Source organism: Mesorhizobium sp. WSM4822, assembly GCF_055811155.1.
Map to the genome: position 1 here is coordinate 1 of NZ_JBVVQM010000010.1, position 112,985 is coordinate 112,985.

At 63.5% G+C, this 112,985-nt stretch carries 105 protein-coding genes and 1 tRNA gene (1 of these 106 running past the window's edge); 42 read left to right on the forward strand and 64 right to left on the reverse strand.

Going from position 1 to position 112,985, the window contains the following annotated elements; genetic code table 11:
- Positions 1–396: adenosine kinase (locus tag AC0L3E_RS22145; protein WP_473605611.1), on the reverse strand; the 396-nt coding region annotated here is incomplete at its 3' end.
- 221 nt (positions 397–617) lie between these two features.
- Here AC0L3E_RS22145 and AC0L3E_RS22150 point away from each other — a divergent pair.
- Both AC0L3E_RS22150 and AC0L3E_RS22155 read left to right on the forward strand, forming a co-directional pair.
- Positions 618–1,535: a DMT family transporter gene (locus AC0L3E_RS22150; protein WP_128309981.1), complete on the forward strand. Its 918-nt coding sequence runs from the start codon at positions 618–620 to the stop codon at positions 1,533–1,535.
- Between the two features lie 174 nt (positions 1,536–1,709).
- The gene (locus tag AC0L3E_RS22155; RefSeq protein WP_128309982.1) at positions 1,710–2,420 is read left to right on the forward strand and encodes a sulfate transporter family protein; all 711 of its coding nucleotides are present in this window, start codon (positions 1,710–1,712) and stop codon (positions 2,418–2,420) included.
- Between the two features lie 9 nt (positions 2,421–2,429).
- Here the strand turns inward: AC0L3E_RS22155 and AC0L3E_RS22160 are convergent, their stop codons facing one another.
- The 6 genes from AC0L3E_RS22160 to AC0L3E_RS22185 form a co-directional block, all read right to left on the reverse strand.
- The gene (locus AC0L3E_RS22160; protein WP_127321747.1) at positions 2,430–3,428 is read right to left on the reverse strand and encodes a proline racemase family protein; all 999 of its coding nucleotides are present in this window, start codon (positions 3,426–3,428) and stop codon (positions 2,430–2,432) included.
- Between the two features lie 14 nt (positions 3,429–3,442).
- Positions 3,443–4,246 (reverse strand): isocitrate lyase/PEP mutase family protein, encoded by an 804-nt coding sequence (locus AC0L3E_RS22165; RefSeq protein ID WP_127332238.1) that lies wholly within the window; start codon positions 4,244–4,246, stop codon positions 3,443–3,445.
- 80 nt (positions 4,247–4,326) lie between these two features.
- On the reverse strand, positions 4,327–5,181 hold the full coding sequence (locus AC0L3E_RS22170) for a hypothetical protein (RefSeq protein ID WP_127332240.1): 855 nt from the start codon (positions 5,179–5,181) through the stop codon (positions 4,327–4,329).
- 72 nt (positions 5,182–5,253) lie between these two features.
- A complete protein-coding gene (locus AC0L3E_RS22175; protein WP_127266629.1) occupies positions 5,254–5,916 on the reverse strand; it encodes an HAD family hydrolase in 663 nt (220 codons plus the stop codon).
- Positions 5,916–6,401 carry a dUTP diphosphatase gene (gene dut / locus AC0L3E_RS22180; protein ID WP_473605612.1) on the reverse strand — a complete coding sequence of 162 codons (486 nt, stop codon included), beginning with the start codon at positions 6,399–6,401 and terminating at the stop codon, positions 5,916–5,918. Before dut ends, AC0L3E_RS22175 begins: the two co-directional genes overlap by 1 nt.
- 404 nt (positions 6,402–6,805) lie before the next feature.
- Entirely contained in the window at positions 6,806–7,276 is a 471-nt protein-coding gene (locus tag AC0L3E_RS22185) for an Lrp/AsnC family transcriptional regulator (RefSeq protein WP_127332244.1), read from the reverse strand.
- Positions 7,277–7,391: 115 nt separating this feature from the next.
- Here AC0L3E_RS22185 and AC0L3E_RS22190 point away from each other — a divergent pair, with 115 nt between their 5' ends.
- From AC0L3E_RS22190 to AC0L3E_RS22200, 3 genes are all read left to right on the forward strand, one after another.
- A complete protein-coding gene (locus AC0L3E_RS22190) occupies positions 7,392–7,640 on the forward strand; it encodes a DUF6356 family protein (RefSeq protein ID WP_127323170.1) in 249 nt (82 codons plus the stop codon).
- 15 nt (positions 7,641–7,655) lie between these two features.
- Positions 7,656–8,456 (forward strand): class II glutamine amidotransferase, encoded by an 801-nt coding sequence (locus AC0L3E_RS22195; RefSeq protein WP_127266625.1) that lies wholly within the window; start codon positions 7,656–7,658, stop codon positions 8,454–8,456.
- Between the two features lie 330 nt (positions 8,457–8,786).
- Positions 8,787–10,160: an amidase gene (locus AC0L3E_RS22200; RefSeq protein WP_473605613.1), complete on the forward strand. Its 1,374-nt coding sequence runs from the start codon at positions 8,787–8,789 to the stop codon at positions 10,158–10,160.
- On the opposite strand, the gene AC0L3E_RS22205 is transcribed toward AC0L3E_RS22200, so the two are convergent.
- Positions 10,154–11,227 carry an NAD(P)/FAD-dependent oxidoreductase gene (locus tag AC0L3E_RS22205; protein ID WP_473605614.1) on the reverse strand — a complete coding sequence of 358 codons (1,074 nt, stop codon included), beginning with the start codon at positions 11,225–11,227 and terminating at the stop codon, positions 10,154–10,156. The two genes, AC0L3E_RS22200 and AC0L3E_RS22205, sit on opposite strands and share 7 nt — an antisense overlap.
- Positions 11,228–11,463: 236 nt before the next feature.
- Between AC0L3E_RS22205 and AC0L3E_RS22210 the strand changes: the two genes are divergently transcribed.
- Complete coding sequence (locus AC0L3E_RS22210) at positions 11,464–13,056, forward strand: peptide chain release factor 3 (protein ID WP_473605615.1); 1,593 nt, start codon at positions 11,464–11,466, stop codon at positions 13,054–13,056.
- Between the two features lie 131 nt (positions 13,057–13,187).
- Here the strand turns inward: AC0L3E_RS22210 and AC0L3E_RS22215 are convergent, their stop codons facing one another.
- Entirely contained in the window at positions 13,188–13,658 is a 471-nt protein-coding gene (locus AC0L3E_RS22215; protein WP_127266620.1) for a VOC family protein, read from the reverse strand.
- Positions 13,659–13,906: 248 nt separating this feature from the next.
- Here AC0L3E_RS22215 and ilvD point away from each other — a divergent pair, with 248 nt between their 5' ends.
- The gene (gene ilvD / locus AC0L3E_RS22220) at positions 13,907–15,751 is read left to right on the forward strand and encodes a dihydroxy-acid dehydratase (protein ID WP_473605616.1); all 1,845 of its coding nucleotides are present in this window, start codon (positions 13,907–13,909) and stop codon (positions 15,749–15,751) included.
- Positions 15,752–15,917: 166 nt separating this feature from the next.
- Here the strand turns inward: ilvD and AC0L3E_RS22225 are convergent, their stop codons facing one another.
- On the reverse strand, positions 15,918–17,672 hold the full coding sequence (locus AC0L3E_RS22225) for an ABC transporter ATP-binding protein (protein ID WP_256745867.1): 1,755 nt from the start codon (positions 17,670–17,672) through the stop codon (positions 15,918–15,920).
- Between the two features lie 169 nt (positions 17,673–17,841).
- Here AC0L3E_RS22225 and AC0L3E_RS22230 point away from each other — a divergent pair, with 169 nt between their 5' ends.
- From AC0L3E_RS22230 to AC0L3E_RS22240, 3 genes are all read left to right on the forward strand, one after another.
- Positions 17,842–19,131 carry an amidohydrolase family protein gene (locus AC0L3E_RS22230; RefSeq protein WP_473605617.1) on the forward strand — a complete coding sequence of 430 codons (1,290 nt, stop codon included), beginning with the start codon at positions 17,842–17,844 and terminating at the stop codon, positions 19,129–19,131.
- A gap of 87 nt (positions 19,132–19,218) precedes the next feature.
- Positions 19,219–19,485 (forward strand): hypothetical protein, encoded by a 267-nt coding sequence (locus AC0L3E_RS22235; RefSeq protein ID WP_127267473.1) that lies wholly within the window; start codon positions 19,219–19,221, stop codon positions 19,483–19,485.
- A gap of 115 nt (positions 19,486–19,600) precedes the next feature.
- Positions 19,601–20,524: a DMT family transporter gene (locus tag AC0L3E_RS22240; RefSeq protein ID WP_473605618.1), complete on the forward strand. Its 924-nt coding sequence runs from the start codon at positions 19,601–19,603 to the stop codon at positions 20,522–20,524.
- A 7-nt stretch (positions 20,525–20,531) separates the two neighbouring features.
- Here AC0L3E_RS22240 and AC0L3E_RS22245 read toward each other — a convergent pair whose 3' ends face one another.
- Entirely contained in the window at positions 20,532–21,434 is a 903-nt protein-coding gene (locus AC0L3E_RS22245; protein WP_473605619.1) for a phosphotransferase, read from the reverse strand.
- A 100-nt stretch (positions 21,435–21,534) separates the two neighbouring features.
- Between AC0L3E_RS22245 and AC0L3E_RS22250 the strand changes: the two genes are divergently transcribed.
- Positions 21,535–22,167, forward strand: a complete 633-nt coding sequence (locus AC0L3E_RS22250; protein WP_164898592.1) for a class I SAM-dependent DNA methyltransferase — start codon at positions 21,535–21,537, stop codon at positions 22,165–22,167.
- A 1-nt stretch (position 22,168) separates the two neighbouring features.
- On the opposite strand, the gene AC0L3E_RS22255 is transcribed toward AC0L3E_RS22250, so the two are convergent.
- Together AC0L3E_RS22255 and AC0L3E_RS22260 are read right to left on the reverse strand one after the other, a co-directional pair.
- Positions 22,169–24,622 carry a GcvT family protein gene (locus tag AC0L3E_RS22255; protein WP_473605620.1) on the reverse strand — a complete coding sequence of 818 codons (2,454 nt, stop codon included), beginning with the start codon at positions 24,620–24,622 and terminating at the stop codon, positions 22,169–22,171.
- Positions 24,619–25,506, reverse strand: a complete 888-nt coding sequence (locus AC0L3E_RS22260; RefSeq protein ID WP_473605621.1) for a phosphotransferase — start codon at positions 25,504–25,506, stop codon at positions 24,619–24,621. Before AC0L3E_RS22260 ends, AC0L3E_RS22255 begins: the two co-directional genes overlap by 4 nt.
- A 401-nt stretch (positions 25,507–25,907) precedes the next feature.
- On the opposite strand from AC0L3E_RS22260, the gene AC0L3E_RS22265 reads away from it, so the two are divergent.
- Positions 25,908–26,684 carry a DeoR/GlpR family DNA-binding transcription regulator gene (locus tag AC0L3E_RS22265; protein WP_027039687.1) on the forward strand — a complete coding sequence of 259 codons (777 nt, stop codon included), beginning with the start codon at positions 25,908–25,910 and terminating at the stop codon, positions 26,682–26,684.
- On the opposite strand, the gene AC0L3E_RS22270 is transcribed toward AC0L3E_RS22265, so the two are convergent.
- Together AC0L3E_RS22270 and AC0L3E_RS22275 are read right to left on the reverse strand one after the other, a co-directional pair.
- A complete protein-coding gene (locus AC0L3E_RS22270; protein WP_473605622.1) occupies positions 26,681–27,580 on the reverse strand; it encodes an NAD(P)/FAD-dependent oxidoreductase in 900 nt (299 codons plus the stop codon). The two genes, AC0L3E_RS22265 and AC0L3E_RS22270, sit on opposite strands and share 4 nt — an antisense overlap.
- Positions 27,570–28,019 (reverse strand): RrF2 family transcriptional regulator, encoded by a 450-nt coding sequence (locus AC0L3E_RS22275; RefSeq protein WP_024503367.1) that lies wholly within the window; start codon positions 28,017–28,019, stop codon positions 27,570–27,572. Before AC0L3E_RS22275 ends, AC0L3E_RS22270 begins: the two co-directional genes overlap by 11 nt.
- An 88-nt stretch (positions 28,020–28,107) precedes the next feature.
- Here AC0L3E_RS22275 and AC0L3E_RS22280 point away from each other — a divergent pair, with 88 nt between their 5' ends.
- From AC0L3E_RS22280 to AC0L3E_RS22305, 6 genes are all read left to right on the forward strand, one after another.
- Positions 28,108–29,019, forward strand: a complete 912-nt coding sequence (locus tag AC0L3E_RS22280; RefSeq protein ID WP_013528025.1) for a LysR family transcriptional regulator — start codon at positions 28,108–28,110, stop codon at positions 29,017–29,019.
- Between the two features lie 218 nt (positions 29,020–29,237).
- The gene (locus AC0L3E_RS22285) at positions 29,238–30,392 is read left to right on the forward strand and encodes an ABC transporter substrate-binding protein (protein WP_473605623.1); all 1,155 of its coding nucleotides are present in this window, start codon (positions 29,238–29,240) and stop codon (positions 30,390–30,392) included.
- 218 nt (positions 30,393–30,610) lie between these two features.
- Entirely contained in the window at positions 30,611–31,612 is a 1,002-nt protein-coding gene (locus AC0L3E_RS22290) for an ABC transporter ATP-binding protein (protein ID WP_473605624.1), read from the forward strand.
- 14 nt (positions 31,613–31,626) lie between these two features.
- On the forward strand, positions 31,627–32,577 hold the full coding sequence (locus tag AC0L3E_RS22295; RefSeq protein ID WP_197031622.1) for an ABC transporter permease: 951 nt from the start codon (positions 31,627–31,629) through the stop codon (positions 32,575–32,577).
- Positions 32,567–33,382: an ABC transporter permease gene (locus AC0L3E_RS22300; RefSeq protein WP_127320604.1), complete on the forward strand. Its 816-nt coding sequence runs from the start codon at positions 32,567–32,569 to the stop codon at positions 33,380–33,382. The genes AC0L3E_RS22295 and AC0L3E_RS22300 overlap by 11 nt, the downstream gene beginning before the upstream one ends.
- Positions 33,383–33,486: 104 nt before the next feature.
- Positions 33,487–34,914, forward strand: a complete 1,428-nt coding sequence (locus AC0L3E_RS22305; protein WP_473605625.1) for a gamma-aminobutyraldehyde dehydrogenase — start codon at positions 33,487–33,489, stop codon at positions 34,912–34,914.
- Positions 34,915–35,052: 138 nt separating this feature from the next.
- Here the strand turns inward: AC0L3E_RS22305 and AC0L3E_RS22310 are convergent, their stop codons facing one another.
- From AC0L3E_RS22310 to AC0L3E_RS22355, 10 genes are all read right to left on the reverse strand, one after another.
- The gene (locus tag AC0L3E_RS22310; RefSeq protein ID WP_127267881.1) at positions 35,053–35,367 is read right to left on the reverse strand and encodes a hypothetical protein; all 315 of its coding nucleotides are present in this window, start codon (positions 35,365–35,367) and stop codon (positions 35,053–35,055) included.
- A 55-nt stretch (positions 35,368–35,422) separates the two neighbouring features.
- Complete coding sequence (locus AC0L3E_RS22315) at positions 35,423–35,785, reverse strand: nuclear transport factor 2 family protein (protein ID WP_127267880.1); 363 nt, start codon at positions 35,783–35,785, stop codon at positions 35,423–35,425.
- An 84-nt stretch (positions 35,786–35,869) separates the two neighbouring features.
- The gene (locus AC0L3E_RS22320; protein ID WP_473605626.1) at positions 35,870–36,349 is read right to left on the reverse strand and encodes a carboxymuconolactone decarboxylase family protein; all 480 of its coding nucleotides are present in this window, start codon (positions 36,347–36,349) and stop codon (positions 35,870–35,872) included.
- A gap of 110 nt (positions 36,350–36,459) precedes the next feature.
- A complete protein-coding gene (locus AC0L3E_RS22325) occupies positions 36,460–38,013 on the reverse strand; it encodes an alpha/beta fold hydrolase (RefSeq protein WP_473605627.1) in 1,554 nt (517 codons plus the stop codon).
- A gap of 112 nt (positions 38,014–38,125) precedes the next feature.
- Positions 38,126–38,437: a formate dehydrogenase subunit delta gene (locus tag AC0L3E_RS22330; RefSeq protein WP_023811684.1), complete on the reverse strand. Its 312-nt coding sequence runs from the start codon at positions 38,435–38,437 to the stop codon at positions 38,126–38,128.
- Positions 38,427–39,257: a formate dehydrogenase accessory sulfurtransferase FdhD gene (gene fdhD, locus AC0L3E_RS22335; protein WP_473605628.1), complete on the reverse strand. Its 831-nt coding sequence runs from the start codon at positions 39,255–39,257 to the stop codon at positions 38,427–38,429. Before fdhD ends, AC0L3E_RS22330 begins: the two co-directional genes overlap by 11 nt.
- Before the next feature lie 2 nt (positions 39,258–39,259).
- Positions 39,260–42,172 carry a formate dehydrogenase subunit alpha gene (gene fdhF / locus AC0L3E_RS22340; protein ID WP_127330691.1) on the reverse strand — a complete coding sequence of 971 codons (2,913 nt, stop codon included), beginning with the start codon at positions 42,170–42,172 and terminating at the stop codon, positions 39,260–39,262.
- A 10-nt stretch (positions 42,173–42,182) separates the two neighbouring features.
- Complete coding sequence (locus AC0L3E_RS22345; RefSeq protein WP_473605629.1) at positions 42,183–43,739, reverse strand: formate dehydrogenase beta subunit; 1,557 nt, start codon at positions 43,737–43,739, stop codon at positions 42,183–42,185.
- A complete protein-coding gene (locus AC0L3E_RS22350; RefSeq protein ID WP_127317731.1) occupies positions 43,736–44,215 on the reverse strand; it encodes a formate dehydrogenase subunit gamma in 480 nt (159 codons plus the stop codon). The genes AC0L3E_RS22345 and AC0L3E_RS22350 overlap by 4 nt, the downstream gene beginning before the upstream one ends.
- 176 nt (positions 44,216–44,391) lie before the next feature.
- Positions 44,392–45,306: a LysR family transcriptional regulator gene (locus AC0L3E_RS22355; RefSeq protein WP_127267008.1), complete on the reverse strand. Its 915-nt coding sequence runs from the start codon at positions 45,304–45,306 to the stop codon at positions 44,392–44,394.
- A 151-nt stretch (positions 45,307–45,457) separates the two neighbouring features.
- On the opposite strand from AC0L3E_RS22355, the gene AC0L3E_RS22360 reads away from it, so the two are divergent.
- Together AC0L3E_RS22360 and AC0L3E_RS22365 are read left to right on the forward strand one after the other, a co-directional pair.
- Entirely contained in the window at positions 45,458–46,099 is a 642-nt protein-coding gene (locus tag AC0L3E_RS22360; RefSeq protein WP_127267007.1) for a DUF47 domain-containing protein, read from the forward strand.
- A gap of 3 nt (positions 46,100–46,102) precedes the next feature.
- Complete coding sequence (locus tag AC0L3E_RS22365; RefSeq protein WP_127267014.1) at positions 46,103–47,107, forward strand: inorganic phosphate transporter; 1,005 nt, start codon at positions 46,103–46,105, stop codon at positions 47,105–47,107.
- Between the two features lie 11 nt (positions 47,108–47,118).
- On the opposite strand, the gene AC0L3E_RS22370 is transcribed toward AC0L3E_RS22365, so the two are convergent.
- The gene (locus AC0L3E_RS22370; RefSeq protein ID WP_127317735.1) at positions 47,119–47,496 is read right to left on the reverse strand and encodes a VOC family protein; all 378 of its coding nucleotides are present in this window, start codon (positions 47,494–47,496) and stop codon (positions 47,119–47,121) included.
- Positions 47,497–47,765: 269 nt separating this feature from the next.
- Here AC0L3E_RS22370 and AC0L3E_RS22375 point away from each other — a divergent pair, with 269 nt between their 5' ends.
- A complete protein-coding gene (locus tag AC0L3E_RS22375; protein ID WP_473605630.1) occupies positions 47,766–48,947 on the forward strand; it encodes an Mrp/NBP35 family ATP-binding protein in 1,182 nt (393 codons plus the stop codon).
- A gap of 21 nt (positions 48,948–48,968) precedes the next feature.
- On the opposite strand, the gene AC0L3E_RS22380 is transcribed toward AC0L3E_RS22375, so the two are convergent.
- The gene (locus tag AC0L3E_RS22380) at positions 48,969–49,421 is read right to left on the reverse strand and encodes an SRPBCC family protein (RefSeq protein ID WP_473605631.1); all 453 of its coding nucleotides are present in this window, start codon (positions 49,419–49,421) and stop codon (positions 48,969–48,971) included.
- Between the two features lie 146 nt (positions 49,422–49,567).
- Here AC0L3E_RS22380 and AC0L3E_RS22385 point away from each other — a divergent pair, with 146 nt between their 5' ends.
- The 4 genes from AC0L3E_RS22385 (at position 49,568) to AC0L3E_RS22400 (ending at position 54,256) form a co-directional block, all read left to right on the forward strand.
- Positions 49,568–51,373 carry an IlvD/Edd family dehydratase gene (locus AC0L3E_RS22385; protein ID WP_023811496.1) on the forward strand — a complete coding sequence of 602 codons (1,806 nt, stop codon included), beginning with the start codon at positions 49,568–49,570 and terminating at the stop codon, positions 51,371–51,373.
- 216 nt (positions 51,374–51,589) lie between these two features.
- A complete protein-coding gene (locus AC0L3E_RS22390; protein ID WP_473605716.1) occupies positions 51,590–52,408 on the forward strand; it encodes a chromate resistance protein ChrB domain-containing protein in 819 nt (272 codons plus the stop codon).
- Positions 52,405–53,793 (forward strand): chromate efflux transporter, encoded by a 1,389-nt coding sequence (chrA, locus tag AC0L3E_RS22395; RefSeq protein ID WP_473605633.1) that lies wholly within the window; start codon positions 52,405–52,407, stop codon positions 53,791–53,793. The genes AC0L3E_RS22390 and chrA overlap by 4 nt, the downstream gene beginning before the upstream one ends.
- A 64-nt stretch (positions 53,794–53,857) precedes the next feature.
- Positions 53,858–54,256: a hypothetical protein gene (locus AC0L3E_RS22400; protein WP_473605634.1), complete on the forward strand. Its 399-nt coding sequence runs from the start codon at positions 53,858–53,860 to the stop codon at positions 54,254–54,256.
- A gap of 45 nt (positions 54,257–54,301) precedes the next feature.
- On the opposite strand, the gene AC0L3E_RS22405 is transcribed toward AC0L3E_RS22400, so the two are convergent.
- The 3 genes from AC0L3E_RS22405 to pdxR all read right to left on the reverse strand — a co-directional run bounded on the left by AC0L3E_RS22405 (position 54,302) and on the right by pdxR (position 58,977).
- Positions 54,302–55,531 carry an aromatic ring-hydroxylating oxygenase subunit alpha gene (locus AC0L3E_RS22405; RefSeq protein WP_128308952.1) on the reverse strand — a complete coding sequence of 410 codons (1,230 nt, stop codon included), beginning with the start codon at positions 55,529–55,531 and terminating at the stop codon, positions 54,302–54,304.
- Between the two features lie 173 nt (positions 55,532–55,704).
- Positions 55,705–57,294 carry a trimethylamine methyltransferase family protein gene (locus tag AC0L3E_RS22410; protein WP_292563379.1) on the reverse strand — a complete coding sequence of 530 codons (1,590 nt, stop codon included), beginning with the start codon at positions 57,292–57,294 and terminating at the stop codon, positions 55,705–55,707.
- Positions 57,295–57,483: 189 nt separating this feature from the next.
- A complete protein-coding gene (pdxR, locus tag AC0L3E_RS22415) occupies positions 57,484–58,977 on the reverse strand; it encodes a MocR-like pyridoxine biosynthesis transcription factor PdxR (RefSeq protein ID WP_027039660.1) in 1,494 nt (497 codons plus the stop codon).
- A gap of 350 nt (positions 58,978–59,327) precedes the next feature.
- Here pdxR and pgi point away from each other — a divergent pair, with 350 nt between their 5' ends.
- Both pgi and AC0L3E_RS22425 read left to right on the forward strand, forming a co-directional pair.
- Positions 59,328–60,977 carry a glucose-6-phosphate isomerase gene (gene pgi, locus AC0L3E_RS22420; RefSeq protein WP_473605635.1) on the forward strand — a complete coding sequence of 550 codons (1,650 nt, stop codon included), beginning with the start codon at positions 59,328–59,330 and terminating at the stop codon, positions 60,975–60,977.
- A gap of 5 nt (positions 60,978–60,982) precedes the next feature.
- Entirely contained in the window at positions 60,983–61,705 is a 723-nt protein-coding gene (locus AC0L3E_RS22425; protein WP_127398955.1) for an HAD family hydrolase, read from the forward strand.
- 116 nt (positions 61,706–61,821) lie between these two features.
- On the opposite strand, the gene AC0L3E_RS22430 is transcribed toward AC0L3E_RS22425, so the two are convergent.
- Positions 61,822–62,181, reverse strand: a complete 360-nt coding sequence (locus AC0L3E_RS22430) for a winged helix-turn-helix transcriptional regulator (RefSeq protein ID WP_127267317.1) — start codon at positions 62,179–62,181, stop codon at positions 61,822–61,824.
- A gap of 113 nt (positions 62,182–62,294) precedes the next feature.
- Between AC0L3E_RS22430 and AC0L3E_RS22435 the strand changes: the two genes are divergently transcribed.
- Positions 62,295–63,173, forward strand: a complete 879-nt coding sequence (locus tag AC0L3E_RS22435; RefSeq protein WP_473605636.1) for an NAD(P)H-binding protein — start codon at positions 62,295–62,297, stop codon at positions 63,171–63,173.
- 261 nt (positions 63,174–63,434) lie between these two features.
- On the opposite strand, the gene AC0L3E_RS22440 is transcribed toward AC0L3E_RS22435, so the two are convergent.
- Entirely contained in the window at positions 63,435–64,145 is a 711-nt protein-coding gene (locus tag AC0L3E_RS22440) for a class I SAM-dependent methyltransferase (protein WP_473605637.1), read from the reverse strand.
- A complete protein-coding gene (locus tag AC0L3E_RS22445) occupies positions 64,145–66,139 on the reverse strand; it encodes a long-chain-fatty-acid--CoA ligase (protein WP_473605638.1) in 1,995 nt (664 codons plus the stop codon). The genes AC0L3E_RS22440 and AC0L3E_RS22445 overlap by 1 nt, the downstream gene beginning before the upstream one ends.
- Before the next feature lie 470 nt (positions 66,140–66,609).
- Between AC0L3E_RS22445 and AC0L3E_RS22450 the strand changes: the two genes are divergently transcribed.
- The 5 genes from AC0L3E_RS22450 to AC0L3E_RS22470 all read left to right on the forward strand — a co-directional run bounded on the left by AC0L3E_RS22450 (position 66,610) and on the right by AC0L3E_RS22470 (position 71,872).
- Complete coding sequence (locus AC0L3E_RS22450) at positions 66,610–68,202, forward strand: ABC transporter substrate-binding protein (protein WP_127330705.1); 1,593 nt, start codon at positions 66,610–66,612, stop codon at positions 68,200–68,202.
- Between the two features lie 50 nt (positions 68,203–68,252).
- Positions 68,253–69,260 (forward strand): ABC transporter permease subunit, encoded by a 1,008-nt coding sequence (locus tag AC0L3E_RS22455; RefSeq protein ID WP_128309340.1) that lies wholly within the window; start codon positions 68,253–68,255, stop codon positions 69,258–69,260.
- Positions 69,261–69,330: 70 nt separating this feature from the next.
- A complete protein-coding gene (locus tag AC0L3E_RS22460) occupies positions 69,331–70,185 on the forward strand; it encodes an ABC transporter permease subunit (RefSeq protein ID WP_224618710.1) in 855 nt (284 codons plus the stop codon).
- Between the two features lie 2 nt (positions 70,186–70,187).
- Entirely contained in the window at positions 70,188–71,045 is an 858-nt protein-coding gene (locus tag AC0L3E_RS22465) for an ABC transporter ATP-binding protein (protein ID WP_127267322.1), read from the forward strand.
- Positions 71,042–71,872, forward strand: coding sequence for a dipeptide ABC transporter ATP-binding protein (locus AC0L3E_RS22470; protein WP_473605639.1), 831 nt, complete (start codon positions 71,042–71,044; stop codon positions 71,870–71,872). Before AC0L3E_RS22465 ends, AC0L3E_RS22470 begins: the two co-directional genes overlap by 4 nt.
- Positions 71,873–72,076: 204 nt before the next feature.
- Here AC0L3E_RS22470 and AC0L3E_RS22475 read toward each other — a convergent pair whose 3' ends face one another.
- The 4 genes from AC0L3E_RS22475 to AC0L3E_RS22490 form a co-directional block, all read right to left on the reverse strand.
- Complete coding sequence (locus AC0L3E_RS22475; protein ID WP_292563352.1) at positions 72,077–73,351, reverse strand: cysteine desulfurase-like protein; 1,275 nt, start codon at positions 73,349–73,351, stop codon at positions 72,077–72,079.
- Positions 73,352–73,401: 50 nt separating this feature from the next.
- Complete coding sequence (locus AC0L3E_RS22480) at positions 73,402–74,076, reverse strand: amino acid ABC transporter permease (protein ID WP_013527987.1); 675 nt, start codon at positions 74,074–74,076, stop codon at positions 73,402–73,404.
- Between the two features lie 154 nt (positions 74,077–74,230).
- On the reverse strand, positions 74,231–75,028 hold the full coding sequence (locus tag AC0L3E_RS22485) for an ABC transporter substrate-binding protein (protein WP_473605640.1): 798 nt from the start codon (positions 75,026–75,028) through the stop codon (positions 74,231–74,233).
- Between the two features lie 71 nt (positions 75,029–75,099).
- The gene (locus AC0L3E_RS22490) at positions 75,100–75,228 is read right to left on the reverse strand and encodes a hypothetical protein (protein WP_473605641.1); all 129 of its coding nucleotides are present in this window, start codon (positions 75,226–75,228) and stop codon (positions 75,100–75,102) included.
- Positions 75,229–75,535: 307 nt separating this feature from the next.
- Between AC0L3E_RS22490 and AC0L3E_RS22495 the strand changes: the two genes are divergently transcribed.
- Entirely contained in the window at positions 75,536–76,627 is a 1,092-nt protein-coding gene (locus tag AC0L3E_RS22495) for an LLM class flavin-dependent oxidoreductase (RefSeq protein ID WP_473605642.1), read from the forward strand.
- Positions 76,628–76,940: 313 nt separating this feature from the next.
- Here the strand turns inward: AC0L3E_RS22495 and AC0L3E_RS22500 are convergent, their stop codons facing one another.
- The 13 genes from AC0L3E_RS22500 to AC0L3E_RS22560 form a co-directional block, all read right to left on the reverse strand.
- Positions 76,941–77,336 carry a RidA family protein gene (locus tag AC0L3E_RS22500; protein ID WP_127381544.1) on the reverse strand — a complete coding sequence of 132 codons (396 nt, stop codon included), beginning with the start codon at positions 77,334–77,336 and terminating at the stop codon, positions 76,941–76,943.
- Positions 77,337–77,400: 64 nt separating this feature from the next.
- Positions 77,401–78,549, reverse strand: a complete 1,149-nt coding sequence (locus AC0L3E_RS22505; RefSeq protein ID WP_473605643.1) for an acyl-CoA dehydrogenase family protein — start codon at positions 78,547–78,549, stop codon at positions 77,401–77,403.
- 228 nt (positions 78,550–78,777) lie between these two features.
- Complete coding sequence (locus AC0L3E_RS22510; protein ID WP_256745896.1) at positions 78,778–79,590, reverse strand: enoyl-CoA hydratase family protein; 813 nt, start codon at positions 79,588–79,590, stop codon at positions 78,778–78,780.
- Complete coding sequence (locus AC0L3E_RS22515; protein WP_127271381.1) at positions 79,587–80,057, reverse strand: MarR family winged helix-turn-helix transcriptional regulator; 471 nt, start codon at positions 80,055–80,057, stop codon at positions 79,587–79,589. The genes AC0L3E_RS22510 and AC0L3E_RS22515 overlap by 4 nt, the downstream gene beginning before the upstream one ends.
- Entirely contained in the window at positions 80,051–80,824 is a 774-nt protein-coding gene (locus AC0L3E_RS22520; RefSeq protein WP_473605644.1) for an SDR family NAD(P)-dependent oxidoreductase, read from the reverse strand. The genes AC0L3E_RS22515 and AC0L3E_RS22520 overlap by 7 nt, the downstream gene beginning before the upstream one ends.
- Positions 80,821–83,115, reverse strand: coding sequence for a bifunctional salicylyl-CoA 5-hydroxylase/oxidoreductase (locus AC0L3E_RS22525; protein WP_473605645.1), 2,295 nt, complete (start codon positions 83,113–83,115; stop codon positions 80,821–80,823). The genes AC0L3E_RS22520 and AC0L3E_RS22525 overlap by 4 nt, the downstream gene beginning before the upstream one ends.
- A 141-nt stretch (positions 83,116–83,256) precedes the next feature.
- Entirely contained in the window at positions 83,257–83,856 is a 600-nt protein-coding gene (locus tag AC0L3E_RS22530) for a VOC family protein (RefSeq protein ID WP_473605646.1), read from the reverse strand.
- A 78-nt stretch (positions 83,857–83,934) separates the two neighbouring features.
- Positions 83,935–84,771 (reverse strand): ATP-binding cassette domain-containing protein, encoded by an 837-nt coding sequence (locus AC0L3E_RS22535; RefSeq protein ID WP_473605647.1) that lies wholly within the window; start codon positions 84,769–84,771, stop codon positions 83,935–83,937.
- On the reverse strand, positions 84,764–85,642 hold the full coding sequence (locus AC0L3E_RS22540) for an ABC transporter ATP-binding protein (protein WP_473605648.1): 879 nt from the start codon (positions 85,640–85,642) through the stop codon (positions 84,764–84,766). The genes AC0L3E_RS22535 and AC0L3E_RS22540 overlap by 8 nt, the downstream gene beginning before the upstream one ends.
- Positions 85,639–86,487 (reverse strand): ABC transporter permease, encoded by an 849-nt coding sequence (locus AC0L3E_RS22545; RefSeq protein ID WP_127269247.1) that lies wholly within the window; start codon positions 86,485–86,487, stop codon positions 85,639–85,641. Before AC0L3E_RS22545 ends, AC0L3E_RS22540 begins: the two co-directional genes overlap by 4 nt.
- Positions 86,480–87,487 (reverse strand): ABC transporter permease, encoded by a 1,008-nt coding sequence (locus tag AC0L3E_RS22550; protein WP_128308724.1) that lies wholly within the window; start codon positions 87,485–87,487, stop codon positions 86,480–86,482. Before AC0L3E_RS22550 ends, AC0L3E_RS22545 begins: the two co-directional genes overlap by 8 nt.
- A 90-nt stretch (positions 87,488–87,577) precedes the next feature.
- The gene (locus tag AC0L3E_RS22555; protein ID WP_128308723.1) at positions 87,578–89,107 is read right to left on the reverse strand and encodes an ABC transporter substrate-binding protein; all 1,530 of its coding nucleotides are present in this window, start codon (positions 89,105–89,107) and stop codon (positions 87,578–87,580) included.
- Between the two features lie 111 nt (positions 89,108–89,218).
- On the reverse strand, positions 89,219–90,793 hold the full coding sequence (locus AC0L3E_RS22560) for a phytoene desaturase family protein (protein ID WP_128308722.1): 1,575 nt from the start codon (positions 90,791–90,793) through the stop codon (positions 89,219–89,221).
- Positions 90,794–90,912: 119 nt separating this feature from the next.
- Here AC0L3E_RS22560 and AC0L3E_RS22565 point away from each other — a divergent pair, with 119 nt between their 5' ends.
- The 5 genes from AC0L3E_RS22565 (at position 90,913) to AC0L3E_RS22585 (ending at position 97,848) form a co-directional block, all read left to right on the forward strand.
- The gene (locus AC0L3E_RS22565) at positions 90,913–91,704 is read left to right on the forward strand and encodes a cyclase family protein (RefSeq protein WP_128308721.1); all 792 of its coding nucleotides are present in this window, start codon (positions 90,913–90,915) and stop codon (positions 91,702–91,704) included.
- Between the two features lie 302 nt (positions 91,705–92,006).
- Positions 92,007–93,578: a phytoene desaturase family protein gene (locus AC0L3E_RS22570; protein WP_473605649.1), complete on the forward strand. Its 1,572-nt coding sequence runs from the start codon at positions 92,007–92,009 to the stop codon at positions 93,576–93,578.
- Complete coding sequence (locus AC0L3E_RS22575; protein ID WP_127411456.1) at positions 93,578–94,060, forward strand: MarR family winged helix-turn-helix transcriptional regulator; 483 nt, start codon at positions 93,578–93,580, stop codon at positions 94,058–94,060. The genes AC0L3E_RS22570 and AC0L3E_RS22575 overlap by 1 nt, the downstream gene beginning before the upstream one ends.
- Positions 94,061–94,121: 61 nt before the next feature.
- Complete coding sequence (locus AC0L3E_RS22580) at positions 94,122–96,275, forward strand: thiamine pyrophosphate-dependent enzyme (RefSeq protein WP_473605650.1); 2,154 nt, start codon at positions 94,122–94,124, stop codon at positions 96,273–96,275.
- Positions 96,268–97,848, forward strand: a complete 1,581-nt coding sequence (locus tag AC0L3E_RS22585; RefSeq protein WP_128308180.1) for an indolepyruvate oxidoreductase subunit beta family protein — start codon at positions 96,268–96,270, stop codon at positions 97,846–97,848. Before AC0L3E_RS22580 ends, AC0L3E_RS22585 begins: the two co-directional genes overlap by 8 nt.
- 120 nt (positions 97,849–97,968) lie before the next feature.
- Here the strand turns inward: AC0L3E_RS22585 and AC0L3E_RS22590 are convergent, their stop codons facing one another.
- The 7 genes from AC0L3E_RS22590 to AC0L3E_RS22620 all read right to left on the reverse strand — a co-directional run bounded on the left by AC0L3E_RS22590 (position 97,969) and on the right by AC0L3E_RS22620 (position 100,942).
- Complete coding sequence (locus AC0L3E_RS22590) at positions 97,969–98,256, reverse strand: GCG_CRPN prefix-to-repeats domain-containing protein (protein WP_128308179.1); 288 nt, start codon at positions 98,254–98,256, stop codon at positions 97,969–97,971.
- Positions 98,257–98,368: 112 nt separating this feature from the next.
- Positions 98,369–98,824 carry a periplasmic heavy metal sensor gene (locus AC0L3E_RS22595; protein ID WP_127269063.1) on the reverse strand — a complete coding sequence of 152 codons (456 nt, stop codon included), beginning with the start codon at positions 98,822–98,824 and terminating at the stop codon, positions 98,369–98,371.
- Positions 98,821–99,273 carry a hypothetical protein gene (locus AC0L3E_RS22600; RefSeq protein ID WP_473605651.1) on the reverse strand — a complete coding sequence of 151 codons (453 nt, stop codon included), beginning with the start codon at positions 99,271–99,273 and terminating at the stop codon, positions 98,821–98,823. Before AC0L3E_RS22600 ends, AC0L3E_RS22595 begins: the two co-directional genes overlap by 4 nt.
- A gap of 86 nt (positions 99,274–99,359) precedes the next feature.
- Positions 99,360–99,902: an RNA polymerase sigma factor gene (locus AC0L3E_RS22605; protein WP_292453750.1), complete on the reverse strand. Its 543-nt coding sequence runs from the start codon at positions 99,900–99,902 to the stop codon at positions 99,360–99,362.
- 45 nt (positions 99,903–99,947) lie between these two features.
- Positions 99,948–100,379, reverse strand: coding sequence for an EF-hand domain-containing protein (locus AC0L3E_RS22610; RefSeq protein WP_473605652.1), 432 nt, complete (start codon positions 100,377–100,379; stop codon positions 99,948–99,950).
- A gap of 163 nt (positions 100,380–100,542) precedes the next feature.
- Positions 100,543–100,731: a YodC family protein gene (locus AC0L3E_RS22615; RefSeq protein ID WP_023811455.1), complete on the reverse strand. Its 189-nt coding sequence runs from the start codon at positions 100,729–100,731 to the stop codon at positions 100,543–100,545.
- A 135-nt stretch (positions 100,732–100,866) separates the two neighbouring features.
- Positions 100,867–100,942, reverse strand: a tRNA-Thr gene (locus AC0L3E_RS22620).
- Positions 100,943–101,273: 331 nt separating this feature from the next.
- Here AC0L3E_RS22620 and AC0L3E_RS22625 point away from each other — a divergent pair.
- On the forward strand, positions 101,274–102,413 hold the full coding sequence (locus AC0L3E_RS22625; RefSeq protein ID WP_027039623.1) for a hypothetical protein: 1,140 nt from the start codon (positions 101,274–101,276) through the stop codon (positions 102,411–102,413).
- 14 nt (positions 102,414–102,427) lie between these two features.
- Here AC0L3E_RS22625 and AC0L3E_RS22630 read toward each other — a convergent pair whose 3' ends face one another.
- Both AC0L3E_RS22630 and AC0L3E_RS22635 read right to left on the reverse strand, forming a co-directional pair.
- Positions 102,428–104,029: a cisplatin damage response ATP-dependent DNA ligase gene (locus AC0L3E_RS22630; RefSeq protein ID WP_473605653.1), complete on the reverse strand. Its 1,602-nt coding sequence runs from the start codon at positions 104,027–104,029 to the stop codon at positions 102,428–102,430.
- 4 nt (positions 104,030–104,033) lie between these two features.
- On the reverse strand, positions 104,034–105,044 hold the full coding sequence (locus AC0L3E_RS22635; RefSeq protein WP_473605654.1) for a ligase-associated DNA damage response exonuclease: 1,011 nt from the start codon (positions 105,042–105,044) through the stop codon (positions 104,034–104,036).
- Positions 105,045–105,150: 106 nt separating this feature from the next.
- On the opposite strand from AC0L3E_RS22635, the gene AC0L3E_RS22640 reads away from it, so the two are divergent.
- Positions 105,151–106,080, forward strand: a complete 930-nt coding sequence (locus AC0L3E_RS22640; RefSeq protein WP_473605655.1) for a class I SAM-dependent DNA methyltransferase — start codon at positions 105,151–105,153, stop codon at positions 106,078–106,080.
- 286 nt (positions 106,081–106,366) lie between these two features.
- A complete protein-coding gene (locus AC0L3E_RS22645) occupies positions 106,367–106,729 on the forward strand; it encodes a hypothetical protein (RefSeq protein WP_127271228.1) in 363 nt (120 codons plus the stop codon).
- Here the strand turns inward: AC0L3E_RS22645 and AC0L3E_RS22650 are convergent.
- The 5 genes in view from AC0L3E_RS22650 to AC0L3E_RS22670 are tightly spaced (at most 30 nt apart) and all read right to left on the reverse strand, a layout consistent with a single transcriptional unit that may run on beyond the window.
- Positions 106,726–107,667: a 2-hydroxyacid dehydrogenase gene (locus tag AC0L3E_RS22650; protein WP_127321001.1), complete on the reverse strand. Its 942-nt coding sequence runs from the start codon at positions 107,665–107,667 to the stop codon at positions 106,726–106,728. The genes AC0L3E_RS22645 and AC0L3E_RS22650 overlap by 4 nt on opposite strands.
- A 29-nt stretch (positions 107,668–107,696) precedes the next feature.
- Positions 107,697–109,328, reverse strand: a complete 1,632-nt coding sequence (locus AC0L3E_RS22655; RefSeq protein ID WP_473605656.1) for an ABC transporter ATP-binding protein — start codon at positions 109,326–109,328, stop codon at positions 107,697–107,699.
- Positions 109,325–110,470, reverse strand: coding sequence for an ABC transporter permease (locus AC0L3E_RS22660; protein ID WP_256745910.1), 1,146 nt, complete (start codon positions 110,468–110,470; stop codon positions 109,325–109,327). The genes AC0L3E_RS22655 and AC0L3E_RS22660 overlap by 4 nt, the downstream gene beginning before the upstream one ends.
- Complete coding sequence (locus AC0L3E_RS22665) at positions 110,470–111,567, reverse strand: microcin C ABC transporter permease YejB (protein WP_473605657.1); 1,098 nt, start codon at positions 111,565–111,567, stop codon at positions 110,470–110,472. Before AC0L3E_RS22665 ends, AC0L3E_RS22660 begins: the two co-directional genes overlap by 1 nt.
- Positions 111,568–111,597: 30 nt before the next feature.
- On the reverse strand, positions 111,598–112,985 hold the 3' portion of the coding sequence (locus AC0L3E_RS22670) for an extracellular solute-binding protein (RefSeq protein ID WP_473605658.1). It continues 481 nt past the right edge of the window; only the last 1,388 of its 1,869 coding nucleotides appear in the window; the start codon falls outside the window, past its right edge; it ends in the stop codon at positions 111,598–111,600.

A 112,985-nucleotide genomic window follows, 5' to 3' on the forward strand; every position in this document is an offset into this window, starting at 1 on the left:
GCCGAGATAGGTGTTCATCGAGCGCTCGCCGTCGGGCGTGACGAAGATCATCGAGCGCGCCGTCGGCGGCTCACCCTTGAGCGGTATGGTGTCGAAGGCGACGCCCTGCGCATGGATGTCGTGCGCGTAGATTTCGCCCAGCGCATCGTTGGAGACCTTGCCGAAGAAGGCGGCGCGGCCGCCAAAGCTGGCGACGCCGGCCGCCGTGTTGCCGGCGCTGCCGCCGGAGGCCTCGATCGCCGGGCCCATGCGGCTGTAGAGCAGTTCGGCGCGTTGTGTGTCGATGAGGTTCATCGCGCCCTTGATGATGCCGTTGGTCTCGAGGAATTCCTCGTCGCACTGGGCGATGATGTCGACAATGGCATTGCCGATGCAAAGCACGTCATAATCCGGCATCAAAATCTCCGCCAAAACCCGAGCCGGCTTCTTGCCACGCCGGTCCGGCGCGGGTCTAGCGATTTGAAACCGGTTTGCCTAGGGCGTGACACGCAACTTTGGCGGAACAGGCAAAAGGCGCATCAGCCGCGAGGCGCTATGACAATTCGACCGTGGTCGAAGCATTTCATCGCCGGACCGCCTACAAGCATGGCTCACCCGATCCCGTTTGAAGGCGAGCCATGCCGACAAAGAACGAGCCTGCAAAGAACGACATGACCACCGACCTTGCGCTGCTCGTCGTGCTGGCGGTGCTCTGGGGCGCCTCCTACACCTTCATCAAGATCGGCGTCGAAACCATCCCGCCGGTCACCTTCATCGCCGCCCGCACCCTGATTGCCGGTGGTATCTTGTTTGCCATCCTCCGCTGGCGCGGGCTCAGCCTGCCGGGCGATGCGGCAAGCTGGCGCCGCTTCGCCTTCCAGGCCTGCCTCAACAGCGTCATCCCGTTCACCCTGATCGCCGCGGCCGAACGTTCGGTCGATGCCGGCCTCGCCACCATCCTGAACGCGACCTCGCCGATCTTCACCTTCCTTTTGACCGCGCTCATCACCCGCCATGAGCCGGTCACGCTGCGCAAGCTGATTGGCGTCGGCGCCGGCATTGCCGGCATCTGCCTCATCATAGGCACGCAGGCACTGGGTGGTCTCGGTCACGAGTTGTGGGCGCAGTTGGCCATCGTAGCGGCAACAATCTGCTATGCCGGGGCCGCCATTTTCGGCCGCGGCTTCAAGGGTCTCGATCCGATGCTGCCTGCCGCCGGTTCGATGCTGTGCGGCGCCGTCATCCTCGTGCCCCTCAGTCTGGTGTTCGACCAGCCATGGACGCTGGCGCCTTCGACCGCATCGATTCTGGCCCTGCTCGGCCTGTCGGTGTTTTCCACCGCACTGGCCTTCGTTATCTATTTCCGCCTCATCCACACGTTGGGTTCGGTCGGCACCACCTCGCAGGCCTATCTGCGGGTGCCGATCGGCGTCGGCATCGGCGCCCTTTTCCTCGGCGAAAGCCTAGGCTCGACGGCATGGCTGGGCATGGGTTTTGTCGTGGCTGGGGTCGCCGCCATGACCATTCCGGTTCGAAAGCCAGCATTTGCGCGGTAGAGCAATTCCAGGACAAGTGTGAAGCGGTTTTCCAAGGAAAAGCGCATAGCGCTTTCCCCTTGGGGATTGCGTCAAAGCACAAGAACCGGCCTGCTTGCGCTCATGCCGTGCTCTGCTTATCTCGGAAGCATCCGCCTTTTCGACGGTGTCTGGTGTGACCTGGGGTAAAGCACGGTGATTTTCGACGCTGCCCGCACTGCGGCCCTCGATCTGCTCTCGCCTCCCTTTCGGGCCGTGTTCCTCAAGACATTGGGTCTGACGCTGCTGGCGCTTGTCGCCTTGTGGTTCGGCCTGACCAGCCTCGTCGAGTGGCTCGCCCTGCCGTGGCTGCAGACGCTGTTGCCCGGCATACCGTCCTGGGCCGGCTGGCTGGGTGGCATCATCGCCGCGATAGCGCTTGCCTTCGGCATGGCATTGCTCATCGCGCCGGTGACGGCTGTTGTCGCCGGCCTGTTCCTCGACGATATCGCCGAAGTGGTCGAGCGCACCGACTATCCCGGCGATCCGACCGGTCGCGCCATGCCGGCGCTGCGCTCGCTGGTGCTGTCGGCGCGATTCCTCGGCGTCGTCATTCTCGGCAACATCGTCGCCCTGCTGCTTCTGCTGGTGCCGGGCGTCAACATAGCCGCCTTCTTTATCGTCAACGGCTATCTGCTCGGGCGCGAGTTCTTCGAATTCGCTGCCATGCGCTTTCGCGGGGAAGAAGAGGCCAGGGCCTTGCGCAGGCACTATGCCGGCACGGTGTTTCTCGCCGGGCTGCTCATCGCGGCTTTCCTCGCCGTGCCGTTGCTCAACCTGCTGACGCCGCTCTTCGCCGCCGCCGTGATGGTGCATCTGCACAAGGCGATCTCGGTGCGGGAAGTGGCTCGCTCCTCGCGCCGCTGAGCATTTTCTTCAGCGCAACAGGAATCCGCGTCCGAGCTCGTCGTCCGCTTCGACGATAAACTCCGTCCTGCCACTATAATAGGCGCGGCCGCCGACGCGGGCGATGATCGCCCCGTGCGGGCCAGCCTTCGCCGTCCGCACCACGGCTCCCGAAAACCGCGAGCCGGCAATGCTTTCGAATGTGCGCGTCTGTCCGATCGCGATCTCGCCCTTGGCATGCATGGCCGCCAGCCTTGCGGTGACGCCGGAGCCGGTCGGCGAGCGGTCGACCTCCGCCTCGGCGAAGACGCAGATGTTCTTGGTCACCCCATCGGAAAAAGCATCGCGGCCATCGGTCAGGATGGTGCCGTATAGGAAGGCAAGGTCGCCGTGGTCGGGATGCGACAGCGGAAATTCGGCCTTGAGCCTGTCCGTCAGCGCCGTTGCCGCATCGACGAAATCGCGCACCCGGCTTTTGCCGAATTCGAGCCCGAATTGGTGACAATCGGCCAGCGCGTAGAAAGCCCCGCCATAGGCGACGTCGAAGCCGATCGTGCCGTGGCCCGCCAGCTCTATTGTCTGGCCGCCGGCGAACAGGAACGCTGGCACGCTTTCGAACGCCACCGCACCGGCCTTGCCGTCCCTGACCTCGACGGAGGCGACGACCAGCCCGCACGGCGCCTCGATATTGACTGTCGTGATTGGTTCCTGTTTCGCCACCAATCCTTCATCTACGGCGTAGCGGCCGAGCGCGACGATGGCGTGGCCGCACATCGTCGAATAACCCTCATTGTGCATGAACAGCACGGCGAGGTCGGCGCCGGGCAGGTCGGGTTCGACCAGCAAGGCGCCATACATGTCGTAATGGCCGCGCGGCTCGAACATCAGGATCTTCCTGAGATGATCGAGATGGTCGCGCACATAGGCGCGCTTTTCCAGGATCGTGCCCTTGGGGACACTGGGATAGCCGCCGGTGACGATCCTGAGCGGCTCGCCGCCGGTATGCATATCGACGACGGTGAGCGTCATGCGATGGGCCCCGTTCAAGCTGAAGACTTGCCGAAGAGGGCCTGCAATTTGCCGAATGGCATGGCGGCGCGGGTGAAGCCGAAGGTGCCGTCCTGCTGGATCTCGCGCGCCGCCGTTTCCAGCATGCCATAGGCGAAATTGGTCAGCCACGGCCCGAGCGAGATGCGCTTGACGCCGGCCATGGCGAGGTCGGCGATGGTGAAGCCAGGCTTTGCCATGACATTGACCGGCTTGCTGACCGCCGAGCAGAGCGTGCGGATCATCTCGACGTCGGCGATGCCTGGCGCGTAGAGCACGTCGGCACCGGCCTTCTCGAATGCCTGCAGCCGCTTGATGGTGTCGTCGAGGTCGGACTTGCCCCACAGGAAATTCTCGGCCCGCGCGGTGAAGACGAAATCGCGCTTCAGCGCCCGCGCCGCTTCCACCGCCGCCGCAACGCGCTCGACGGCGTGCGCGAAATCATAGATCGGCTTGTCCGGATCGCCGGTGTGGTCCTCGATCGAGCATCCGGCAAGACCGGCCGCTTCCGCCGCGAAGATGGTTTCAGCGGCCTGCTCGGCGCTGTCGCCCTTGCCTTTCTCGAGGTCGGCGGAGACAGGCAGGCTGGTCGCCGCCGTCACCTCGCGGCAATGGTGGATCATCTGGTCGAAGGTTACGGCGCCATCCGGCAGGCCGCGTGAAAAAGCAAAGCCGGCGCTGGTCGTCGCCAGCGCCGTGAAACCGAACGAGGCCAGCAGCTTCGTCGTGCCAATATCCCAGGGATTGGGCATGACGAAGGTCGAGGCATGCAGGTCGCGAAAGATCTTGCCCTTGTCCATGGTAGTTCCCCCATCATGTGCGGTGTGGCTAAGCGGATTTTATCCTGCCCGATTTGACCGGGCAAACGAATGCGGTTGGTTCAGAAGCGATTGGCGTTCTCTCCTGCCAATTTGTCCAGCGCGTCGGAATCCTTGGTGTAGCGCGATGTCTTCTTGTCCCAGTGATAGGTGACGGAGATCTCGTGGGACTCTGGTCTGGGCGGAGTGTCGTCGCAGCTTTCGCCGTTCAGCACAGTAGAGTCGGTCACGGTCACCTTGATGGCGGCATAAGGCTGACCATCGGCAATGCCCTGAAAAGCTACATCCTGCTTGCGGCTGTAGGCGCACAGGTTTTCATCGAACGTATAGATCATGTCGATCGGTTCGAACTTGTCGTCGCGGATCATGATCAGCGGCGTGATCACATAGTTCTGGCTCGAATTGAAATGCGCGCTCATGGTGATGAGGACGTCATCGTTGGCGCCGACGGAAAGCTTGCCCGGTTCGCGGAAATAGGTGCCGCGGTCGAGCGCGACATTGACGGCGTCGAGCAGCTTTGGCTTGGCCGTGATGTCGTAGAGCGCCAGCACCGCATAGCCTTCGGCGCTGTCGGGAGAATCGCCAAGGTCGAACAGCATGGTCAGCCGATCCTTGCCGCCGGCCTTGATGGCGAGCACCGCGGCATTGGAAAAGCCCGAAGTCTCGGGCGGCGAACCGCCGCTGTCCGGTCCCTCGATATGACGCATCTCGATCGGCAACCCACCCCTGTAGAAGCCGTGATTGTCCGCGGCAAGATCCGGAATGACCATCCTCGCGAGGTCGAGATAGGTGACATCCGTGCGGCCGGGCAGAGCGCTGCCGAGCTCCGGAAAGCTGATGGCTTGCGCGCCGGCCGCGGTCCATAGAAACGGCGCCAGCATCAAGGCGAGGATGAGGCGGAGCAGGCTGGGGTTCATGCGTGGCCTCGAGTTGGCGGCGCCAAGCTAGCACGGACAATCGAGGCGTACAGCTGCAGGCTGAAGATCAGGTCAGTGGATCGGCACCAGCCCGGCCAGCTCGCGCATGTCGTCGAACAGGATGCCGCCGGCCTGGATCAGGCCGGCGCGGTCGGAATAGGGATCGGCATGGTAGGAAAACACCCGCATGCCGGCGGCGATCCCGGCCTGCGTGCCGGCGACGCTGTCCTCGATGACGATGCAGTCGGCAGGCGCGAAGCCCATGGTCTTGGCCGCATGCAGGAACAGGTCCGGGAACGGCTTGCCACGGCTGACCATGGTCGAGGAAAACATCGCGTGTTCGAACAGCGGCAGCAGCCCGGTCTGGCCAAGCGTGATGTGCATCTTCGACACCCGGGCCGAGGTGGCGACGCAATAGGCGATACCGGCTGAACGCACGGCTTCGACGAACTCGCGGACGTAGGGGATCGCTTCGACGCCGTGGGCAAACAGGTCCGGCAGGCCGGCGTTCCAGCGATCGACGAAACCGGCGCCGAGCCTGACGCTGGTCTCTTCTTCGATCTCTTTCTGCACCGACGCCATGCTGCGGCCGGAGAAATTCTTGCGGCAATATTCGAAGCTTGTCGGATAGCCGGCAGCGGTCAGCCATTCGGCGAGACGCCGATTGGCCAAATTCTCTGTATCGACCAGGATCCCGTCGCAGTCGAAGATGACAAGCTTAGGCAGTTCAGACATCAGGCGGTGCCGGTCGATCCGAATCCGCCCGCGCCACGCGCCGTACCACCGGCCAGACTGCGCTCTTCCACGGTCGCCTGGGCCACCGCAGCGAAGATGATCTGGGCGATGCGCATGCCGCGCGTCACGGCAAAGTCCTCGTCGCCGAGATTGATCAGCAGCACCTTCACCTCGCCGCGATAGTCGCTATCGATGGTGCCGGGCGTGTTGAGGACGGTCAGGCCGTGCTTGAAAGCAAGTCCGGAGCGGGGCCGCACCTGGCCCTCCATGCCTTCCGGAATTTCCAGGATCAGCCCGGTCGGCACCAGAGAGCGCTTTCCCGGAAGGATCAGCAGCGGCCGGTCGTCCGGCACAGCGGCGCGCAGATCCATGCCGGCGGCACCAGTGCTTTCATAGGCGGGAAGGGGAAGTCCTTCAGCATGCGGCAACCTGACGAAGCCGACGGTCGGACCGATGACGGAGGAAGTTTGAAGGGCTGCGCGCATAAAATCGATCCTATCGGCGCGAACGGCGATTCGGTCAACTCGACTGTAATTCTATCAACGGCTTTCTTTTGGGCGGCACGATGGCCGGTCCGGTAGTGTGTCGCCTAACTGTTCGAATTTCGATATGTTGGCCGCATGGATAATCAGGCCGATGACCAACCCGACATCTTAGCCCTATTGAGAAGCACTGCAGAGTCTAGCAAGCGTCTCGCTGAGGCCATGTTGAAGGCCTATGCAGCAAACGCTTTGCCAGAACCAGCGACGCCGGACGATATCGCTCATTGGAAACAGGTTTTGGTGGATGCCAAGTCAGAATTGCTAAGGCTACACGAGGCCCACCGGACCTAAAGACCAGAAGCGCCCAGTTCATACCGAGACACTACCCAATCCCACATGCGGTGCCCCTAACGCAGTTCCATCGGAACGACGGTCGTTTCCTTGATTTCCTCCATCACGAACGACGCGGAAACGTCCGACAGCGCCACCTTGGCAATCAGCCGCTGATAGAGCCGGTCATAGGCCTTCACGTCGGCGACGCGGGCGCGCAAGACATAATCGAGGTCGCCGGACATGCGGTAGACGCCGATGATCTCGGGAAAGCCGGTCACCGCCGCCCGGAACTTCTGCAGCCACTCCGGATCGTGGTTGGACGTGCGGATCAGGATGAAGACGGAAAGGCCAAGCCCGAGCTTTTCGGCATCGACCAGCGCCACCCTGCCGGTGATGACACCAGCCTCTTCCAGCCGCCTCACTCGGCGCCAGCAGGCATTGCGCGACAGCGCCACCCGTTCCGACAGCTGGTCGACCGACAGCGTGCCGTCGCGTTGCAGCTCAGTGAGCAATTTCCGGTCGATTTCGTCAATTTCCAGCGTCATGTGGGATGTTTGTCCCAAGGATCACCGAAATACAAGGACATTTTGAGACCGATGAACCGGCGAAGCGTGTCAGGATACTCATATCAGGAACTTGAAGCGCTGAAGGGGAACCAGCATGTCGGTCGCCAAGATTTTCACCTCTCATCCGGCCAAGGTCGGCGAAACCTATTTCAGCCACATGGGCTTTGCCGCCTGGTTTTCGTCGCGCCTGTTGATGGCGGCTTGTGCTGCGCTCGTTCATGCTTTCTTGCCATTTCTGTTTGAAACTACCGCCAGCCGAATCGTTCGCGAGCTTTACGAGCGGACGCACAACAGAGGCACACACGCGATCAAGGAGCCTGCGGCTCTTATGGATCGCGCCTAGAGGACGACAGAAGCGATGTGCCGGTGGGCGGCCTATCTCGGTGAAGCGGTCTTTCTCGAAGACATCCTCACGGCGCCCTGTCACTCGCTGATCGCCCAGAGCCATTGCGCCCAGGAAGCGAAATCGCCGACCAATGGCGACGGCTTCGGCCTTGCCTGGTATGGCGACCGCCCGGAGCCGGGTCTCTATCGCGATATCCTGCCGGCCTGGTCCGATCCCAATCTGAAAAGCCTGTGCCGGCAGATCAAATCCGGCCTGTTCCTCGCCCATGTACGGGCGTCCACCGGCGGCGCCACCAGCCGCATGAATTGCCATCCGTTCATCTCCGGCGCCTGGTCGTTCATGCACAACGGCCAGATCGGCGGCTTCGAGAAGATCCGCCGCGCGCTGGAGAATTCGCTGTCAGACGCCGTCTTCGACCAGCGCGAAGGCACCACCGATTCCGAACTCTTTTTCCTGCTGATGATCGACGAAGGGTTGGCCGGCGATCCGCAAGGCGCGGTGTCCCGCGCCACTAGCCGCGTGCTCGAAGCCTCGCGCCGCGCCGGCCTCGAACCAGCGCTGAAGCTCACCGCCGCCTTCTCGGATGGACAGGCGCTGCATGCGGTGCGCTATGCCACCGACGCCCACGCGCCGACGCTCTACACCTCCGTCTTGCGCAAGGGCGGCGGCCGCTGCATCGTGTCCGAGCCGTTCGACCGCGAGGGCGGCGACTGGCAAGCGATCCCGCCATCGAGTTTTGTCACGATGACGCGGGACGGCATCAGCATTCGCCCGTTTGCTCCAGCGGCGGCAAAGCTGGCGCTGGTCGGGTAAGTTTCTTCGCCGGATCGCAAATGCTGCAAAGTCGCGGGCCAGCGCCCCCCTCTGTCCTGCCGGACATCTCCCCCTCAAGTGGGGAGATTGGCAGCTTCGCCGACCGCGCGTTCTTGCAACGTTGAAGATTGGCGAAAGCCGTGACGCTATCCAATCTCCCCACTTGAGGGGGAGATGGCCGGCAGGCCAGAGGGGGGCGCCGTAGAGTGCCGAGATCGGCAGCACAACTTCGATCAAGCACTAGCGAATACCGAATGCTCAACTCCGCTTGAAATCGCGCCGCTATCCGCCATTTGGTCAGGCACGCGCGGCCAAGCCGGAGCATTCCTCATGGACATCGCCTTCTCCTCAACCGTCGAACTGGCCGCAGCCATCGCAAAGCGCAAAATCTCCGCCGTCGAAGCCCTCGACGCGCATCTGGCGCAAATCGATGCGCACAACCATGCGGTGAATGCCGTCATCTCGCTCGACAGGGAAGGCGCCCGCGAGCGTGCCAAGAAGGCGGACGCTGCCCAGGCGCGCGGCGCCGCACCCGGACCTCTTCATGGCGTGCCGTTCACGCTGAAAGACATGCACGAAACGTCAGGCATAAGGACCACGGTCGGCTTCCCGCCCTTTGCCGACCATGTCGCCAAGCAGGACAGCCCGGTCGTCATCAGACTGAAAGCGGCCGGCGGCGTGCTGATGGCCAAGACCAATGTCGCGGCCATGCTTTCGGACTGGCAATCGAACAACCCGCTGTTCGGCCGCACCAACAATCCATGGAATCTCCAGCGCACGGCGGGAGGCTCCAGCGGAGGCGCGGCAGCGGCAATTTGCTCGGGGATGACGCCGTTCGACGTGGGCACAGACATGCAGGATTCGATCCGGCTGCCGGCCGCCTTTTGCGGTGTTTATGGCTTGAAGCCGACGGAGCATCGTGTCTCGCTGGCCGGTGCCTTCCCCGATCCCGGCGGTGCCGCGCGCAGCGTGCGGCTGATGTCCTGCCTCGGGCCGTTGGCGCGCAGCGTGCAAGATTTGGCGCTGATCTATCAAATCATCGCCGGCCCGGATGGAAGCGACACCGATCTTGCCCCGGTGCCGGTCCAGGATATGCCGAAGCTCGACCCTAGGACATTGCGCATCGCCTTCGCGCCGTCCTTTCCCGGCTTTCCGGTGGCCGGCGACATCAGCGCCGCGGTCGAAAACCTCGCAAGGCAGCTGCAATCGGCCGGTGCCCTCGTTAAGGAGGCAAAACTGCCGAAACTCGATCTGCACCACGATCTGGAGCAGGGCGGCGCGCTGATCGGCATGATGCTGGAGGCCGCCCAGCCGGAGTCGCCGGAGAACCCGACACCGGTCTCGCATTGGTTCGAGGCACTCGCCCGCCGCGACAGGTCCATTCTCGCCTGGGACCGGTTTTTCGATAACCATGACGCGCTGCTCTGCCCGGTGGCCATGACTTCCGCCTTCCCGCATTGCGAGCCGGGCACGCCGATCACGGTCGACGGCAAGGAGCAGAGCTACTGGATGCTGCCGGCCTATGGCGCCGTCTTCAACTACAGCGGCCATCCGGCGCTTTCCATCCCATGCGGACAGGGCAGCGAGGGCTTGCCGATCGGCTTGCAACTGGTCGGCAAACGCTGGTCGGAGTCACAGCTGCTCGGCATCGCCAGGGCAATCGAACCACTGACCGGCGGCTTTCGGCATCCGCCCGCCTATTGAGCGAAACGCGACAATCCATAAGGGGCAAGTAAGGGGTCGCGCTCGCCGTCGAGGATTTCCCGAGCGGCGAACAGGCCGATGGCCGGCGCCAACGTGATGCCGGAATGCATGACGGCGACATAGACACCGTCCAAGCCCTCGGCGCGGCCAATGATCGGAAAGCCGTCGATCGGCGTCGGCCGGTAGCCGACCGTGTGGAAATCGAGTTCCAACCCATCGCTGTCGCGCAGCATGGCCTTCATGGCCGCAAACAGGGCGTGGGCGGTGGCTTCGGCATCCATGCCCGGATCGGCGCCGCCGAAATCCGAGCCGGCGATGATGCGGCCTTCCGCCGTCTGGCGCATGTGCAGCCGCTCGGCCAGCACCAGCCCGTTGAGCAGCTTTTCGTGCGGTCGCGAATGGACGATCAGGCCGGGCGGCGTTTCGATCGGCAGGTTGATCCCGGCGGTCGCGGCGATCTCCGGCGAGCCAACGCCGGCCGCGACCACCACCTCGTCCGATGCAATCAGGCCATGCGATGTGTCGACACCGGTGATCCTGCCGCCGGTCTGGACCAGGGCCGTCACCGTGCTGGAGATGGTCTTCGCGCCATGTCGCTTCGCGTCTGCCAATAGGGCACGGACGGCGGCCACGGGCTCTGCGACACCTTCTTCGGCAACATGCAGGGCAAAATCCGGAAGCCCGGTGAGATTGGGCTCGATGCGCGCTGCACCGGCGCGGTCGACTTGGCTGATGCCATAGCCCCAGGCGGAATGTTCCGTGGCGTAGGTTTCCATGTCGGCCGCCGGTAAGTCCCAGCACAGGCCGCCGCACCAGCTCAGCGGCAGGTCGGGCAGGTCCTGCGCCAGCCGCGACCATTCGGCCATGGCGCGGGTGCGCAGCCGGAAATAGGGCTCCGGATTGCCCCAGCTGGCGTTGATCCAGGCGAACGAATTTGGCGTCGCCACCCCACCGGCAGCACTGTCGGCAATCACCGTCACTTGCGCACCCGCTCTGCTCAGATGCCAGGCGGTGGAGGCACCGATGATGCCGGCGCCGATGACGATTACTTGTTTCGCCGCAGTCATGCTTGCTCCTCTGCCTCGTCATCCGGAGGGATGTTCATCCAGTGCCATCCCGGCAGCCGCTTGCCAACATCGCGCAGCGTAAAATATGCGGCAATGCACTGGCCGGAGCCACAGCACGACTGAGCTGTATGCTCTGACGGTGAGGCGGCGATCAGCAGCGCCCGAGCCGCCGGACCGGTCGACAGGCCGGCACTGCGCTGCTAGAAGCCCGGCCTGTCACACGGAAATCCCAGAGAATGCCCGAAGCAATAGAAGAAGAAGTGGCGCGCCGCCGCACCTTCGCGATCATCGCGCACCCGGACGCCGGCAAGACGACGCTCACCGAAAAGCTGCTGCTGTTCGGCGGCGCCATCCAGCTCGCCGGCGAGGTCAAGGCCAAGAAGGACAAGATCCAGACGCGGTCCGACTGGATGAAGATCGAGCGCGAGCGCGGCATCTCGGTCGTCACCTCGGTGATGACCTTCGAGTATGAGGACAATGTCTTCAACCTGCTCGACACGCCCGGCCACGAGGATTTCGCCGACGACACCTACCGCACGCTGTCGGCGGTCGACTCGGCGGTCATGGTCATCGATGCCGCGAAGGGCATCGAGCCGCGCACGCTGAAGCTTTTCGAAGTCTGCCGCCTGCGCGATATCCCGATCATCACCTTCATCAACAAGATGGACCGCGAAAGCCGCGATCCGTTCGAGATTTTGGACGAGATCGAACAGAAGCTGGCGCTGGATACTGCCCCCGTCACCTGGCCGATCGGCCGCGGCAAGAATTTTTCCGGCACCTATCATCTGGCGCTGAATGCCGTGCGCAGGGGCGACGCGGAGAAAGAACGCACGCCGGTCAACGGTCCCGATTCCAATCGCGTCGCCGGCTTGCTGCCGGAAAACGAGCGCGAAGCCTTCATCGAGGAACTGGAGCTCGCGCGAGAAGCGTGCAGACCCCTTGATATTGAGGCCTTCCGCGAGGGCCATCTGACGCCGGTCTATTTCGGTTCGGCGCTGCGCAATTATGGCGTGCGCGACCTGATCGAGGCACTCGGCGCTTTTGGACCGCCGCCGCGCGCGCAGGAGGCCGACACCCGCAAGGTCGAGGCGACCGAAGAGAGGATGACGTCCTTCGTCTTCAAGATCCAGGCCAACATGGATCCCAATCACCGCGACCGCATTGCCTTCGTCCGTGTCTGTTCGGGTAAACTCGAGCGCGGCATGAAGGCCAAGCTGGTGCGCACGGGAAAACCGATGTCGTTGTCTGCGCCGCAGTTCTTCTTTGCCCGGACCCGCGTTACCGCTGACGAGGCTTTTGCCGGTGATGTCGTCGGCATCCCCAACCATGGCACGCTGCGCATCGGCGACACGCTGACCGAAGGCGAGGAGATACTGTTCCGCGGCGTTCCGAATTTCGCCCCGGAAATCCTGCGTCGTGTGCGCCTCGGCGACGCGATGAAGGCGAAAAAACTCAAGGAAGCGCTGCACCAGATGGCGGAGGAGGGCGTCGTGCAGCTGTTTTCGCCGGAGGATGGCTCGCCGGCCATCGTCGGCGTCGTCGGCGCGCTGCAGCTCGACGTGCTGAAGGAACGGCTGAACTTCGAATACACGCTGCCGGTCGAATTCGAGATGTCGCGGTTTTCAGTCTGCCGCTGGATATCGGCCGACGACAAAGCCGAGACGCTTCGCTTCATCGAGGCGCATCGCGGTGACATCGCCCGCGACCTCGACAATGATCCGGTGTTCCTCGCCCAGCACGCTTTCTCGCTGAACTACGAAGCGGAACGCTGGAAGGCGATCAAGTTTGCCACGATCAAGGACTATCAGGTCCGCGACAAGGCGGCGTAGGCGCCAGTTTTCCCTTCTCCCCGTTCACGGGGAGGTGAGGAGTGGTCCGCGCAGCGGGCGAAAAGCCAATTGCTTGGCTTTTCGAACGAGGAACGCCCGAAGGGCGGATGAGGGGCAGCGCCGACCCTCGACTATCCTCTCGCCGCTTCCTCGATCCTGGCGATGTCGATCTTGCTCATCTGCATCATCGCCGACATCACGCGGCCGGCCTTGGCCCGGTCCGGATCCAGAAGCAGGCGCGGCAGCTGCTCCGGCACGACCTGCCAGGAGACGCCGAATTTATCCTTCAGCCAGCTGCATTGCGACGGTTGGCCGCCACCTTCGATGAGCTTGTCCCAGAAGTAATCCACCTCTTCCTGCGTCTTGCAGTCGATCGACTGCGACATCGCCTCGGTGTGCTTGAACTGCGGTCCGCCGTTGAGCGCCTGGAACTGCACGCCGTCGAGTTCGAACGTGGTCACCAGCACTTTGCCTTCATCGGCGTGGCCCTCGGGCCAGCGCATCACGCTCAGCACCTTCGAATTCTTGAAGATGGAGACGTAGAAATTCATGGCCTCTTCGGCCTGGCCGTCGAACCACAGGCAGGTGGTGATCTTTTGCATGTCGTGCTCCTCGGGTTGTTTGGTTGCGTTACGGCGAAACGGCTGACTCCGAACGCGGTGCCATTTCCATGTCGTCTGCCTAAGGACGGGCATGCAGTGCGCCATCCGACAGTGCCACGCATTTTTTGAGAGAATCTGGCGCATTGCAAAATTGTGGCCAGACCGGGCTTGCGCGTCTATAACGCCTGCGGTCCGAATTCAGCTCCGCCGCGCCATGCCTGGCTGTGGCCAGCCACCAAGGAAAAAACATGCCTGCCTATCGCTCCCGCACCACCACCCATGGCCGCAACATGGCCGGCGCACGCGGCCTCTGGCGCGCCACCGGCATGAAGGACTCGGATTTCGGCAAGCCGATCATCGCGGTGGTCAACTCCTTCACCCAGTTCGTGCCGGGCCATGTCCATCTGAAGGATCTCGGCCAGTTGGTCGCGCGCGAGATCGAGAAGGCCGGCGGCGTCGCCAAGGAATTCAACACCATCGCCGTCGACGACGGCATCGCGATGGGCCATGACGGCATGCTCTATTCGCTGCCGTCGCGCGAGCTGATCGCCGATTCCGTCGAATACATGGTCAATGCTCACTGTGCCGACGCCATGGTCTGCATCTCCAATTGCGACAAGATCACGCCCGGCATGCTGATGGCATCGTTGCGCCTCAACATCCCGACCGTCTTCGTTTCCGGCGGTCCGATGGAAGCCGGCAAGGTGGTGCTCGCCGGCAAGACGCAGGCGCTCGACCTGGTCGATGCCATGGTGGCGGCCGCCGACGACAGGGTCTCCGACGAGGACGTCAAGGTCATCGAGCGCTCGGCCTGCCCGACCTGCGGCTCCTGCTCGGGCATGTTCACTGCCAATTCGATGAACTGCCTGACCGAGGCGCTTGGCCTGTCGCTGCCCGGCAACGGCTCGACATTGGCGACGCATGCCGACCGCAAACGGCTGTTCGTCGAGGCCGGCCACCTGATCGTCGATCTCGCCCAGCGCTATTACGAACAGGATGACGAGACGGCTCTGCCGCGCAACATTGCCTCGAAGGGCGCCTTCGAGAACGCCATGACGCTCGACATCGCCATGGGCGGCTCGACCAACACCGTGCTGCACATCCTGGCTGCCGCGCATGAGGGCGAAATCGATTTCGATCAGGACGACATCGACGCGCTGTCGCGCAAGGTGCCGGTGCTGTGCAAGGTTGCTCCGGCCAAGTCCGACGTGCACATGGAAGACGTGCACCGCGCCGGCGGTATCATGGCCATCCTCGGCCAGCTCGACAATGCCGGCCTGCTCAACCGTGACCTGCCGACGGTGCACACGCGAACGCTGGGCGAAGCGCTCGACCATTGGGATATTTCCCGCACGACCAGCCAGAGTGTGCGCGATTTCTTCCTCGCCGCCCCTGGTGGCGTGCCGACACAGGTCGCTTTCAGCCAGGACCGCCGCTGGGACGAACTCGATCTCGACCGCGAGAAAGGCGTCATCCGCTCGACCGAACATCCCTTTTCCAAAGATGGCGGCCTCGCCGTGCTGAAAGGCAATCTGGCTCTCGACGGCTGCATCGTGAAGACCGCCGGCGTCGATGAATCGATCCTGAAGTTCACCGGCCCGGCCCGCGTCTTCGAAAGCCAGGATTCCAGCGTCAAGGCGATCCTGTCCAACGAGATCAAGGCCGGCGATGTGGTCGTCATCCGCTATGAAGGGCCGCGCGGCGGCCCAGGCATGCAGGAAATGCTCTATCCGACCAGCTATCTGAAGTCGAAAGGCCTCGGCAAGGCCTGCGCTCTGGTCACCGATGGCCGCTTCTCCGGCGGCACTTCGGGCCTGTCGATCGGCCATGCGTCGCCGGAAGCCGCGGAAGGCGGGCTGATCGGGCTGGTGCAGGAGGGCGACACGATCGAGATCGACATCCCGAACCGCAGCATCCGCCTTGCTGTCGATGAGGCGGAACTCGCTGCCCGCCGGGTGGCGATGGAGGCCAGGGGCGCCCTGGCCTGGAAGCCCGAGGAAAAGCGCAAGCGCAAGGTGACGACCGCCTTGCGCGCCTATGCCGCCATGGCGACCAGCGCGGCCAAGGGCGCGGTCAGGTTTGTGCCGGAGTAGCGCAGTTTCTTCCTTCTCCCCTTGTGGGAGAAGGTGTCGCCGAAGGCGACGGATGAGGGGTGTTCCAGGGAACGCTAACGCCTCACTCCGCTGGAACACCCCTCATCCGTCTCGGCGCTATCGCGCCGATCCACCTTCTCCCACGAGGGGAGAAGGGAAGAGAGCACTACGGCATCAACTGATACTCATATAGCTTCTGGTAGAGCCCGCCCTGCTTGAGCAAGGTCTTGTGCGGGCCGCTTTCCACCACTTTGCCGGCTTCGAGCACCACGATCGTGTCTGCCTGGTGCACCGTCGACAGACGGTGCGCGATAACGATCGTCGTGCGGCCTTCCGTCAATTGCTGCAGCGCGTCGCGGAACAGCGCTTCCGATTCGGCATCGAGCGCGCTGGTCGCTTCGTCCAGCAGCAGGATCTCGGCATTGCGTAGCATGGCGCGTGCGATCGAGATCCGTTGGCGCTGGCCGCCCGACAGCAGGCCGCCATTCTCGCCGACATCCGTCTCGTAGCCTTTCGCCTGCGCGCTGATGAAGTCATGGGCGTTGGCCGCCTTGGCGGCGGCGATCACCTCTTCGTCGGTCGCACCCTCGCGCCCAAGCCGGATGTTGTGCATGATGGTGCCGGCAAACAGGAACGTATCCTGGCTGACATAGGCGATCTTTTCCCGCAGCGATGCGAGCGTCGCATGGGAAATATCCTGACCATCGAACAGCACCTTGCCACTCTTCGGGTCGTACATGCGCATGATCAGGTTTAGAATCGTCGACTTGCCGCCGCCGGAAGGCCCGACCAGCGCCGTCATCTTGCCGGGCGCAAGCGTCAGATCGAATCTGTCCAGCACCGGCGGCCCGTTTTGATAAGCGAAGTCGACGGCGTCGAACCGGATCTCGCCCGGTCCGGCCAGAAGCGGCTTCGCGCCGGGCTTCTCCACCAGGGTCAGCGGCTGGTCGGCGAGCTCGAACATCATGCGCACGCCGACAATACCGCTTTCCAGCGATATGCGCACGCGCGCAAGGCGCTTTGCCGGCTCATAGGCAAACAGGAGCGCCCCGATGAAGGCCATGATGTTTCCCGGCATCTGGCCGCCCTGCAAGACCAGGAAGCCGCTGACGAAGATGGCCCCGGCAATTGCCAGCCCGGCCAGCGTCTCCATCACCGGGCTTGTCGCAGCCTCCAGCGTCGCGATGTTATTGGCCCGGTTCTCGACGTCCGACACGGCCTTGTACATGCGGTTGCGCATTGCGCCTTCGAGGTTGAAGGATTTGACGACGCGCACGCCGATTGCCGTTTCCTGCATCACCTGCACGATCTGGCCGACCGAGCGAAACTCCATCGCGGCGAACTTGCGAACACGTTTGAGGATGCGGTTGACCCCGTAGATAGCCAAGGGGCCGACGACGAAGCAGATTATAGACAAGGCTGGCTGCTGCCAGACCATGACTCCTACCAGGACAACCAGCGACAACAGATCGCGCACATAGGACGTGACAACGAGGTCGAGCACGTTGCGCGCCGCCTGCGCATTGTTGGTCATGCGTGTGATCAGGTCGGACGACGAGGTCGAATGGTAGAATTCGATGCCTTGCGCCAGGATTCGGTCGTAGATCTTGCGCTGGCGATCGGCGATGATGGCGTTGCCGACCCGGCTCATGAAATAAGCCTGGATGAAGTTGGCGAGACCCTTGAGAATGAAGATCGTGGCGACCCCCGCCGCAATCAGGTTGACGCGGTCAATCCGCTTGAAGACCACGAATTCGTCGGTGATCTCTTTGAGAATCCAGGCGCTGGCGCCGGTCGTGGCGGCCACCACAAGCATCGACAAGATCGCGGCGCCGTAGCCAAACCTGTGCTGATAAAAGGATTCCCGGATCAACCTCGCAACGAGGCGCTGGTTTTCCGTCGAGCGGAAGAAACGAAACAAACGGCGGATCCTTGAAACCGGGACAACGAAGGCGGCTTATAGAGGGAGTTGCGGCCGGATGGAACCATCCGCGGCCGCCGCGGACAAACCGCTGTTGCAAGCGGCATCGACGGGATGCGATTTTCAGCCTCGGCAGTATCAGATGATTCTTTTGACGGGATGACGACAGATGGCTTTCGACCTTATCGTTCGCGGCGGCACACTGCCTGATGGCAGGGTTGCCGACATCGGCATCAACGGTGAGACGATCACGGCGATCGAGCCCACCCTGCAGGGTCCTGCGCGGACCGAGGTCGACGCCCGCGGCAACCTGGTCTCGCCGCCCTTCGTCGATCCGCATTTCCACATGGACGCGACGCTCTCCTACGGCATTCCGCGCATCAATGCGTCGGGTACACTGCTCGAAGGCATTTCGCTATGGGGCGAGTTGAAGCCGCTTTTGACGCATGAGGCGGTGCGTGATCGCGCATTGGCCTATTGCGACTGGGCGGTGTCGATGGGCCTGCTCGCAATCCGCACCCATGTCGATGTCTGCGATGACAGGCTGCTGGCGGTCGAGGCGCTGCTTGAGGTCAAGAAGACGGTCGCCCCCTATATCGACCTGCAACTGGCCGCCTTCCCGCAGGACGGGTTCTATCGCTCGCCGACGGCTCGGGAGAACACCATTCGCGCGCTCGACATGGGCGTCGACATCGTCGGCGGCATCCCGCACTTCGAGCGCACCATGGCCGACGGCACGCGCTCGGTAACGGAGCTGTGCGAGATCGCGGCCAGGCGCGGCCTGATGGTCGACCTGCATTGCGACGAGACCGATGATCCGCTGTCGCGTCACATCGAACAGCTTGCGTATGAGACGCAGCGCCTTGGTCTGCAGGGCAAGGTCGCCGGTTCGCACCTCACCTCGATGCATTCGATGGACAATTACTATGTCTCGAAGCTGCTGCCGCTGATCGCCGAGGCCGACGTCTCGGTCATTCCCAATCCGCTGATCAACATCATGCTGCAGGGCCGCCACGACACCTTCCCGAAGCGCCGGGGCCTGACTCGGGTCAAGGAAATGCTGGCGCTCGGCATTCGCGTCGGCTGGGGCCAGGATTGCGTGCTCGATCCCTGGTATTCGCTAGGCACCGCCGACATGCTCGATGTCGCCTTCATGGGCCTGCACGTCGCTCAGATGTCGAGCCCGGCCGAGATGGCGCGCTGCTTCGACATGGTCACCAACGTCAATGCCGCGATCATGGGCCTCGATCATCTCGGCCTGGCGGTCGGCAAGCGCGCCAGCCTGGTCGTCCTCGATGCCGGCAATCCGGTGGAGGCCCTGCGCCTGCGCGCCGAACGCCTGTGCGTCATCGCCAGGGGCAAGGTGGTGGCGGAGCGGACGAAGCAGGAAACCAGGCTGTCCATCGACGGAAGGCCGGTACTTGTGAACCGACGGCACCATTCGCATCAGGACCAATAGGAGACCGCATCTGCATCAAAGCTCAAAGCTTCGCCCGTCGTGAAATAAGTCTACATTAAGCCTCCACTTTTATTCGAGGAGGATTCCATGTGGCGCAAGACTGTGATGGCGGTGGCGTTGACGGTGCTTTGCACCGGCTGCACGACGGTGACGGCAGAGGACCGCCGCGCCGCCGACGAAGCGAAATGCCGGTCCTACGGCTTCGTCAAGAAGAATGACGCCTTTGCCGAGTGTCTGCAGCGCATCGATCTGGAGCGGCGTGCGGAGCTCAGACGCACCCCGGCTTTCGACCCCTGGGACAGGCCGGTGATCTATCGGCCCATTATTCTCAGGCCGCAGCCAAAAGGGAACTGAATCGCGCAGACCCAGCCGATTCCCGAGGCTGGCCTTGCCGATTTCCGGTTTTCTCCTCGTCAAAGCCGCCGCTTCCGTCTACGACGCGGCTTACTAGGGAGGAATCGGGATCGGCATGACGCAGCCCGTGGCGCAGAGTTCGACGATCAGGAATGTGCTTCTGGCCGGCATTCTGCTGATGCTGGCCGGCGACTTCCTGTTTGCGCTGAACGACGCCATGGGCAAGTGGCTGGTGGCCAGCTTCTCCGTCGGTCAGGTGGTGCTGATCCGCTCTATCGGCGCCTTCTTCGTGCTCGGCCCGATGATCGCCAATCAGGGCCCGGCCAAGCTGTTTCGCATGGAACGTCTGGAGCTGCAGCTGCTGCGGGTGGTGATGACCACGCTCGACACCGCGCTCTTCTATGCCGCCGTGGTCTATCTGCCGCTTGCCGATGTGATGAGTTTCTACATGGCCGGGCCGATCTACGTTGCGGCACTCTCGCACCTCTTGCTTGGCGAAAAGGTCGGCTGGCGCCGCTGGATGGCGATCCTGCTCGGCTTCTGCGGCGTTTTGATCATGCTGAAACCGTCCTCGGCGGCGTTCTCGCTGTCATCGGGTTTTGCGCTGGTAGGCAGCATCTCCTTCGCCTTCGCCATCATCCTCAACCGCCGCCTGCGTGGCACCAGCGACACCAATCTGGTGACATGGCAAACCGTCGGCACGCTGCTGGTCGGCGGTGTGCTGACCATCGGCGCCTGGCAGACGCCGTCGGCACTCGATCTCGGCGCCATGCTGCTGCTCGGTATCGTCTCCTGCGGCGCCCACCTGATGATCACCAGGGCGCTCAAGCTGGCGCCGGCTTCGACATTGGCGCCGCTGCACTACACACTGCTGCTGTGGGCGGTGGTGTTCGGCCTGGTGTTCTTCGGCGACGTTCCCGGTCCGCGCATCCTGATCGGCTCGGCCATCGTTGTTCTCGCCGGCCTGTTCATCTTCCATCGCCAGAAAGTGGTCGAAACCACTGTGCCGCCCGAAAACGTGCCGAAGGGCGTGAGTTAGTCCAGGCTCAGCCCCGGTGTATTGCTGCCAGATGCCACGAAAACTCCGGCGTCTCCATCAGCGCCTTGCAGCGAGCGAAACGGCCATCGGCATAAGCGCGAAAATCATCGACCGGGTTGTTGTTGGCGAGCTGGATCAGCCCCCACAAGGTCCACAACAGGTCGCACATTGCCTTGTAGATGACGATGCGGCCGCGCTCCGCCGGCCTCGCCTCGCCGCCGAAATAAGCGCGTATCATCTCTTCGTCCTGGGCGGCGTCGAACTTGCCCTCCACGCTGAGGTCGCCAAGGTCCCAGAGCGGATCGTTCATGCCCGAATATTCCCAGTCGACGATCCACATACGCTCGCCAGTATCGAGAAAGTTCTCGCACAGCGGATCGCAGTGGCAGGCGACGATCGGCAGCGGATGGGCGGCCAGCGCCGAGCGGACGCTCTCGGCGTCTCGCACCACGTCATGATAACCGGCGGGCAGGGCGACCTCCTTGGTGGACAGCACCTTGAGGTAATCGTCGATCATCGCGAACAATTCGAAGCGGAAGGGAAACACCGCGCCTGAATCGTGCAGCTTGCGAAAGGCTTCGCCGGCGCGTGCCGGACTGCCCGGACGTGTCCGGAATTTCTCCGGCGACATCGTTTCGGCGCCGGCGATGTAGCGTGTCACCATCACCCCGGTACCGGGGTCGACATGCAGCACCTCGGGACTGACCCCCGCTTTTGCAGCTTCGCGCGCGGCCACCGCTTCGTTGGCCCGGTTGATGTATTCCTCGGTGCCCTTGCCGGGAATGCGCAGGCAGAAGTCGCCGGCCTTGAAGACGAGATTGGTGAGGCCGCCCAGCCGTTCCAGCGGCCCGCTGTAGCCGGCCAGCATGGGAATGGCGTCCAGTGCGGCACGCGCCTCGTCTGTCACCATGCCTGCGCCCCCACGCTGTTATTTGTCGCAGCGACGGTTCCACAATTTTCGCGCTTTGGCTATCATCACTGCGAGATCAAAATTGGCGGACTGGATAAAAGTGGCGGACAGCAAACATCAGGGCGCGCTCGGCGCGGCCTACGCGGCAAAACGGCCCGAAGAGGTGGCTGCACTCTATGACCGCTGGTCGGAAACCTATGACGCCGACATGTCGGCCGCCGGCTATCGCCATCCGACGATCTGCCTTGCGTTGCTGGCCCGCCATCTGCCGCGCGGTTCAGCACCGCTGCTCGATGCCGGGGCCGGCACCGGGCTCATCGGTGAATGGCTTGATATTGCTGGTTATCCCCTGGTCGAGGCACTCGATATTTCACAAGGCATGCTGGATCAGGCGGCCCGCAAGGGCGTCTATTCCGCGCTCCACTGCCTTGCGCTCGGCGGTCATCTGCCCTTTGCCGACGATGCCTATGCCGGGATAATCTCGGCCGGCGTCTTCACCTCGGGCCATGTCGGCATCGAGGGGCTGGACGAGCTAATCCGCATCTGCCGCCCGGGCGGCGTGATCGTGCTGACGGTCAAGAACACGCTGTGGGATGCCGGCTTTGCCACGCGTGTCGGCGAGATCGAGGCGCAAGGCCTCGTCACCCGCGTTGAGGAAACGCGTCCTTACGTCTCCATGCCGGGCGAAGCCGACACCGTGCCAAGCCGCGGCCTCGCTTTGCGCGTTATTTGACCTACGCTTTGACCTTGGCGCCTGCCGGATCATACATCGGCTCGAGGTGGATATTGGCTGGTGTCCTCTCCATCGCAACCACCAGTTCATAGCCGCCGGAGACGAGAAAGTCGTCGCTCACCCCGTCGACGTTGCGCACATAGCCGTAGCCGATGTTCCTGCCCAGCGTGTAGCCGTAACCGCCGCTGCTGAGATAACCGACCGGCTCGCCATTGCGCAGGATGGTTTCGCGGCCGAGCAGCACGATCTCGGGGTCTTCGACCGTGAAGCCGGCAAAGCGTTTCTTCAGTGCCGCGCCGCTGGTCTTTTCCAGCGCGCGCCGTCCAACGAAATCGGTGTTCTTGCGCAGCTTGACCGCCCAACCGAGCCCGGCTTCCTGTGGCGTGTCGTTGGGGGTGATGTCGGATCCCCAGGCGCGATAGCCTTTTTCCAGCCTTAGCGATTCCAGCGCCCGATAGCCGACCGGTCGGATGTCATGCTTCTCGCCTGCCGCCATCAGTGCGTCGAAGACTTCGCCGGTGGCCGCGATCGGCACATGCAGTTCCCAGCCGAGTTCGCCGACATAGGTGACGCGCAGTGCCCGAACCGTGTGGCCGGCGATGGCAATCTCGCGCACATGGCCGAACGGGAAGCCGGCATTCGACACGTCGGCTCCGGTCGCCACCGAGAGCACGTCGCGCGCCCGGGGACCCATCAGCGACAGCGTGCCGAAATCCTCGGTGACGTCGACAAGCATGGTGTCGAGCCCTTCGCCGATATGATCGCTGATCCATGAGAAATCATGCGTGCGGAAACCGGTGCCGGTGACGATATAGAACTTCTCTTCGGCCAGCCGCGCCACCGTCAGATCGGCCTCGATGCCGCCGCGCGTGTTGAGAAGCTGCGTATAGGTCAGCCGGCCGACCGGCTTGCTGACGTCGTTGGCGCAGATCCAGTCCAGCGCCTTCAGCGCATCTGGCCCGGTCAGCTCGTATTTGGCGAAAGACGATTGATCGAAGATGCCGACCTTATCCCGCACATGCCGGTGTTCGTAGCCGACCGCCGCGAACCAGTTCTGCCGGCCCATCGAATAGATGTCCTGCGGCTCGACGCCTTCGGGCGCGAACCAGTTCGGCCGCTCCCAGCCGAGCTTCGAGCCGAACACGGCGCGCTGCTGTTTCAGCCGCTCGTACAGCGGCGAGACGATGCGCGGCCTCCCGCTGGCGTACTCTTCATGCGGAAAGCCGATCGTATAGTGTTTGCCATAGGCCTCCAGCGTGCGGTCGCAGACCCACTGCCGGTCGCGGTGCAGGTTGGAAAAGCGCCTGATGTCGACCACCCACAGGTCGAGCGGTGCTTCGCCATCGACCACCCACTGCGCCAGCACCCAGCCGGCGCCGCCGCCCGAGGCGATGCCGAAGGCGTTGAAGCCGGCGCCGACGAACATGTTGGCGCATTCGGGCGCTGTGCCGAGAATGAAATTGCCGTCCGGCGTAAAACTCTCCGGCCCGTTGATCATCTGCTTGACGCCGACGGTTTCCAGCGCCGGCACACGCGCGATCGCTTGGCTCATGTGCTGCTCGAAATGGTCGTAGTCGTCGTCGAACAGCCTGAATTCCCAATCATTGGGAACGTCGTCGCCGGGGAGACCAGTCGCCCAGGCCTGCGGGTTAGGCTCATAGCCGCCCATCACCAGCCCGCCGACTTCCTCCTTGAAATAGGTGCGTCGGTCAGGGTCGCGGATGGTCGGCGCGTCGGTCGCCAGCCCGTCGATCTTCTCGGTGATGATGTACTGGTGCTTCACCGGCTGAAGCGGCACGTTGATGCCGGCCATGGCCCCCACTTGCCGCGCCCATTGGCCGGCGCAGTTGACCACCTTGTCGCAGGCGATGTCGCCCCTGCTGGTCTTCACCGCCGCGATGCGGCCGTCCTTCATCTCGAAGCCGGTGACGCGAACATCCTCGAACAGTTTGGCGCCATGCATGCGAGCGCCCTTGGCCATCGACTGCGTGATGTCGGAGGGGCTCGCCTGGCCGTCGGTCGGCAGCCAGGAGGCGCCGACGAGATCGCCGGTCTCCAGCAGCGGCCACATTCTTTTCACCTCGTCCGGCGACAGCAATTGCATGTCCATGCCGAAGCTTTTTGCTGTCGTCGCCAGCCTTTTGTACTCGGTCCAGCGGTCGGCATTGGTGGCGAGCCTGAGGCAGCCGGTCATCTTCCAGCCGGTGGCGAGACCGGTCTCGGCCTCCAGTCCCTTGTAGAGGTCGACGGAGTATTTCAGCACGCGGGTGATAGACGCCGACGAGCGCAATTGCCCGACAAGGCCGGCGGCATGCCAGGTCGAACCCGAGGTCAGCTTGCCCTGCTCCAGCAGCACCACGTCAGCCTTGTGGTCGCGCGCCAGATGATAGGCCGTCGAACAGCCGATGATGCCGCCGCCGATGACGACGATGGCGGCCTGGCTCGGCAATGTCATGATTTCTGTATCCCGTATTTTGTCCGGTAGTTTTCCAGTGCCGCGTCGAGCCGGGCGAGGTTTTCCTCGGTGTAGGCGACGTAGTCGATGCCCGGTGCGTCAAGATAGAGCTCGGAGACCATGCTCCACATCGCCTCGCGCAGCAGCGAGGCGCATTGCATGGCCGCGTGCGAACGGCGGATCGCCTCGTCCGGTTCCTTCATGAAGTAGGCGGTCAGGAAGGCAAAGGATTCCTCGTCGCTCATGCCGGCGTTGGAGGCGGCGCCTGCGAGGTCGAACATCGCCGTGTTGAAGCCGGCATATTCGAAGTCGATCAGCCATAGTCTGTTGCCGTCGTCGAGAATATTGGCCGGCAACAGGTCATTGTGGCCAAAGACGATCGGTAGCAGTTTCTGCGCGCGCTCCAGTTCGTCGGCCAGTGTCAAAAGGCGCGGCAAGTCGCTGCGCTTGCGGCTGCCGCCTTCCTCAAGCGTGCGCGCATAGTCGCGGATGACATGGAACACCCAGAACATGAAGCCGGCGCCCGAGACGTGATTGGGCATCTCCCGATGGAAGGTGCGCATCAGAGCAGCGACCCGGCCGAGATTGGCGCGCACGTCTTCCGCCAGATAGGTTTTCGCACCGAGAAATTCCGTCACCAGTATGCCTGGCTCGGCATGGCGGACGGCTGGCGCGAAACCGGCGGCATGCGCCGCCCGCGCGGTCATAACCTCGCGCTCGCGAAAGACATGGTGGAACGGATAGTCCTTGCCGAAGCGCACGACATGTCGTCCGGCCGCGTCCTTGACCACATAATTCGCGTTGCTCAGGCCGCCGGGCAGCGGTGCGATCTCGATGCTACCGGTCCAGCAGGGCAGGGCGCGGATGCGATCTTCGGCGGTCACGGAACATCCCTGGTTTGCTGGGCTTCGACAAGGCGCCGTGAACAGCGCAACGATGGCGGGAGAAACGTAAATGATCTCGTCGGTGCGGGACGCCAGGATCGGTATCCCGCACCGCACCGACGAGCCCCTTGGCCAGGTTTTTGAGCCCGGCATCCGCCCCCGCGGATCTGAAAATTCCTTGAACAGGCACGTTCCAAACGGCCTGATCGCTGAGTTGCGGCTCTGCCCCCAGTCGCAGATCTGAAGCCTATTGATGTCCTCGATTTCACGCCAGGGCTGCCCGCTTGTCAATAAAAAGGTGTGACTTTTTTTGGGTATTTTGCCTGAAAGCATAAGGTAGTTCCTTTAAAAGCACTTGAATTACCTTAAAATCGGTCAGGAGCATCAGTTCGGGAAACCAGATGGCCCAGTCCAAACGACACGGCGAGATCCTGCGGCTCCTGCAGGAAGAGGGCACCGTCACCATCGCCAGTCTGGCCGACCGGCTGGGCGTGTCGCTCGAGACGGTGCGCCGCGACGTCAAGCCACTGACTGGTGACGGCTCTGTCCTCAAGATGCATGGCGCCATCGGCCTGCCGTCGATGATCGGCGAAGCGCCGTTCGAACGGCGCATGCGTGAGAACGCCGACGCCAAGCGCGTCATTGCCCGCATGGTCGCCGCCACCATACGCGACGGCGAATCGATCATGCTCGACACCGGCACGACGACCTCGTTCCTTGCGCGTGAACTGCTCGGCCACCGGCGCCTGACGGTCGTCACCAATTCCTCGGATATTGCCCGCACCCTGGCCACCATCAACGGCAACAAGGTCTATATGGCGGGCGGCGAGCTGCGCAGCGATTCCGGCGCTGCTTTCGGCGCCTCGGCAATCGATTTTGTCAGTCGTTTTTCGGTCAGCCACGCCATCATTTCCACCGGCGGCGTCGACGCGGTGATGGGCGTCATGGATTTTGATCTGGATGAGGCCGAGTTCGCCCGCATGGTGCTGTCGCGCGGCCAGCGGTCCCTCGTCATCACCGATCACTCGAAATTCGGTCGTCTTGGTCTGGTCCAGGTCTGCGGCTTCGACAGCTTTTCCGAACTCGCCACCGACCGCTCGCCGCCGCACGACTTGGCTGCCGCCCTGGCCCAGGCCGGCGCGCGGCTCAGTATCGCCGGCGAGGAAGCCGGGTTCTAGCCGAACACCAGCGACTGGTGGGCGCAGACGCCCGCAAAAGTGCCACCCGATACCGCAAAGGCAATATTGTGCATCGAGCGTGCCGCGTCGCCGGCGGCGTAGACGCCGGGCACGGTCGTCTGCTGCCTGTCATCGACTGATATCACCGGGCCGAGGAGGCCTTCGGAGAAGCCGCAGCCGAGCTGTTCGGCCAGCGGGCTGGCCATGATGTTGCGCGGAGCGGTGAACATCGCCCTGACGCCGGCCTTTCTGCCGTCGTCGAGGTGGACGATCAATCCGCCGGAGCCGTCTTCCCTTAGCTCGGCAACGCTGGTGGGCTCAAACCGCACCTTTCGGCTCTCCAGCGCGCGCATCTGCTCTGTGTCGGGTTCGAACAGGCCATTGCCGAACAGTGTGACATCGCCCCAATCGGCGATCAGCTGTGCCTGATGCAGGGACATCGGGCCGGTTGCGAGCACGCCGAGCGGCCCGCCGGAAACCTCGTAGCCGTGGCAATAGGGGCAGTGCAGCACGCTCCTGCCCCAGAGCTCAGCAAGCCCGGCAACCTCCGGCAGGATATCGCGCACCCCGGTGGCCAGCACCAATCGTGCGGCACCGAATGTCTCGTCGCCATCGGTGGTGATTTCGAAATCGCTGCTGCCGGCGGCAACGGCCTTGTCGGCGCGCCCGTCGACAACCCTGGCTGTCGGGTAGGCCAGCAGCTGCCGCCTTGCGTCAGCCAGGATTGCGCCAGGCGCGCGCCCGTCCTGGCCGAGGAAGCCGTGCGAATGCTCGGCAAAGCGGTTGCGCGGCTGGCCGGCGTCGATCACCAGCACCTTGCGTCCTGCCCGCGCCACCTGGATGGCGGCGGACAGGCCGGCAAAGCTGCCGCCGATGACGGCAAGATCATACTGCATGGCTGGAGACTCCAATGAGATCAAAACGGCGGCGGAAATCGGCGGTCAGGTCGGCCAGCGTGATGCGGCTCAGCTTCTCCGCCAGCAGCCTTTCGGCGGCGATGCGAAAATCGTCGAGGACGGCGATCACCGCCTGCTCGACGAGGCAGCCGGGGCTTTCCGGCTCTGTGCTGAACGGCAGCAGCGTCTCGCCAAGGGCGACGCTGATCTCGGCCAGGGATATTTTCTCGGGCGCCCGCCCGAGCAGCCAGCCGCCACCGTGCCCGCGCGACGAGGTGACGATGCCGGCATCGCGCAAGCCTGCGATGGTGCGGCGGACCACAACCGGATTGGTGTGGATGAAGGTGGCAAGCTGCTCGGAGGTCAACGCCTGTTCGGGCTTCTCGGCCATGTGGACGAGAATGTGCAAGGTCGAGGACAGTCGGCTGTTGCGCTTCATGTAACTTAGTTAGTTACGATTGGCGATGCCGTCAAGTGTTCGCCGGTCGCCACTTCCCAGCATCGCCTCCGCCGTGTTTAGTCCGGCCATGGCTTTCACCATCCGCCAGCTGCAGTTCTTCATCGCCGTCGCCGAGCAAGGCACGGTCTCGGGCGCCGCGCAGAACCTGTCGATCTCACAATCGTCGGTCACCGAAGCGATCAAGGAGCTCGAAAGCGATCTCGGCGTCGAACTGTTCGAGCGCCATCCGCGTGGCCTCAACATCACCCACAAGGGCCACCAGTTCCTGCGCCACGCGACGAAGATCCTCGCGGACGTTTCCGACGCGCGCCGCTCTTTCTCCGGCGAGCAGGCGGTGGCGGCCGGCCGGCTGCAGCTCGGCGTCACCTCGCTGGTTGCTGGTTATGTGCTGTCGGATCTGCTTGCCCGCTACCGCCGCGCCTATCCCGGTGTCGAGGTCTCGGCCATCGAGGACAATGGCGATTATCTCGAACACCTCCTGATCGGCGGCAAGCTCGACATTGCCGTCATGGTCACCTCCAATTTGCGCGACCGCACCGCGTTGCAGTCGGAAATCCTCGAAGTCTCGGCCTATCGGCTGTGGCTGCCGCTCGGTCATCCGCTCGTCGGCGCCGACATCATCAGCATTGGCGACATTGCCTCCGAAACGCTGATCATGCTGACCGTCGACGAGATCGAGGAGAATACCGGCAAGCTGCTGACGGCAATCGGCGCCAAGCCGCATGTCGCCTTCCGCACCCGTTCCGTGGAAGCCGTGCGCAGTCTCGTCGCCACCGGCGCCGGCGTGGCGCTGCTGCCCGACCTCGTCTACCGGCCCTGGTCGCTGGAAGGCGACCGCATCGAATCGCGCGATATTTCCGGCTCCTTGCCGGTGGTCCAGGTCGGCATGGTCTGGCGGCGCGGCTCCGGTCTGCCGCAGGCCGCGCGCGATTTCATCGGCCTTGCCCAGTCGCAACGGACGGTTCGCCAGCGTCCCTGAGAGATCGGCTGCAACCTATCGGAAAAACCGATATCGCCCTTCTGATAAATGAATTTGCGAAACCGGAATTTTCAAAGCACTTTCGGTTCAGGGACCAAAGCCGCCATCAGAGCGGCATCAAGCCCAACGGACGAACTGACAGTTTTCAGTCCGCGCGTGACCCCTAGCGAAGACCGAAACCGGCCTTCGGGGCCAGGCGCCTAAATGGGAGATCGACAATGAATTCATTCCTGAAGTCATGCACTGCTCTGACGGTCGCGCTGACCTTCTCCGGTCAAGCCATCGCCCAGGTCAAGGAACTTGGCAAGGGCGAGGGCCAGGTCAACATCGTTGCCTGGCCGGGCTACATCGAGCGCGGCGAAACCGACAAGGGCTATGACTGGGTGACCTCCTTCGAGAAGGAGACCGGCTGCAAGATCAACGTCAAGACCGCCAACACCTCCGACGAGATGGTCTCGCTGATGAATGAGGGCGGTTTCGATCTCGTCACGGCTTCGGGCGATGCTTCGCTGCGCCTCGTTGCCGGCAAGCGCGTGCAGCCGATCAACACCGATCTCATCCCGAGCTGGAAAACGGTCGACGAGCGCCTCAAGGACGCGCCGTGGTTCACCGTTGGCGGCGCCCATTACGGCGTTCCCTACCAGTGGGGTCCGAACGTCCTGATGTACAACACCGACGTGTTCAAGGAAGCTCCCAAGAGCTGGAATGTCGTCTTCGAGGAAATGAAGCTGCCGGACGGCAAGTCCAACAAGGGCCGCGTCCAGGCCTATGACGGGCCGATCCACGTCGCGGACGCCGCCAACTATCTGATGTTCCACAAGCCGGAACTCGGCATCAAGGATCCCTACGAATTGAACGAGGACCAGTACAAGGCGGCACTCGACCTGCTGCGCGTCCAGCGCACGCTGGTCGGCCGCTACTGGCATGACGCCGCCATTCAGGTCGACGATTTCCAGAACGAGGGCGTCGTCGCTTCCGGCTCGTGGCCTTTCCAGGTCAACACGCTGGTCGCCGCCAAGAAGCCGATAGCGTCCACCATTCCGGAGGAGGGCGCGACCGGTTGGGCCGACACCACGATGATGGAAGCCGATTCGGCCAACCCCAACTGCGCCTATATGTGGATGGAACATTCGCTGTCGCCCAAGGTGCAGGGCGACGTCTCGGCCTGGTTCGGTTCGCTGCCCGTGGTGCCCGCCGCCTGCAAGGGCAATGAGCTTTTGACCGACGAGGGCTGCAAGACCAACGGCTACGAGAACTTCGACAAGATCAAGTTCTGGAAGACCCCGGTGTCGAAATGCGCCACCCAGAACGACCAATGCGTGCCGTACTACCGCTGGGTGTCGGACTATATCGGCGTCATCGGCGGAAGGTGATTCCGCGCTTCGCCTGAGAGTGCAGCGCCGCCCCTCACCTTACCCTCTCCCCGTGAAGAAGCGGGGAGAGGGGGGCACCGGCCTTGGAGTGCTTCCCTTCTCCCCGTCACTGTACGGGGAGAAGGTGCCGGCAGGCGGATGAGGGGCAGCGCAAACGCCCGCTAGAAGAACGCTGCACCGCAGCCCGAATTGATTTGCCTGACAGATCAGGACAGCCCATGACCTCCGCCGTCTCCTTCCAGAAAGCCTCGCGCCATTTCGGCAGCGTGCGCGCCGTCGACGCGGTCGATCTCGACATCGTGCCGGGCGAATTCTTCGCCATGCTCGGCCCGTCAGGTTCCGGCAAGACCACCTGCCTGCGCCTCATCGCCGGCTTCGAGCAGCCGACATCGGGCTCGATCTCGATCTTCGGCGAACGCGCCGAGGGCGTTCCGCCCTATCGCCGCAACGTCAACACCGTGTTCCAGGACTATGCGCTGTTCCCGCATCTGAACGTGCTCGACAACGTCGCCTACGGGCTGATGGTCAAGGGTGTCGGCAAGGCTCAGCGGCACAAGGCGGCGGAAGAAGCGCTGTCACTGGTGCGGCTGCCCGGCTATGGCGCCCGCCGCCCCGGCCAGCTTTCCGGCGGCCAGCGCCAGCGCGTGGCACTCGCCCGTGCGCTGGTCAACCAGCCAAAGGTGCTGTTGCTCGACGAGCCGCTCGGCGCGCTCGACCTCAAATTGCGCGAGAACATGCAGGAGGAGTTGAAGTCGCTGCAGAAGGCGCTTGGCATCACCTTCGTCTTCGTCACCCACGACCAGGGCGAGGCGCTGTCGATGGCTGACCGCGTCGCCGTCTTCAACGACGGTAAGATCATGCAGGTCGGCACGCCTGAGGATATCTACCAGCGACCGAAGACCCGCTTCGTCGCCGATTTCGTCGGCTCTTCCAACGTGCTGCCTCCGGATTTCGTCCAGCGCTATTCCGGCCAGCATCGCTGGGGCAGCCTGCGCCCTGAATCCATTCGTGTCGGCCGCGCGGGCACAAGTGGCGAAGGCGTATCCGCCCGCCTCGTCTCGACCAACTATCTCGGCGCCACGACGAAGCTGGCGCTCGACGCCGACGGGCTGCGGCTGCACGCCATCGTGCCCGCCGGCACGGCCTTGCCTGGGGAAGGCGAGGCGGTGGTGCTCACCTTCAACCGCGAGCACCTGCATCTGATGGACGAGCCGGCATGAGCCTCGACGCCGCCATGATGCGTGCAACAGCGCCCGCCATCCTGCCCGGCAGCGGCGGCTTGCGCGGCGCGCTATCGGACCTTTTCTGGCGCAAGCCGAAGGTCCTGCTGCTGCTCATGCTGCTGCCTCCGGTTCTGTGGCTGGGTATCGTCTATATTGGCTCGCTGTTTGCGCTCCTGGCGCAGAGCTTTTTCTCCATCGACGAGTTTTCCGGCCTCATCAACCGTGAGTTCACGCTGAAGACTTATGGCGACCTGTTCCAGGCTGCCAATCTCGACATCATCCTGCGCACGGTGACGATGGCGGCCCTGGTCACGCTGGCCTCGGCCGTCATCGCTTTCCCCATCGCCTATTACGCGGCGCGCTATGCGCGCGGTCGCTGGAAGGCGCTGTTCTATCTCGGCATCATGCTGCCGCTGTGGTCGAGCTATCTGGTCAAGATCTACGCCTGGAAGCTGATCCTGGCCAAGGAGGGCATCCTCACCTGGCTGCTCGCCAAGCTGCATTTGTTGTGGGTTCTCGACGCATGGCTGTCGCTGCCGATTGTCGGCGGCAATTCGCTGTCGGTATCGTTCACCGGCACCTTCATCGTCTTCGTCTATGTCTGGCTGCCGTTCATGATCCTGCCGGTACAGGCGGCGCTCGAGCGCGTGCCGGGCAATCTGGTCGAGGCCTCGTCCGACCTCGGCGCCTCTCCGGGGCAGACTTTCCGCAACGTGCTGTTCCCGCTGGCGCTGCCGGGCATCGTCGCCGGGTCGATCTTCACCTTCTCGCTGACGCTCGGCGACTACATCATCCCGCAGATCATCGGCACCTCGCGCCTGTTCATCGGCCAGGCCGTCTATTCGCAGCAAGGCACCGCCGGCAACATCCCGCTCGCCGCCGCCTTCACCGTGGTGCCGATCGTCATCATGGGCTTCTACCTCTGGGGCGCCAAGCGCATGGGGGCCTTCGATGCGCTCTGATGGTTCCCAATCGGCTCCGCTCGGCCTGAAGATAGCCGCCGCCTGCGGCCTGCTGTTCCTGCATCTGCCGATCCTGCTGATCTTCGTCTACGCCTTCACCACCGAGGAGAAGAGCTTCGTCTGGCCGCCGCCAGGGCTGACCACGCAATGGTTCGCCGTGACCTGGAACCGGCCGGATGTCTGGCAGGCGCTGTCGCTATCGGTCAGGGTTGCCTCCATATCGACTGCGATTGCTTTGGTCCTCGGGACGCTCTGTTCGGCGGCGGTGTCGCGGACAAAATTCTTCGGCCGCGAAACCATCTCGCTGCTGGTCATCCTGCCGATCGCGCTGCCCGGCATCATCACCGGCATCGCGCTGCGCTCGGCCTTTTCGCTCGCCGATATCCCGTTCTCGTTCTGGACGATCGTGCTCGGCCACGCCACCTTCTGCGTGGTGGTCGTCTACAACAACGCCGTCGCCCGCTTCCGCCGCACCTCCGGATCGATGATCGAGGCGTCGATGGATCTCGGCGCCGACGGTTTTCAGACTTTTCGCCATGTCGTGCTGCCCAACATCGCCACGGCACTGCTTGCCGGCGGCATGCTGGCTTTCGCTTTGTCCTTCGACGAGGTCATCGTCACCACCTTCACCGCCGGACAGCAGCAGACGCTGCCGATCTGGATGCTGGAAGAGCTGATCCGTCCGCGCCAGCGCCCGGTCACCAATGTCGTCGCCATGGTCGTCATGCTGGTGACGCTGCTGCCGATCCTTGCGGCCTATTACCTTACCCGCGATGGCGACCAGATCGCTGGAAGCGGGAAATGAAAAACAGCGAATAGGGAGTGGCGAATAGCGAATAGGGATCATTGATGGTCAAACCCTACTCGCTTTCAGCTACTCGCCACTCGCTCCTGTTAAGGGAGAATCCAATGGACACCCAGATGCTGATCGGCTCGAAATTCGAGAAGGGCACCGAGACCGAGGAGCCGATCCTCAATCCAAAGACCGGGGCGACCATCTTCAGCCTGCCCGAGGCCAGCCAGGCGCAGATCGAGGCGGCGGTCACCGCCGCCGAACAGGCGTTCGTCTTGTGGTCGCGCACCACGCCGGCGCAGCGCTCCAGCTATTTGCTGAAGATCGCCGACCGCATCGAAGCCGACGCGAAGGAGTTCGCCACGCTCGAGGCGCTCAACTGCGGCAAGCCGATCAACGCTGTGCTCAATGACGAAATCCCCGCCATCGTCGACTGCTACCGCTTCTTCGCCGGCGCCGTCCGTTCGATGCCGGGCGTCGTGGCCGGCGAATACATTCCCGGCCATACTTCGATGGTCCGCCGCGATGCCATCGGCATCGTCGCCTCCATCGCGCCGTGGAACTACCCGCTGATGATGATGGCCTGGAAGCTGGCGCCGGCGATCGCCGGCGGCAATACCGTCGTCTTCAAACCATCCGAGCAGACACCGCTGACGGCGCTGAAGCTGGCGAAAATCCTCGCCGATATTCTGCCGGTGGGCGTGGTCAACGTCGTGCTCGGCCGCGGCGACAGCGTCGGCAACACGCTGATCAATCATCCCAAGGTCAACATGATATCGATCACCGGCGATGTCGCAACCGGCAAGAAGGTGCTGCAGGCGGCTGCCAAGTCGGTCAAGCGCACGCATCTCGAGCTCGGCGGCAAGGCGCCGGTCATCGTCTTCGATGACGCCGACCTCGGTGCCGTGGTCAACGGCCTGCGCGCCTTCGGCTATTACAATGCCGGCCAGGACTGCACCGCCGCCTGCCGCATCTACGCCGGCAAGAAGATCTACGACAAGCTCGTCGCCGATCTCTCCTCGGCCGTCTCGACCATCAAGTACAACCGTCCCGACGACACTGAAAACGAGATCGGCCCGCTCATCTCCCGCCGCCAGCGCGACCGCGTGTCGAGCTTCGTCGAGCGGGCCTCGGAACTGAAGCACATCGAGATCACCACCGGCGGCAAGCCGGGCGAGGGTTCCGGCTTCTACTACCAGCCGACCGTGGTTGCCGGCGCGCTGCAGGAAGACGAGATCGTGCGCCGCGAAGTGTTCGGCCCGGTCGTCTCGGTTACTCGTTTTTCGGAGGTCGACGAGGCGGTGAACTGGGCCAATGACAGCGACTACGGCCTGGCGTCATCGGTATGGACCAAGGATGTCTCGCGCGCCATGGCGACGGCCGCCCGCCTGCAATATGGCTGCACCTGGATCAACACGCATTTCATGCTGACCAACGAGATGCCGCATGGCGGGCTGAAACAGTCCGGCTACGGCAAGGACATGTCGCTCTACGCGCTGGAAGACTACACCGCCGTGCGCCATGTGATGGTGGCTCACAGCTAGCGCCTTCCCTTCTCCCCGTTTTACGGGGAGAAGGTGGCCCGAAGGGCCGGATGAGGGGCAGCGCGTCCCTGGCAAAGCGGGCTCCGCCCCTCATCTGCCTGCCGGCATCTTCTCCCCGTGAAACGAGGAGAAGAATCACTACTCCACAATGCGATAAATATTCCACAGGCTGGTGCCCGACACGACATAGGGCTCGATCTCCTTGCCCCATTTGGCATGCGCGTCGATCTTGCCGATCTTGGCGAAGAACGCCTCCAGCTGGGCCAGGCTTTCGACCTGATGATGGGACTCTACCGTCGCCTCCCGCGCGCCGATCGAACCGGTCATAATCTGGAATTCCAGCTCGTCGATGCCGACCTGCGAGCCGATCTCGCGTTCCCATTTCTTCAACAGGTCGAGCACGGTCTGCTTGTGTCCGAACTTGGCGTCGATCTGCCATCTGGCGCTGAACATCGTCTTCTCCTCCAGGTTTGCGGCCCAGGCCGCGATTGATCCACCGGCTGTTGGTCTACTCGTCCCAGGCCTGCACGACGGTCTGCCTTGCGATCCGCCCGTCCTTCAGCTCCAGCATCGCCGCGCAGAACACCTTGGTGCCGTCCGGATAGGCGCAGGCCTGGGTGAAGGCGAGGCTGTCGCCGTCGGCGATGGTGGTGTCGACCTTGTGGGTCATCGCCCGGCTGCAGATGTCGTCCCAGAATGTGGTGATCGCCGCGCGTCCGCGGATCTCGCGCGGCTTGCTCGGCGGGTTGTTGCGGTCGATCACCCGCACCAGCGCGTCGTCGGCATAGAAGCTCGACAGCATCTTGCCGTCACGGGTTTCGATGGCCTTCTTGATCGATGCGCCATCCACTGTTTGGGTCTTGGTCAGCATGTCATCCTCCATTGGCCCGTCTTGCGACCGGGCGGTTGATGGTCGAAGGGCTGCCCGGCGCTCGTCGCCCGGGCAGGGATTTCCTCACTGCGACTTCGCCTTGACGGCCGCGAACACGTCGTCGGCCTGCTTCTTGAAGGTCGTCAGATCGACCTGACTGCCGTTGAGCATCGTCGACCAGTGGCGCACGATCGCGGACATCGCGACCGCCTCCTTGATCTCCTCGTCGCTGGCGCCGTTGAGCTTGGCCGCCTCGGTGTGGAAATAGATGCAATACTGGCATGGGATCTGCGCCGCGACGGCGAGGCCCAAAAGCTCCTTGGTCTTGCTGTCAAGCGCCGTCTTCGGGTTGAGCTGCACGCCCTTGATCTCGGCCCAAGCGCCGGCAACGGCCACATCCGGCAGCGTTCTGAACATGTCCGGCACCGAGCCGAGCGTCGTCTCGATATCCTTGTAGGCAGCCGCCGCGGACGCATCCTCGGCCTTTGCGGGAGCGATAGCGAACAGCGCTCCGACGCTTGCCGCTATCACAAGCGATTTGAGTGTCCGGTTCGACGTCAGCATTTCCTCCTCCGTTCGCAGCACCTTTCCCGACGACATCCGCCTGGCCTGCATGGAGAGAATTGATAGCGCTTACCCGCCCATGGCCGCTTCGCCCGAAAGTGCCATGGCTCTCATGGCCCGTGCGGGCCAGGGTGCCTGGCCGAAAACGCCGCCGCCGCCGCCCGCGACGGCAGGTCCAGCTTGAGCAGTATGTTGGCGACATGGCGCTTGACCGTGTGTTCGCTCAGCCTCAATTCGGCGGCGATCGCGGCATTGCTCTTGCCGTCGGCGACGAGGCTCACCACCTCGCTTTCGCGCGCCGTCAATGCGGCCGGCTCGGCAACCTTGGGTTTGGGCCGGCAGGCGGGTTCCAGATGCTGTTCGGACGTCGCATGGACCAGCGCCAGCGGCTCCTCCAACTCGTCGACGCTGATGCGCCCGGCGTCGGTGAAATGCAGGCCCGACCCAGCCGCCAGATCGGCGATCAGACGCGACGCGATAATGTCGCCGCGGCCGGCATGGGCGGCCAGTTGCATCGCCACCCGCGCCGTCATCCCGACGGGCGGACCGCGCATTTCGATCTCGCCGACATGCGCCCCTTGCGCGCTTGCCACGCCGATTTCCTGCGCCGCCTCGCGCAGGGCTGCCGCGCAGCGTATGGCGCGTGCCGGGCCGTCGAAGCGCGAAATCATCAACTCGCCATGCAGGCCCACAGAGCGCCCACCATGGCGTCCGACCAGCAGCCGCCAGGTTTCCTGGAAGCGTTGGCTGCGTTCGCTCCACATGCGGTCGCCGAGCCGCGCCGTATCGTAGATGCGTGTCACCAAAAGTGCCGCCAGCACGCGGTCCACTTCGCCTACGGCGCGCTCGCCGGTCAGGAATTCCTCGATCAGGTCGGCCACCCCGTCGACATCGCCGGTCCAGATCGGATGGTCGCGTCCGGGAATCTCGACCAGCCGGGCGCCGGGGATCTTCTGTGCAAGGAAGCGGCTGGCATCGGGGTCGACTCGCGCATCGTTGCGGCGATGGATCACAAGCGTCGGCGCGCTGATCACGCTCAGGATGTGGCGGATGTCGACGTCGGCGTTCATGCGCGCCAGCGCCGCCGCCGCCGTCGGGCTCGCCGACAATCGTTCGAAACGTGCCCACCACTGGGTGAAATGCGCGTCGTCGACCCGGCTCGGCGCGAAATGGGGCAGAGTGGCGCCGGTGCCCCAGGCTGTCTCCGCCATCTCGATGAAAGCGTCGAGGCGTTCGGGCGACATCACCCATTTGTGGAAATGCGCATAGCCGCCATAGAGCGCCAGCGCCCGCGTCCGCTCCGGATAGGTGGCGGCGAACAGCATCGCCATAGGCGCGCCTTCGGAGGAGCCGAGCAGGGCTGCACGGCCGCTGCCGGCGGCGTCCATAACCGCGCGCACATCGTCCATCCGCGTTTCGAGACTGGGCAGGTTATGCGCGTCGACGCGGTCGGACAGACCCGTGCCGCGCTTGTCGAACAGGATCAGCCGCGAGAATGCCGAAAGCCGCTTCAAGAGCCTGGTATAGCCCTCGTCTTCCCAGTGCAGGTCGAGGTTGGAAATGAAGCCCGGCACGAAGACCAGATCGAGCGATCCCTGCCCGACCACCTGATAGGCGATCCTCATATCGCCGCTACGGGCGTATCGCGTCTCGATCGGCCTCACGAGATTTCCACCCCGGCCTGACGATTTCTGGTCGTCAAACCATAGCAGAACAGCGCGGATGCGGCAGCTTAAACTTTAGCGATGACGAATGTAAGCCGGCGCGGCTTGGCGATTATTCCTGCGAGGCGGCGACGTCGGCAGGGGAGGGCTCGAGTCCGAGTTTGAGGTCGGCCGCAGCCGGCGTGATCGGCCGCCTGATCCTGGCGGAGGCGGCCACCACCAACTCGTTGAAGTTCCCGGTGCCGTCGTCCAGCATTTCGAAGAACTGCCGCCGCATCCTCGGCTCCCAGAACTTGTTGATGTGCTCGGCGACGCCGGCAATGCCTTCCTCGCGCGGCTTGGAATGGAAGAAATCGGCGATCTGGTTTGCCATGCGCACCAGCTTCTCGGCGGTGCTCATAATGTGTTCTTCGTCATGCGACATGCTTGGCAACTCCGCAAACCACCCGGTCGGGGTGGGTGAAAATATCAAAATCGTCGCCGCGAACCAGCGCCACCAGCGTCATGTCAGCCTCTTGCGCCGTGCGGATGGCAAGGGCGGTCGGCGCCGAGACGGCGATGATGAAGGCCGAGCCGATAGAAGCCGTCTTCTGCACCATTTCGACCGACACCCTGGATGTCACCACCACGGCACCGGATGCGCCATCGATGCCGGCCCTGGCCAGCGCGCCGGCCAGCTTGTCGAGCGCATTGTGACGGCCGACATCTTCGCGCGCCATGACGATGCCCTTGCCAGGCATATAGAAACCGGCGGCGTGTACCGCTCCGGTCTCGGTGTGCAGCGGCTGCACTTTGGACAAAAGCTTGACCGAACGAGCGATGTCGTCGGCATCAAGCGTAAGGCTTGAGGCACCAACCGCATCGACCGAGCGCATTGCTTCCTCGATCGATTCGATGCCGCAAAGCCCGCAGCCGACCGGGCCGGCGAGCCTTCGCCGCCGCGCTTCGAAACGTGTGTCGGCTCGGTCCTTCAGGCGGATCTGAATGTCGATGCCGGCGCCATGGTCCTCGACCTCGATCGCTTCGATCTCTTCCGGCGCAGCCACAATGCCTTCGGTCAGCGAGAAGCCAAGCGCGAAATCCTCGAAATCGGCCGGGCTTGCCATCATCACCGCATGCGTGGTGCCGGCGAAGGAGAACGCCACCGGCGTCTCCTCCGGCACCATCCGGTCGGCAGCCGTCGTTCCAACCGCGCGGTGCGCCAGCCGCGATACCTGCGTCGTGGCTTTGCGGCGCGGGCTCAAGACTACTCCGCCGCCTGCAAAGACGCGATGCGCCGGCTCTGCTTGGCTTGCTCGTCATAGTCGCGCTGCCATTCCGACGGTCCGTTGGAGGCGCCGACCTGCACCGCCGTCACCTTGTATTCCGGACAATTGGTCGCCCAGTCGGAGAAGTCGGTGGTGATGACGTTGGCCTGCGTGTCCGGATGATGGAACGTCGTGTAGACCACGCCGGGCGACACCCGGTCGGTGATCAGCGCGCGCAGCGTCGTCTCGCCCGAGCGGCTGGTCAGCCGAACCCAGTCGCCGTCGCGCAAGCCCCGGTTCTCGGCATCGTGCGGATGGATCTCAAGCCGGTCCTCCGAGTGCCACATGCTGTTGTCGGTGCGCCTGGTCTGCGCGCCGACATTGTACTGCGACAGGATGCGGCCGGTGGTGAGCAGCAGCGGGAAGCGCGGTCCCGTCCTTTCGTCCGTCGCCACATATTCGGTCCGGATGAACTTGCCCTTGCCGCGCACGAACCCGTCAATATGCATGATCGGGGTGCCGAGCGGCGCCTTCTCGTTGCAGGGCCATTGCACGGATCCGACACGGTCGAGCAACTCGAAGGAGACGCCGGCGAAGCTCGGCGTGGTCATCGCGATCTCGTCCATGATCTCGGAGGGGTGCTGGTAGTTCCAGTCCAGCCCGATCGCACGGGCAAGCTCCTGCGTCGCCTCCCAATCGGCGTAGCGCGCCTTCGGCTCAAGAACCTTGCGCACCATGTTGATGCGGCGCTCGGCGTTGGTGAAGGTGCCGTCCTTCTCCAGGAAGGTCGAGCCCGGCAGGAAGACATGCGCGTAGTTCGCCGTCTCGTTGAGGAAGAGGTCATGCACGACGACGCATTCCATCGCGGCAAGGCCGGCGGCGACATGCTTGGTGTCGGGATCGGACTGCAGAATGTCCTCCCCCTGGATGTAGATGCCCTTGAAGCTGCCGTCGACGGCGGCATCCAGCATGTTGGGGATGCGCAGGCCGGGTTCGTCGTCCAGCTTCACGCCCCACAAGGTCTCATAGATATCGCGCACGGCTTCGCCGGAGATGTGGCGATAGCCCGGCAGTTCGTGCGGGAAGGAGCCCATGTCGCAGGAGCCCTGCACGTTGTTCTGGCCGCGCAGTGGGTTCACGCCGACGCCGGGCCGGCCGATATTGCCGGTGGCCATGGCGAGATTGGCGATTGCCATCACAGTGGTCGAGCCCTGGCTGTGTTCCGTCACGCCGAGGCCGTAATAGATCGCACCGTTGCCGCCGGTGGCGTAGAGGCGGGCGGCACCGCGGATCAGTTCGGGATCGACGCCGGACAATTTGCCGACGGTTTCGGGGCTGTTTTCCGGCAACGCGACGAACGATGCCCAATCCTGGAACTCCGTCCAGTCGCAGCGTTCGCGGATGAAGGCTTCGTCGAACAGGCCCTCGGTGACGATGACATGCGCCAGCGCCGTCAGCACGGCCACATTGGTGCCGGGCTTCAGCGGCAGGTGATAATCCGCTTCGATATGGGCCGATTTGACCATCTCGGTGCGGCGCGGATCGAGCACGATCAGCTTGGCGCCCTGGCGCAGCCGCTTCTTCAGCCGCGAGGCGAACACCGGGTGAGCGGAAGCCGGATTGGCGCCGATGATGACGGCGACGTCGGTGAAGTCGACGGAATCGAAATCCTGCGTGCCGGCCGAGGTGCCATAGGTCTGGCCGAGCCCGTAGCCCGTCGGCGAATGGCAGACGCGTGCGCAGGTGTCGACATTGTTGTTGCGGAAACCCTGCCGCACCATCTTCTGGACGAGGTAGGTTTCCTCGTTGGTGCAGCGCGACGAGGTGATGCCGCCGATCGAGGTGCGTCCATACTGGTACTGGATACGGCGGAATTCCTTGGCCGTATGGGCGATCGCCTCTTCCCAGCTCACCTCGCGCCACGGGTCGGTGACCTTTTCGCGGATCATCGGCGACAGGATGCGGTCCTTGTGGGTGGCATAGCCATAGGCGAAACGGCCCTTGACGCAGGAATGGCCGTGGTTCGCCTTCCCCTCCTTATAGGGCATCATGCGAACGACTTCGTCACCCTTCACCTCGGCCTTGAACGAGCAGCCGACGCCGCAATAAGCGCAGGTGGTGACGGCGGAGCGCTCCGGCAGGCCCTTGGCAAGCACCGTCTTCTCGCGCAGCGCATCGGTCGGACAGGCCTGCACGCAGGCGCCGCAGGACACGCATTCCGAATCGATGAACGCCTCGTGCATCCCCGCCGAAACCCGGGATTCGAAGCCTCGTCCCTCGATGGTCAGCGCGAAGGTGCCCTGCACCTCTTCGCAGGCCCGCACGCAGCGCGAGCAGACGATGCATTGCGAGGCATCATAGGTGAAATAGGGGTTGGATTCATCGCGGGCGATGTAGTCGACCGCCAGCGAGCCATGGCCGGGCGCCACGCCACCTTCTGGCTTGACGTGGTTGCGGCCTTCGATGCCGTAGCGGTTCTCGGTCAGGCCGATCGACTTCGCCACCGCATCGAACTCGCTCGCGCCGGTTCCGGCCTGTTCGTTCCAGCCGGTCGGATGATCGGAGACGTAGAGCTCCATGACGCCGCGGCGAATGGCATCGAGCCGCTCGGTCTGCGTGCGCACGATCATGCCTTCGCCGACGGGCGTCGTGCACGATGCCGGCGTGCCGCCGCGTCCTTCGATCTCGACAAGGCAGACACGGCACGAACCGAAGGAGTCCAGCATGTCGGTGGCGCAAAGCTTCGGGATCTCGACCCCGCCTTCCATCGCGGCACGCATGATCGAGGTGCCTTCCGGCACGGTGATGCTGCGCCCGTCGACGTTCAGCGTGACCTGCTTCTGCGCCTTCGATTGGGGGGTTCCGTAGTCGATCTCTTCGACGAGGGAAGGGAAGTCGGCCTTGATGTTCATCTGCCAGCTCCTATTCGGCAGCCACGCGCACGGGCGCGGGCTTGAAGTCGTCGGGGAAATGGGTGATCGAGCTCATCACGGGATAGGGCGTGAAGCCGCCCAGCGCGCAGAGCGAACCGAACTTCATCGTGTTGCAGAGGTCGGTGACCAGAGCGAGGTTCTTCTCCGGCTCGATGCCCGCAACTATTCTGTCGATGGTCTCGACACCGCGCGTCGAGCCGATGCGGCAGGGCGTGCACTTGCCGCAGCTTTCGATGGCGCAGAACTCCATGGCAAAGCGCGCCTGTTTCAGCATGTCGGCGGTGTCGTCGAACACCACGATGCCGGCGTGGCCGATCAGCCCGTCCTTGGCCGCGAAGGCTTCATAATCGAACGGCGTGTCGAACAGCGCGCGCGGGAAATAGGCGCCGAGCGGCCCGCCGACCTGCACCGCCTTGACCGGACGTCCCGTGGCCGTACCGCCGCCGATATCGTCGATGATTTCGCCCAGCGTCATACCGAAAGCGGCTTCGAACAGGCCGGCATATTTGACGTTGCCGGCGATCTGGATCGGGATCGTGCCGCGCGAGCGGCCCATGCCGAAATCCTTGTAGAAGGCCGCACCCTTGTCCATGATGACAGGCACCGAGGCCAGCGAGATGACATTGTTGATCACCGTCGGCTTGCCGAAAAGCCCCTTATGCGCCGGCAGCGGCGGCTTTGCGCGCACCATGCCGCGCTTGCCCTCGAGCGAATCGAGCAGCGCCGTCTCCTCCCCGCAGACATAGGCTCCGGCGCCGACCCGGATCTCCATGTCGAACGCGTAAGGTGAACCCAGCACGCTGGCGCCAAGAACGCCGGCCTTGCGGGCGACCGCGACGGCCTTGTTCATCACCGCCACCGCATGCGGATATTCCGAGCGGACATAGACAAAGCCCTTGGTCGCGCCCGTGGCTATACCGGCGATTGTCATGCCTTCGATCAGCACAAACGGATCGCCCTCCATGATCATGCGGTCGGCGAAGGTGCCTGAATCGCCTTCGTCGGCGTTGCAGACGATGTATTTGCGGTCGCCTGCGGTATCGAGCACCGTTTTCCACTTGATGCCGGTCGGGAAGCCGGCGCCGCCGCGCCCGCGCAGGCCCGATTCGGTAACCTGGGCGACGATGTCGGCAGGCGTCAGCGCCAGCGCGTTCGTCAGTCCGTTCAACCCGCCATGCTTCTTGTAGGATTCGAGCGAAAGCGGATCCGTGACGCCGCAGCGCGCGAAGGTCAGCCGCGTCTGCTTGGCGAAGAAGGGGATCTTGTCCGGTGAGCCCAGCCAGCGCTTGTGATGGCCGCCGGTGAGAAAGCCGCCGTCGAACAGGCTTTTGACGTCGGACGGCTTTACCGGCCCATAGGCGACGCGGCCGTTCGCTGTCGCAACTTCGACCATTGGTTCGAGGAAATAGGCGCCGCGCGACCCGTTGCGCACGATCTTGGCTTCGATGCCGCGCTCGGCGAGTTCGCCGGCGATCGCCTTGGCGACCTTTTCGGCGCCAAGCGCCAGCGCACCGGAATCGCCGGGAATGTAGATGCGCGGGATCATGAGCGCACCTCTGCAACGATCTCGTCGAGCTTCTCGTCATTGAGCCGCCCGATCACCTCGCCATCCAGCATAGCGGCGGGCGAACAGGCGCACAGGCCGAGACAATAGACCGGCTCCAGCGTCACCGAACCGTCGCGGGTCGTCTCATGGAAGCCGATGCCCAGCAATTGCTTCAGCTTGGCGGCGATGGCGTCCGAACCCATCGACTGGCAGGATTCCGCCTGGCAGAGCTTCAGCACATGCCGGCCTGCCGGGTGGCTGCGGTAATCATGATAGAAGCTGACGACGCCGTGCACCTCGGCCCTGGAAATGTTCAGCGCCTCGGCGATGACCGGCAGCGCATCCTTGGGCACATGGCCGAACTCTTCCTGGATGCCGTGAAGGATCGGCAGCAATGGGCCTTCGAGACCCTTCATCTCCTGGATGATCGCGGCCGTGCGCGATGTAATCTCGGTACTTGCAGGCTGCATTGTCATGCAGCGCCCTCCCTATCATAGCGACCCATACATATCGGCCAAGAGCATCAAGCTGTTTTGGAACAACGACATGCGCGTGCCGCTTTATCGCTAAGTGCTTAAGAAACCAGAGAAAACCTCTGAAATCAATAAAGCGGTTTCGTTGTACGATAGAAATTTTCTATCGTTCCGTTTGACTAACTCTGTCTAGCGGAACGGTTTGCGTGGAAATCGTCCGCCAGCGCCATTGCCTCGTCCAGCAGCGCCGAGACCAAAGGTGTGTGCGGTTCGCGCGGTGTCGCCACCAGGCCGACCGTGTGGCTGGCGTCTGGCTCGACGATCGGAATGGCCCGGATCGGCTCGGAAAAACCGAATGTTTCCGCAAGGTTGAGCGGCATGATCGACGACCATTTGCCGGTGCGGATGTGCGAAAACAGCACGATCATCGAATTGGATTCCAGCGTCGGCCGCACCTGCACGCCGGCTTCGGCCAGATGCTGATCGATGATGCGGCGGTTCTGCATGTCCGGCGTCAACAGGCACAGCGGCAGGCTTGAGAGCTCCGCCCATGTCACTTTGTCGCGGTCGGAATAGGGATTTCCCATCGCGGTGATCAATTGGTAGCGCTCGTCATAGAGCGGCACGCTGGTCACCCGCCCCAGCGGCTCGTTGTCGAGATAGGTGATGCCGGCATCGATGTCGAAATTGCCGAGCAGCGACAGCACCTCGATCGAGGTCCGCGACAGCACCGAAAAGGTGACGCCTGGATGCTTTTCGCGAAACGGCGTCGTCAGCCGCGGCAGCATGGCGAGCGCCGTCGGAATGGCGGCGATGCGGATACGGCCCGAAAGTCCGTGGCGCGCCGCGCGCATTTCCTCGCGCATGGTCCTGGTGTCGCCGACGATGCGGCGTGCCCACACCAGCACCTGTTTTCCCTCCGGCGTCAGCCCCTGGAAGCGTGAGCCGCGCAGGACCAGCATGACGCCAAGCTGGCCCTCCAACTGCTTGATGCCGGCCGAGAGCGTCGGCTGGGTGACGCCGCATACCTCCGCCGCCCGGCCGAAATGCTCCTCCCTGGCGAGCGCGATGAAAAATTCCAGCTTGTCGATCATGCGATCTTTCCGGTGGTTCGCTGCAAGGTCGGGGAAATCGCGCCTTACCGCAAGCGCGATGCACAATTGCCCTGCATCCACACCTTTAAGCCGGCTACCTGTTTCCCGCGGCGCGATGCGGCGCTATGTGGATGAAACTGGGAGATCGACCATGCTGGGCTGGTTCCGCAAGCTTTTGCCGCGCGAAGATCGCTTCTTCGACCTGTTCGAACGACATTCGCGCACCGTGGTCGGCGGCGCCGAGGCGCTGGAGCAGCTTCTCCAGGGCAGGGATATCGACCTCTGGTGCCAGAAAATCGTCGATCTCGAAGATGAGGCCGACCACATCACCGCGGAAGTCCTGCTGGCGGTGCGGCGCTCCTTCATCACGCCTTTCGATCGCGGCGACATCAAGGACCTGATCCAGTCGATGGATGATGCCATCGACATGATGCACAAGACGGTCAAGACGGTGAAGCTGTTCGAGCGCAAGGAATTCGATCCGCTGATGCAGGAAATGGGTGGCGTCATCGTCGCCGCCGCCAAGCTGGTGGCCGAGGCGATCCCGCTGCTCAACAAGGTCGCGACGCACACGGTGCGCCTCAACGCCATCGCCGAAGAGGTGATGCGCGTCGAAAGCCGGGCCGACGACCTGCACGAGCAAGGGCTGAAGGATCTCTTCAGGAAGCACGGCAGCAGCGATCCGATGGCGTACATGATCGGCAGCGAGATTTATGGCCAACTGGAAAAAGTGGTCGACCGCTTCGAGGACGTCGCCAACGAGATCAGCGGCATCGTCATTGAGAATGTCTAGGTGATGGAAGCCACCATTGCCTTTCCCGTGCTGGTCGGCCTCGTCGGCGTCGCGCTGTTCTTCGACTTTCTCAACGGCTTGCACGATGCCGCCAACTCCATTGCCACCATCGTCTCCACCCGCGTGCTAAGGCCGCAATACGCGGTATTGTGGGCGGCTTTCTTCAACTTCATCGCCTTCATGTTCTTCGGCCTCCACGTCGCCGAGACAGTGGGCAAGGGTATCGTCGATGTCAGCATCGTCACCCCGGCGGTCATCTTCTCGGCGCTCGTCGGCGCCATAGTCTGGAACATCGTCACCTGGATCGCCGGCATCCCGTCGAGCAGCTCGCATGCGTTGATCGGCGGCCTGGTAGGTGCCGGTGTGGCAAAGGCAGGCGTGGGCGCCATCGTCTGGACAGGGCTTGGCAAGACGGTTGCGGCAATCGTCCTGTCGCCAGCGACCGGCTTTATCCTGGCGCTCATCCTGATTTTCGTCGTCTCGTGGCTCTTCGTGCGCCAGACGCCCTTTGCGGTCGACAGTACCTTCCGCGTCATGCAGTTCTTTTCCGCCTCGCTCTATTCGCTCGGGCACGGTGGCAATGACGCGCAGAAGACCATGGGCATCATTGCCGTGCTGCTCTATTCGCAAGGCATGCTCGGCGCGACTTTCCATGTACCGCTCTGGGTTGTCCTCACCTGTCAGGCGGCACTGGCGCTCGGCACCCTGTTCGGCGGCTGGCGCATCGTCCACACCATGGGCTCGAAGATCACGCGGCTGAACCCGATGCAGGGTTTTTGCGCCGAGACCGGCGGGGCGATCACGCTGTTTGCCGCGACCTGGCTCGGCATTCCCGTGTCGACCACGCACACCATCACTGGCGCCATCATCGGCGTCGGCGCCGCCCGCCGCGTCTCGGCCGTGCGCTGGGGCATTGCCGGCAACATCGTCATTGCCTGGATCGTCACCTTGCCGGCCACCGCTTTGATTTCGGCGCTCACCTACCTGGCGGTTGGCCTGGCGAGGTGACGTAAAGAAATCTACCTGTCCACAAGGTTCAGGATGTTGCCGTCCGGGTCCTTGAACCAGGCGACCTTCATTCCGTAACCGACGTGGAGATCGCCCTCCAGCGTCAAGCCCGGCATCTCATAGTGCTCGAAGGTGACGCCCTTCGTCTTCAGTTCCTTGACGATGCTGCCGATCTCGTCGCCAACCATCCATGTCACCGCTGTCGCCTTGTTGGTTCCGGCAAATTGGGAGTGATAGACGTTGATGGTGGTATCGCCGCTTTTGTAGACGATCAGTTCGCCGCCCTCATCGTGCACCTGTTTCAGGCCAAGCGTTCCCTCATAGAAAGCCTTGGCTTTCGCGAGATCCTTCACCGCGAGATTGGCCGTTGCATTGCTGTTTGCGAGCATGATGGTCTCCTTTCCTGGTTGTCGACCCCGTGCTGGTCACCGAAATAGGTCGCCGCGATCGTTTGACGACTGTCGCTCGACCTGATTGTTGGCCGCATCGGCGCTCGATTATCTGGAAGACGTTTGGCGCGGATGAAATCCGACAGGACCCGCCGCTTTTCCAGGCACGCCAAGGCAGCCATTGCTCCACGGCTTGGTTCTGTCCGGAAACTGCATTATCTCAGGTGCAAGCTGCATCTCAGGCGCAAGCTGCGTAAGGAAAAACTGCCATGTCCGTCACCAAGGAAATCGTCACCGAGCGTCTGAAGACGGTCAACGGGCCGGATTTCACCGGCAACATCGTCGACCTCGGCATGGTTTCGGAGATTTTCATCGCCGACGGGAAGGTCTTCTTCTCGATTACCGTTCCCGCCGCTCGTGCCCAGGAAATGGAGCCGCTGCGCGCCGCCGCCGAGCGCGTCGTCAAGGCAATCCCCGGGGTCGCCGGCGCGGTCGTCGCGCTGACGGCCGAGAAGAAGGGCGGCGGCATGGAGGCGCCGGTTCCGTCGCGCCCCGCACCCAGGCCCGTTCCGCCGGCTGCGCCCGCTGCCGCCGCGCCGCGTGCGGCTCCGCACGCGCCCGCCTCGCACAGTTCGGGCAAACGTGGCGTGCCCGGTATCGAGGCGATCATTGCCGTTGCTTCCGGCAAGGGCGGCGTCGGCAAGTCGACCACCGCCGTCAACATCGCGCTCGGCCTCGCCGCCAACGGCCTGCGCGTCGGCGTGCTGGATGCCGACATCTACGGACCGTCCATGCCCAGGCTGCTCAACATCCACGGCCGGCCGCAGACCGTCGACGGCAAGGTCCTGAAACCGATGGAGAATTACGGCCTGAAGGTAATGTCGATGGGTTTCCTCGTCGACGAGGAAACGCCGATGATCTGGCGCGGCCCGATGGTGATGTCGGCGCTGACGCAGATGCTGCGCGAGGTCGAATGGGGCCGTCTCGACGTGCTCGTCGTCGACATGCCGCCCGGCACTGGCGACGCGCAGTTGACCATGGCCCAGCAGGTGCCGCTGGCTGGTGCTGTCATCGTCTCGACGCCACAGGACCTGGCCCTGATCGACGCGCGAAAAGGCCTCAACATGTTCAAGAAGGTCGACGTCCCGTTGCTCGGCATCGTCGAGAACATGAGCTATTTCATCGCCCCGGACACCGGCAAGCGCTACGACATCTTTGGCCATGGCGGCGCCCGCCGCGAGGCCGAGCGCCTCGGCGTCACCTTCCTCGGTGAGGTGCCGCTCGAAATGGGCATTCGCGAAAGCTCGGATGCCGGCACGCCGGTTGTCGTCTCCAAGCCCGATGGCCCCGAAGCGAAAATCTACCGCGACATCGCCTCGAAGGTCTGGGACCGGGTCAACGAAGAGCGTGGTGCGGCTGCTGCTGCCGTGCCGAGTATTGTGTTTGAATAGCAGGCGCCGCCGTGCTGCAGCCTAGGCCGCGCCGACCTTCTCGCCAAAGCTGGAAAAAAACTGTCCAGCCAGTTTCTTCGAGGTCGATTCGATCAGGCGGCTGCCAAGCTGTGCGATCTTGCCCCCGACATCGGCCTTGGCCGCGTAGTTCAATATCGTGGCGTCGGGTCCATCCGCCGTCAGCGTCACGTCGGCGCCCCCCTTGGCGAAGCCTGCAATGCCGCCCTTGCCTTCGCCCTGGATGGTGTAGGAGTGCGGCGGCTTCAGGTTCTTCAGCGTCACTTCGCCGTTGAACGTCGCCTTGATCGGTCCGATCTTCACCACCACGGTTGCCGCCATCTCGGTCGTCGACTTCATCTCCAGGCTCTGGCAGCCGGGAATGGTCGCCTTCAAGACCTCGGGATCGTTCAGCGCTTCCCACACTTTTTGCAGCGGTGCGGCAATGCGCTCCTCGCCTTCGATCACCAAAGCCATGAAAACCTCCCGGACAAGACTGCCCGAACCCGTAACGCACGGCTCGGTGCGTGTCTATCGCACCAAAGTCCGGTTGCGACCGCACGCCCTCTTGCCTGCTCCCGCGCGTTGCCATATCGATTTGTCTTACAAATACGGAGACCATGATGGCAGGCGCCCCCACCCATAAGAAAAAATTTCGCTCGCAGGAGTGGTTCGACAATCCCGACAATCCGGGCATGACGGCGCTCTATCTCGAGCGCTATCTCAATTACGGCCTGACGCGCGCCGAACTGATGTCCGGCAAGCCGCTGATCGGCATCGCCCAGACCGGCTCGGATCTGTCGCCTTGCAACCGTCACCATATCGAACTCGCCAAGCGTGTACGCGAAGGCATCGTCTCGATGGGCGGCATTCCTTTCGAGTTTCCTTGCCATCCGATCCAGGAGACCGGCAAGCGCCCGACCGCGGCACTTGACCGCAACCTTGCCTATCTCAGCCTTGTCGAAGTGCTCTACGGCTATCCGCTCGATGGCGTCGTGCTGACCATCGGTTGCGACAAGACGACGCCGGCCCTGCTGATGGCGGCGGCCACCGTCAACATCCCGGCGATCGCCCTGTCGGTCGGCCCGATGCTCAATGGCTGGCACAAGGGCAAGCGCACCGGCTCAGGCACCATCGTCTGGGAATCACGCCAGCGCCTGTCGGCCGGCGAAATCGATTATGATGAGTTCATGGACATCGTCGCCTCGTCGGCGCCGTCCACCGGCTATTGCAACACCATGGGCACCGCCACCACGATGAACTCGCTGGCCGAGGCGCTTGGCATGCAGTTGCCGGGCTCGGCCGCCATTCCCGCGCCCTACCGCGAGCGTGGCCAGATTTCCTATGAGACCGGAAAACGCATCGTCGAGATGGTGCATGAGGATCTGAAGCCGTCCGACATCATGACGAGAGAGGCTTTCGAGAACGCCATCGTCGTCAATTCGGCCATTGGCGGCTCGACCAACGCGCCTATCCATCTCAACGCCATCGCCCGCCACCTTGGAGTCAAGCTCGACAATGACGACTGGCAGACGGTCGGCCTCAATGTGCCGCTGCTGGTCAATTTGCAGCCGACGGGCGAATACCTCGGCGAGGACTACCATCATGCCGGCGGCGTGCCGGCGGTCATTGCCGAACTGATGAAGGGCGGGCTGTTGCCGCATCCCGGCGCGCGCACCGTCAACGGCAAGTCGATCGGTGAGAACAGCGAGGGCGTCGCCAACGAAAACCCCGACGTCATCCGCTCTGTCGCCAAGCCGCTGAAGGCCAATGCCGGCTTCATCAACCTCAGGGGCAATCTGTTTGATTCGGCGATCATGAAGACCAGCGGCATCTCGCCGGAATTCCGCGAACGCTATCTCTCCAACCCCAAGGATCCCGAGGCTTTCGAAGGCAACGCCATGGTTTTCGACGGGCCGGAGGATTACCACGCCCGCATCGACGACCCGGCGCAAGGCATCGACGAACACACCATCCTGTTCATGCGCGGCGCTGGCCCGGTCGGCTATCCCGGCGGTGCCGAGGTCGTCAACATGCAGCCGCCGGCCTATCTCATCAAGAAGGGCATCCACGCGCTCGCTTGCATCGGTGACGGCCGCCAGTCGGGCACGTCGGGTTCGCCCTCGATCCTCAACGCCTCGCCGGAAGCGGCGATTGGCGGCGGACTGGCGCTGCTCAAGACGGGCGATCGTGTCCGCATCGACTTGCGCAAGGGTACGGCCGACATCCTCGTCACCGACGACGAGATCACCCGGCGCCGCGCAGAGTTGCAGAACAATGGCGGCTTCCACTATCCCAAGCACCAGACACCCTGGCAGGAGATCCAGCGCGGCATGGTCGCGCAGTTCTCGGAGGGAATGGTGCTGAAGCCGGCGGTGAAATACCAGGATGTCGCACACACCAGCGGTGTCCCCAGAGACAATCATTGATTCTGGATCGACGGATGGCGGCTTGATCAAATCAGGCCGCCATCGGTTTTTCCGGTCGGCGTGTCGCATCCCGGCCGGGTAGGTCGAGAACGGTCACCGTCCTTGACAAGCGCGCCCAACAAATCCACCATCATGACAAGGGGTGCATCGCGACGACCCCGTGAGGCGTCAGCCCAACGTTCGCGTCCAAGCTTCTCTTTTCAGGAGGTGGACGCCATGCCGTCAACAACCGCTATCACCGTACCGCAATTGTCCCGGCTCATAGGTCTGCCGGGTGCACCTGTCATCATCGATGTTCGCATCGAAGAAGATTTCGAAGCCGATCCGCGCCTGTTGCCGGCCTCGTGCCGGCGCGATTTCAAAACCGTTTCGACCTGGGCGGCCGAGTTTGCCGACAAGCCGGTGGCCGTCGTCTGTCAGAAGGGGCAAAAGCTCTCGCAAGGCGTCGTCGCATGGATGCGCCATGAGGGGATATCAGCCGAATCCCTTGAAGGCGGCTTTGAGGCCTGGCGCGATGCCGGGGGGCTTCTGGTCCGCACCGCCAAGTTGCCGCCACGCAATGAAAAGGGCGCCACCGTCTGGGTGACGCGATCCCGCCCGAAGGTCGACCGCATCGCTTGCCCATGGCTGATCCGGCGTTTCCTCGACCCCGACGCGGTGTTCCTGTTTGTCGAACCCGCTGAAGTATTGGCTGTTGCCGACCGCTTTCAGGCCGTGCCGTTCGACATCGACAATGTGTTCTGGAGCCATCGCGGCGAACGCTGCACCTTCGACACGATGATCGAGGAGTTCGGGTTGGAATCCGGGGCGCTCGATCGCCTCGCCGCAATCGTGCGCGCGGCCGACACCGCAAGCCTCGACCTGGTGCCCCAGGCGGCCGGCTTTCTGGCTGCCTCGCTGGGCCTGTCGCGTATGTACCGCGACGATTTGGAACAACTGGAAGCAGGCATGCTGCTCTACGACGCGTTCTTCCGCTGGTGTCGCGACGCCACCGAAGAAACGCACAACTGGCCGGCTGCGGGGAAACCGACATGAGCGCTCTCGTCCCGGCGGATACAGCGGAAAACATCCCGGTTCCGGCTGCACCGACCTTCACCGAGGCGGTGAAGGTCTGGGCGAAAATCGGATTGCTCAGCTTTGGCGGACCGGCCGGGCAGATCGCGCTGATGCACAAGGAACTGGTCGAGGAGCGGCGCTGGATCGGGGAACGGCGTTTCCTGCATGCGTTGAATTACTGCATGCTGCTGCCTGGCCCGGAAGCCCAGCAACTCGCCATCTACATCGGTTGGCTGCTGCACAGGACGGCCGGTGGCCTTGTTGCCGGCATCCTGTTCGTCGTGCCCGGCGCGCTCGTCATGCTCGCCTTGAGCAGCCTGTACGTCCTCTATGGCGACATGCCGCTCGTCGCGGCGCTGTTTTTCGGGGTGAAGGCGGCGGTGCTCGCCATTGTCATCGAGGCGGTGATCCGGATCGGGCGACGCGCCCTCAAGAACCGGGTCATGGTGTCGATCGCGGTCGCGGCGTTCATTGCCATCTATGCGTTGAATGTGCCGTTTCCGCTCATCGTCCTTCTCGCCGGCCTGGCGGGATGGCTGGGGGACCGCGTTGCTCCCGGCCTGTTTTCCGGCTCGGCCCATGGCAAGGACGGTGTTGCCGACTCCAAGGGAGCGGTCGACCTGATGTTCGAGCGTGGCGAACTGGCCCATGTCAAACCGACCAAATGGCACGCGCCGCGCACCCTCGCCATCTGGCTGCCGATCTGGCTCGGGCCTGTTCTTTTGATCTGGTGGTTCACCGGCTCCGCAAGCGTCTGGACCGAGATAGGCCGGTTCTTCAGCCTGATGGCTGTCGTCACCTTCGGTGGCGCCTATGCGGTGCTCGCCTATGTCGCGCAGGCAGCCGTCCAGTCCTTCGGCTGGCTGGCGCCGGGTGAAATGGTGGACGGTCTTGGACTTGCAGAAACGACGCCAGGACCGCTCATCCTGGTGCTGCAGTTCGTCGGCTTCATCGCCGCGTTCCGCCATTCCGGCTCGCTCGACCCGTTACTTGCCGGATCGCTGGGGGCGCTGCTCACCCTGTGGGTGACGTTCACGCCCTGCTTCTTCTGGATATTCCTCGGGGCGCCCTACATCGAGGCCTTGCGCGGCAACAAGGCATTGTCGGCCGCACTGGGCGCGATCACCGCCGCAATTGTCGGGGTGATCATGAATCTGGCCCTATGGTTTGCTTTGCATGTCATTTTCCGTGAGGTGCACGCGACGGGGCTTGGCATGAACGTGCCGGTGCTTTCGTCCATCGACTGGCGTGCGGCCTTGCTATCCGTGGCCGCCATGGTCGCCATCCTGAAGCTGAAAGTCGGCATGCTGCCGACACTCGCGCTATCCGCCCTTGCAGGGGTCTTGCTGGCGGCGGCTGGTTAGACAGCACCGCCTTTGTAATCCGCTTGCCCACCACCTAAGTGGGCTGGAAACGGAAGGAAACATCATGGCCGGACGGCGCTCTTCCCTCGGCTTCCTCGGAATGTTCGGCCGTTCGGGCGACTTGAGGCAGCTCGACGATGCCTTGCGCGGCGCCGATCTGCATCCAGCCCTTGTGCCGGAGGGCGTGAAGCTTACCATCGTCAATCTCATGAAGGATCGCTGGCCCGACGAGCCGCCACCGGGCACCTATGCGTCGGTGGCGCAATTATGCAGCTATTGCATCGCGGGTCCCGAAACCTTCGAGCAAGCCAATGGCCATCAGCGGACGCTGGAAGCCGAACGTCGCATCGAGGCGGCGCTTGAAACCGGCGACAGCCTCGACGCGCAGATCGTGCTGATGACGCTGCATGCCAAGCTCATCAACGCTGAAGTCGTCGACCGATACGGGCTCAGCGCGGAATGACGCGAAAGGCAAGATCTGCCTGATCCCCCGCGGCAGCCGAGCCGATCAGGCCCGGCTGATCTCCTCGAGATACCAGCCGATGTAGCGCAGTTCGTTGTATTCCATCGGCGCGATCGGTCCGGGCACGAAATAGTGCGAGCGCACGCCGCGCGCGGTGTGCTCGATGATCTTCTTGTCCTCTTCGGTGGTGACCTTCCACAGCCAGGTCAGCTTCTCCAGATCGTAGTCCTGGCCTTCGACCGCGTCGCCGCGCACCAGCCAGATCAGCTCCATCTCACAGGTACCAGCTGTTTTCGGGATGAAACGATAGATCATGCCGTGATCGGGATAACAGACGAGAAAGGTCGTACCGCCAAGATGGATCGACGTCACGCCACCATCATAGTCGGTGAAACGGCCCATCAGCGGCGCGACCGGCGAGCCGTCCTTGCTGCCGCTGGAAACGCCGTCATAGAGCGCATAGCGGAAAGTGTGGATCGCCTCCTGTCCGGCGGCCGAGTTCTGCCAGCGGTTGGCGCTGCCGATCTCGATGCCGAGCGCGCAGGTGCGTTGCTCCATCGCCGCATTGAGCTGCTCGATCATCTCGGCCGGTTTTTCCAGCGCATGCGTCTGCGAATATTCCGGATGCGCCGGCCCGCAATGGTAACATTCGACATAGTTCTCGACGGCGAGCTTCCAGTTGGCGTCGAGCGCATAGGACTGACGATACGCCACCTTGGCGTCGCCCCAGCCATATTGGCCGCAACTCGTGCGCAGCGACTGTTCGATCGGATCGAAATCGAGCGGCGTCTCGGCGAAGGAAATGAAGACCAGCCCGGAAGCGACGCGGACATGAAGCTTCTTCAGCCCGTGCGCCGAGCGGTCGAAATCCTTTGGCATCAGGCGCGCGGCACGCAAGGATCCGTCATTGGAATAGGCCCATGCGTGGTAGGGGCACACGAACATCTTCGCATTGCCCTTCTCCTTGGTGCAGACCTCGGCACCACGGTGGCGGCAGACATTGAGCATGGCATGCACGGTGCCATCCATGCCGCGTGTCAGGATGACCGCCTCGTCGCCCAGTTTGAACAGCTCGAAATCGCCGGGGTTCGGGATAACGCTGGCATGCGCCAGGCAGTGCCAGTGGCGGCGAAAGACACGTTCCATGTCGCGCTCGAAGATCGCCGGATCATGATAGAAGGCACGCACCAGGCCGTGACCTGGCCGATGAGATGCCACCAGCCGATCGATCGCGTCGCCGTCGGTGGGTGCTTGCTGGATAGGATGCACACTCATTTGTCGTTCTGCCCGATGGTTGATCCCGGAGCAATTCCAGGAAAAGTGTGAAGCGGTTTTCTGTTAGGAATTGCGTCAAACGAAGAGCGCAATTCCAGGAAAAGTGTGAAGCGGTTTTCCGTCCTGAATTGGCTCCGGGTGGTGGCTGTATGGCTGCACGAACTCGTCTCCGGTCAGCCGCCCATTTGCGTGCGCGGCAGGTGGATCAGGTTGCCGAAGCGGGCACGCAATCTGTCGTCGACCTGTTTTGGCACGTGGCGCGGAAATCGTTCGGCAAGAATGCGTTTCTTCTCGGTGATCGCACGCAGCAATATATCAGGCCGGCCTTTTTCGTTCCATTCCTTCGGCGAGGAACGATCGCCGAGGGCGGGATAGAAGTGCTCGGTCTGCATCAGCTTGAGCGTTTGTTCGTTGTCGAGATAGTGGCCCGGACCCTTGAGGCAGACCTCGGCGATGCTGTCGATCGACAGGGCCTCGTCAGTCACGTCGATGCCACGCGCGCAGCCCAGGCAATGACCGAGCATGTCGTTGTCGATGACCAGGCTCTCCAGGCAGAAGCCGAGCAGCGAGGCATGCATGCCGGCCGCCTCGTAGACGAGGTTGAGGCCGGAGAGGCCGGCCATCACATTGGTGATGCCCTTTTCGTAGCCGGACTGAATATCGGGCAATTTCGAATCCGTCATGCCGGCGGCGGAGCCACCGGGCAGGTCGTAGAATTGCGCCATCTGGGCACAGGCCGCCGTTGCCACCGACTGCTCGGCCGACCCGCCCGCCATGGCGCCGGTGCGCAGGTCCGACATGAACGGCCATGCGCCGAAGATCGCCGGATGGCCGGGCTTGAGCGCGTTGACATAGACCAGGCCGGCCAGCACTTCGGCCACTGCTTGCACGACGGCGCCGGCCATCGCCGCGGGTGCTGTGGTGCCGGACTGGCCGGTCGACAGCAGCAGGATCGGGATGCCGCCTTCGACGCAGGCCTCAAGCACGCCGCAGGCATCCTCGGCGAACTTCATTGGCGGCACGACGAATGAGTTGGAGTTGGAAACGAACGGCCGGGCACGGAAATTCTCCTCGCCGCCGGCGATGGCGTACAGCATTTCAAGCGCAGGCTTCACGTTCTCACGCACGGTGAAGGATGTTCCGACGTGCTTCGATGTTCCCATCACACAGGCATAAAGCGTGTTGAAATCCATCTCGAGCGGATCGGCGATGTCGCGCGCCACCATCGGCCGCTGGAAGAAATGGATGTTGTCCAGCCCGTCGACGATGCGGGCGGCATCATAAATATCCTGCAGCTTGGACTCGCGGTACTCGCGCTTCTCCAGATCCACCAGGTGCACGGCGATGCCTGCCGTGCCGTAGTGCACGCGCTTGCCCTGGACCACCATGTCGTGCCTGGGGTCCTGGCCATGAAGCGTGAAATGTCGTGCCGCCCGCTTGATGGTGTCGAGCACGAGCGCGCGCGGAAAGCGGACCCGGCCATCGTCGCCGTGGACCGCCCCCACCTTGGTCAGCACCTTTATGCAGGAAGGAATGGCGTTGGCGAAACCCACTGTCTCCAAAAGCGTCAGCACGCCCTCGTGGATACGCTCGCGGTCATCCCCGCGCAGCGGCCCGTAGCCGCCACCCTCGATGGCCTTGTGCTGTGGTCTGGTATCCTCCACCAGGGGAGATGATCGCATGGCATGTCCTGTTTCGCGAAGACCGGAGCGCTGCGGAGGACGGTTCGCCGGCGTGTCCTGCTGTTCGACAGCCACTGGCATGGAAGCACTCCACCTTCGTCGGCAGGAACTCGTGGCGGTTGGTCCACCATCGGCCTGCTTCTTCCCCTGACGCCGACTATGCCGCTGGCACTGGCCCATCCTATGGGCCAGCTGGCCCAGTTCCATGTGCCAGAGCTAAAATACCGGAGCCGCTGCGAACGGCTCCGGTCACGAGAGATCGACGATGGATCAGGCGGCCGCGGGTCTGCGTCCGGCGGCCGTGGCCAGCTCGCGAATGCCTGGCTCGATGTGCTGCAGTGCGATCGACGAGATGCCCAGCCGCATGAAACGCGAAGGCTTTTCAGTGCGATCGAAGAAACGGTCGCCTGGCTCGATGATGACGCTGCGCGAGGCGGCTGCCTCGGCCAGCCCACGCGAATCGGTGCCGCGCGGCCCTTCGAGCCACAGCGACGTGCCGCCGGCCGAATCGGTCGAACGCCATTCCGGCAGGAAGGCGGAAATCGCATGGACCAGCCGCTTGCGCCGCTCGTCGAAGGCTGAAGACAGCCGCCGCACCAGCGCCTCGTGGTGGCCGAGCGACAGGAACAGCGCTACGGCGCGCTGATTGTTGGCCGGCGGGTGACGCAGCATGAAGCGGCGCAGCGCCCTGAGCTCCGCGATCAGTCCGGCGGACGCCACGATGTAGCCGAGCCGCAGGCCCGGAGCCAGCGTCTTGGACATCGAGCCGACATAGACGACGCGGCCAGAACGATCGAGGCTCTTCAGTGCTTGCTGCGGTGCCTCGTCGAGAAGCTGGCTGTCATAGCCGTCCTCGATGATGATCTGGTTGTAGCGGTTGGCTCGCGCCAGAAGATCCTGCCGCCGCTCCGCCGACAACGGCACCATGGTCGGGCAATGATGGCTTGGCGTGACGAAGACGAACCCGGAATCGTTGGCAATAGAAGTAGTTACGATGCCGGACTGGTCGACCGGCACCGGCTGTATCTCAGCGCCCGCAAGGCGGAAGATCGAGCGGGCGTCGGGATAGCCCGGGTCTTCCATCGCCACCTTGGAGCCTTTGGACATCAGCAGCGTCGCCAGCATGTAGAGCGCGTTCTGAGCGCCCAGCGTGACGATGATCTCGTCCGGATTGGCGAAGATGCCGCGCCGGGGCAGGAGCCGCGCCTGGATCTGCTCGATCAGCAGCGGATCGTCACGGTCGACCATGTCGGACGCCCAGTTACGGATTTCCAGCACGGCAAGCGCCATGCGGTTGCACTCGCGCCACTCGGCGGTCGGGAACAGCGCCGGGTCGAACTGCCCGTAGACGAAGGGATAGGACGACTTGATCCAGTTCTCGTGCTTGGCTGGCGGCGGCATGTCGCTTGCGGCGATCTTGCGGCGTGCCTTCCAGTCGATCTCGTTGGCCTGGTCGGGCGCCTTCTGGTGCGGCTTGGCCGGTGTCGCCAGCACATCGGGATTGACGAAATGGCCACGCCGCTCGCGCGCCACCAGGAAACCCTGGTCGACGAGCTGCTGGAACGCCAGCACCACGGTTCCGCGAGCCACGCCAAGTTTTTCTGCCAGGATCCGGCAGGAAGGAAGCGGCATCGAAGCGGCGATCTGGCGGTCGAGAATGGCGGCTACGATGGCCTGGCGGATCTGCGCCTGCAGGGTTTGGCCGGATTCGGCCGAAATCCGGAACAGGCCGGACCATATCGCCGTGTCGTTTCGCTGTGGCATGGGAGATTTCCTCGATGGCCAGCCTTTTTCGCTTGGCTGGACCAGCCGAACGTAACCGTGGCACAAGGGGTTGCGCCAATCAATTTTTCTGATCGTTGGGATTTATGCCAGTGATCCTTCACGTCCTTTTGATGCCGCGTTGCGGCATCCTGGGGTGACGCGGCGCCTCATCCCGGCGATGACACCGTACGTGACGTCTGCGTCATCGCCGCGTGACGTCTGCGTCATCGCTGGGTGACGGTGTGCGTCATCGCTGCGCATTGAATCGGGTGGAGTTCGGCCCGATAGATTGTCGCGACGACACGCGCCGGAAACATCCGGTCCGTAATGATGGCTCGAGGTCTCGGAGTTTGGCAGTGGATCAATCGTCCTTTCAAAAACAACTCGCCGCCTTGCGTGACCACCGCGCGGCGGTGCCCGCCAGCATGCGCCAGGCCTTCGCCGCCGATCCCAAGCGGTTCGTGGAATTCTCCGCCACCGACGGCGATCTGCTGCTCGACTGGTCGAAATGCGCGGTCGACGCGACCACCATGGAGTTGCTGGAAAAACTCGCCCAGGCCGCCGATCTCGAAGGCCGCCGCGCCGCCATGTTCGCCGGCAAGAAGATCAACGTCACCGAGGACCGTGCCGTGCTGCACACGGCGCTGCGCAACCTGACCGGCAAGGGCGTCACCGTCGATGGCCAGGACGTCAAGGCTGACGTCATCGCCGTGCTCGACGCCATGGGCGCCTTTGCCGATGCCGTGCGCTCGGGCAAGGCGGCCGGCGCCACCGGCAAGAAGATCACCGACATCGTCAACATCGGCATCGGCGGTTCCGATCTCGGCCCGGCCATGGCGACGCTGGCGCTGGCGCCCTATCATGACGGGCCGCGCGCACATTACGTTTCCAACATCGACGGCGCCCATATCCACGACACACTGAAGGGCCTCTCCGCCGAAACCACGCTTTTCATCATCGCTTCCAAGACCTTCACCACCGTCGAAACGATGACCAACGCCGAAACCGCTCGGAAATGGGTGCAGGAAGCACTGGGTAAGGAAGCGGTCGGCAAGCATTTTGCCGCCGTCTCCACCGCACTCGACCTGGTGGCCAAGTTCGGCATCGAGCCGGATCGCGTCTTCGGCTTCTGGGACTGGGTCGGCGGCCGCTATTCGCTCTGGGGCGCCATCGGCCTGCCGGTGATGATCGCTGTCGGCCCGCGGAATTTTCGCGCCTTCCTCGATGGCGCGCATGAGATGGACGAGCATTTCCGCACCGCGCCGGTGCAGGAGAACCTGCCGGCGCTGCTTGGACTGGTCGGCTGGTGGCATCGCGTCATCTGCGGCTACCCGGCGCGCGCCGTCATCCCGTATGACCAGCGCCTGTCCAGGCTGCCGGCCTATCTGCAGCAGCTCGACATGGAATCGAACGGCAAGAGCGTCACCCTCGAAGGCACAGAGGTGACGACGCCGACCGGACCGCTGGTCTGGGGCGAGCCCGGCACCAACGGCCAGCATGCCTTCTTCCAGCTGCTGCACCAGGGCACCGATTTCATCCCGGTCGAGTTCCTCGCCGCGGCGGTCGGCCACGAGCCGGAACTCAAACACCAGCACGATCTGCTGCTCGCTAACTGCCTGGCGCAGTCGGAAGCGCTGATGAAGGGCCGCACGCTGGACGAAGCCCGCGCCCAGATGCTGGCCAAGGGCATGAAGCCGGCCGACGTCGACAAGATAGCGCCGCACCGCGTCTTCTCGGGCAACCGGCCCTCGCTGACCATCCTCTACCGCAAACTCGACCCACGCACCTTCGGCCGGCTGATCGCGCTCTACGAGCACCGCGTCTTCGTCGAGGGCACGCTGTTCGACATCAACTCCTTCGACCAGTGGGGCGTCGAGCTCGGCAAGGAACTGGCCACCGGCCTTCTGCCTGTCGTGGAGGGCAAGGAAAGTGCCGCCAAGCGGGATGCATCGACCGCTGGCCTTGTGGGATTCATCCACCATTTGCGTGGCGCGGAGTGAAAAGCTTGGCAGACATCAAGGGAATATTGTTCGACAAGGACGGCACGCTTGTCGACTTCAACGCAACCTGGCTCGGCGTTGCCGACTTCATGGCCATGGATGCGTCCGAAGGCGATCGCTGGAAAGCCGACAGGCTGCTGGCCGCCGCCGGCTTCGATTTCGCCAACAAGCGCTTCAAACCGGACTCGATATTTGCCTCCGGCACCAATCTCGACGTCGTCGAATTGTGGTTCCCGCGCCTGTCCAACGAGGACCAGATGCTTGCGGTTGCCCGCTTCAACGAAATCACCTCGGTGCAGGGCTCGGCAATGGCAGTGGCGTTGCCGGGCATCGTCGACACGCTGACGGCACTGCACAGGAAGTCCTACCGGCTTGGCGTCGCCACCAACGACTCGACCAGCGGTGCGGAAAAGACGCTGGTCACGCTCGGCGTCGCCCAACTGTTCGACGCGGCCTATGGCTACGACGCGGTGGCCAATCCGAAGCCGGCGCCCGACACCATCCTGGCTTTCAGCGACCTCACCGGCCTCAGACCGGCGGAGATCGCCATGGTCGGCGACAACAGGCACGACCTCGAAATGGCGCGTGCCGGTGGCTGCGGGCTGGCAGTCGGCGTGCTCTCCGGCACCGGCACCCGCGAATCGCTGGCCGGCATTGCCGATGTGATCCTGGATTCGGTCGCCGACCTGCCGGATTTTCTCTCGGCGCGGGTCAAGGAGACGATCTGACGGCCGGGGCGGGGCAAAATCAACTTGGGCTTTCCCGCCAACGGCTGAGATTGGTGGAAAGGAGACGGGCTGTTCCCTCAAAGGCGGACCTTGGTCCACCGCCAGATTTGGGACCGCTACGCACCTGCAGAAGGGCGCGATCGATTTTGCACGATCAGGGCCACCTCGGACGTATGATGAGTTCCCCATTCGCACAAGGGCGCGAGTACTCCGGCCAGGCTTTGACCAAAGTCGGTTAGTTCATACTCGACGTGCGGCGGCACCGTCTGAAAGTCAATGCGACGAATAACGCCATCATCCGTCAGTTCTTTCAGGTGCTGGATCAGCATTTTCTCGCTCACGTTGGTAACGAGCCTGCGGAGTTGACCGGTGCGTTTGGGCCCGCTGGCCAGATGATAGACGACAAGCGGCTTCCACTTGCCTCCAAGGATGGCAAGAACCGCTTCCAGGCCGCATTGGAAATTTGTCTCGGTCACGTCGATCTCCGAATTTGGCACTTACCAAATAGTCGGTACTGGTTTGCAGGTCTGTTCTGACTTACCTGGATCGGACGACGGTGTCGATGTGCAAAAGCCCAAAGGAAATCACCATGGCCAAGATCCTCGTAACCGGCGCAACCGGCAATATCGGCCGAAAAACTCTCCAACATCTCCTGAAGCGGTTGCCCGCCAGCGATCTCGTCGGCCTGGCCCGCGATCCCGCCAAGGCGGCCGATCTGGCGGCCGATAGGATTGAGATCCGCCAAGGCGACTATCTCGACTATGACGGACTGGTGCGCGCGTTCGAGGGCATTGATAAGCTAATGCTCGTATCCGCCACGGCCTTTACCGATCGCAATACCCAGCACCAAAATGCCATTAGCGCAGCTCGGCAGGCGGGCGTTAAGCACATCGTCTATATGCCGATCATCCACGAAGCAGGATCCGCCTTCACCTTGTCGGATATCACCGAGCAGGATCTGTTCGTCGAGGAAAAACTGAAGGCGTCCGGCCTAGCCTACACGCTCGTCCGTCATCCGCCCTTTATCGAGAGCATCCCATTCTACATCGGCGGAAACGCCATAGAGACCGGGGTTCACGTGCCGGCTGGTGCGGGCAAGGCGGGCTATGCCAGCCGTGACGACCTAGCAGAGGCGCATGCCATTGTGCTGAGCCAAGACGGCCATGAATACAAGACATACTCGCTGTATGGCGATCCCGCCGTGTCCTTCGCGGATGTCGCACAGATCCTGTCGGATGTCAGCGGCAAGCGAGTGCCGTTTGTTTCCGGCTCGGATCACGATTACATCGCCCACTTAGTGGCGGCGGGTCTGCCCGAGCAGGCCGCCCGCTTCGCGCTTGTGTGGGTGCAAGGCATCAACGCCGGAGAATGGGGCGGCACGGCGGGGGATCTCGAGAAACTCTTGGGCCGCAAGCCGATGACAGCGGCCGAGTTCTTGCGGGCCAACCATGCGGCACTCCAAGCTTGAGACGGGGACCTTGAAGAACTGAGCGTTAGACAACGCAACATCGACATTGCCGGGGTGATGGCAGCAACGCGCCATCCCGCCGTTTTGCGACTCGCCGAGCCACCCTACGACGCCCGAATAACGCGCCTTGGATCATACCCCAATTTTGCGCCGCCGAATGTCAGCTCTGTATGGCTGCCTTCTGGCAGTCGTACTCACCTGACAAAGGTCCGGAACGAGGTCGAACCCGGCCATTCCGAGTGACTGGGATTGATCTCAGCGTCAGCGCTCTTCCGCCTCAAACGAAAAGACACCGCTCGGCTTGGTCGCAGCACCCTTCGCGTCGCCGAAATCCGGCACCTGGTATTCGGCGAGCAACCGCAGTCGGGACAGCGGCAGATCGTTGCGACGGGGATCGCCGACCAGCACGTCGATGCCGGCTGCCAGGCAGCGATCGAGGAACGGGGTGATGCGTAAAGGAACGTCGCACCCGTAGAAAACATCGCCTGCGAGCACGAGGTCAACTGCCGGCGGCGGGCCGGCGGTGATGTCTTCGCCTATTATCGTGATGGCAACGCCGTTGGCGACCGCGTTGAGCTCAAGAGCGGCAACGCCGTTGCGGTCGATCTCGGCGGCGATCACTTCGCGTGCCCCAGCCTTAGCTGCGGCGATGCCGACAAGGCCGGAGCCGGCACCAAGGTCGAGCACGCGGCGTCCCGCCACGGTTGTTGGATGGTCAAGGACATAGCGTGCGAGCACGGTGCCGCCGGCCCATGCATAGGCCCAGTAGGGCGGTTGTGGCTCCGGCGCGTCTTCCGCATCGTCTTCGGGCTCGACGAGCCGCCTCAATCCGCTGCCGGGGTGAGCTGTATAAAACTGGATTTCTGGAAGCGCAGGCACGGGGACAAGGCGCATGTTCGCCTTGATGAAGGTTGCCGGGTCGAGGCGTGAGCATCGATCCGGAGCATCGTTGTCGGCAAGATCGCCGTCCACTATTCGCGCAGTGCTCGCCGCAGGATCTTGCCGACCGGCGTCTTCGGCAGCTCGGTCCTGAATTCTATGTATTTGGGCCGCTTGTAGCCGGTCAGGTTCTCGCGGCAGAAGGCGGTGAGCGTCTCCGCGGTCAGCGCCGGATCCTTCTTGACCACGAACAGTTTCGGCACCTCGCCCGAATGCTCGTCCGGCACGCCGACCGCCGCCACTTCGAGCACGCCCGGATGCATGGCCACGACTTCCTCGAGTTCGTTCGGATAGACATTGAAGCCCGAGACCAGGATCATGTCCTTCTTGCGGTCGACGATCTTGGTGTAGCCGCGCTCGTCCATGAAGCCCATGTCGCCGGATTTGAAGTAGCCGTCCTTGGTCATCACCTTGGCGGTCTCATCGGGCCGGTTCCAGTAGCCCGCCATCACTTGCGGTCCTCGGATGCAGACCTCGCCGACCTCGCCGAGCGGCAAATTGTTGCCGTCGTCGTCGCGGATGGCGATCTCGGTCGAGGGCAGCGGCAAGCCGATGGTGCCGGTGAAGTCGCCGGCGGTGAACTTGTTGGCGGTGGCGACCGGCGAGGTTTCCGAGAGGCCGTAGCCTTCGGTGACCGAACAACCGGTCAGCGTCTTCCAGCGTTCGGCGACGCCCTTCTGCACCGCCATGCCGCCGCCCAACGTCAGCACCAGCGGCTTGAAGTCGAGCTTGCGGAAATCCTCATTGTTGAGCAGCGCGTTGAACAGCGTGTTGAGGCCGGGAAAGATGTGCACCGGATACTTCTGCAGTTCCTTGACGAAGCCGGGAATGTCGCGCGGATTGGGAATGAGGACATTTCGGGCGCCTTGCTGCATGCCCATCAGTGCGTTCACGGTCAGCGCGAAAATATGATAGAGCGGCAGCGCGCAGATAAAGTTGGGGTGCGCCGGTTTCGGCTTGATCGTGTAGGCGTCCTCCATCCACTGCGCGTTCTGCGCGACGTTGGCGAGCACGTTTCTGTGCAGCAGTGTGGCGCCCTTCGACACGCCCGTGGTGCCGCCCGTATATTGCAGGAAGGCGACATCGTCGGCTTCCACCTTGGCCGGCTTGAAGCCCATGCCGGCGCCGGCCTTCATGGCGGCATTGAACTTGACATGGCCGGGCAAGGACCATGCCGGCACCATCTTCTTCACGCGGCGCACGACGAAATTGACGATGGTGCCCTTCAGGCCGCCGAGCATGTCGCCCATCGCGGCGACCACCACATGCTTGACCGCCGTCCTCGCGATCACCGCCTGCAAGGTGTTGGCGAAGTTTTCCAGGATGACGATGGCTTGCGCACCGGAATCCTTCAACTGGTGTTCGAGCTCGCGCGGCGTGTAGAGCGGATTGATATTCACCACGACATAGCCGGCGCGCAAGATCGCCATCATCGCCACCGGGTATTGCAGCACGTTCGGCATCATCAGCGCGACGCGCGCGCCTTTCTGCAGGCCCTTCGATTGCAGGTAGGCGCCGAAGGCCGCCGACAGCCGCTCGACATCGGTGTAGCTGATGGACTTGTCCATGCAGGTGAAGGCCGGCTGCGCGGAAAACTGCTTGCAGGCGCCGACGAGGAAATCGCCGATCGAGCTGTAGGGCAGGGCGCCGATCTCCGCCTGCACGTTTTTCGGATAGCTCTTGAGCCACGGCTTTTCCGGCAAGCCGGCGGCCAGCGCCGTCAATGCTTTCGGCAATCGGTTGGCGGTGGCGGCGGTCGGCCTTGCCGCCGGTGGGGCCTTCACCGCCGCCGCAGCCTTCGACGCCGGCCTGACAGCAGGCTTTGCCGTACTCCCCGGTGCCGTCTTTCCGGCCGCAGCCTTAGCCGGGGCTTTCACCGCCGGCTTTGTGCTTGCCCTTACGGGCGCCGCGGCCGCCTTCGGCGTGGCGGCTTTGGCAACGGGTGCTTTCGGCTTGGCAGTACCGGCTGCTTTCGACGGCGCCTTGGCTCCCGCTTTCACCGTCGTCGTCCTTGATGCTTTTGCCACCCGTTCCTCCCTGGACAAGTTTGTTCATTCGCGCCGCGCTCGCCCCTGAATTGACCTCGCCTCTGAATTGACAAGGGCGCCCTCCGCTGCGGCCGTTATACCCTATGTATTGCCTCCCTTGGTGACCGTGCAAGTCTTGCCCTTGCGGCAACACGGCGAAAGATTTGCCGTCGAAAGTCCTTGCCGCCGCCGGCGCTGCCAAATGGTGTCCTGGCGCATCCCTCGGCCGCTCGGAAGCGCGGGGAACATTTATATCGTCAGCTTGGCGATCAATAAAAAAATGCGGTTGTTAATAATCTCGTGAATGGAAGAAACTGCTAATTTTTTCTGCAATTTGGCAAAATAGCGGATTTTTTTCCTGCTTCCCGCGGGGTAAGCAAACGGGGTGTTCCAAAGCCGGAAAAACGGTGCTTATATGCGCGCTTCGCGAGCCTGATAGAGGGGCTTGGAAGAACATCAGGGAGTGCTCAATGAATAAGAAGCTGACTTTTGCAGCCGCGTTGCTGGCTGCAAGCGTCCTGGGCGGCGTGGCCAATGCGAAAACTCTGGTCTACTGCGCGGAAGCTTCGCCGGAGGGTTTCGATCCGGCGCCGTATACCGCAGGCCAGACGTTCGACGCGTCATCGCGCACCGTCTTCAACCGCCTTGTCGAATTCGATCACGGCAAGACGACGACCTCGCCGGGCCTGGCCGAGAGCTGGACGATCTCCGACGATGGCAAGGAATATGTCTTCAAGCTGCGCAAGGGCGTCAAGTTCGCCGCGACCGACTATTTCACCCCGACGCGCGACTTCAACGCTGACGACGTGGTGTTCTCGTTCGAACGCCAGGTCGACAAGAACGGCCCTTGGTTTCAGTACATTCCGGGCATTGCATACCAGTATTACAATGACCAGTTCGGCGAAAACATCGCCAAGGTCGAGAAGGTCGACGACCTGACGGTGAAGTTCACCCTCAAGGAGCCGGCGATCACTTTCATTCCAACGCTGGGCATGGATTTCGCTTCGGTCGTCTCCAAGGAATATGCCGACAAGCTGCAGGCCGACAAGACGCCTGAGCTGTTCAACCAGAAGCCGATCGGCACCGGTCCGTTCATCTTCGTCGACTACCAGACCGACGCCGCCATCCGTTACAAGGCCAACCCGGACTATTGGGGCGGCAAGCAGAAGATCGACGATCTGGTCTTCGCCATCACCACCGATCCGGCGGTGCGCGCGCAGAAGCTCAAGGCCGGCGAATGCAACATCATGTCGTACCCGGCACCGGCCGACATCGCCGGCCTGCAGGCCGATCCGAACCTGAAGGTCGAGGAGCAGGAAGGCCTCAATGTCGGCGCGCTGATGTACAACACCCAGCAGAAGCCGTTCGACGACGTGCGCGTCCGCAAGGCGCTCAACATGGCCATCAACAAGAAGGCCATCATCGACGCCGTCTTCCAGGGCGCCGGCCAGGTGGCGATCAATCCGATCCCGCCGACCATGTGGTCCTACAACAAGGAAGTGAAGGACGATCCTTACGATCCGGATGCAGCCAAGAAGCTGCTTGAAGAGGCCGGCGTCAAGGACCTCAAGATGAACGTCTGGGCCATGCCGGTGTCGCGCCCATATATGCCGAACGCGCGCCGCACCGCCGAGCTGATCCAGGCGGACTTCGCCAAGGTCGGCGTCACCGTCGAGATCGTCAGCTACGATTGGGGTGAATACCTCAAGCGCGCTTCCGCGGTCGATCACGACGGCGCCGTCATCGTCGGCTGGACCGGCGACAATGGCGATCCGGACAACTTCCTCGGCGTGCTCCTGAGCTGCGCTTCCGTCGGTTCGAACAACCGCGCGGAATGGTGCAACAAGGACTTCGATGCGCTCATCAACAAGGCCAAGACCGTTTCGGATCAGGCCGAGCGCACCAAGCTCTATGAACAGGCACAGGTCATCTTCAAGGAACAGGCACCCTGGGCGACGCTCGCTCACTCCAAGGTGTTCATGCCGATGCAGAAGACCGTCACCGGCTTTGCGATGGATCCGCTCGGTATCCACCGCTTCGACGGCGTCGATATCGCCGAATAAGGTTGCGAAACGGGGGCGCCACCATGTGGTGACGCCCCCACTCGCCCGCCATGCTGCGTTATATCCTCGGCAAGCTCGCCCTCATCATCCCGACCTTCATCGGGATAACCATCCTCGCCTTTGGCTTCGTGCGCATCCTGCCCGGTGATCCGGTGCTGGTGCTTGCGGGCGAACGCGGCCTGTCGCCCGAACGTCACTCGGCGCTGATGCACCAGTTCGGTTTCGATCTGCCGATCTGGCAACAATATCTGACTTATCTGATGAATGTGCTGAGCGGTGATTTCGGTACCTCGTTTTCAACCAAGACCCCGGTGCTCAAGGATTTCCTGGTTCGCTTCCCGGCAACGGTCGAGCTCGCCATCTTCGCCATGATCTTTGCCGTTGTCCTGGGTGTCGCCGCCGGCATCTTCGCCGCCATCCGCCGTGGTTCCTGGTTCGACCAGCTGACCATGGGCACGGCGCTGGCTGGCTATTCCATGCCGATCTTCTGGTGGGGCCTGCTGCTGATCATCGTGTTCTCTGGCACGCTGCACTGGACGCCGGTTTCCGGCCGCATCGACCTTCTCTATTTCTTCAAGCCGGTGACCGGCTTCATGACCATCGATTCGCTGATCTCGGGCCAGAAGGGCGCATTCCGCTCGGCACTGTCGCACCTCGTCCTGCCCACGATCGTTCTCGGCACTATCCCGCTCGCAGTCATCGCCAGGCAGACCCGCTCGGCGATGCTCGAAGTGCTGGGTGAGGACTATGTCCGCACCGCGCGCGCAAAGGGCCTGGCGCCGCGCCGCGTCATCGGCCTGCACGCCTTCCGCAACGCGCTGATCCCGGTCGTCACCACCATCGGCCTGCAGGTCGGCACGCTTTTGACCGGCGCCATCCTGACCGAGAGCATCTTCTCCTGGCCCGGCATCGGCAAATGGATGATCGACGCCATTTCCAAGCGCGACTATTTCACCGTGCAGGGCGGGTTGCTTTTGATCGCGCTGATCGTCATGTCGGTGAACCTCATCGTCGACGTGCTCTACGCCGTCATCAACCCACGCATCCGGGCCAACTGACATGAGCAACGAAGGCCCAGCCACCATCGAAGCCGCGACCGTCGTCAAGCCGCAGGACGCCAGGCTGCAGATGTTCGGCGAGTTCTGGCACTACTTCTCCGTCAACAAGGGCGCGGTGATCGGGCTCTTCGTCTTCGCGCTGCTGATCCTGATCGCCATCTTCGCACCGCTGCTGGCGCCGCATTCGCCGGACGATCAGTTCCGCGACTTCTTCCTGACGCCGCCGGCCTGGCAGGAAGGCGGCAACGCGCAGTTCCTGCTCGGCACCGACGCTGTCGGCCGCGATATGCTGTCGCGGCTGATCTACGGCTCGCGGTTCTCGCTCGCCATCGGCTTCGTCGTCGTCACGTCAGCGCTGATCTCAGGCGTCATTCTCGGCCTGCTCGCCGGCTACTGCCGCGGCTGGGTCGACACGCTGATCATGCGCATCATGGACATCATCCTGGCCTTCCCGTCGCTGCTGCTGGCCCTGGTGCTTGTCGCGGTTCTCGGCCCTGGCCTCGTCAACGCCATGATCGCCATCGCCTTTGTGCTGCAGCCGCATTTCGCCCGGCTCACCCGCGCCGCCGTGATGGCCGAGAAGACCCGCGAATATGTCGTCTCGGCCAAGGTCGCCGGGGCCAGCCATCTCAGGCTGATGCTGGTCACCATCCTGCCCAACTGCATCGCGCCGCTGATCGTGCAGGCGACGCTGTCCTTCTCCAACGCCATCCTCGAGGCGGCGGCCCTTGGCTTCCTTGGCATGGGCGCGCAGCCGCCGACGCCGGAATGGGGAACCATGCTGGCCGAAGCGCGCGAGTTCATCCTGCGCGCCTGGTGGGTGGTGACCTTCCCGGGTCTCGCCATCCTGATCACCGTCTTCGCCATCAACCTGATCGGCGACGGCCTGCGCGACGCGCTCGACCCCAAGCTGAAGAGGTCGTGAGCATGCCTCTGCTCGAGATCAAGAACCTCACCGTTTCCTTCGACACCGCGGCCGGACCGTTCATGGCCGTGCAAGGCATCGACCTCTCGATCGAGCCGCGCGAAGTGCTGGCGATTGTAGGCGAGTCCGGTTCCGGCAAGTCCGTGGCGATGCTCGCGGTGATGGGCCTGTTGCCCAACACGGCAACCGTCAAGGCAGACCGCATGGCCTTCGACGGCGTCGATCTCCTGAAGCTCAGTCCGTCCGAACGCCGCAAGATCGTCGGCAAGGACATCTCGATGATCTTCCAGGAGCCGATCGCCAGCCTCAATCCGTGCTTCACCGTCGGCTTCCAGATCGAGGAGGTGCTGCGTTTCCATATGGGTATGGATCGCGCTCAGCGGCGGGCCCGCGCCATCGAATTGATGAAGCTGGTCGGCATCGCCGATCCGGAAGAGCGGCTGAGCTCGTTTCCGCACCAGATGTCGGGCGGCCAATGCCAGCGCGTCATGATCGCCATAGCCATCGCCTGCAATCCGAAGCTGCTGATCGCCGACGAGCCGACGACGGCGCTCGACGTCACCATCCAGAAGCAGATCCTCGATCTGCTGGTTTCGCTGCAGGCCAAATACGGCATGGGCCTGATCATGATCACCCACAATATGGGCGTGGTAGCCGAGACCGCCGATCGCGTCATCGTCCAGTACAAGGGCCGCAAGATGGAAGAGGCCGACGTGCTGTCGTTGTTCGAATCGCCGAAAAGCAATTACACGCGGGCGCTGTTGTCGGCTTTGCCGGAGAACGCCGTCGGCGACCGGCTGCCGACCGTTTCCGACATGCTGTTCGAGCCGGCCCCCTCTGCCGCGGGAGCCGCCTCATGAACACCACGGTCCTCGAAGGCAAGAACATTGTCCGCGACTACCACATCGGTGGTGGCATGTTCACCGGGCCGCGTACCGTGCACGCGGTCAAGGGCGTCTCGTTCAAGGTCGACAAGGGCAAGACGCTGGCCATCGTCGGCGAAAGCGGCTGCGGCAAGTCCACGCTCGCCCGCATCATCACGCTGATCGATCCGGCGACGTCAGGCGACCTGTTCATCGACGGCAACAAGGTCGACATCGCCAAGGGCGGATTGACCAAAGAGATGCGCCGCAAGGTCCAGATCGTCTTCCAGAACCCCTATGGATCGCTCAATCCGCGCCAGAAGATCGGCGACGTGCTGGGCGAGCCGCTTTTGATCAACACCGACAAGCCGGCGGCCGAGCGGCGCGACCTGGCGATGAAGATGCTGAAGAAGGTCGGCCTCGGTCACGAGCACTACAACCGCTACCCGCACATGTTCTCGGGCGGCCAGCGCCAGCGCATTGCCATTGCCCGTGCGCTGATGCTCAACCCAAGCCTGCTGGTGCTGGACGAGCCGGTCTCGGCGCTCGATCTTTCCGTGCAGGCACAGGTGCTCAACCTGCTCGCTGACCTGCAGGACGAGTTCCAGCTGACCTATGTCTTCATCAGCCACGATCTGTCCGTGGTGCGCTACATCGCCGACGATGTGATGGTGATGTATTTCGGCGAGGCGGTCGAATACGGCTCGCGCGACGAGGTCTTCGCCGACCCCAAGCACAGCTACACCAGGACGCTGTTCGCCGCGACGCCGCGTGCCGACGTCGCCTCGATCAAGGCAAGACTGGCGAAGAAGAAGGCGGCTTAACGTCTCTTCGTCATCCTAGGGCGGAGCGGCGCGAAGCGTCGCGCAGACCCTAGGATCCATGCCGTTACCTCAGCCGAAGGGTGCAGCGGAGCAGAATTCTGCACCGTGGCAACACTCGAACATCACGGCATGGATCCTCGGGTCTGCACTGCGTCGCTACGCTCCTTGTCCGCCCGTGGATGACGACGCTGGAGAGGCCGCCTCTCACGACAGCTTCGCGATAATCGCGCGCAGTGCCTCGCCGAAACGGTGGATCTCCTCGACCGTGTTGTAGTGGACCAGCGAGGCCCGGATGGCGCCGCTGTCCATTGAGAGGTTGAGACGCTTCATCAGTCGCGGCGCATACATATGGCCGTCGCGGATGCCGATCTGCATCTCGGCCATTTCCTCGACGACCCGCTGCGGCGACAGTGTGCCGATGTTGAAGCAGAAGGTCGGCACACGCTCAGTGATGCGGGCCTCGTCGGCAACGCCGTAGATGGTCGCGCCGCAACTTTTCAGCACGGCCAGCATCTCACGCGCCAGCACCAGCTCATAGTCGCGGATGGCGCCCATGCCGGCAACGATGTTGTCGCGCCGGGAGCGGTTGTTGGACGGCGCCAGATTGCGGCCGATCAGTTCCAGATACTGCACGGCCGCATCCATGCCGGAGACGTTCTCGTAGATGAAGGTGCCGGCCTCGACCTTGTACGGCGGCTCGTTGGGGATGAAATCCTCGCGGAAGGTCGGCAGCCGCTTCAGCGTTTCGAAGCGGCCCCACAGGAAGCCCATATGCGGCGAGAAATTCTTGTAGCCGGAGCAGACGAGATAGTCGCAATCCCAGGCCTGCACGTCGATCAGCCCATGCGGTCCGTAATGCACGCAGTCGAGGAACACTTCGGCGCCGACCGCGTGCGCGATCTCTGCCACCGAAGCGACATCGACGATCGAGCCGATCGAATGCGCGGTGACCGTGCAGGCGACGAGGCGGGTACGGTCGGAAACCAGCGGGCGCAGATCGTCGACATGCAGATTGCCGTCCTCGCGCATGCGCCACCATTTGAACTTGGCGCCGGCCGATTCCAGCGCCAGCCAGGTCGCGATGTTGGCGTCATGGTCCATGTCGGTGACGACGATCTCGTCGCGCTCCTGCAGCATCTGGCCGATGCCGAGGCTGACCAGGCGGATGAACGAGGTGGCGTTCATGCCGAAGCAGATTTCCGCCGGGCTATAGGCATTGATCAGCAGCGCGACGCTTGTCCGCGCATCGGCGACCGACTGGTCGACCGTGACGCTGCGGCCATAGCGGCCGCCACGCTGCACATTGTGCGAAACCAGATGGTTGGTCACCGCGTCGAGCACGCTCTGCGGAATTTGCGCGCCGGCGGCATTGTCCAAAAAGATGAAGTCGCCGGCCCGTTGCAGGGCTGGAAACATGGCGCGGATGGCGTCGACGGGGAACGCGGTGGCATTCGCATTGTCGGTTTGATGCTTGTTCACGGGGTAGGCTCCTGCGGAGGACTTGGGCGGGGTGGGATCGGTTGACGAGGTCAGCGCTTCTTTTCGGTCTTGAAGCGCTCTTCAAGCAGGCTGACGAGGCGGACCATCGGCCAGAGAAAGATGAGATAGACAAGGGCTGCGCCGATCAGCGGCGAGGGGTTGGCGTAAAGCGACTGCGCGTTGGTCGCTTCCTTCAAGAGTTCCGGCAGCGCCACGGTCGAGGCGAGCGAGGTGTCCTTGAACATCGAAACGCAGTTGCTGGTCATCGGCGGGATGACGACGCGGATCGCTTGGGGCAGCACCACTTTGCGCAAAGTCAGGAGGAACGGCAGGCCAAGCGCCTGCGACGCCTCGAATTGGCCACGCGGAATGCTTTCGATGCCGGAGCGGAACACTTCTGCCGAGTAAGCCGACATGATGAAGGCGAAGGCCGTCACCGCCGAGGCCCAGGACGACAGGCGTATGCCGAGGAAGGGCAGCGCGTAGTAGATCAGGATCAGCACGACCAGCACCGGCAGGGCGCGGAAGATGTCGGTGTAGCCGACCGCGAGCCAGCGCAGCGGCTTCGGCGCATAGAGCCGCACCAGGCTGATCCCCAGGCCGATGGGGATCCCGATGCCGATGCTCAAAATGCCGAGCAGCAGCGTGTTCAGGAAGCCGCGCAGCAGCGCCGGCAGGCTGGACATGATGACATCGGGGTTGAAGAAGGTGTCGATCAGCGACATCGGAGCGTTCCCGAACCCCAGAGCAAAGAGTGCTCACGTTAAAATCAATTGGCCTCGTCGACGGCGAGGTGATCTGCGGCAGAAGCCGGCGCCAAAACGTGAAATGAATCGTGCCAGCCTGGAAAGCCGGCACGATGTCAGCGCAGCTTTCAGCTCAGGCCTTCGGCAGCGGCATTTCCTTCATGGTCGAGGAGTCGGCCGGCGCGTCGCTGCCGAACCACTTCTTGTGGATGGCGGCCAGGGTGCCGTCCTTCTTCATCGCGCTCAGCGCATCGTTCAGCTTGCCCAGCAGCGGGTGGTCCTTGGTCATCATCAGGCCGTATTGCTCACCGGTCTTGATGCGCTCCTTGACGACCAGGTCCTTCATCTTGGTGAAGGAATACTCCATGCCCGGAATGTCGCTGACGGCCGCATCGACGCGGCCGGCGCTGAGGTCGAGCAGCAGATTCTGCTGCGTGTCGTAGCCCTTCACGTCGCTGAAGCCATCGACTTCCTGATGCGCCTTGACCCAGGTTTCGCCGGTCGAGCCGGACAGCACGCCGATGATCTTGCCCTTGAGGTCGGCCTCGGCCTTGATCGCGCTGTCGGTCTTGGTGGCGATGCCCATGTCGGAATCGTAATAGGGCTGGGTGAACGACTGTGACTTCAGCCGCTCCGCCGTGATGGTGATCGACGAGATGGCGACATCGATGCGCTTCGAGGTGGTGGCGGCAAACAGCGCCTGGAAGCCGAGGTCGGCGATGTCGGTGGTCATGCCGATGCGCTTGGCGGCTTCGTTGACGATGTCGACTTCAAAGCCTTCGAAAGTGCCGCTCTCGTTCTTGTACTCGAAGGGTGGATTGGTCGGGTAGGCGCCGACATTGAGCACATCGGCGGCATAAGCGGTGGCGGGGCCGGCGGCGATGCCGATGGCGGCGGCGAGAAGAAGCAATTTGCGACGTGTGAAGCTCATTTGTGTTCCCTCTGTTGTTGATCGGGCGGGTTGCTCCCGCACGGTTTTTTGCCGCCCCGCACCGCAGGGCGTCAATTCATGGCAGCGACCAATGCGGTCATGGTTGGCGACGTTTTTTGTTGCAGATCGCGGATCTGCGCGCGCACGTCATCGAAGGCACGGCGCGTGTTGGATGATGACTGGGGCAGTATGAACGACAAGAACTGAGACTCCCACCCGGAGCACCCACGATGGACTGGCCGGCACGATGGACTGGTCTGCACGATGGACTGGCCGGCAAGCCCGTCCGGCAAGGCAATCGCCATCGACTGTGGAATGCTTATCCAAAGTACGGCGCTTTTCAAGGCGAAAGTTTTAAGCTTAAAAAGCTGCGTTGTCGGTTGCGTGGCGGACACCGTGCGGCCCGCTGGAACCGATACCCGCGAGCGATGGCGACCCGAAGCTATTTCAGGCTTGAAATATCTCGGCGCGGGCCTAGCGTGTGCTCTCTCGCCGGGAGGTCGCGACATGAACAAACCACACCCTTTGCACGGCCCGAACAGATTGAAGCTTGGCGTCTTTTCGACCAATGCCGATGGCGGCCTTGCTATCACAGACGTTCCGGAACGCTGGACGGCGAGCTGGCAGGATAATGTGACGGCGGCTCAGATCGCCGACCGCGCCGGGCTGGAGTTCATGCTGCCGATCGCGCGCTGGCGCGGTTTTGGCGGCCGCAACAAGGTGCGGGAATGGTCGTTCGAGACCTTCACCTGGGCGGCGGCTCTTGCCATGGCCACCGAGCAGATCGGGCTGTTCATGACCGTGCATGTGCCGCTGGTGCATCCGCTCTATGCCGCCAAGGCGCTGGCGACGGTCGACCATATCAGCCAGGGCCGCGCGGGCTTGAACATCGTCTGCGGCTGGAACCCGAAGGAATTCGGCATGTTTGGCACGCCTTTGGTCGAGAAGGGCTACGATCAGGCGGCCGAATGGATCGAAATCCTGGAAAAGCTTTATGCCTCGGCCGAGCCGCTCGACTATGAGGGCACCTATTACCGCCTCAAGGAAGCCGTCAGCCGGCCGGCCAGTCTGCAGGTTCCGCGCCCGGTGACCATGAACGCCGCCTTCGGTGGGCCGGGCCGCGATTTCGCCGCCGCCCGATGCGACTATCTGTTCACGACCTTTTCCGAAATGGGCGATGCCGGCAAGCATGTCGCCGATATCCGCGAACGGGCCGACAAGGCAGGCCGCGACGTAGGCGTCTACACGGTTGCGCATGTCGTCTGCCGCCCGACGATGGAAGAGGCGCAGGCCTATTATAACAGCTATGCGGTCGATATGGCCGACCACGATGCGGTCGATGCTCACATGGCCGGCAAGAAGGAATTCTCGCAGTCGCACGACCCGCACGCCTATGACCGCTACCGGCAACGCTTCGCCGGCGGCGCCGGCACCTACCCGCTGATCGGAACGCCGGAAACGATCGCTGCCGACATGGCCGCCATCGCCGGGCATGGCTACCAGGGCATCGCGCTGTCCTTCGTCAACTACACCAGGGAGTTGCCCTATTTCTGCGATCACGTGCTGCCGATTTTGAGACAGGCGGGCCTTCGCGCATAGTAGCTTTGCTCCGGGAAGCGGCTGCCTGTTGGCGGTCAGGGATTTCATCATCAGTTTAGGTAGAGCATTCGGAATTTGCCGAAGCCTCCCCAACTTCGTCATCCACGGGCGGAGCAGGAGCGAAGCTCCGTCGCGGAGACCCGAGGATCCATGCCGCGACATCGGCCAGCAAGTGCGACGGAGCAGAACCATGCATTGCTGCAACGCTTTGAGGTCCCGGCATGGATCCTCGGGTCTGCGCCGCGTCGCTTCGCTCCTTGCTCCGCCCGTGGATGACGAAGCGAGGGGCGTTTACTCCGGACGAACGAACTCCCTATTCCGGGATGACGGCAGTCGCCTGAATCTCCACCTTGGCGCGATCCTCGACCAGCGCCATCACCTGCATGGCGGCCATCGCCGGAAAATGCCGGCCGATGACCTCGCGATAGGCCTCGCCGATGCCCCTGAGGTTGGCCAAATACTCGGCCTTGTCGGTGAAATACCAAGTCATCGAGGTGATGTGCTGCGGCCCGGCACCGGCTTCCGCCAGCACCGCGACGATGTTCTGAAGCGTTTGCCGCACCTGGCCGACAAAATCGTCGGTCTCGAACTGGCATTGCCCGTTCCAGCCGACCTGTCCGCCGACGAAGACGAGCTGCCCGCGTGCCGCGACGCCATTGGCGTAGCCGACAGGTTTTGCCCAGCCTTCGGGCTGCAGAATCCTGTGCATTCAAAACCTCCCGGTATTCCAAAACCCAATTTTCAAAATCGAACGCTCGTCAAAATCTCTGCCGTCAGGCCGCGCCCATCACCTGCCGCGCGATCACCACTTTCTGCACGTCGGAGGCACCCTCGTAGATGCGCAGCGCGCGGATCTCGCGATACAGGCTTTCGACGATATGGCCCTTGCGGACACCGTCGCCGCCATGCAGTTGCACAGCCTTGTCGATCACCTCTTGCGCCTTGTCGGTGGCAAACAGCTTGGCCATCGCCGCCTCGCGGGTAACCCGCGCGGCACCCATGTCCTTGGTCCACGCGGCGCGGTAGACCAGCAGGGCTGCCGCGTCGACATCGAGCGCCATATCGGCGATATGACCCTGCACCATCTGCAGCTCGGCCATCGGCGCGCCGAACAGTTTGCGCTCGGCCACCCGTTTGATGCTTTCATCCAGCGCGCGGCGGGCAAAGCCGAGTGCCGCCGCCCCGACGGTCGAGCGGAACACGTCGAGCACCGACATGGCGATACGGAAGCCGTCGCCGGGCTTGCCGATCCGCGCGGCGACGGGCAGGCGGACCTGATCGAAAGACAGGCGCGCCAGCGGATGCGGCGCGATCACTTCCAGCCGTTCGGCGATGCCAAGGCCCCTGGCGTCGCCAGGCACGAGGAAGGCGGAAAGCCCCTTGGCGCCCGGCGCCTCGCCGGTGCGGGCAAAGACGACATAGAGGTCGGCGATGCCGCCATTGGAGATCCAGGTCTTTTCACCCGACAGAACGTAATTGTCGCCGTCGCGGGTCGCCGTCATCTCCGTGTTGGCGACATCCGATCCCGAGCGCGGTTCCGACAGGGCGAAGGCGGATATCGCCTTTCCGGCACGTGTCTTCGCAAGCCATTGCTGCTGCTCCGGCGTGCCGAACAGGCTGAGCGCGCCGGTGCCAAGCCCCTGCATGGCGAAGGCGAAATCGGCCAACCCGTCATGGCGCGCCAGCGTCTCGCGCGTGATGCACAGGGTGCGGACGTCGAGGGGGCCAGGATTGTCGGGGTCGATCGCCGTCGGCTTCAGCCAGCCGTCCCGGCCCAACTGCGCCACCAGTTCGCGGCAAGCGGCATCGACATCATGGTGATCGACCGGCAGGTTTTTTGAGCACCATGCGTCGAGGCGCTCGGCCCACTCGCGATGGCTGTCTTCGAAGAAGGGCCAGTTGAGGAAGGAGCGGTCAGGCATGGGTGCCTCCGCAATTGAGGCGTTGCGCTCTACGGCGCCCCCCTCTGTCCTGCCGGACATCTCCCCCTCTAGGGGGGAGATTGGCAGCTTCGCCGCCACGGCTCATCCTGCCACGCTGGTGGTTGGCGAAAACCGACGCAACATCCAATCTCCCCCCTAGAGGGGGAGATGTCCGGCAGGACAGAGGGGGGCGCTGTCCCGCCAACATCTCCACGGAATGCATCATCCTCAATCCCCCTCGAACACCGGCTTTTCCTTGGCCACGAACGCCTTGTAGGCGCGCTCGAAGTCGCGGGTCTGCATGCAGATCGCTTGTGCCTGGGCTTCCGCCTCGATCGCCTGGTCGAGACCCATCGACCATTCCTGGTTGAGCTGCGTCTTGGTGATGCCGTGCGCAAAGGTCGGGCCGGAGACGATGCGCGCCGCCATGTCGAGCGCGTCGGCCTCCAGCAAGGCGGCATCGACCAGCCGGTTATAAAACCCCCAGCGTTCGCCTTCATCAGCCATCATGGTGCGGCCGGTGTAGAGCAGTTCGGCGGCGCGGCCCTGGCCGATGATGCGCGGCAGGATCGCGCAGGCGCCCATGTCGCAGCCGGCGAGGCCGACGCGGGTGAACAGGAATGCGGTCTTGGCTTCCGGCGTGGCGATGCGGATATCGGAGCTCATCGCAATGATGGCGCCGGCGCCGACCGCGACACCGTCGACCGCAGCAATGATCGGCTTGCCGCAATTCAGCATCGCCTTGACGAAATCGCCGGTCATGCGGGTGAAGGCCAAGAGCTCCTTCATGTCCATCTTGACCAGCGGGCCGATAATGTCGTGGACATCGCCGCCGGAGCAGAAATTGCCGCCATTGGAGAGGAACACCACGGCGTCGACATCGTCGGCATAGACGAGGTCGCGGAACGTGTCGCGCAGCTCGGCATAGCTGTCGAAGGTCAGCGGGTTCTTGCGCTCCGGCCGGTCGAGCCGGACCTTGGCGATCCTGCCCTCGACCTCCCACAGGAAATGCTTCGGCTTGCGCCCGGCCATTGCGGTCATTCGCGTCCCTCCCAGTTGCTGCGAAACGAGGTCAGCATGCCGGTCAGCCGGCGCGCGTCGTCCTCGCTGACCTTGCCCAGCAATTCACCGATCCAGCCTTCATGCGCCGCGGCGATTGTGGCGAAGGCCTGCGTGCCTTCCTCGGTCAGCCGCACCATCGACGTGCGGCGGTCGCCATTGCGCCTCGCGCGGGCGACAAGTCCTTCCGAAACCAGCCGGTCGACGATGCCCGTGACATTGCCGTTGGAGACCAGCAGGAAGCGCGACAGGTCGCTCATCAGCATGCCTTCCGGCATCCTATAGAGTGCTGCCATCACGTCGAAGCGCGGCAGCGTCGTGTTGAACTCCTTCTTCAGCCGCTCGCGCAGCTCGGCCTCGATCGTGCGCGAGGCTCGCAGCAGCCTGATCCACAGCCGCAAGCGGTCCTTGCCGGGTCCCGACGGCGCGGGCAGGGGGCCGGCTACCATGTTTCGCCTCCTGAGATGGAAATCGCCTGTCCGGTTATCGATTGGGCGGCGTCGCCGCACAGCCACAGCACGGCGGCGGCGACCTCATCCGGCTGGATGAAGCGGCCTTGCGGGTTGTTCGAGGCGAGGCTTGACCGCGCTTGCTCGACCGAGCGGCCGGTCTTCTCGATGATGCGCTGGATGGACTTTTCCAGCATTTCGGTTTCCACAAAGCCTGGGCACACCGCGTTGACGGTGACGCCCGATTTCGCCGTCTCAGCGGCAAGAGCTCGCATCAGGCCGACGACGCCATGCTTGGCGGCGACGTAAGACGCGACGTAGGCGTAGCCTTTCAGGCCGGCGGTCGAGGCGATGAAAACAATTCGTCCTGTTTTCCGCACGACCATGCCGGCCAGCGCCGGCTTCACCGTCAGGAAGGCGCCGGTCAGATTGACGTCGAGCGTTCGCTGCCAGTCGCTGAGCGCGGTTTTGTGCGCCGGGGCGCTGCCGGCCATGCCGGCATTGGCGACGACGATGTCGAAGGGTCCGCGCGCGGATTGCGCCCTCTGGTAGAGCGCCGCCATTGCCGCCTCGTCGGTGACATCGGCGGCGATGCCGAAGATGCGGTCGTTCTCGCCGGCCACTTTGGCGAGTTCCGCTTCCCGGCGGCCGCAGATGGTGACGTCGATGCCGGCAGCAGCCAGCGCCAGTGCGATGGCCCGCCCGACGCCGGAGCCGCCGCCTGTGACCAGCGCATGCTTGCCAGGGATCGTCGCGGCGGCCGTCATACTTTCAGCCCCGCTGCGGCGTCGCGCTCGGCCAGACGGTAGAGCTGGTCGCGCCCGGGCAGATAGGGATCCGGCCATTTGACACCACGGTCGCCGAGCGTGACGGCGGCATGCAGTGTCCAGTAGGGATCGGCGAGATGCGGCCGTGCCAGTGCGACGAGGTCGGCGCGGCCGGCCATCAGGATCGAATTGACATGGTCCGGCTCGTAGATGTTACCGACCGCCATCGTCGCCATGCCGACTTCGTTGCGGATGCGGTCGGAAAACGGCGTCTGGAACATGCGGCCATAGACAGGCTTGGCCAGTGCCGAGGTCTGGCCTGCCGAGACGTCGCAGATGTCGACGCCGGCCTCGTGCAGCAGCCGTGCGATCTCCACCGCGTCGGCCGGTGTGACGCCCTCGATGCCGACCCAGTCATTGGCCGAAATGCGCATCGAGATCGGCTTCTCCGCCCGCCAGGCAGCGCGCACCGCGCGGAAGATTTCGAGGGGATAGCGCATCCGATTATCCAGCGAACCGCCATATTCATCCGTGCGCCGGTTGGTGACCGGCGTGATGAAGGACGACAAGAGATAGCCATGCGCGGCGTGGATCTCGAGCATGTCGAAGCCGCAACGATCGGCCATCTCGGCCGAAGCCACGAATTCGTCGCGCACGCGGTCCATGTCGGCGCGATCCATCGCCTTCGGCACCTGATTCTGCGGCGACCACGCCACGGCTGAGGCCGCCATCACCGGCCAGTTGTCTGAGACCAGCGGCACGTCGGTGCCCTCCCAGCCGAGCCGGGTCGAACCTTTGGCGCCGGAATGGCCGATCTGGGCGCAGATCTTGGCTTCGGTTTCGGTATGGACGAAGTCGACCAGCCGCTTCCACGCCACCTCATGTTCGGGCGCATAGAAACCGGGACAACCAGGCGTGATGCGGCCTTCCGGGCTGACGCAGGTCATCTCGATATAGATGAGGCCGGCGCCGCCCTTGGCCCGCTCGGCATAATGGATGAAATGCCAGTCGGTCGGGCAACCGTCGACGGCCTTGTACTGCGCCATCGGCGAGACGACGACGCGGTTCTGCAGCCTCATGTCGCGCAGCTTGAACGGCGCGAACATCGGCGCGCGGCGCAGGCTGTTGCCGCCGGCGCCTGCCTGGCGCTGGAACCATTCCTCCGCGCTTTCAAGCCATTCGGCATCGCGCAGCCGCAAATTCTCATGGCTGATGCGCTGCGAGCGGGTCAAAAGCGAATAGTTGAACTGCACCGGATCGAGGCCGAGATAGCGCTCGACCTCCTCGAACCATTCGAGCGAATTGCGCGCCGCCGATTGCAGCTTCAGCACCTCGGTGCGGCGGGCATCCTCATATCTACGGAAGGCGGCGTCGAGGTCCGGCTCGGTTTCGACATACTCGGCCAGAGCCACGGCACTTTCCAGGGCCAGCTTGGTGCCGGAGCCGATCGAGAAATGCGCTGAGGCCGCCGCATCGCCCATCAGCGCCAGATTCTTGTAGGACCAGCGCTCGCACAGCACGCGCGGGAAATTGATCCAGGCCGAACCTCGGATATGGTTGGCATTCGTCATCAAGGCGTGGCCGCCGAGATGTTTTTCGAAGATGCGCTCACAGACAGCGATCGATTCCTGCTGCGACATCGCGCCGAAGCCGAAAGCAGCCCAGGTCTGTTCGCTGCATTCGACGATGAAGGTCGCGGTGTCGCTGTCGAACTGGTAGGCGTGCGCCCAAACCCAGCCATGCTCGGTCTTCTCGAAGATGAAGGTGAAGGCGTCGTCGAATTTCTGGTTGGTGCCGAGCCAGACGAACTTGCATTTGCGGGTGTCGATGTCGGGCTTGAAGATGTCGACGAAAGCGTTGCGCGCCCTGGAGTTCAGGCCGTCGGCCGCGACGACCAGATCATGCGTCTCCATGTAAGGTTTTGGATCGGCGATGTCGGTCTCGAACATCAGCTTGACGCCGAGTTCGCGCGCCCGGCGCTGCAGCAGGACCAGCAGCCGCTTGCGGCCGATGCCGCAGAAACCGTGACCTGACGAGACCGTGCGCACGCCGTCATGGATGACGGCGATGTCGTCCCAATAGGCAAAGTGCTTCTTGATCCAGACGGCGCTGACCGGGTCGTTTTTCGACAGATTATCGAGCGTCTCGGCCGACAGCACGACGCCCCAGCCGAACGTGTCGTCGGCGCGGTTGCGCTCGAACACCGTCACATCGTGCGCGGCGTCACGGATCTTCATCGAAATGGCAAAGTAGAGGCCGGCTGGTCCGCCGCCGAGAACCGCAACCTTCATGTCTGCGATCTCCTCTTCGCTTGCTGGAGTTCAGTATCGCGCCGGCGACACGATATTTCAAGCTTAAAGTTTTATATCAAAACGATTGTCCTGACATGGCGAAAGCGCGCCTGCGTGTCATCGCGCAAGCGCGCTGCTGGATCACTTTTCCGGGTTCTTCGGGCTCCACAGCACCGTCTCGGCGCCCTTCTCATAGGCCATGCCATCGGGATAGCTGATCGCTTCCAGTTGCAGCCCCCACGGCGCCTGGAAATAGAGGATGGTCTGGCCGGCGGCCGGCCCTTCCTTGACCGGCAGCGGCCCCATCCGCGTCTTGACGCCCTTGCCTTCGAGATAGGCTTTGGCGGCAGCGACGTCGTTGACATAGAAGGCGATGTGGAAGCCGCCAATGTCGCTGTTCTTCGGCGTCAGGTTCTTCTGGTCGGGCGCGGTGTATTTGAACAGCTCGATGTTCGATCCATAGCCGCAGCGGACCATGGTGACCTCTTCGATCACCGCCTTCGGATCGACGCCAAGGAGATCCTGCATGAAGGTGCCCTTGTCGTCGGCGAACGGACCGAACGACATCGCCTTCTTGCAGCCGACCACTTCGGTGAAGAAGTCGACCGCTTGCTTCATATCGGGAACGGTGATGCCGGTGTGGTCGTGGCCGCGCATGCCCGGGATCGAATCCGCCGAGGCAATGCCGGCGCTGCCGAGCATCCCGGCGGCCAGCGTTGCAATTGCAATTGTCGTCTTCATGTCAGTCCTCTCCATTTGGCGGGACTTGGGTCTTTGTGGTCGCACGTTCGAGGCCCGCTCTTCGGCGTGCGTATGCATTCATGTCGGCGCCTTGGCGGCGGAAGGAATGTCCAGCCAGCTCGCATCGATCTCGGGCAGCGGAATGGCCGCGATGAGATCGCGCGTGTAGGCCTGCTGCGGCTTGTCGAACAAGGCGTCGGTGGCGCTCGCTTCGACGATCATGCCTTCGCGCATGACGATCACTTGCCGGCACAGCCGCCGAATGACAGACAGATCGTGGCTGATGAAAGCGACGGTCAGCCCCATTTCCGCCGCCAGCTTCTCCAGCAGGGTCAGGATCTGCGCCTGGGTCGACACATCCAGCCCGGAGACGATCTCGTCGGCCAGCACGAATTTCGGCGACAGCGCCAGCGCCCGCGCAATGCCGACGCGCTGGCGCTGGCCGCCCGACAGTTCGTGCCGATAGCGGCTGGCGAAACTTTGCGGCAGGCCGACACGCTGCAGCGCCTCGGCGACTCGCGCCTTCAGATTGTCGCCAAGGCCGTTCTGTTTCAGCGGCGCGGCAATAATGCTGGAAATGGTGCGGCGCGGGTTGAGCGACGACATCGGATCTTGAAAAATCATCTGCAGATTGCGGCGCAGAGGCCTGAGCTCCGCTTCCGGCAGATGGGTGATGTCGCGGCCGTCGAAAGTGATGCTGCCTGCGCTGGGTTCCAGCAGGCGCACCAAAGCGCGGCCGAGCGTCGACTTGCCGGAACCGGATTCGCCGACGATGCCGGTCACCGAGCCCCTGGGCAGGTCGAAATCCAGGCCCTTCAGGATTTCGACCAATGGCGCGCGGCCGATCAGTGGCTTGCGCGTCATGTCGGGCAGCGCGACCTTCAGCCCGCGCACGGAGAACAACGGTTCAACCATGCGACCGCCTCCAGGCCTGGTCTGCGGCAGCGATCTCTGAAGCAAGCCCTGCGAGGACTTCGTCGTCCACCGGCTTCAGCGAGGCGAAAGGATCGGTGTAGCGTGGCGTCGCCGCCATCAGCGCTCGCGTGTAGGGATGCTGCGGTGCTGCGAAGAGGGCAGCCGTGTCGGCCTCCTCCACCACCTTGCCGGCATAAAGCACCGAGACTCTCTGGCTGATCTTGGCGACGACGCCGAGATCATGGGTGACGAACAGGATCGCCGTGCCATGCTCGCGCTGCAACTGCACGATCAGCCGCAGGATCTGTTTTTGCACGGTCACATCAAGCGCCGTGGTCGGCTCGTCGGCGACGATCAGCCTTGGCTCCGCGGCGAAGGCCGCAGCGATCAGCACGCGCTGGCGCATGCCGCCGGACAGTTCGTGCGGATAGCTTTTCAGCACGCGGTCGGGATCGCGGATTTGCACCTCGTCCAGCAATTGCCGGATGCGGGTATCGGCCTTCTCGCCACTCCAGCCGAGGATGCGCACCAGCCGGTCGGTCATCTGCGAGCCGATGCGCCGCGACGGGTTGAGCGCGGTCAGCGGGTCCTGCGGGATCAGCGCCGTGCGCGCCCCGATCAGCGTGCGTCGTGCCTTGGGTTGCAATTTGCCGAGGTCTTCACCCTCGAGCAGCATGTCGCCTTCGACAATGCGCACGCTCGACGGCAGCACACCGAGCACCGCCTTGCCGATCATCGTCTTGCCGGCGCCGCTTTCGCCGACCAGCGCGCGCACTTCGCCGGGCTGAACGGCAAGCGACACCGAGCGCAATACGCGCTGGCCGTTGGGCAGCACCGCGCTCAACCCCCTGATGTCGAGGCAGGCGCTCATCGCAGCACCGGATCGAAACGCGTCTTCAGCGCCTCGCCGAACTGACTGAACGACAGCACGGTCAGGATCAGCGTGATCAGCGGGAACACCAGCACCCACCAGGCCTGATGGATCGACAGCCGGCCCTCGGCGATGATGCCTCCCCAGGTCGGATCGTCGGTCGAGATCGACAGATTGACGAAGGACAGGATCGCCTCGACGATAACGGCGATGCCCATTTCCAGCGACAGCAATGCGACGATCGACGGCACCACATTGGGCAGCACTTCGCGCAGCATGATGCCGATGCGGCCGTAGCCGGCAATGCGGGCATTCTCGACATAGTCCATGCGCGACTGACCCATTGTCTCGGCACGGATCACCCGGCAGAAACGCGTCCAGTCGATGATGGCGATGGCCAGGATGACGGAACTCAAGCCCGTGCCGAGCACCGCCACCAGCAATATGGCGAACAGCACCGGCGGAAAGGCCATCCAGACATCGACGACGCGCGAGATGATGCGGTCGGCCCAACCGCCGAAATAGCCTGCGATCAGGCCTAGCGTCGAGCCGACCAGGCACGCAGCGACGGCTGCGGAAAAGGCGACGATGAAGGCGATGCGGCCGCCAAAGATCAGCCTCGACAACAGATCGCGGCCGAGGCTGTCGGTGCCGAGCCAATAGCCGGGTTCGGCTCCATTCATCCAGAATGGCGGCAACCGCTCCAGCATCAGATCCTGCGCCAGCGGATCCTGCGGCGCGACCAGCGGCGCGAAGATTGCCGCCAGAAGCGCCAGCAGCAGCCAGCCGCCGGCCAGCCACAGGCGTGGCGACACACCTCGTCTTCGAGCACGGCCCTCATCCATGGCGCAGCCTCGGATTGAGCAGCGCATACATCATGTCGACGCTGAGGTTGATCAGCACGAACAGCAGCGCGAAGACCAGCACGATGCCTTGAATCAAAGGCAGGTCGCGGTTGATGACCGCGTCGATCGCCATATTGCCGAGGCCCTCATAGGAAAACAGCCGTTCGACGATGACGGTGCCGCCGATCAGGAAGGTGAACTGCACGCCGACCAGTGTCAGTGTCGGCAAAGCGGCATTCTTCAAGGCCTCGCGCAGGATGACCTGCGTTTCCGAAAAACCCTTCACCCGTGCCAGCACGACGTAGTCGAGGTCGAGCACTTCCTTCAGCGACTGTTTCAGCAGCTGCGAGATGATTGCTGCCAGCGGCAGTGCCAGCGCCACGGCCGGCATCAGCATGTGCTTCAGCAGATCCCAGGTCAGGTCGAGGCGCAGGCGCAACAGGCTCTCGAACAGATAGAACTGGGTGACGAAGGGCAGGTCCAGTTGCGGCGACACCCGGCCGGAAATGTCGAAGATCGGCACCAGCACGCCGAACAGCAGGATCAGCACCAGGCCCCACAGGAAATCGGGAATGGAAAGCGCCGCGCCGCTGGCGATGTCGATGCCGGCCTCGACCGCCGTGCCGCGTTCGCGCGCGCCGATGATCGCCGTCGTGCCGCCGATCGCCACCGCCATGATGAGCGCGACGATAGCGAGTTCCAGCGTCGCCGGCAGCCGGTTGAAGACCAGCCCGAGCACATCCTGCCGCAGCGAGATCGAGGTGCCGAAATCGCCCTGGGCGACACCAGACAGCCAGATGAAGAATTGTTGCACGATGGTCTTGTCGAGCCCATAGAGCGCGCGCAGCCGGGCGATGTCGGCATCCGTCGCGCCGGGCGGCAGCATCATGGCGATCGGATCGCCGGGCGCGACGCGGATCACGACAAAGACGACGACGGCCACGCCGAACAGCGTGATCAGCATCGTCAGCAGACGGATCAGGAATCTTTGCAGGAGCATGTAAATCTTTGCAGGAGCCCGTGGGCTCGTATGCCCGATGGAAAATGCGCGCCGTCATTGATGACGGCGCGCGGCAATTCCAGGCCGATATCAGGCCGGGGTCATCAGGGCCGGCAGCAGCGCGCCGGACACATGCTGCACCACATTGACGCCCTTGGCATGCACGATCGGCTGCGCATACTGGATCAGCGGCAGCACATAGGCCTGCTCGGCGATGTATTTGTCGACAGCCTTCCAGCCGGCGATGCGCTTGGCCTCGTCCTTTTCGCCCCACAGCGGGTTGATCATGTCGATCAAATCCTGGCTGTCCCACACCGAATGCGGGCTCGGGCCGTACATGGCAAAGCCGGTCGAGGTGGTCGGATCGCCGATGGCATTGCCCCAATTGTAGAAGGCGGCCGGCGCAAGCTTGTCGGCGGCGCGCAGTTCGTAGTGCTTGGCGATCTCGTAGACTTCGATCGTCGCCTCGATGCCGACCTTGCGCCACATGCCGACGATCGCCTGGATCATCTCATAGTCCTTGGGCTTGAAGCCCTTGGTCGTCTGGATGGTGAACTTGACCGGCTTTTCCGGCGAATAGCCGGAAGCGGCGAGCAATTCCTTGGCCTTTTCCGGATTGTGCTCGACCTTGATCGACGCGTCGTAGGATGCGTATTCCGGCGTTTCCAGCGTATCGATCGGCTGGCCGTAGCCGCGTAGCAGGCGATCGACCAGCAGCTTCTTGTCGACGGCCATCACGGCGGCCTGGCGGACGTTCTTGTCCAGCATCGCCTCGATGTCGTTGAAGAAGATCATGCCGATGTCGGAAACGTTCTTGCACGAGCCGGCAAGCCCGTCCTTGACGATCAGCCGGTCATACTCCTCATAGGGAATTTCGAGCGTCACCTGCGAGGAGCCGGATTCGATCTCGGCGACGCGGCTTGCCGCGTCGGCGACGAACTTGATCGTCACATTCTCGAAGGCCGGCTTGCCGCCCCAGTAGTTCGGGTTTGCCTTGAGCCGCAGGAAGGCGTTGCGCTCGAATTTTTCGACCATGTAGGGGCCGGTGCCGATCGGCGCCTTCTCGAAACCTTCGGTGCCGACCTTCTCGTAATAGGCCTTCGGCATGATGTAGCCGGTCAGGAACGACATCCATTTGAAATAGACAGGGTCGAACTGCACGACGTCGCCCGTGATTTTGTTGCCGTCGATCTTGAAGTTGTTGACGTTCTTCCAGACGAACTGGATCGGATTGCCGGTCTTTTCGTCGCCTGCCCGCTGCAGCGACCAGACGACGTCCTCGGCAGTGAACGGCGAGCCGTCATGCCAGGTCACGCCCTCGCGCACCGTCATCATTATCTTGGTGCGGTCGTCGTTCCAGCCCCATTCGGTGAGCAGGCCCGGCGCGAAGGAAAGGTCGGGCTTCTGTGGGATGAACTGGTCGAACACCGACTGGTACAGCCCCTGGATGGTCGGGTTGACGGCCGAGGGGCCGGTGGTTGGATCCCAGGATGGCAAGTTGACGTTGTAGGCGATGGTCAGTTCGCCGGCAGCCGCCCTAGCGATCGACGGCAGGCCGACGGCGGCCACCCCGAGTGCCGCGGCGCTGTATCCCAGCAATTCACGTCTGTTGATTGTCATGGTCGTTCCCCTTGTTGGTTTTGTTTCTGCGCGCGGCGTCTTAGTTCATTGGTTCAGGCTTCTTGGGCAGCAGCGCCTTGCCCCTTGTAGCCTCAAGGAAATCCTCGGCTCCTACCTCCCGCCAAGCTGTTGTGCGAGCATGAAGCCCGACGCCGCACCGGTGCCGGCGCCCGGCCATGTCGCGGCTCCAGTGAGGTGCAGATGCGCCACCGGCGTGTTCCAGCCGGCATAGCCGCGGGCCGGGCGGAACAGGAAGTTCTGCGCCAGATGATGGCTGCCGCAGACCTGGTCTCCGCCGACGAGGTTGGGGTTCTCGCGCTCCAGATCGATGGGCGAGAAGACGGCACGGCCGAGGATCTTGTTGCGCAGGCCGGGAGCATAGGTCTCGATGATGTCGAGGACACGCTCGGCGTAGGCTTCCTTCACCTTGTCCCAATGGTCCGGCGCGATCTTGCCGGCGGCATCGCCCAGGATTTCGGCGGGCAGCATGCGCACCTGCACCCACAGCACATGCTTTCCCTCAGGCGCCCGCGATGGGTCGATCGCCGTCGGCTGGCCGACCACCAGCACCGGCCCGTCCGGCAGCATGCCCGCCATCGCCTGCTGATAGGTACGCGACATGGCGTCGAGCGAGGGCGACAGATGCACATAGGCGAACTGCCGAAGCTCCGTTCCGGCGCGCCAGTCGGGCAGATCGTCGAGTGCCAGATGGATCATCATCGTGCCCGGCGCATGGCGGAACTTTTGCATCGCCGTGTCGAAGCCGGCGTCGCCCGAACCATTGGGCAGCAGCTTGCCAGTCAGCGCCTTGGGCGCAACGCCGGCAATGACTGCCCTTGTGGCGGTATGGGTCTCACCGGAAGCAAGCCGCACGCCGGTCGCCCTGCCGGCGGAAACCGTGATCTCGGCCACTTCGGCGCCGGTGACGATCTTGCCTCCAGCAGATGTGACCATGCCCGACAGCGCCTTAATGATGGTGTCGGCGCCGCCTTTGCCCAGCACCATGCCGAAACTCTGGTTGGCCATCGATTCCAGATAGGGGAAGACGGCACCGCCGGCGATGTCGGGCGCGAAGTCGAGATGCATGCCCCAGGTGGCGAGCGTTGCCCTGATATGCGGCGACTCGAAATTCTCCTCCAGCCAGGCGCGGGGCGAGGACAGCAGCAGCCGGCCCGTATCGAGCGCGCCGGCAATGCCCTTCTTGCGCCACAGGTTCCACGCCGTGCCGGCAAGCGCGCGGGCACTCATCGGCGAACCCAGCAGCCGGAACAGATGCTCGGCTTCCGCCGGGAAGGCGGCGACCAGCCTGCGCCATGTCTGGGCATCAGCAGCGGAGAAGGCGGCGATGCGCGCGGCGGTCTTTTCCAGATCGTTGCTGACGCCGAACCAGCGTCCGTCGGGGAATGCGCTGGCGAAACAGTCGGCGACCGGGGCGAACTCCAGCCCCCGCGCTTTCAATTCATTTGCATATTTCCGGTGGAAGGCCGAGCCGGCGAAGAGGCTCAGATTCATCGCACCGAAATCGTGGCGAAAGCCAGGGAGGGTGAATTCGCGCGTCTGGACGGCGCCGCCGATTGTTGCACTGCCCTCGAAAATCCCGGTTTTCCAGCCTTTGAGCGCCAAATGCGCGGCGCATGCCAGACTGTTGTGGCCGGCCCCGACAAAGATGGCGTCGAACTCGCTCACGCCCCGTCCCCATTTCCTTTATGCTTAAAGATAATTGCAGATGCATATGTTTTCGTCTAGTAGGATATTAAGGGCCGAGACGAGCCTTGATCATCACACGAAAGAGGGAACTTCAGACCATGGACACCCAAAAACTCCTCGGCGAAGTCGCCAGCCAGCTTCTTTCAGGCGCCATCAAGGTGGTCGACCTGTCGGCGCCGCTCGGGCCGGATACGCCGTTGATCAAGCTGCCGCCGGAACTCGCCGTCGACACGCCGAAGGTCGAGATCCACAATATCTCCCGTTACGACAAGAACGGTCCGTGGTGGGCCTGGAACTGGCTGAAGCTCGGCGAGCATTCCGGCACGCATTTCGACGCGCCGCAGCACTGGATCTCCGGCAAGGATTATCCGGACGGCGCTACCGACACCATTCCGGCGCAGAATTTCGTCGGCCCGGTCAATGTCATCGACTGTTCGAAGGAAGCCGCCGCCGACCCCGATTTCCTGCTCACCGTCGACCACATCAAGGCCTGGGAAGCCGAGCATGGCGCGATCAATGCCGGCGAATGGGTGGTGATGCGCACCGACTGGTACAAGCGCAACGGTTCGGAAGCCGAGTTCCTCAACGCCAACGAGACCGGCCCGCACACGCCGGGGCCGACGGCCGAAGCCATCCAGTTCCTGATCAGCAAGGACATCAAGGGCTGGGGCTCGGAGACGATCGGCACGGACGCCGGCAAAGCCGGCGGCATGGAGCCGCCATTCCCGGCGCACACGCTGATGCACAAGGCCAACCGCTACGGTCTCGCCAGCCTCTGCAACCTCGACCAGCTGCCGCCGAAGGGCGCCATCCTGATCGCGGCGCCGCTCAAGATCGAGCACGGCACCGGCAGCCCGATCCGCGCGCTGGCACTGGTGTCGAAGCAATAGGGTGAGGTGGGTCTTCGGGAGAAGATCATGCGCGAAGGTGAAGTTCTGGTGACAGCAAGGGGGCGATCATCCTGTGGCGCCGGCGTTTTACGGCGCCCCCCTCTGTCCTGCCGGACATCTCCCCCTCTAGGGGGGAGATTGGCAGCCTCGGCGCCCCATTCATTCCTGCAGCGTTACAAATTGGCGAAAGCCGTGATGACGGCCGATCTCCCCCCTAGAGGGGGAGATGTCCGGCAGGACAGAGGGGGGGGCCGTAGAGGGCTAACCTCGCGAGCCGACCCGCTGCCCACAGGAAATCCCCAATGAACGCCCCCGATCACATCATCGTCGGCAGCGGCATCAATGCGCTGGTCTGCGCGGCGATGCTTGGCGGCAAAGGGGCGCGTGTGCTCGTCCTGGAGCGCAACGACCGCATTGGCGGTTGCATGCGCACCGAGGAGATCACCGCGCCCGGCTTCATCCATGATGTGATGGCGACGACCTTCGTGCTGTTCATCACTTCTCCGGCCTTTGCCGCATTGGGCGCCGACCTTGCGCGGCACGGGCTGGAATTCTGCCACACCGGCACGCCGACCGGCGTGCTGCGGCCGGACGGCAGCCATGCCGTGCTGCGCACCGACCGCGCTGCCAACGTCGCCGCCCTCAATGCGATCGCGGCAGGCGACGGCGACCGGCACGCGGACGATGTCGGCGGCATCGAGCGCAATGCCGGCCTGCTGTTCGGCCTGCTCGGCGGCAGCCTGTGGTCCTATCTGACCGCCAGGCTGCTGGCCGGCGATGCCTGGCGCCGTGGTCCGCGTGGCCTTGCCGCCTTTCTCGGCGAGGCACTGGTGCCGGCGCGTGGCTGGCTGGAAAGCACCTACCAGTCCGAAACCATTCGTGCGCTGTGGGCGCCCTGGGTGCTGCATGCCGGGCTCGGCCCCGAAGACGCCTTTTCCGGCCAGATCGCCAAGGTGATCGCCTTCGCGCTTGAGGCGGCGGGCGCGCCGATCGTCAAGGGCGGGGCAAAAAACCTGCTGGCGGCCTTCGAGGCCCTGATCCGGGAACGCGGCGGCGACATCCGCACCGACGCCGATGTCGCTTCGATTGTCCAGAGTGGTGGTCGCGCAACCGGCGTGCGACTGGCATCGGGCGAAACGATCACGGCCAACAAGAGCGTCATCTGCTCGGTCACACCGACGCAACTCTATGGTCGGCTGCTCGGCAGCGAGGCTCCCAAAGCCGATGTCGAGGCGACGCAGAAATATCGCTACGGCAAAGGCAATTTCCAGATCCACTACGCCTTGGACAAACCGCCCGCATGGCGCGGCGAAGGCCTGGACAAGGTCGCGCTGCTGCATTTGACGCCGGGGCTGGATGGCGTCTCGAAAGCCTGCAACGAAGCGGCGCGCGGCATGCTACCGGAGGTGCCGACCATCTGTGTCGGCCAGCCGCATGCGCTCGATCCGTCGCGCTGTCCGGAGGGCAAGGCCATCCTGTGGCTGCAACTGCCCGAAGCTCCCCGCCACATCAAGGGCGATGCCGCCGGCATGCTGCAGGCGCCGGCTGACGGGCAATGGACCGACGCTTTGCGGGAAGCCTATGCCGACCGCGCAGAAACGATCCTTGCCAGCCATATCGAGGGCTTCAAGGACAGCGTCATCGCGCGCCGCGCCTATTCGCCGGCCGATCTCGAGGCGATGAACATCAATCTGGTGGGTGGTGATCCCTATGGCGGTTCCTCGACCATCGACCAGTCCTTCCTGTGGCGGCCGTTCAAGAGCAGCCGCAACCATCAGACCGGCATCAAGAACCTCTACCACATAGGCGCCTCGACCCATCCGGGTGCGGGTCTCGGCGGCGGTTCCGGCTTTCTCCTGGCGGGGAGGCTGTGATGGAAGAGAAGGTCGCGGAAAAGCGCCAGCGCATTTCGACCCTGGGGCAGATCGGCCTGCAGCAATTCGCGCCCTATCTGATGAACCGCATCATGGGCCGCTACAATGCCACCTTGCGCGACGATTTCCGCAAGCAGGGCCTGACCATTCCGCAGGTGCGCACGCTGGCCGTGCTGTCGGTCACCGACGGCATCACCGTCAACGACCTCTCGGTCTATACGGTGATCGAGCAGTCGACCTTGAGCCGGACGCTCGACTCACTGGAGGGCCAGGGCCTTGTGCGGCGCGAGCAGGGCGTCACCGACAGCCGCATCCGCCATGTGTTCCTGACCGATGAGGGCCGCGCCGAATTCGCGCGCGCCTGGCCGGCCATGCATGACGCCTTCGAGGCGATGTTCGACGATATCGATGACGCCGAATATTCCGCACTCATCACCACGCTTTTGAAGATGCTGAAGAACATTCGCAAGCACGACATCTAAACCTACGCGCCGCCAATGCCGGGCGATAACGGCCTCAGGCGGTAACGGAAGGATTGAAAAAATGGCCGAACGGTCTTTTGCCAAGGAAGTCGAAAAGCTTCGGCTCGGCGCCGGCGAGGAATTTGCCGGCGAAGGCATCCTCGCCATCACCAAGGCGCTGCTGCAATGCGGCGTCGGCTATGTCGGCGGCTATCAGGGCGCGCCGATCAGTCACCTGATGGACGTGCTGGCGGACGCGCAGGACATTCTGGGCGAACTCGGCGTGCATTTCGAGGCCAGTGCCTCGGAAGCCACCGCCACCGCCATGCTGGCCGCCTCGGTGCATTATCCGATCCGTGGTGCGGCCACCTTCAAGTCGACCGTCGGCACCAATGTCGCCTCCGACGCGTTGGCCAATCTGGCTTCCGGCGGCGTCACCGGCGGTGCGCTGATCATTGTCGGCGAGGATTATGGCGAAGGCTCCTCGATCATGCAGGAGCGCAGCCATGCCTTCGCCATGAAGAGCCAAGTCTGGCTGCTCGATCCGCGACCCAACCTGCCATCGATCGTCAAGGCGGTGGAGGATGGTTTCGAGCTGTCGGAGATTTCCAACACGCCGGTCATGCTGCAGGTTCGCATCCGCTGCTGCCATGTCCACGGCCATTTCATCGCCAAGGACAACAAGCGGCCGCCGATGACGGTCGCCGATGCACTTGACGCCCCGCGCCGCGACACCGGCCGCATCGTGCTGCCGCCCGCTTCCTTCCTGCATGAGAAGGAGAAGGTGCAGAAGCGCTGGCCGGCGGCGGTGGACTTCATCGCCAAGAACAAGATCAACGAGTTCTTCGGCTCGGATCATGGTTCGGTCGGCATCGTCATGCAGGGCGGCATGTACAACTCGGTCATCCGCGCGCTGCAGCGGCTCGGCCTTGCCGACATCTATGGCGACACCGACGTGCCCCTCTATGTGCTCAATGCCGTCTATCCCTTGATCGATGACGAGTTCCTGTCGTTCTGCGAGGGCAAGCAGTCGGTGCTGGTCGTCGAGGAAGGCCAGCCCAACTACATCGAACAGGCTTTCGCTTCGATGCTGCACAAGGCCGGCCGCGGCACCAGGCTGGTCGGCAAGGAGCATCTGCCGATGGCCGGCGAATACACCGGCCAGGTCATGCTCGACGGCATCGGCGCCTTCCTGCGCGCCGAGGCGCCGCATCTGCTGCCTGGCGAAGTGCGCGCCCCCAACAAGGTCGGCGACGGCGTCGATGCCGCCGACCTGATCAATGTCGTCCCGGGCCGTCCGCCGGGTTTCTGCATCGGCTGCCCGGAGCGGCCGATCTTTGCCGCGACAAAACTGGTCGAGCAGGAACTCGGCAAGCACCACATCGCCTCCGACATCGGCTGCCATCTGTTCTCGATCATGCCGCCTTTCGAGCTCGGCGCCACCACCATGGGCTATGGCCTGGGGCCGGCTTCCGCCTCGGCGTTCAATTCGCCTAATGCCAAGCGCCGCTCGATCTCCTTCGTCGGCGACGGCGGCTTCTGGCACAACGGCCTGACCTCCTCGATCGGCAATGCGGTGTTCAACAAGAACGACGGCGTCATCGTCATCGTCGACAATTTTTACTCGGCCGCGACCGGCGGCCAGGACATCCTCTCGTCCCGCGCGGGCAACAAGACCAAGTCGACGAAACATCCGATCACCGAGGCGGTGAAAGGCATGGGCGTCAAATGGCTGCGCCATGTCGACCGCACCTATGACGTCACCAAGATGCAGGACACACTGCGCGAGGCGCTGACGACAGACGAGAAGGGGCCGAAGGTCATCGTCGCCTCGTCCGAATGCATGCTCAACCGGCAGCGCCGCGAAAAGCCGCTGGTCGACAAGGCGATCAAGGGCGGGACCCGTGTCGTGAAACCGAAATTCGGTGTCGATGAGGATATCTGCACGGGCGACCATGCCTGCATGCGGCTGTCCGGCTGTCCCTCGCTGTCGGTCAAGTCAACAGACGATCCGCTGCGCGACGATCCGGTCGCGCATATCGACCAGAGCTGCGTCGGCTGCGGCAATTGCGGCGAGGTCGCCGATGCGGCGGTGCTCTGCCCATCCTTCTACCGCGCCGACGTCGTCCACAATCCGAGCCGCTGGGACCGTTTCCTGGAAGCCGCGCGCCGCGCCACCATCAGCCTGTTGCAGCGACGCCGCGAAAGCCGGCGGCTGACCTTCGCCGATGCTTGACGCCGTCCCCCCACTTCGCGCCCGCGCCGGCGCTCAGGATAGCGAGCGTGTCATCAAGCTCGCCGTGCTGGCGGTCGGCGGCCAGGGCGGTGGCGTGCTCGCCGACTGGATCACCGATGTCGCCGAGCGCAACGGCTATGTTGCGCAATCGACCTCGGTCGCCGGCGTCGCCCAGCGTACCGGCGCCACCATCTATTATGTCGAGATGGCCCGCGACACCGGCCGGCTGCCGGTCTTCGCGCTGTCGCCGTCGCAGGGCGATGTCGACATCCTGATCGCCGCTGAGCTGATGGAAGCCGGCCGCGCCATCATTCGCGGCTTCGTCACGCCCGAGCGGACCACGCTGATCGCCTCCTCGCACCGCATTGCCGCCGTGTCGGAAAAAATCGAACCGGGCGATGGCCGCGCCTCGTCGTCCAAGGTGCACGCGACGGCGGAAGCCGCATCGAAACGCTTCATCGCTTTCGACATGGAGAAGATCGCCGCCGACAATGGTTCGATGATCTCGGCCAGCCTGCTTGGCGCGCTGGCGGGGTCCGACGCGCTGCCCTTCACGCGCGAGAGCTACGAACAGGCGATCGGTGCCGGCGGCCGGGGCGTCAAGGCCAGCCTCGCCGCCTTCGGTGCCGCGTTTGATCGTGCGCGCGGCACGGCAGCACCGGCGCCGAAGCCGGCCGAGCCAGCGATAGTCGAATCTGCCTTGGGCACAGGACAGGTGAGTGGCCCGCAAAACCTGCTGCAGGGCTGGCAGGCCTTGGCTGCCCGCATCGACCTGTTGCCGGTGGCCGTGCGCGACATGGCACTTCGGGGTCTGAGAAAGGTCGTCGACTATCAGGACATCGCCTATGGGCGCGAGTATCTCGACCGGTTGGACAAGGCCGTCGCGCTGGACGGGCCGCTTCAGGGCTATGGCTTGTCCATCGCCGCCGCCAAGCATCTGGCCAACGCGCTGTGCTACGACGACATGATCCGCGTCGCCGATCTCAAGACGCGCTCGACGCGCGGCAAACGTGTGCGCCGCGAGGTCGGCGTCAAGGACGGCTCGATCCTGCAGGTGACCGAATATTTCCACCCGCGCATCGAGGAGTTCTGCGGCACGCTGCCGGCGGGACTGGGAAGCTATATCGAAAGCCGCCCGAAGCTCGCCGCCTTTCTCGATCGCCGCATCAATCATGGCCGCCGCATCCGCACCGACAGTTTTGCCGGCTTTGCCGCTTTGTGGTTCATCGGCGGCCTGCGCCGCTGGCGCCGCAGTCTGCTGCGCCACAAGGTCGAGGTCGCGCATCTCGATCGCTGGTACGCGCTGGCTCTCGACCATGTGCCCCAGGATTACGCACTGGCCGTCGAGATCCTCAACTGCCGCCGGCTGATCAAGGGCTACAGCGACACCCATGTCCGGGCACAGTCGAAATTCGACCGCGTGCTGTCGGCGCTCGACCTGGTCAAGGGCCGGACGGACGCCGCCGACTGGATCCGCCGCCTGCGCGAGATGGCGCTGAAGGATGAGAAGGGCGACATGCTCGACGGCGCGCTGAAGACGGTGGCGACGCTGGGGCCGGACCCAATCGGCTGAGATATCTAGCGGGCGTCCACGGATTGGAGCGGCGCTAACCTTAACTCCGGGCTGGCTGACAGGATTGCCCGTGCGCCGGCGCTGACGCGGGGCCAGGTGCCTGGCCCCGCCGTGCTTCGATCAGTTATGGTGCCAGCGGCGCCAGTGATGGTGCGGGTGCCAGCCATAGACCGGAGCGTGCCAGTAATGGTAGTGCGGGCGCACGATGACGACGCCGTTCGGCACGCAACGGCCCCATCGGTTCGGGTGCCAGCCGATGCCGCACCCCCAGCGGACATGCTCGACCAATGCCGGGGCGGCCGGATGGGTTACAGACATGACGGGCATTGCGTTGGACGCGGTGGCGGTCACGACAGTTCCACTGACCGCCAGGATAGCGGCTGCTGCATAGTTTTTCAGGCGACTCATAATTGGGCTCCGAGTGCATTCGAGTTTGAAGATGGCCGCCCGGCACAATGCGATCGGGCAGGCTTGTCCCTTCTCTTCGTTAAACGGCGTCTCCCGCCTTTTCCGTCGGTCGTCATGGCGATTTTTTCGGCGCCACGGCAGCGCGGCGCTCCATGTGGCGCAGCAATGCCTGTGCCAGCACGCTCCGGTTTTCGGGTGATGTGTTCGCCGCGAAGTCGACAATGGCCTGCTCGAGCCGGGTGCGAACCGTCGCGTCGGCGTTGCGTGCCCGCTCCAGGGCCGCCGACACGGCGGCCTTGTCCATGACAGGCTGTTGCAGCAGGTCCGCTGCCTGCTGCCTGGCCTGCTGGCCATCGAGAATGATCTGACGGGACTGCACGCGAACCTGGCGCAGCGCCTCGCGGAACGCCTTGCGATCCTGGTCGGGAAGTTGTCGGCCGGCCGATTCCAGCGAGACACCTGTTTTGGCATTTCTCAGCCAGACCGCACCGCCGACGAATGCGCCGGCAAGAAAGACGTTCAGCACCACGGAAGCAATGACCAGACCACGGACCCAGCGCGTGCTCATAGGCTTTCCTCACCGTTCTCGGCAGCGGGGCCGGCATCGCCAAACGCCGTCGCATTGGCATCCAGCACATAATGGTCCGGCTGGACCTCCGGCGTGACGATGGTCACCAGGGCCAGCCCTGCCACGGCACCGGCCAGACCAATGCCGGCAAGTCCGAGTCCCAGCCACCAGAACCACCGACGCCGGCGCTGGACGAGGTGCCGGCCGGCAGCCTGCAAGATGCTGCCGTGCAGTGCCTTGTCCGGGGTGTCGACGCGGTAGCTGTCGAGCAGCGCGTCAAGTGTCCCGGCCTGCCTCAAGATGGCCTTGCCCGCGCCGCTTGCCGCAAAGACCGTGCCGGCCATCTGCTCAGCCTCGGGCCATCGCCGCAAGTCGCCGCCATAGGCCTGGGCCAAGACGGCAAAGCGCCTGGCATCCATTGCGGGTTCGTTCCTGGATCCTTCAGCCATGTGTCTTCCCCTTGCCGGTCGGCGCCGAGCGCCAGGCGGCACCAGCAAGGCGCAATGGCCTTGGTGCGTTGGTGCTTGCCCGGTGCTTACTCATCGGCGCCATCCCCCGCCAGGATCGCTTGCAGCGACCGCCGGCCGCGCGCGAGCAGGCTTTCCAAGGCATCGACGCTGACCCGCAATGTCGCTGCCGCCTCGATATTGGACATCTCCTGATAGTAGACCAGAACGATCGCTTCGCGCTGGCGCGGCGCTATGGCTTGCAGCGCCCGTTCGACCCGAACCGCGTCCTCCTGGCGAGGGGCGTCGGGAAGTGCCGCAGGGTCGACCATTTCCGGCAGGTCGCCGCTCACCCACTCGCGTCTGCGACGCAGCCGGTCGTAGCAAAGGTTGAGCGTCACCCGGTGGATCCAGCTGTCGAAGCGCGCATTGCCGCGCCGCCAGCTCGCGGCATGGCGCCAGATCCGCACGAAGGTTTCCTGGGCGACATCCTCGGCCTCCGCCGCATCGCCGAGCATGCGCACGGCAAGCGCCAGGATACGCGGCAGCTTGCGCGCGACGAGCGTTTGCACGGCTGCGGGCTCGCCGGCGCCAACACGGCGAACCAGCTCCTCGTCCGGATCCGCAGCCATCAGTCGGCGCACTCCCGATGTTCATCGCGCGTCATTGCCTCTTGGTCATTGCTCTTGCTTGGGAGCGGTTTTGTGGCCCGGCAGTTCGTCGGCCGTCAAAATGCCGACGGCATTCTTGTCCAGCCGGGCGAAGCGCTTGGCGAAGAATGCACCGAGTTCGACGCGGTCGATGAAGCCGTCATGGTTGGAATCGATCCGCGCGAAGGATTTGGCGGCGTCGCCTTTGGCGTTGCGCTTCGTCTGAAAGGCCTCCCATTCTAGCAGGCTGATCTTGCCGTCGCCATCCGTGTCGGCCGCCATGATCGCCTTTTCGCGCCGCTTCTGGAATTTGGCCAGCGTGATGTCGGACCTTGTCCCCGAAGCGCCTGGCGCGGCAAGTGGCGCGGCGGTCGGCGGTGCAGCCGGCGTCGTTGCCTGGGCGAAAGCCGCAACGGTCTGCAAACTCAAGGCAACGACCAATATCGAACGGCGGATCATGCTGTGCGTCTCCAGGTTGGCGCGACGCAGACGGCTTGTGCCGCCATCGCGCTTCAACCGTTAAACGCCGCGACCCGGAAAATCCGTCGGTCGCGCCTGCTGATCCGTTCACGCCCGGACAAAAGAGGGTGCCCATCCCGGCTCGATCGGGATGGAAGGAACTCTAGTCCGACTGGTCGGCCGCAATCAGTTGTTCGGGCTTGAACCCGGCATGTTGCGGGGTCCACACCTCGCCCTCGCGATTGAACCAGTGGCACAGATACATGCCCGAGGCTGCCCCATCGCTGATCGTCATCCTGGGACCTCCGGATTTCAGCCTGACGACGTCTCCGGTCTTGAAATTGTTGGGCATTTTTGACCTCCCATGCTGAGGCAATGATTTTCACACCAAACCGGTGTCTCGACAATGGCAGATCTGCCAGGCCGGCGCCGCAATCCTTTGCACCAGCTGCGAAGGGGCAGACAGACGACAAAAATGGAGGAGGAATGGTGCCGCTTGCGTGACTCGAACACGCGACCCCCGCATTACGAATGCGGTGCTCTACCAACTGAGCTAAAGCGGCCCAGGAAGCCAAGGCCTCCAGGATGCGGCGGTGATAGACGCAACCGGGCGCGAATTCAAGATGCGACTTGGCAATTCCTGCGTCGGCGTCGTGGCACCCTCGAAAGCCGGCCGCCGCCTTGTCCGCCAATCAATCGCCAAGGGAATGCGGCGCACGGTGCGTGTGCTCCCTGTGCGCGAAAATCGGCGAAACATGCTGATTTTGTTGCCGGAACAGCGCCGGAATGGACTTTGCACACCTCTGCGAGGCAGAATACGCCGCTCGCCCGTTGATTGATTGGTCGCCTGCGGCTAACGATCACGGCAAGGTTGGCAAAGACAGAGGGACCCGCTTGGACGCGATCGAAAAAGCGATCCGGAACGCCTTGGAGAAAGGCAATGCCGAGGACCGCGCGTTCCGCGAGAGGGTCTATCGCTCGGCTTTTGCCGCGCTCGATCGCGCGCTCCAGGCCAATCCCGGTGTGACCGTTGAGGTCGCCATCAAGCGCCGCAAGGCAATCCAGGCGAAAATCACCGAAATCGAATCCGAGTTCCTGCCGGCGGTGCCGGATGTCGGTCCGCAGGGCGATGCACCGGCGGTCGAACTCGGAGCGGACTCGGCGCCCGCGGTCGAAACCGGCCGACAGGCATCGTCCCCCGATGTCGTCGTCGACGGACCCGTGCAATCCGCTGCCGATGCGCCGCGCTCCCGCGTTCTGCCCGTCGTTCCCGACATCATGCCGGACGCCACGCTTCCCGATGCTCCGGCCATCGACATGTCGGTTCCGGCCTCGGCCGGCGCGACGACGGAAGTGGCGCCCGACCGCGATGAACGGCGCATAAGGGGGCGTCGCCTGCCGCTGACCGCCATCTTCCTGACCGTGACACTGCTCGCCGCGGTTGGCATCGGCCTGTTCTTCGCCGTGCAGACCGGCGTGTTCAAGACATCCGCGCAACTCGACACCGCCCCGCCGCAAGCGCCGCCGACCGTCGAGGACGACGATTTCACACCGGCCGACGGCGGTCCGGCAAAACCCGGCGCCGCGGACCAGGCGCGCGACTGGATCAATGTGTTTTCGCCGGCCGATGCATCCCATGTCAGCGCGCCGTCTGACGCCAGGGCCGAGGTGATGAAGGACGATACCGGTTCGTTCCTGCGCATCCGTTCCGGCGCGTCCGGTTCGGCGATCAGTTTCGACGTCGGACAAGGCGTGCTGGAGAAGCTGGCCGGCAAACATGCCGTGTTCGACATCATTGCCCGCTCCGAAGAAGGCAAGGAGACGCAGATTTCGGTCGACTGCAATTTCGGCGAACTCGGCGACTGCGGCCGCAAGCGCTATGCGGTCGGCCAGCAGCAGAACGAATATCTGTTCGATGTGCAGTTTCCCGACAAGCGTCCGGGCTCGGCCGGCACCATTGCCATCAATTCCGACTTCGACAAGCAGGGCAAGGCCGCGGACATCTACGAAATCCGCGTTTCGATCGAGCCGTAAGAGCGCTGAACGGTCTAGCGGTCGAGCAGCGCCTGCAGCGTCTCGATGCGGTCGGCCTCGTTGGCCGGCTTGTCCCAGCGCAGCCGCGAAATGCGGGGAAAGCGCATGGCAACGCCGGATTTGTGCCGGGTCGAGCGGTTCAGCCCTTCGAAGGCGACTTCCAGCACCAGGCCGTTGTCGCGGTCAGCCCGCACCGAGCGCACCGGCCCGAAACGCTCGATCGTGTTGTCGCGGACATATTTGTCGATCTGCTTCAACTCCTCCTCGGTGAAGCCGAAATAGGCCTTGCCGACCGGCACCAGTTCCTCTTCGCCTTCGGCACCTGTCCAGACGCCGAACGTATAGTCGGAATAGAAGCTGGAGCGTTTGCCGTGGCCGCGCTGGGCATACATCAGCACCGCGTCCACCGTGTGCGGATCGCGTTTCCATTTGAACCATGGACCTTTCGGCCGGCCGGCGACATAGGCTGAGTCCCAGCGCTTCAGCATGACGCCTTCGATGATCGGATGCGGCGGCACCCGGCGTAGTTCCTCAAGCGTTTGCCAATCCGTGAAGTCGACGAATGGCGAAAGATCGAAACGGCTCGGGTCGAGCGTTCCGACAAACGCTTCCAGCCGGCCGCGCCGCTCGCGAAACGGCAGCGCACGCAGATCCTCGCCGCCGACCTGGAGCAGATCGTAGCAGCGCATGAAGGCCGGGTATTGCTGCTGCATCTTCGGTGTCACCGTCTTGCGATTCAGCCGTTGCTGCAGATCCGAGAAGGTTCCCGTCGCCTCCCGGGGATCGCCGACAAGCAGTTCGCCGTCCAGCGTTGCGGAAAAATGCATGGCATCGGCGAGGTCCGGAAAGGCGCCGGAAACATCGTCACCGGTGCGCGAATAGAGCCGGCGGATGCCGCCCTCGGCCACCGCCTGGACACGGATGCCGTCCCATTTCCATTCGGCGGCATAATCCGCCGGATCGAGCTTTTCGAGATCGCCGTCGCCAACCGGGTTCGACAGCATCACCGGGCGAAACAATGCCAACGCCGTGTTCCTGGGTTTTTCGGCCTTGCCCTCCAGCCACGCGAACAGCGCTGTGTAAGGCGGCGTCAACCCGTGCCAGAGCTCCTCGATCTCGGCGATGTCGACCTTGCCGAAATCGGCCAGCGCCTGTTTGGCCAGCCGCGCCGACATGCCAATGCGCAGGCCGCCGGTGACCAGCTTGATGATGGCAAAGCGTGCCGAGATGCCGGCGCTGTCGAGCAGCCCTGCCAGCACCTTCGGCCCGTCGGAGCGGCTTGCCGCCTGCAGTTTGGCGACGACGTCGCCAAGCGTCGGCTCGCGGTTCGCGATGTTTCCGGGCGTTTGCGGCCAGACCAGCGACACCGTTTCGGCGAGATCGCCGACATAATCGTAGGAATAGCCGAACAGCACCGGATCCATGCGTTCGGTGACCAGCATGCGCAACATCGCCGGCTTGACCGCGGCGATGTGGAGATCGCCGGTGATGGCAGCCAGCGCCAGCCCGCGATCGGGATCCTCCACGGCGCGGAAATAGTCGGTCAGCAAGGTCAGCTTGCCGTTGCGCGACGGCGTCAGCACCAGGCGGTCGAGAAGCTCGGCGAAGCGGTTCATGGCTTCAATCGCCCTCGTCCTCGTACCCCACCAGATGCAGTGGCCGGGCGGCGATGCCTTCGAGCTCGCACCAGCGCACCAGCGCTTCCTCGCGGCCATGCGTCACCCAGATCTCCTCGGCTCCGGTCTCCTTGATCGTGGCGGTCAACTCATCCCAGTCGGCATGGTCCGAGATGATCAGCGGCAGCTCGACGCCGCCTTGCTTGGCGCGCTGGCGAATGCGCATCCAGCCCGACGCGAAGCACGAGATCGGATCGGGAAAACGCCGTGCCCAGCGGTCGGCGAAGGCCGATGGCGGGCCGACGACGATGGCGCCGGTAAAATCATCCTTGCCGCCGCTTTCGACGGTTGCCGGTTCGAGGGTGCCGAGATCGATGCCTTGGCTGTGGTAATATTCGCTGAGTTTGGCCAACGCGCCATGGATGTAGAGCGGCCTGTCGTAGCCGGCGTCGCGCAACAGCCGCATCACCCGTTGCGCCTTGCCCAGCGCATAGGCGCCGACCAGATGCGAGCGCTCAGGGAACTGCGCTGCCGATTTCAGCAGGCGGGCGATTTCTTCTGTGTCGGGTGGATGGCGAAACACCGGCAGGCCGAAGGTCGCTTCGGTGATGAACACATCGCACGGGATCGGCTCGAATGGCGCGCAGGTCGCGTCCCTCCGCCGCTTGTAGTCGCCGGAAGCGACGATGCGCGTGCCCTGATGCTCGACGGATATCTGCGCCGAGCCCAGCACATGGCCGGCTGGATGGAAGCTGACGCTGACACCGTTGAGCGCAATCGTTTCGCCGATCCGAGCTGCCTGCGTCGTGCCAGCGAAATCCTCGCCGTAGCGCAGGCCCATAATGTCCAGCGTCTGCCGCGTCGCCAGCACCGAGCGGTGGCCGGAACGCGCATGGTCGGAATGGCCATGCGTGATCAACGCGCGATCGACCGGCCGCACCGGGTCGATGAAGAAATCGCCCGGCGGGCAATAGAGGCCCTCGGGCCGGGGATGAAGCAGGTCGCTGGCGCGCATGATCCCCAAGATAGGATATAATTCCGCGGCGGGAAGCCTGTTGTAAGTCATTGCTGACTCCCGCATAGAGCACCGCCGGCTCGATCCGCCGGCAGGACCCATCGCCATGAAACCGCTTCAGGCCTCGTCCGGCGACTTGAACGCCGATCGCCGTGCCGATTATGCCGAGATGCTGCACGCGGATGGCGATCACGCGGCGGCGGCGGAATTGCTGCTCGGCGCGCTGGAAATGACACCGCAATGGGCGATGGGCTGGTTTCGCCTCGGCGAGATGCAGCAGGCGGCGGGCGCGGCGGATTTGGCCGTGCAGGCCTGGACGATGTCGCTGCAACTCGATCCATCGGATCGTCAAGGCGCTGCGCTGAACCTGCAATTGATCGGCAAGGCGCCGGCGCTCCACGCGCTCCCCAGCGCCTTCGTCGAGACACTGTTCGACCATTATGCCGAGAGCTTCGACGAGTCCCTGGTCGGCAGGCTGGGTTACCGCCTGCCTGGGATGCTCGACCAGGCCATTCGAGCGGCAAGGCCGGGACGCTTCCCGCTCGCTCTGGATCTCGGCTGCGGCACCGGCCTGATGGGGCAGAGGCTGCGGCCGATCGTCGACCGGCTGGAGGGGTATGACATTTCGGCCAAAATGCTGAGAAAGGCGCGGACCAAGGGCGTCTACGATTTCCTCGACAAGGCCGATCTGCGGGATTTTCCCTATGCCGGTCCGAAAGCCTATCTGGTGACGGTGGCCGATGTTTTCATCTATGTCGGCGCGCTGGACGGCGTGGTGAAGACGATTGCCGGCTTGCTGGCCACGGATGGCCTGTTCGCGTTTTCCGTCGAGACGCTGGCTGGCGATGGCGATTTCGTGCTGCAGCCGTCGCGCCGCTATGCGCATGCACAACACTATGTGCGCGACGTCCTGGCCGCCAACGGGCTTTCGGTCCTCTCACTGGAGCCAACCGTCATCCGGCAGGATCGTGGGGAACACGTCAACGGGTTGGTCGTTGTGGCCGGGGCTCCGAACTCAGCCCGACAAAGGACCTGACGACAGCCAGTTCGGCGGTGTCGGCAGCTTTTGCCGGCAGCGATAGGAATTTTTTCTTGACACCCTGCCCTCAGCTATGGTACATTTTCGCTCATGGTGCTGATTTGCGCCAGTGACCCGCCGCGCAGGCGGGTTTTTCGTTTGATGCTCCGTCAGCCACGCGCCAGCGGAGGGGCAGCCTCGCCGCCTCGCAAACATTCTTGCTGTGAAAAAGTCCGATTTGCATGCGCGACTGATATTTGCGATCTGGTCGAGTCAGGGCTGGATATCAGGAGGAGCATAGTCGATGCGCTGGAACATGATGATCTTGGCCTCTTGCCTGCTGACCGCCGGCTGTGTCGGCGGCACGTCGATGTCGGAACAGCAGGATGCGAACGTCCAGTCCTCCCTGCAATACGACACCGTGCCGTGCGATCAGTTGCTGGCGCAGCGCAACGGCTTGGCGCAGCAATACAACCTTCCGGCGAAGGCCAAGCCGACATTCTCCAACCCGGCGATGGGCTTCGGCCCGTTCACGCCTGACATGCGCTCCAAGGCCAAACGCGATACCGACAAGGCAAGCGGTGAGATCGATGCCATGAACCGGTCGATCGATCGACGCGACTGCGGCCAGCCGGACAAGCAGAAGAAGATCGCTCTGCCTGGCTAGTACCCCGCCTTGCGGTCCACCAGATTGTCCAGCTTTTCACCGCGTTCGAAGGCGTCCATCTGGCGCAGCATGATCGGCGCCAGATGCACCGGATCGGAGGTCGCTGCCGCGTGCGGCGTCACAAACACTTTTGGATGCCCCCACAGCGGACTGGTCTTCGGCAGCGGTTCGACCTCGAACACGTCGAGGCTCGCCTCCTTCAATGTGCCGTCATCCAGCGCCCGCAAAATGTCGGCATCCTTCTGCAGACGGCCGCGCCCGGCATTGATCAGCACCGAACCGCCGAGGCCGTTGCGCTTCCGCAATTCCTTCAGCACGCCGTAGTTGATAATGCCCTTGGTCTCAGGCGTCAGCGGCAAAAGCACCACCAGGATGTCGGTGGCCTTGAGGAAGGGGATCAGTCCAGCTTCGCCGGAATAGGTCGCGACGCCTTCCATGGCCTTGTCGGTGCGCGACCAGCCATTGACGGCAAAGCCGAGCGACAAAAGCACCGAGGCCGCGGCGCGGCCGAGACTGCCGAGGCCCATGATGCCGACCGAAATGTCACCGGCAGGCCTCTGCTGCGGCTCGTGCCAGATCTTCTTCGGCTGCTGCGACCGGTAGAGCAGGCCCTGGCGGTGATGGTCGAGAACCCGCCAGACGACATATTCGGTCATGTACTGGGTGAGGTTGTCGGCGACGACCTTGACGATCGGCACATCGGGCAGGCCGGGATCGGCGAAGATATGATCGACGCCGGCGCCGATCGAAAAGATGGCTCGCAGATTGGGCAGCGACGACAACAGGTTCGGCTTCTGCTTCCACACCACGGCATAGGTGATCGACGGGTCGCTGGCGCCGTCGGGCTCCAGCACCACCTCGCGCTCGGCCGACAGGAGCTCGCGCCAGCGCTGCGGATGAAAGCCGGTGACGGCAAGCAGGATACGGCCTTTTTCCATTGCGGTCTTTTAGTCCCTCTCTACGCAAATCACTCGCTGACGATGCCGACCGGTGCCGTCTCGATCTTGAAGGCGGCCGAGATCAGCGCCCGAGTATAGTCGGTTTGCGGATTTTCAAAAATCTGCTGGGAAGGACCGGCTTCGACGATCCTGCCATTGCGCATGACGATGACGTCGTTGGCGAGCGCGCGGATGACTTTCAAATCATGGCTGATGAAGAGATAGGCGAGATCGTGCTTGGCCTGCAGGCTGCGCAGCAGATCGACGACCTGCGCCTGCACGCTCATGTCGAGTGCCGATGTCGGCTCGTCCAGCATGACGAAGCGCGGGTTGAGCACCATGGCGCGTGCGATGGCAACGCGCTGGCGCTGGCCGCCGGAAAACTCGTGCGGATAGCGGTTGCGTGTCGCCGGATCGAGCCCGACCTCCTTCAGCACGGCGGCCACCTTGTCGTCGCGCTCGTCGGGCGACAGCTTCGGCTCGTGGATTTTCAGGCCTTCCTCGATGATCTCGGCGATCGACATGCGCGGGCTGAGCGAGCCGAACGGATCCTGGAAGACGATCTGCAATTCGCGCCTGAGCGGCCGCATGGCGTTGAAGGACAGCTGGTTGATGTCGCGGCCGTTGAACTGGATCGTGCCGGTCGACGAGATCATGCGCGCCAGCGCCAGGCCGAGCGTCGTCTTGCCGGAGCCGGATTCGCCGACCACGCCGAGCGTCTGGCCGGCGCGCACGGTGACATCGATGCCGTCCACCGCCTTCACATTGTCGACGGTGCGGCGGAAGAAGCCCTGCTTGATCGGGAACCAGACCTTTACGTCCTTGCCGGTCATGACAGGCTTGGCATCGGCATTGGCGGCCGGCGGCTTGCCCTTCGGCTCGGCCGCCAGCAGATGCCGCGTATAGGCATGCTGCGGATTGGCGAAGATCTCCTTGGTCGGCCCTGTCTCGACGATCTTGCCCTTGGTCATCACGCAGACACGGTCGGCGATCTTGCGCACAATGCCGAGATCATGGGTGATGAACAGCATCGACATGCCCTTGCGGCTCTTCAAGCCGGCCAGCAGTTCGAGGATCTGCGCCTGCACGGTGACGTCGAGCGCCGTCGTCGGCTCGTCGGCGATCAGAAGTTCGGGCTCGTTGGCCAGCGCCATGGCGATCATCACGCGCTGGCGCTGGCCGCCGGACAACTGGTGTGGATAGGCATCGAGGCGCTTGTGCGGATCGCGGATGCCGACCTCGTTGAGCAAGGCCAGCGTGCGCTCCTTGGCCGGGCGGTCGGCCATGCCCTGATGCAGCTTCAGGATCTCGACGATTTGATGCTCGATCGTGTGCAGCGGATTGAGCGAGGTCATCGGCTCCTGGAAGATCATGGTGATCTTGTTGCCGCGCACCTGCCGCAACTGCTTCTCGTTCATCGCCAGCAGGTCGGCGCCCTGGAACAGGATCTTTCCCGAGGGATGGCTGGCGCTTGGATAAGGCAACAGCTTCAGCACCGAAAGCGCCGAGACCGATTTGCCGGAACCGGATTCGCCGACCAGCGCCACTGTCTCGCCCTTGGCGATGTCGAACGAGATGTGGTCGACGGCCAACGACTGGCTGCCGCCCTGGCTGAAGGCGACGCTGAGGTCCTGTACGCTGAGCAAGGGGGCTTCGCTCATCTGAACGTCTTGCGCGGATCGAAGGCGTCGCGCGTCGCCTCGCCGACGAAGACCAGCAGCGACAGCATCAGCGAGATGACGACGAAGCCGGAAATGCCGAGCCACGGCGCATTGAGGTTCCGCTGCGCCTGCTTGAGCAGTTCGCCGAGCGAGGCGGAGCCGGGCGGCAGGCCAAAGCCGAGGTAGTCGAGCGAGGTCAGCGTCGAGATCGAGCCTGAGAGCAGGAAGGGCATGAAGGTCAATGTCGCCACCATGGCGTTGGGCAGCAGGTGCCGGAACATGATGGTGCGGTTGGGCACGCCGAGCGCCCGGGCCGCGTTGACATATTCGAAATTGCGGGCGCGCAGGAACTCGGCCCGCACCACACCGACCAGCGCCACCCAGGAGAACAGCAGCATCAGGCCGAGCAGGATGAAGAAGCCCGGCGGCAGGATGGCGGCGACGATGAGCAGGAGATAGAGCACCGGGATGGCAGACCAGATTTCGATGAAACGCTGGAACAAGAGATCCGTCCAGCCGCCGAAATAGCCTTGCACGGCGCCGGCCGCGACGCCGATCAAGGCCGAGCCGGCGGTCAGGATCAGGCCGAACAGCACCGAAATGCGGAAGCCGTAGATGACGCGCGCCAGCACGTCGCGCGCCTGGTCGTCGGTGCCTAACCAATTCCAGTTGCCGACCATGCAGGCCGGGTCGGCGGCACCCTTCGGATACTGGTTGCAGCGCTTCGTGGCGTCATACTGCCAAGACGGCCTGGCCGGCGCTGCTTCCGGAATGGCGTTGTTGACGGTCTGATAGGAGTAGCGCACCGGTGGCCAGATCATCCAGCCATTGGCGTTGATCTCGTCCTGGATGACCGGGTCGCGATAATCGGTGACGGCATAGAAACCGCCGAATTTTTCCTCGGGGTAGGCGACCAGCACCGGAAACAGGATCTCGCCCTTGTAGGAGGCGATGATCGGCTTGTCGTTGGCGATGAACTCGGAAAACAGCGACAGCACGAACAGGACGAGGAAGATCCACAGCGACCAGTAGCCGCGCCGGTTGGCTCTGAAGTTCTGCAGGCGCCGCTTGTTGAGCGGCGACAGAAACGGCCGCTTGATCCGCGCGGGAGCCGCGCCCACGGGGACTGTAGCCTCCGACATCAGACGTCTCTCCGCTCGAAATCGATGCGCGGATCGACCCAGGTGTAGAGCAGGTCGGACAAGAGACCGACGAACAGCCCCAGCAGCGAGAAGATATAGAGATTGGCGAACACCACCGGATAGTCGCGCTCGACCACCGACCGGAAGCCGAGCAGGCCGAGGCCATCGAGGGAGAAGATGTTCTCGATCAGCAGCGAGCCGGTGAAGAAGGCCGAGATGAAGGCGCCGGGAAAGCCGGCGATGACGATCAGCATGGCGTTGCGGAAGACGTGGCCGTAGAGCACCTGCCGTTCCGACAGGCCCTTGGCCCGCGCCGTCACCACATACTGCTTGCGGATTTCTTCGAGGAACGAGTTCTTGGTCAATAGCGTCGTCGTGGCGAAGGCCGACAGCACCAGCGCGGTCAGCGGCAAGGTCATGTGCCAGAAATAGTCGACGATCTTTCCCCACCAGGACAATTGATCCCAATTGTCCGAGGTGAGGCCGCGCAGCGGAAACCAGTCCCAGAAAGACCCGCCGGCAAACAGCACCATCAGCATGATGCCGAACAGGAAGCCCGGAATGGCATAGCCGACAATGACGACGCCGCTGGTCCAGACGTCGAAGGGAGTGCCGTCCTTGACCGCCTTGCGGATGCCGAGCGGGATCGAGATCAGGTAGGACAAAAGCGTGATCCACAGCCCGATCGAGATCGACACCGGCATCTTCTCCAGGATCAGGTCGAGCACCGAAATGTCGCGGAAATAGCTGTCGCCGAAATCGAAGCGGGCATAGTTCCACAGCATCATGCCGAAGCGCTCGAGCGGCGGCTTGTCGAAGCCGAACTGCTTTTCCAGCTTCTTAATGAATTCCGGATCGAGCCCCTGCGCCCCGCGATATTTCGAACTGACGTCACCGGCGACATCCAGGCTGCCCCCAGAACCCGCGTCGCCGCCACCGCCGCCGAGGCGGTCGCTGCCGCCCTGATTGGTCAGCCGGGCGATAACCTGCTCGACCGGGCCGCCGGGGGCGAACTGGATAACGGCGAAGGATATCGCCATGATGCCGAACAGGGTCGGGATCATCAACAGGATGCGGCGCAGGATATAGGCGCCCATCAGGCCTTTTGCCCCGCTTGAGCGAACATCTCAGCCTTTGCCAATTTTTGCCGCCTTGCCCTTATCGAACCACCACAGCGTCTCGACCGGAAAGCCGAAATCGGGCTTCTGTTCGACAAAGCCGAACATGTCCCAATAGGCGACGCGGTGATTCGCCAGATAGTATGTTGGAATCCAGTCGAGCCGCGCGCGCAAGACCCGGTCGAGCGCTCTGAGCGCCGTGACGAGTTCTATACGGTCTTTCGCCTTGCCGGCTGCCGCGATCAGGGCGTCGATGGCCTTGCTTTCCGTGCCCGGATAGTTGCGCTGCCCCGGGATTTTCGCCATCCGGGAATCATAGAGCATCTGCAGGCTGTCGTCGGTCGGCGTCGCCCCGATCGACCAATGCAGCAAGGCAAGATCGAAGTCGTAATTGCTGTGCCGCTGCTCATACTGCGCCGAATCGATTTGCCGGATCGATGCGTCGATCCCGATCGCCTTCATATTCTCGGACCAAGGGGTGTAGATGCGAACGATGCCGTCGTCCTCCGCCAGCATTTCGACCCGCAGCCGCTCACCCTTGTCGCTGACGACGAAACTGCCATCGCGCTTCCAGCCGGCCTGCGCAAGCAATCTCGAAGCCTCGCCCAGCAGCTTGCGGTCATGGCCCGAACCGTCGGAAAGGGGCTGCGTCACCGCTTCACCAAAAACCTCTGGCGGCAATTCGGCCCGGAACGGCTCCAGCAGGGCCAATTCCTCAGGCGAGGGCAGGCCTTCGGCCTTGTAATCCGACCGTTCGAAGTTCGATTGAGAACGCTCGTAGGAGCCGTAAAACAGCGCCCGCTTCATCCATTCGAAATCGAAGCACCTAGCGATCGCCCGCCGCACCCGCTCATCGCGGAATTGCGGACGACGCTGGTTCAGTGCGACGCTCTGCATATCCGGCGTCTTCTCGCCGGGAAATTCCCGTTTGACGACCTTGCCGTCCTTCAGCGCCGGAAAGTCATATCCGGTCGCCCATACCCGCGAGGTGAATTCCTCGCGAAAATGCGTGTCGCCTTTCTTGAAGGCTTCGAACGCCGCCTGCCGGTCAAGATAGAAGTCGATGCGGATGCGGTCGAAATTGTAGAGGCCGCGGTTCACTGGCAGATCGCGGCCCCAATAGTCGGCCACGCGGTCATATTCGACAGTCTGTCCGGCCGCCACGCGTCCAATCTTGTAGGGACCCGAGCCAAGCGGCGGTGTCATGGTCGAGGCATCGAAATCATTGGCCGTGTAAAAGGCCTTGGAGACGATCGGCATCCCCACGATCGCCAGGATGTTTTGCGCTGACTGTTCGCCGTTGAAAGTGAGGTTGACGGTGGCGGGATCGACCGCAACCGCGTCGGTCATGTACCGCAACGCCTGGGAAAGGTTCGGATGGCCCTTGTCCTTATAAA

Excerpts from the sequence above, each read along its gene's own strand:
- AC0L3E_RS22150 (WP_128309981.1), top strand. The coding sequence starts at position 618 with ATGCCGACAAAGAACGAGCCTGCAAAGAACGACATGACCACCGACCTT.
- AC0L3E_RS22160 (WP_127321747.1), bottom strand. The coding sequence starts at position 3,428 with ATGACGCTCACCGTCGTCGATATGCATACCGGCGGCGAGCCGCTCAGG.
- AC0L3E_RS22165 (WP_127332238.1), bottom strand. The coding sequence starts at position 4,246 with ATGGACAAGGGCAAGATCTTTCGCGACCTGCATGCCTCGACCTTCGTC.
- AC0L3E_RS22170 (WP_127332240.1), bottom strand. The coding sequence starts at position 5,181 with ATGAACCCCAGCCTGCTCCGCCTCATCCTCGCCTTGATGCTGGCGCCG.
- AC0L3E_RS22175 (WP_127266629.1), bottom strand. The coding sequence starts at position 5,916 with ATGTCTGAACTGCCTAAGCTTGTCATCTTCGACTGCGACGGGATCCTG.
- dut (WP_473605612.1), bottom strand. The coding sequence starts at position 6,401 with ATGCGCGCAGCCCTTCAAACTTCCTCCGTCATCGGTCCGACCGTCGGC.
- AC0L3E_RS22185 (WP_127332244.1), bottom strand. The coding sequence starts at position 7,276 with ATGACGCTGGAAATTGACGAAATCGACCGGAAATTGCTCACTGAGCTG.
- AC0L3E_RS22190 (WP_127323170.1), top strand. The coding sequence starts at position 7,392 with ATGTCGGTCGCCAAGATTTTCACCTCTCATCCGGCCAAGGTCGGCGAA.
- AC0L3E_RS22195 (WP_127266625.1), top strand. The coding sequence starts at position 7,656 with ATGTGCCGGTGGGCGGCCTATCTCGGTGAAGCGGTCTTTCTCGAAGAC.
- AC0L3E_RS22200 (WP_473605613.1), top strand. The coding sequence starts at position 8,787 with ATGGACATCGCCTTCTCCTCAACCGTCGAACTGGCCGCAGCCATCGCA.
- AC0L3E_RS22205 (WP_473605614.1), bottom strand. The coding sequence starts at position 11,227 with ATGACTGCGGCGAAACAAGTAATCGTCATCGGCGCCGGCATCATCGGT.
- AC0L3E_RS22210 (WP_473605615.1), top strand. The coding sequence starts at position 11,464 with ATGCCCGAAGCAATAGAAGAAGAAGTGGCGCGCCGCCGCACCTTCGCG.
- AC0L3E_RS22215 (WP_127266620.1), bottom strand. The coding sequence starts at position 13,658 with ATGCAAAAGATCACCACCTGCCTGTGGTTCGACGGCCAGGCCGAAGAG.
- ilvD (WP_473605616.1), top strand. The coding sequence starts at position 13,907 with ATGCCTGCCTATCGCTCCCGCACCACCACCCATGGCCGCAACATGGCC.
- AC0L3E_RS22230 (WP_473605617.1), top strand. The coding sequence starts at position 17,842 with ATGGCTTTCGACCTTATCGTTCGCGGCGGCACACTGCCTGATGGCAGG.
- AC0L3E_RS22235 (WP_127267473.1), top strand. The coding sequence starts at position 19,219 with ATGTGGCGCAAGACTGTGATGGCGGTGGCGTTGACGGTGCTTTGCACC.
- AC0L3E_RS22240 (WP_473605618.1), top strand. The coding sequence starts at position 19,601 with ATGACGCAGCCCGTGGCGCAGAGTTCGACGATCAGGAATGTGCTTCTG.
- AC0L3E_RS22245 (WP_473605619.1), bottom strand. The coding sequence starts at position 21,434 with ATGGTGACAGACGAGGCGCGTGCCGCACTGGACGCCATTCCCATGCTG.
- AC0L3E_RS22255 (WP_473605620.1), bottom strand. The coding sequence starts at position 24,622 with ATGACATTGCCGAGCCAGGCCGCCATCGTCGTCATCGGCGGCGGCATC.
- AC0L3E_RS22265 (WP_027039687.1), top strand. The coding sequence starts at position 25,908 with ATGGCCCAGTCCAAACGACACGGCGAGATCCTGCGGCTCCTGCAGGAA.
- AC0L3E_RS22270 (WP_473605622.1), bottom strand. The coding sequence starts at position 27,580 with ATGCAGTATGATCTTGCCGTCATCGGCGGCAGCTTTGCCGGCCTGTCC.
- AC0L3E_RS22275 (WP_024503367.1), bottom strand. The coding sequence starts at position 28,019 with ATGAAGCGCAACAGCCGACTGTCCTCGACCTTGCACATTCTCGTCCAC.
- AC0L3E_RS22280 (WP_013528025.1), top strand. The coding sequence starts at position 28,108 with ATGGCTTTCACCATCCGCCAGCTGCAGTTCTTCATCGCCGTCGCCGAG.
- AC0L3E_RS22285 (WP_473605623.1), top strand. The coding sequence starts at position 29,238 with ATGAATTCATTCCTGAAGTCATGCACTGCTCTGACGGTCGCGCTGACC.
- AC0L3E_RS22290 (WP_473605624.1), top strand. The coding sequence starts at position 30,611 with ATGACCTCCGCCGTCTCCTTCCAGAAAGCCTCGCGCCATTTCGGCAGC.
- AC0L3E_RS22295 (WP_197031622.1), top strand. The coding sequence starts at position 31,627 with ATGATGCGTGCAACAGCGCCCGCCATCCTGCCCGGCAGCGGCGGCTTG.
- AC0L3E_RS22300 (WP_127320604.1), top strand. The coding sequence starts at position 32,567 with ATGCGCTCTGATGGTTCCCAATCGGCTCCGCTCGGCCTGAAGATAGCC.
- AC0L3E_RS22305 (WP_473605625.1), top strand. The coding sequence starts at position 33,487 with ATGGACACCCAGATGCTGATCGGCTCGAAATTCGAGAAGGGCACCGAG.
- AC0L3E_RS22310 (WP_127267881.1), bottom strand. The coding sequence starts at position 35,367 with ATGTTCAGCGCCAGATGGCAGATCGACGCCAAGTTCGGACACAAGCAG.
- AC0L3E_RS22315 (WP_127267880.1), bottom strand. The coding sequence starts at position 35,785 with ATGCTGACCAAGACCCAAACAGTGGATGGCGCATCGATCAAGAAGGCC.
- AC0L3E_RS22320 (WP_473605626.1), bottom strand. The coding sequence starts at position 36,349 with ATGCTGACGTCGAACCGGACACTCAAATCGCTTGTGATAGCGGCAAGC.
- AC0L3E_RS22330 (WP_023811684.1), bottom strand. The coding sequence starts at position 38,437 with ATGTCGCATGACGAAGAACACATTATGAGCACCGCCGAGAAGCTGGTG.
- fdhF (WP_127330691.1), bottom strand. The coding sequence starts at position 42,172 with ATGAACATCAAGGCCGACTTCCCTTCCCTCGTCGAAGAGATCGACTAC.
- AC0L3E_RS22345 (WP_473605629.1), bottom strand. The coding sequence starts at position 43,739 with ATGATCCCGCGCATCTACATTCCCGGCGATTCCGGTGCGCTGGCGCTT.
- AC0L3E_RS22350 (WP_127317731.1), bottom strand. The coding sequence starts at position 44,215 with ATGACAATGCAGCCTGCAAGTACCGAGATTACATCGCGCACGGCCGCG.
- AC0L3E_RS22355 (WP_127267008.1), bottom strand. The coding sequence starts at position 45,306 with ATGATCGACAAGCTGGAATTTTTCATCGCGCTCGCCAGGGAGGAGCAT.
- AC0L3E_RS22360 (WP_127267007.1), top strand. The coding sequence starts at position 45,458 with ATGCTGGGCTGGTTCCGCAAGCTTTTGCCGCGCGAAGATCGCTTCTTC.
- AC0L3E_RS22365 (WP_127267014.1), top strand. The coding sequence starts at position 46,103 with ATGGAAGCCACCATTGCCTTTCCCGTGCTGGTCGGCCTCGTCGGCGTC.
- AC0L3E_RS22370 (WP_127317735.1), bottom strand. The coding sequence starts at position 47,496 with ATGCTCGCAAACAGCAATGCAACGGCCAATCTCGCGGTGAAGGATCTC.
- AC0L3E_RS22375 (WP_473605630.1), top strand. The coding sequence starts at position 47,766 with ATGTCCGTCACCAAGGAAATCGTCACCGAGCGTCTGAAGACGGTCAAC.
- AC0L3E_RS22380 (WP_473605631.1), bottom strand. The coding sequence starts at position 49,421 with ATGGCTTTGGTGATCGAAGGCGAGGAGCGCATTGCCGCACCGCTGCAA.
- AC0L3E_RS22385 (WP_023811496.1), top strand. The coding sequence starts at position 49,568 with ATGGCAGGCGCCCCCACCCATAAGAAAAAATTTCGCTCGCAGGAGTGG.
- AC0L3E_RS22390 (WP_473605716.1), top strand. The coding sequence starts at position 51,590 with ATGCCGTCAACAACCGCTATCACCGTACCGCAATTGTCCCGGCTCATA.
- chrA (WP_473605633.1), top strand. The coding sequence starts at position 52,405 with ATGAGCGCTCTCGTCCCGGCGGATACAGCGGAAAACATCCCGGTTCCG.
- AC0L3E_RS22400 (WP_473605634.1), top strand. The coding sequence starts at position 53,858 with ATGGCCGGACGGCGCTCTTCCCTCGGCTTCCTCGGAATGTTCGGCCGT.
- AC0L3E_RS22405 (WP_128308952.1), bottom strand. The coding sequence starts at position 55,531 with ATGAGTGTGCATCCTATCCAGCAAGCACCCACCGACGGCGACGCGATC.
- AC0L3E_RS22410 (WP_292563379.1), bottom strand. The coding sequence starts at position 57,294 with ATGCCAGTGGCTGTCGAACAGCAGGACACGCCGGCGAACCGTCCTCCG.
- pdxR (WP_027039660.1), bottom strand. The coding sequence starts at position 58,977 with ATGCCACAGCGAAACGACACGGCGATATGGTCCGGCCTGTTCCGGATT.
- AC0L3E_RS22435 (WP_473605636.1), top strand. The coding sequence starts at position 62,295 with ATGGCCAAGATCCTCGTAACCGGCGCAACCGGCAATATCGGCCGAAAA.
- AC0L3E_RS22450 (WP_127330705.1), top strand. The coding sequence starts at position 66,610 with ATGAATAAGAAGCTGACTTTTGCAGCCGCGTTGCTGGCTGCAAGCGTC.
- AC0L3E_RS22455 (WP_128309340.1), top strand. The coding sequence starts at position 68,253 with ATGCTGCGTTATATCCTCGGCAAGCTCGCCCTCATCATCCCGACCTTC.
- AC0L3E_RS22460 (WP_224618710.1), top strand. The coding sequence starts at position 69,331 with ATGTTCGGCGAGTTCTGGCACTACTTCTCCGTCAACAAGGGCGCGGTG.
- AC0L3E_RS22465 (WP_127267322.1), top strand. The coding sequence starts at position 70,188 with ATGCCTCTGCTCGAGATCAAGAACCTCACCGTTTCCTTCGACACCGCG.
- AC0L3E_RS22470 (WP_473605639.1), top strand. The coding sequence starts at position 71,042 with ATGAACACCACGGTCCTCGAAGGCAAGAACATTGTCCGCGACTACCAC.
- AC0L3E_RS22480 (WP_013527987.1), bottom strand. The coding sequence starts at position 74,076 with ATGTCGCTGATCGACACCTTCTTCAACCCCGATGTCATCATGTCCAGC.
- AC0L3E_RS22485 (WP_473605640.1), bottom strand. The coding sequence starts at position 75,028 with ATGAGCTTCACACGTCGCAAATTGCTTCTTCTCGCCGCCGCCATCGGC.
- AC0L3E_RS22495 (WP_473605642.1), top strand. The coding sequence starts at position 75,536 with ATGAACAAACCACACCCTTTGCACGGCCCGAACAGATTGAAGCTTGGC.
- AC0L3E_RS22500 (WP_127381544.1), bottom strand. The coding sequence starts at position 77,336 with ATGCACAGGATTCTGCAGCCCGAAGGCTGGGCAAAACCTGTCGGCTAC.
- AC0L3E_RS22505 (WP_473605643.1), bottom strand. The coding sequence starts at position 78,549 with ATGCCTGACCGCTCCTTCCTCAACTGGCCCTTCTTCGAAGACAGCCAT.
- AC0L3E_RS22510 (WP_256745896.1), bottom strand. The coding sequence starts at position 79,590 with ATGACCGCAATGGCCGGGCGCAAGCCGAAGCATTTCCTGTGGGAGGTC.
- AC0L3E_RS22515 (WP_127271381.1), bottom strand. The coding sequence starts at position 80,057 with ATGGTAGCCGGCCCCCTGCCCGCGCCGTCGGGACCCGGCAAGGACCGC.
- AC0L3E_RS22520 (WP_473605644.1), bottom strand. The coding sequence starts at position 80,824 with ATGACGGCCGCCGCGACGATCCCTGGCAAGCATGCGCTGGTCACAGGC.
- AC0L3E_RS22525 (WP_473605645.1), bottom strand. The coding sequence starts at position 83,115 with ATGAAGGTTGCGGTTCTCGGCGGCGGACCAGCCGGCCTCTACTTTGCC.
- AC0L3E_RS22530 (WP_473605646.1), bottom strand. The coding sequence starts at position 83,856 with ATGAAGACGACAATTGCAATTGCAACGCTGGCCGCCGGGATGCTCGGC.
- AC0L3E_RS22535 (WP_473605647.1), bottom strand. The coding sequence starts at position 84,771 with ATGGTTGAACCGTTGTTCTCCGTGCGCGGGCTGAAGGTCGCGCTGCCC.
- AC0L3E_RS22540 (WP_473605648.1), bottom strand. The coding sequence starts at position 85,642 with ATGAGCGCCTGCCTCGACATCAGGGGGTTGAGCGCGGTGCTGCCCAAC.
- AC0L3E_RS22545 (WP_127269247.1), bottom strand. The coding sequence starts at position 86,487 with ATGGATGAGGGCCGTGCTCGAAGACGAGGTGTGTCGCCACGCCTGTGG.
- AC0L3E_RS22550 (WP_128308724.1), bottom strand. The coding sequence starts at position 87,487 with ATGCTCCTGCAAAGATTCCTGATCCGTCTGCTGACGATGCTGATCACG.
- AC0L3E_RS22555 (WP_128308723.1), bottom strand. The coding sequence starts at position 89,107 with ATGACAATCAACAGACGTGAATTGCTGGGATACAGCGCCGCGGCACTC.
- AC0L3E_RS22565 (WP_128308721.1), top strand. The coding sequence starts at position 90,913 with ATGGACACCCAAAAACTCCTCGGCGAAGTCGCCAGCCAGCTTCTTTCA.
- AC0L3E_RS22570 (WP_473605649.1), top strand. The coding sequence starts at position 92,007 with ATGAACGCCCCCGATCACATCATCGTCGGCAGCGGCATCAATGCGCTG.
- AC0L3E_RS22575 (WP_127411456.1), top strand. The coding sequence starts at position 93,578 with ATGGAAGAGAAGGTCGCGGAAAAGCGCCAGCGCATTTCGACCCTGGGG.
- AC0L3E_RS22580 (WP_473605650.1), top strand. The coding sequence starts at position 94,122 with ATGGCCGAACGGTCTTTTGCCAAGGAAGTCGAAAAGCTTCGGCTCGGC.
- AC0L3E_RS22585 (WP_128308180.1), top strand. The coding sequence starts at position 96,268 with ATGCTTGACGCCGTCCCCCCACTTCGCGCCCGCGCCGGCGCTCAGGAT.
- AC0L3E_RS22590 (WP_128308179.1), bottom strand. The coding sequence starts at position 98,256 with ATGAGTCGCCTGAAAAACTATGCAGCAGCCGCTATCCTGGCGGTCAGT.
- AC0L3E_RS22595 (WP_127269063.1), bottom strand. The coding sequence starts at position 98,824 with ATGAGCACGCGCTGGGTCCGTGGTCTGGTCATTGCTTCCGTGGTGCTG.
- AC0L3E_RS22600 (WP_473605651.1), bottom strand. The coding sequence starts at position 99,273 with ATGGCTGAAGGATCCAGGAACGAACCCGCAATGGATGCCAGGCGCTTT.
- AC0L3E_RS22605 (WP_292453750.1), bottom strand. The coding sequence starts at position 99,902 with ATGGCTGCGGATCCGGACGAGGAGCTGGTTCGCCGTGTTGGCGCCGGC.
- AC0L3E_RS22610 (WP_473605652.1), bottom strand. The coding sequence starts at position 100,379 with ATGATCCGCCGTTCGATATTGGTCGTTGCCTTGAGTTTGCAGACCGTT.
- AC0L3E_RS22615 (WP_023811455.1), bottom strand. The coding sequence starts at position 100,731 with ATGCCCAACAATTTCAAGACCGGAGACGTCGTCAGGCTGAAATCCGGA.
- AC0L3E_RS22630 (WP_473605653.1), bottom strand. The coding sequence starts at position 104,029 with ATGAACCGCTTCGCCGAGCTTCTCGACCGCCTGGTGCTGACGCCGTCG.
- AC0L3E_RS22635 (WP_473605654.1), bottom strand. The coding sequence starts at position 105,044 with ATGCGCGCCAGCGACCTGCTTCATCCCCGGCCCGAGGGCCTCTATTGC.
- AC0L3E_RS22640 (WP_473605655.1), top strand. The coding sequence starts at position 105,151 with ATGAAACCGCTTCAGGCCTCGTCCGGCGACTTGAACGCCGATCGCCGT.
- AC0L3E_RS22645 (WP_127271228.1), top strand. The coding sequence starts at position 106,367 with ATGCGCTGGAACATGATGATCTTGGCCTCTTGCCTGCTGACCGCCGGC.
- AC0L3E_RS22650 (WP_127321001.1), bottom strand. The coding sequence starts at position 107,667 with ATGGAAAAAGGCCGTATCCTGCTTGCCGTCACCGGCTTTCATCCGCAG.
- AC0L3E_RS22655 (WP_473605656.1), bottom strand. The coding sequence starts at position 109,328 with ATGAGCGAAGCCCCCTTGCTCAGCGTACAGGACCTCAGCGTCGCCTTC.
- AC0L3E_RS22660 (WP_256745910.1), bottom strand. The coding sequence starts at position 110,470 with ATGTCGGAGGCTACAGTCCCCGTGGGCGCGGCTCCCGCGCGGATCAAG.
- AC0L3E_RS22665 (WP_473605657.1), bottom strand. The coding sequence starts at position 111,567 with ATGGGCGCCTATATCCTGCGCCGCATCCTGTTGATGATCCCGACCCTG.